A 105,000-nucleotide genomic window follows, 5' to 3' on the forward strand; every position below is an offset into this window, starting at 1 on the left:
TTCTTCAACAACTACCGTCCCCAGTTCTACTTCCGCACGACGGACGTGACCGGTGCGATCGAGTTGCCAGAAGGCAAGGAAATGGTCATGCCAGGCGACAACGTGTCGATCACCGTCAAGCTGATCAACCCGATCGCCATGGAAGAAGGTCTGCGTTTCGCCATCCGCGAGGGCGGCAAGACCGTCGGCGCCGGTGTCGTGGCCAAGATCATTGCGTAACAAGGATTGTTTTTGGGGCTGAGCCGGTAAAGGCAAGGCTTTTTGCTCTGTCCCCAACTGATTGAGAGATGAAGGGGTATAGCTCAATTGGCAGAGCGTCGGTCTCCAAAACCGAAGGTTGTAGGTTCGATTCCTACTGCCCCTGCCACCTGGTTTCAGGGGTTGCCTGAAGCCGAGAGTGGTGTGAAACAGAACTATGCAAGCCCGCCGGGAGTCCTTGGACCCCAGGTGGGCTTAAGCGTCTGAGAAGACGCGTGAAGATGAACAGGAAATCAGGCGATCATGGCCACTTCTCAAGTCGAAACCGTCAGCACGACTGCTGACAAGGCCAAGTTGGCCCTTGCCGTGGCATTGGCGCTGGGTGCGCTGGCGGGCTTTTATCTGCTCGCCAAGCAGGGTCCTGTTGCCCAGTGGGGGGGCTTGATTGCCGGTCTGGTGGCGGCGGTGGTGGTGTTCTTGACCTCCGAGCCTGGCAAACAGTTTGTGGCGTTCGGGCGTGATTCCTGGCGCGAAGTCAAGAAAGTGGTCTGGCCGGCCCGCAAGGAAGCCATGCAGATGACGGCTTACGTCTTTGCATTCGTGGTGGTCATGGCACTCTTTTTGTGGCTCACCGATAAAACGCTCGAATGGGTGTTTTACGACCTGATACTGGGGTGGAAAAAATAATGAGCGATATGAACGGTGACGTGGTCAGCGAAGTGGCGGCTGGCGCATCCCTGCAGCCGACTCCCGGCATGCAGTGGTATGTCGTGCATGCCTATTCGGGCATGGAAAAAGCCGTCGAACGCAATATTGTCGAGCGCATCAACCGCGCCGGCATGCAGGCCAAGTTTGGCCGTTTCCTGGTGCCCACCGAAGAAGTGGTCGAGATCAAGAACGGCCAGAAGAAAACGACGGAACGCCGTTTCTTCCCGGGTTATGTGCTGGTCGAGATGGTCATGGACGATGAAACCTGGCACCTGGTGAAACACACCAACAAGGTCACCGGGTTTGTCGGTGGTGCCAAAAACCGTCCCGCCCCCATCTCCGAGGAAGACGTGCAGAAAATCGTCGACCAGATGCAGGTCGGCACCGAGAAGCCGCGGCACAAGGTCGAGTTTGAAACGGGCGAATACGTCCGGGTCAAGGACGGCCCGTTCACTGACTTCAACGGCACGGTCGAGGAAGTCAATTACGACAAGAACAAGGTGCGGGTGTCCGTCACGATCTTCGGTCGTGCAACGCCCGTCGAGCTGGAATTCAGCCAGATCGAGAAAACGTAAGTTTCGCTAAAACCCGAGTTTTTTCGGCTGAGCGTCAGAAATTCGCGCCTTGCAACTCGGCGCGGAGGGTTCTTTCCGGAACCTGATTGAGTTGTGTAACCCCCGGGGAGCCCGGACCTGTCTTCTGACGGCGTCCTGGCGTTATGACCCGCAAGGAGAAAAGTATGGCGAAAAAAATCGTCGGCTTTGTCAAGCTGCAAGTGCCAGCTGGTAAAGCCAACCCGTCCCCCCCGATTGGCCCGGCCCTGGGTCAGCGCGGCCTGAACATCATGGAGTTCTGCAAGGCGTTCAACGCCCAGACCCAGGGTGTTGAGCCCGGCCTGCCTTTGCCCGTGGTGATCACCGCGTACGCAGACAAGAGCTTCACTTTTGTCATCAAGACGCCTCCCGCAGGCGTCCTGATCAAAAAGGCCATCAAGCTGGACAAGGGTTCTGCCACGCCGCACACGGTGAAGGTGGGCAAGATTTCCCGCGCACAGCTCGAAGAAATCGCGAAGACCAAAATGAAAGACATGACGGCTGCTGACCTCGACGCTGCAGTTCGCACGATTGCTGGTACGGCCCGCTCCATGGGCGTGTCGGTGGAGGGTGTTGTATGAGCAAGCTGACCAAACGTCAAAAAGCTGTTGGCGACAAGATCGACAGCAACAAGCTGTACCCGGTGGCTGATGCCCTGGGCCTGGTCAAGGAATTTGCCGTGGCCAAGTTCGATGAATCCATCGACGTGGCTGTGCAGCTTGGTGTAGACGCCAAGAAATCCGACCAGGTCGTCCGCGGCGCTGTCGTGTTGCCCAACGGCACCGGCAAGACCAAGCGTGTGGCCGTGTTTGCACAGGGCGCCAAGGCCGAAGAGGCCAAGGCTGCCGGTGCTGACATCGTCGGCATGGATGATCTGGCTGCCGACATCAAAGCCGGCAAGATGGACTTCGACGTCGTGATCGCCTCGCCTGACGCCATGCGCGTGGTGGGTACCCTGGGCCAGATCCTCGGCCCACGTGGCTTGATGCCCAACCCGAAAGTCGGCACGGTGACGCCTGACGTGGCAACGGCCGTGAAAAACGCCAAAGCCGGTCAGGTCCAGTTTCGCGTCGACAAGGCCGGCATCGTGCACGGCACGATTGGCCGCCGTTCGTTTGATACCGACAAGCTGCAGGGCAACCTGGCAGCGTTGATCGATGCCCTGACCAAGGCCAAGCCTGCGTCGAGCAAAGGTGTGTATCTGAGGAAAGTCGCGGTTTCGTCGACGATGGGTGTGGGCGTTCGCGTCGACACGCAAACCATCGCAGCGTAATCGCAAAAATTTGAACAACCCGCAAGGGCTGTTCAAAGTGGTGGGCTGTCGGGGTTCCGGCTCCGGCAGGCCATCCAGGACCGTTGGTGCGGCAGGCTGCAAAGCCCGCCGCTTAATCGTCGAAAGACAGCCAACGCAGATGGCGGTCCCGCTGCTTGAATGGTTTTGAAAAGAATCTGAAAAACAGTTGGTCGCTGAATATAGGCGTGTTGGCAGGATGGCGCGAAAGCAAGATCCGAAGACACATTATTAAGGAGTAGACCTTGAGTCTCAACCGCAGTGAGAAACAAGCCGTCATTGATGAAGTGACCGGCCTCGCCGCTAAAGCTCAAACGCTCGTGATGGCGGAATACCGTGGCATCACGGTCGCTGACATGACCAAGCTGCGCAGCCAAGCCCGCGACAAAGGCGTGACCCTGAGTGTGTTGAAAAACACCCTGGCTCGCCGTGCCGTGGCAGGCAGCGCGTTTGATGTCCTGTCCGACCAGATGACCGGTCCGCTGATCTATGGCTTTTCCACAGACGCTGTCGCTGCCGCCAAGGTGGTTGCCGACTTCGCGAAAACCAACGACAAGTTGGTGATTCGTGCAGGCGCCATGGCAGGAAAAGTCCTGGACGTGAACGGCGTGAAGCAGCTTGCAAGCATCCCTTCGAAAGAAGTGCTGCTCGCCCAGCTGTTGGGCTTGATGCAGTCCCCCATTTCGCGTACGGCACGAGTGCTGGCCGCGCTGGCGGAACAAAAAGGCGGCGGCAACGATGTGGTCGTAGCCGCGGAGCCCGCAGCAGAAGCTGCAGCGGCATAACCTTTACCAACTTTTTTTAGGAAATCAAAATGGCATTCGACAAAGACGCATTTTTGACCGCGCTGGATAGCATGACGGTCCTCGAACTCAACGACCTGGTGAAAGCCATCGAAGAGAAATTTGGCGTGAGCGCTGCAGCCATGTCCGCTCCTGCTGGCGGCGGCGGCGGCGGCGCTGCTGCTGTTGCAGAAGAGAAGACCGAATTCACGGTCATGCTGCTCGAGGCTGGCGCCCAAAAGGTGCAGGTCATCAAGGCCGTGCGCGAAATCACCGGCCTGGGCCTCAAGGAAGCCAAGGACCTGGTCGACGGTGCACCGAAGGCTGTCAAGGAAGCTGCACCCAAGGCCGACGCCGAAGCTGCCAAGAAAAAGCTCGAAGACGCCGGCGCGAAAGTCGAACTCAAGTAATTCTTGTGTTTCGCGAAGGCTGGAAGACCGGGTTCGGCTTCCAGCCTTTCGTGCTTTCAAGGAGTGCTGGCGAAACGCCGCGCAAGCGCGTTTTTCAGCCTCCCTGGAATCACCGGCAAGCAGATTTGCAGAAAATCTTCTTGCCAGTGCTTCCTGACCCCGACTGCAGGAAACGCCTTGGTTCGGGCAACGTGCAATGCGTTGCCGTCCGCCATGGTTGGTAGTGGCCAACCACCAAGTCTGTTTGATTACGTGGTGTATTCATTCAAGACAGTCGCCAGAGCTTAACAAACCAGTTGCCCCTACTTGTTTGTGTCCCATTAAAGCGGAGAACTCATGGCCTATTCCTATACCGAACGCAAGCGAATTCGCAAAAGTTTCGGCAGCCGCGAGAGCGTGCTGAAAGTCCCTTACCTGTTGCAAATGCAGAAAGATGCCTACACGGCGTTTCTGCAAGCCGACCGCGCGCCGCAAAAGCGCCAGGTCGAAGGCCTGCAGGCTGCGTTTGAAAACGCCTTCCCCATCGTCTCGCACAACGGTTTTGTCGAGATGAAGTTCCTCGAGTACAACCTGGCCAAGCCCGCTTTTGACGTGCGCGAGTGCCAGACCCGCGGTCTGACCTTTGCGTCGGCCGTGCGCGCCAAGGTCCAGCTGATCATTTATGACCGCGAGTCGTCGACATCGCAGTCCAAGGTCGTCAAGGAAGTCAAGGAGCAGGAAGTCTACATGGGCGAAGTGCCGCTCATGACCGACAAGGGCTCGTTCGTCATCAACGGGACCGAGCGTGTGATCGTGTCCCAGCTGCACCGCTCACCCGGCGTGTTTTTCGAGCATGACAAGGGCAAGACCCACAGCTCGGGCAAATTGCTGTTCTCGGCCCGCATCATCCCTTACCGCGGCTCGTGGCTGGACTTCGAGTTTGACCCGAAGGACATCCTGTACTTCCGTGTGGACCGTCGCCGCAAGATGCCGGTCACCATTCTGCTCAAGGCCATTGGCCTGAACCCCGAGTCCATCCTCGCGAACTTCTTCGTGTTCGACAATTTCCGCCTGATGGACAGCGGCGCGCAAATGGAATTCGTCGCCGAGCGCATGCGCGGCGAAGTGGCCCGTTTCGACATCACCGACAAGACCGGCAAGGTCGTCGTTGCCAAGGACAAGCGCATCACCGTGCGCCATACGCGCGAGCTCGAGCAGAGCGGCACCTCCACCATCAGCGTTCCCGAAGACTTCCTGATCGGCCGTGTGGTCGCCAAGAATATCGTTGACGCCGAGACCGGCGAGATCATCGCAAAGGCCAACGACGAACTGACCGACGTGCTGCTGAAGAAGCTGCGTGTTGCCGGCGTGCAGGACCTGCAGGTGCTGTACACCAACGAACTCGATCAGGGTGCGTACATTTCGCAGACCCTGCGCTCCGACGAAACCGTCGACGAGTTTGCGGCGCGCGTGGCCATCTACCGCATGATGCGACCCGGCGAGCCGCCGACGGAAGACGCCGTCCAGGCCCTGTTCCAGCGCCTGTTCTACAACCCGGACACCTACGATCTGTCCAAGGTCGGCCGCATGAAGTTCAACGCCCGTGTGGGCCGCGACTCGTCCACGGGCCCCATGGTCATGACCAACGAGGACATCCTCGCGGTCGTCAAGATCCTGGTGGACCTGCGCAACGGCAACGGTCAGGTCGACGATATCGATCACCTGGGCAACCGCCGCGTGCGTTGTGTCGGTGAACTGGCCGAGAACCAGTACCGCACGGGTCTGGCACGGATTGAAAAAGCCGTGAAGGAACGTCTGGGTCAGGCCGAGCAGGAGCCCCTGATGCCGCACGACCTGATCAACAGCAAGCCGATCTCCGCCGCCCTGAAGGAATTCTTCGGCGCGTCGCAGCTGTCCCAGTTTATGGACCAGACCAACCCGTTGGCCGAGATCACCCACAAGCGCCGTGTTTCGGCCCTTGGCCCCGGTGGCTTGACCCGCGAACGTGCCGGTTTTGAAGTGCGTGACGTGCACGTGACCCATTACGGCCGCGTCTGCCCGATTGAAACGCCTGAAGGCCCGAACATCGGTCTGATCAACTCGCTGGCGCTGTATGCCCGCCTGAACGAATACGGCTTCATCGAAACGCCGTATCGCCGCGTGATTGACGGCAAGCTCACGGACCAGATCGACTACCTGTCTGCCATCGAAGAAGGCAAATACGTGATCGCCCAGGCCAATGCCCTGCTCGATGATGCCGGCAAGCTGACGGGCGACCTCGTGTCGGCCCGTGAAAACGGCGAATCCGTGCTGGTCGGCGCAGAACGCATCCAGTACATGGACGTGTCGCCTGCGCAGATCGTGTCGGTTGCGGCCTCGCTGGTTCCCTTCCTCGAGCACGACGATGCGAACCGCGCGCTGATGGGCGCCAACATGTCGCGCCAGGCGGTGCCCGTGCTGCGTCCGGAAAAACCATTGGTCGGTACCGGCATCGAGCGTGTGGCCGCCATCGACTCGGGGACGGTCGTGACCGCCACCCGTGGCGGCGTGGTCGACTATGTCGATGCCACCCGCATCGTGGTGCGTGTCAATGACGCAGAAGCCCTGGCCGGTGAAGTGGGTGTGGACATCTACAACCTGATCAAGTACCAGCGTTCCAACCAGAACACCAACATCCACCAGCGCCCGATCGTCAAGATCGGCGACAAGCTGGCCAAGGGTGACGTGATTGCCGACGGCGCATCGACCGACCTGGGCGAGATCGCCATCGGCCAGAACATGCTGATCGCCTTCATGCCCTGGAACGGTTACAACTTCGAGGACTCGATCCTCATTTCCGAGCGCATCGTCGCCGAAGACCGCTACACCTCGATCCACATCGAGGAGCTCGTGGTCATGGCACGCGACACCAAGCTCGGTGCTGAAGAGATCACCCGCGACATTCCGAACCTGTCCGAACAGCAACTCAACCGTCTTGACGAGTCCGGCATCATTTATGTCGGCGCCGAAGTCCAGCCGGGCGACACGCTGGTCGGCAAGGTCACGCCCAAAGGCGAGACCACGCTGACCCCGGAAGAAAAGCTGCTGCGCGCCATCTTCGGCGAAAAAGCCAGCGATGTGAAAGACACCTCGCTGCGCGTGAGCCAGGGCTCGCAGGGTACCGTGATCGACGTGCAGGTCTTCACCCGTGAAGGCATCGTGCGCGACAAGCGTGCCCAGCAGATCATCGACGACGAGCTCAAGCGCTTCCGTCTGGACCTCAACGACCAGCTGCGGATTGTGGAAGCCGATGCGTTCGACCGTATCGAAAAGCTGCTGACCGGCAAGGTTGCCAACGGCGGCCCGAAAAAGCTGGCCAAAGGCACGAAGATCGACAAGGCCTACCTGACCGACGTCGAGAAATACCACTGGTTCGACATCCGTCCGGCGGATGACGAAGTCGCGGCCCAGCTCGAGAGCATCAAGAACTCGATGGAGCAGACGCGTCACAGCTTTGACCTGGCGTTTGAAGAAAAGCGCAAGAAGCTCACGCAGGGCGACGAACTGCCGGCCGGCGTGCTGAAGATGGTCAAGGTCTACCTGGCTGTCAAGCGCCGCCTGCAACCCGGCGACAAGATGGCCGGCCGCCACGGCAACAAGGGTGTGGTTTCCAAGATCGTTCCGGTCGAAGACATGCCTTACATGGCCGACGGTACGCCGTGCGACATCGTGCTCAATCCGCTGGGCGTGCCTTCGCGGATGAACGTCGGCCAGGTGCTCGAAGTGCACCTGGGCTGGGCCGCCAAGGGCCTGGGCCAGCGCATTGGCGACATGCTGCAGGCCGAGGCCAAGGTGGCCGATCTGCGCAAGTTCATGGACACGCTGTACAACAAGTCGGGCCGTGCGGAAGACCTGTCCAAGTTGTCGGATGGCGAGATCCTGCAGATGGCCGGCAACCTGACGGGCGGCGTGCCTTTTGCCACACCGGTGTTCGATGGTGCCTCGGAAGCCGAGATCATGGGCATGCTGCAACTGGCTTACCCTGACGACATCGCCAAGACGAAGGGCCTGACGGCCACGCGCACCCAGGCGCAGCTGTATGACGGGCGCAACGGCGACGCTTTCGAGCGCACGACGACCGTCGGCTACATGCACTTCCTGAAACTTCACCACCTGGTGGACGACAAGATGCACGCACGTTCGACCGGCCCGTACTCGCTGGTCACGCAGCAGCCGCTGGGCGGCAAGGCGCAGTTCGGTGGACAGCGTTTCGGCGAGATGGAAGTCTGGGCGCTGGAAGCCTATGGCGCCGCCTACACGCTGCAGGAAATGCTGACCGTCAAGTCCGACGACGTGCAGGGCCGTACCAAGGTGTACGAGAGCATCGTCAAGGGCGAGCACGCGATCACCGCCGGCATGCCGGAGTCGTTCAACGTGCTGGTCAAAGAGATTCGTTCGCTCGGTATCGATATCGAGCTGGAACGCAGCTAACTCAACAGGAAAGAAAAGGATTTAACACATGAAATCATTACTCGACCTGTTCAAGCAATTCACGCCGGATGAGCATTTCGATGCCATCAAGATCGGCATGGCTTCGCCCGAGAAGATCCGTTCGTGGTCTTTCGGCGAAGTGAAAAAGCCTGAAACCATCAACTACCGCACCTTCAAGCCGGAGCGCGACGGTCTCTTTTGCGCCAAGATCTTTGGCCCCATCAAGGACTACGAGTGCCTGTGCGGCAAGTACAAGCGCCTCAAGCACCGCGGTGTCATCTGCGAGAAGTGCGGCGTTGAAGTCACGCAGACCAAGGTTCGCCGCGAACGCATGGGTCACATCGACCTGGCCGCACCGTGCGCGCACATCTGGTTCCTGAAGTCGCTGCCGTCACGTCTGGGCCTGGTGCTCGACATGACGCTGCGCGACATCGAGCGCGTGTTGTACTTTGAAGCGTATGTGGTGACCGACCCCGGCATGACCCCGCTGAAGAAATTCAGCATCATGTCGGAAGACGACTACGACGCCAAGCGCAAGGAATACGGCGACGAGTACACCGCCAAGATGGGCGCCGAAGGCATCAAGGACCTGCTCGAAGGGCTGGACCTCGATGTCGAGATCGACAAGCTGCGCAACGACCTGACCGGCTCCGAAATCAAGATCAAGAAAAACGCCAAGCGTTTGAAATTGATGGAAGCGTTCAAGAAGTCCGGCATCAAGCCGCACTGGATGGTGCTTGACGTGCTGCCCGTGTTGCCGCCGGACCTGCGTCCGCTGGTGCCGCTGGACGGCGGCCGCTTTGCGACCTCCGACCTGAACGACCTGTATCGCCGCGTCATCAACCGCAACAGCCGCCTGCGTCGCCTGCTCGAACTGAAGGCGCCTGAAATCATTGCCCGCAATGAAAAGCGCATGCTGCAGGAAGCTGTTGATTCGCTGCTGGACAACGGCCGTCGCGGCAAGGCCATGACGGGCGCCAACAAGCGTGCCCTCAAGTCCTTGGCAGACATGATCAAGGGCAAGTCAGGCCGTTTCCGTCAGAACTTGCTGGGCAAACGCGTCGACTACTCGGGCCGTTCCGTTATTACCGTGGGCCCGACGCTCAAGCTGCACCAGTGCGGTTTGCCCAAGCTGATGGCGCTGGAACTGTTCAAGCCTTTCATCTTCTCGCGCCTCGAAGCCATGGGCATCGCGACGACGATCAAGGCCGCCAAGAAGGAAGTCGAATCCGGCACGCCAGTGGTGTGGGACATCCTGGAAGAGGTCATCAAGGAACACCCGGTGATGCTCAACCGTGCACCTACGCTGCACCGTCTGGGTATCCAGGCCTTTGAGCCCATCCTGATCGAAGGCAAGGCCATCCAGCTGCACCCGCTCGTCTGCTCGGCCTTCAACGCCGACTTCGACGGTGACCAGATGGCTGTGCACGTACCGCTGTCCGTGGAAGCACAGATGGAAGCCCGCACCCTGATGCTGGCTTCGAACAACATCCTGTTCCCCGCCAGTGGCGAGCCGTCCATCGTTCCTTCGCAGGACGTGGTGCTGGGTCTGTACTACACGACCCGTGACCGCACCAACGGCAAGGGCGAAGGCCTGGTGTTCTCCGACACCGGCGAAGTGCGCCGCGCCTTTGACGCGGGTGAACTCGACCTGAACGCCCGCATCAGCGTGCGCCTGACCGAGTACACCAAGGACAAGGAAACCGGCGAATTCGTGCCATCGACCAAGCTGTGGGAAACCACCGGCGGCCGTGCACTGCTGTCCGAAATCCTGCCCAAGGGCCTGCCTTTCTCCAACCTGAACAAGGCGCTGAAGAAAAAGGAAATCTCCAAACTGATCAACGTGTCTTTCCGCAAGTGCGGACTGAAAGAGACGGTGGTGTTTGCCGACAAGCTGCTGCAGTCGGGCTTCCGCCTGGCGACCAAGGCCGGCATTTCCATCTGCATCGACGACATGCTGATCCCCAAGGAAAAGCCGAGCATCATTGCGCGTGCCCAGAAGGAAGTCAAAGAGATCGAGCAGCAGTATGTCTCGGGCCTGGTGACCTCCGGCGAGCGTTACAACAAGGTGGTGGACATCTGGGGCAAGTCGGGCGACGAAGTGTCCAAGGTGATGATGGCCCAGCTTTCGAAAGAGAAAGTCATCGACCGCCACGGCAAGGAAGTCGAGCAGGAGTCCTTCAACTCCATCTACATGATGGCCGACTCCGGCGCCCGCGGTTCTGCAGCGCAGATTCGTCAGGTGGCAGGCATGCGCGGTTTGATGGCCAAGCCTGACGGCTCGATCATCGAAACACCGATCATGGCCAACTTCCGCGAAGGCCTGAACGTGCTGGAGTATTTCATCTCCACCCACGGTGCCCGTAAGGGTCTGGCCGATACGGCGCTGAAAACCGCCAACTCCGGTTACCTGACCCGCCGCCTGTGCGACGTGGTGCAGGATCTGGTGGTGACCCAGGACGACTGCGGCACGACCGATGGTTCCCTGATGCGCGCCATCGTCGAGGGCGGCGAGGTCATCGAATCACTGCGCGACCGTATCCTCGGCCGCACCGCGGTCGAAGACATCCTGCACCCCGAGAACCGCGCCGTTCTGGCCAAGGCCGGCGTCATGCTGGACGAGGACCTGATCGACGAACTCGAAGCAGCCGGCGTGGACGAAGTCAAGGTGCGTACCGCGCTGACCTGTGAAACCCGCTTCGGCCTGTGCGCCAAGTGCTACGGCCGTGACCTGGGTCGCGGCGGCCTGATCAACATCGGCGAAGCGGTCGGCATCATTGCCGCGCAGTCGATCGGCGAGCCGGGCACGCAGCTGACCATGCGGACCTTCCACATCGGTGGTGCGGCTTCGCGTGCAGCGATTGCCTCCAGCGTCGAAGCCAAGTCCAACGGCGTGATCGGTTTCAACGCACCGATGCGTTATGTGACCAACACCAAGGGTGAGCTGGTCGTGATCGCGCGCTCCGGCGAAATCGTGATCCACGACGAGCATGGCCGCGAGCGCGAGCGTCACAAGGTGCCTTACGGCGCGATCCTGTCGGTGAAAGCCGACCAGACGATCAAGGCCGGCGCGATTCTGGCCAACTGGGACCCGCTGACCCGCCCCATCATTACCGAGTTCGCCGGCAAGGTGGCCTTCGAGAATGTGGAAGAAGGCGTGACGGTCGCCAAGCAGCTCGACGAGGTGACCGGTCTTTCCACCCTGGTGGTGATCGATCCGAAACGCCGCGGCGCGACCAAGGTGATCCGTCCCCAGGTCAAGCTGATCGACGCCACCGGCAATGAAGTCAAGATTCCCGGCACCGATCACTCGGTGACGATCGGCTTCCAGGTCGGTGCGCTGGTCCAGGTGCGTGACGGCCAGGACGTGGGCCCCGGCGAGGTGCTCGCGCGTATTCCGGTCGAAGGCCAGAAGACCCGCGACATCACCGGCGGTCTGCCGCGTGTGGCCGAGCTGTTCGAAGCCCGTACGCCGAAAGACAAGGGCACGCTGGCCGAGATGACCGGTACCGTGTCGTTCGGCAAGGAAACCAAAGGCAAGGTTCGCCTGCAGATCACCGATCCGGAAGGCAAGGTCTGGGAAGACCTCGTGCCCAAAGAGAAGAACATTCTCGTGCACGAAGGCCAGGTCGTGAACAAGGGCGAGTCGATTGTCGACGGCCCTGCCGATCCGCAGGACATCCTGCGCCTGCTGGGCATGGAAGAGCTGGCCCGCTACATCGTCGATGAAGTGCAGGACGTTTACCGCCTGCAGGGCGTGAAGATCAACGACAAGCACATTGAAGTGATTGTTCGCCAGATGCTGCGCCGTGTGGTGGTTGAGAATGTCGGCGAGTCCAGCTACATCGCTGGCGAGCAGGTCGAGCGTTCGGTCATTCTGGATGCCAACGACGCCCTGCGCGCCGAAGGCAAGATCCCGGCGACCTTCAGCAACCTGTTGCTCGGTATCACCAAGGCCTCGCTGTCGACCGATTCGTTCATTTCCGCGGCTTCCTTCCAGGAAACCACCCGCGTGCTCACCGAGGCTGCCATCATGGGCAAGCGCGACGAGCTGCGTGGCCTGAAAGAGAACGTGATCGTCGGCCGCCTGATCCCCGCCGGTACCGGCATGGCCTACCACGAGGCACGCAAAGCCAAGGACCAGATGGACGACGCCGAGCGCCGTGCCATTGCCGAAGCGGAAGCGGCCGAACTCGAAGCCATGCCCGAGCAGACCAGCGAAGGTGCTGCCAGCGAGTAATTGCTGCTTTTTGACGCTATAAAAAGCGTAGCGCCTCGCGTCCTGTTGATAAGGGCCCGAGGCGCTTTTTCATTGAGAATCCTGAGTTGTTGCGCGCCCGCGTGCCGGCAGGCTGTACAGCGGTCCGGCTTGTCGGCTAAAGTCGCCCGTGCCGGTTCGCGGCAGCCGCTGTTGATAGAAAGAAGGCCTCATGTCCACCCAGTCCCTGGTTTCGATAGTTGTGTTTGCCTTGCTGCTGTTCTGGGCTGTCGGGGCCTACAACCGGCTGGTGCGCCTGAAGAACATCATCGCCAACGCCTTCGGGCAGATTGATGTGCAGCTCAAGCGCCGTTACGACCTGATTCCCAACCTGGTGGAGGCCGCCAAAAAATACCTGCTGCACGAGCGCGAGACCCTTGAAGCGGTGATCGCGGCGCGCAACCAGGCGCGTTCCGCCAGCGATGCTGCGCGCAGCCGCCCCACCCACGCGCCGGAAGTGCTGGCTTTGGCCGCTGCTGAAGAGGCGCTGAGCGGCAGCCTGGGGCGCCTGTTCGCGCTCGCCGAGGCTTACCCCGAACTCAAGGCCGACGACACCATCCGCGAGCTCAGCGAGGAGCTGACCAGCACCGAAAACAAGGTGGCCTTTGCACGCCAGGCCTACAACGATGCGGTGCTCGACTACAACAATGCGCAGGCGCAATTTCCGGCCCTGCTGATTGCCCGCCTGTTTGGTTTTGCCGCCTCGGCCATGCTCAGGGCCACGGAAACCCCTGCCGAGCGTGAAGCGGTGCGCATCCAGATGTAGGGTGGCGGCTTCAGGTCAACATGCGTTTTTTTGAGCACCAGGAGCGGGCCCGCGCCGAAACCCGGCAACTGCTGCTGCTGTTCGCCGCGACGGTGGTCGCCCTGGAGTTGGCCGTCAATGCCGCGCTGGCCCTGACCTGGCATCTGCTGACGCCGGGGGTGGCGGGCTACCCGGCGTACTTTTTCAGCGTCAACACCGGCATGACCCTGCTCTTTGTACTGGGCGGGTGGTGGCTGGAAACGTCCAGCCTGCAGGGCGGCGGTGAAAAACTGGCGCGACGTGTGGGTGCCCGCGAGGCCTGGCCCGCCAGCCGGCTCGATGAACAGAAGCTCTGCAACATTGCGGCCGAACTCGCCATTGCCGCCAGCATGCGTGTGCCGCAGGTCATGGTGCTGGAGCGCCAGGGCAGCATCAACGCCTTTGCCGCCGGCTGGGACGAGGACGATGCGGTCATCGCCGTCACGCGCGGCGCGCTCGACGGCTTGAGCCGCGACGAACTGCAGGGACTGGTGGCCCACGAGCTGAGCCATATCCGGGAAGGCGATACCCGGCTCAACATGCGGCTGGCCGGCATGGTGTTCGGACTGGAGCTGATTTTCAACCTCGGGGTGGGCATGTGCGAGCGCGACGAGAATGACCGGCGTTCCGTGCTGGCGCTGCCGGGCCTGGCCATCCTGGCGGCCGGTTTTCTCGGCTGGCTGGCGGGCCGCGCGCTGAAGGCGGCAGTGTCGCGCCAGCGCGAGTTTCTGGCGGATGCGCGTGCGGTCCAGTTCACGCGCAGCCGGGACGGCCTGGGCGGTGTGCTGCGCAAGGTGGCCAGCCAGCAGGGCGCAGGCCGTACCGCGAGTTTTCATCCGGCGGTGCAGCACATGCTGCTGGTCGGGCAGCAGGGGCGGGCGCACTGGCTGGACTCGCACCCGCCGCTGGCCGAACGTATCCGCCGGATTTACGGCCGTGCCATGCCCGGACTGGCCGAAAGCGAGACCGCACCGACCCGCCCCGACGCCCTGTTTTGAGCGGGAACCGGGGATAAGCTCATCAGGAAAGACTCGAAGGCAGGGCGATGTCAAGGCCAACGTCGTCAACGCGCTGCCGTCCAGGCGCGCCGGTGCCATCGCCGTGCAGACCGGGCTGTCAAGCTGGTCTAATAGGTGCCATGCCGCCCGCGTCCGGGCGGCTTGAAACAGCGGCGCCCGAGGGCTGCCGTCACAGGATCGATGCAAGACAACCAGACCTCCCCCATCCCTCTGTGGCGCCAGCTGCAGGGGGCGGCTTTCCTGTTGATGGCCGTTCGCGGCGGCCGCTCCATGACCGCCGCGCTCGAAGACATCGACGCCACCCTCCGGCCCGGCGTGCAAGCCCTGGGTTTTCATGCACTGCGCTGGCTCGGCCGGGCCGAAGCCCTGCGCCAGCAACTGGCCCAGCGGCCGCCGCCGCCGGAGGCCGACGCCCTGCTGTGTGTCGCTTTGGCGCTGGCCTGTACGGAAAGCGGCGCGGACAACGCGGCTGCCAGCCACCTGCCGGATAACGACAGCCCCCGCTACACCGCCTATACGCTGGTGGACCAGGCCGTGGAAGCCGCCAAGCGCGACGAGGCCACGGTGCACCAGGCCAGCTTCATCAACGGCTGCCTGCGCCGCTTCCTGCGCGAGCGCGACGCACTGATGGCTTCGACGGAAAAACATCCGCAGGCGGTCTGGAACCACCCCCAGTGGTGGATAGACCGGGTGCGCAAGGACCACCCGGACCACTGGCAGGCCATTTTGCATGCCAACAATACCAAAGCGCCGCTGATCCTTCGGGTCAATACAAGAAAAACGACTCCAGCCCAATACCTGAAAGCGCTGGCAGCTATGAATATAGTAGCAAGCCAGGTCGGCCCGCAGGGGGTGGTGCTGGCGACGCCGAGCGCGGTGACGGCGCTGCCCGGGTATGCCGAAGGGCATTTTTCGGTGCAGGACGCCGCGGCGCAGATGGCGGCCCCCTTGCTGCTCGACGGGCTGGCCCCGGCCAGCGGCGCGCCCTTGCGGCTGCTGGATGCCTGCGCCGCGCCCGGCGGCAAGACGGCGCACCTGCTGGAACTTGCCGACTGCGAGGTCACGGCGCTCGACATTGACGCGCGCCGTTGCGAGCGCATGGCGCAGAACCTGCAGCGGCTGGGCCTGCAGGCGGACATCCGTGTGGGTGACGCCGCCCGCCCCGATGGCTGGTGGGACGGCCGGCTTTATGACGGCATCCTGCTCGATGCACCGTGCACCGCCTCGGGGATTGTGCGGCGCCACCCGGACGTGCGCTGGCTGCGCCGGCCGACCGATATCGCCCAGCTGGCCGCGCTGCAGGCGCGGCTGCTGGAAACGCTGTGGCCGCTGCTGCGGCCGGGCGGGCGGCTGCTGTACTGCACCTGCTCGGTTTTCAGGGCGGAAGGTGAACAGCAGGCACAAACGTTTGTTACGCACCACAAAGACGCGCATTTCATGCCATCACCCGGTCATTTGCTGCCCCAAAGTCGCGTCGTGGAGACCGTCTTCCCGGACAATTTGGAAGGTGAGCACGACGGTTTCTTTTACGCAGTTTTTGAAAAACGCAAAGCCTGACACGGTGCTGCGGCGGCTGCTGACGTTTTGGGTGTACACCGTGATGGCGCTTGCCGGCCACGCGGCACTGGCCACCGAGGTGACCCAGCTGAAGATGGAGCGCTCCGACGAGGGCGTGTACCTGTCGGCCAGCATCCAGTTCGACCTGCCGCCTGCCGTTGAAGACGCACTGCTCAAGGGCATCCCCATGTTTTTCGTGGCCGAGGCCGACATCTACCGCAGCCGCTGGTACTGGTACGACAAACGCATCACCACGGCGACACGCACCATGCGCCTGGCGTTTCAGCCCCTGACCCGCCGCTGGCGCCTCAATGTGATGCCCGGCGCCATCAGCGTCACCGGCCTGCGGGCCTCCTTCAGCCAGAATTACGACACTCTCAATGATGCGCTGGCATCGATCCAGCGCTTTTCGCGCTGGCGAATTGCCGATGCGGCGGAAGTCGAGCCCGGTATCCGGCACAACATCGATTTCCGTTTTCGGCTCGACCTCTCGCAGCTGCCGCGCCCCTTCCAGATTGGCGTGGCGGGGCAGAAAGACTGGGCCATCGCCGTCGAGACCAACCGCGACCTGGTCGCCGAACCGATTCGTGACCTGTCCCGGGACGCCACCCGGGACCTCTCCAGGGAAGCCGTCAAAGAGGCGGAAAAGTGAAACTGAAGAGCAATGTGTCGTCGCTGAAAAGCAGTCCGGCTTTTCGCTGGACGGTGGGTGTCGGCGTCGGCACCATGGCCGCGCTGGGCCTGGTGCTGCTCTTTCTGCTGACCCAGGCCACCGGCAACCGCGAGCTCTACGAACGCAACTACGTCCTGCTGTTCGGGCTCAATGTGGCGGTGGCCGCCTTGCTGCTGCTGGTCATCGGCTGGATCGTGCTGCGCCTGATCCTGCGCCTGCGCAAGGGCAAGTTCGGCAGCCGACTGCTGGTCAAGCTGGCCGCCATTTTTGCGCTGGTGGGCCTGCTGCCCGGCACGATGATTTACGTGGTGTCCTACCAGTTCGTCTCGCGTTCGATCGAAAGCTGGTTTGACGTGAAGGTCGAAGGCGCGCTGGATGCCGGCCTCAACCTGGGCCGGGTCACGCTCGACACGCTGGCCGCCGAACTGGGCAACAAGACCCGCGCCGCCGCGGGGCAGCTGACGCAGACACCTGATGCCTCGGCCGGCCTGGCGCTGGAGCGCCTGCGCGAGCAGCTGGCCGTCAGCGACGTCGTGTTGTGGTCGGCCTCCGGGCAGATGATTGCCAGTGCCGGTGACTCGCGTTACTCCCTCAAGCCCGAGCGGCCGCCGGCGCAACTGCTGCGCAGTGCCCGCAACCAGCGTGTGGCCACGCAGATCGAGGGGCTCGACGAGGTGGCCTTGCCCGGCGCCGAGCCGCCCGGCAGCGCGGCAAGCCTCGCCGCAGGCAGTGCGACACCGCCCCGCATCAAGGCCCTGGCGCTGATCAACAACCCCAACGTCGGCCTGCTCGGCGAGGTCCGGTTCCTGCAGGTGACCGAGGTGTTGCCGGCCAGCCTGGTGGCCAATGCCATTGCCGTGCAGGAGGCCAACCGCGAGTACCAGGAGCGCGCCCTGGCCCGGGGTGGCCTGCGCAAAATGTACATAGGCACACTCACGCTCAGTTTGTTCCTGGCGGTGTTCGGCGCGGTGCTGCTGGCGGTGGTGCTGGGCAACCAGCTGGCCCGTCCCCTGCTGGTGCTGGCCGAAGGGGTGCGTCAGGTGGCCCAGGGCGACCTGACGCCCAAGGCGGCGCTGCAGGGCAAGGACGAACTGGGCGGGCTGACCCGCTCCTTTGCCGACATGACCCAGCAACTCGCCGACGCGCGCGGCGCGGTGCAAAAAAGCATGGACCAGGTGGATGCTGCTCGCGCCAATCTGCAGACCATCCTGGACAACCTCACCGCCGGCGTCATGGTGCTGGACCTCAAGGGGCGCATCCAGACCAGCAACCCCGGTGCCACGCGCATCCTGCGTGTGCCGCTGGCGGCCTACCACGGGCGGTCGCTCAGCGACATCCCCGGGCTGGAAGTTTTTGCGCAAGGCGTGCAGGCCCAGTTCGATGCCTACTTTGGCGAGAACCAGCTGCACGATGTGGAGCACTGGCAGCAGTCGTTCGAACTCAACGCCGCCCAGCCCGGCGCACCTGACAACGCGATCACGCTGATTGCCCGCGGCGCCAAGATGCCGGGCAGCGAATGCCTGCTGGTGTTCGACGACGTGTCCGAAATGGTCTCGGCCCAGCGCGCCCAGGCCTGGGGCGAAGTGGCGCGCCGGCTGGCCCATGAGATCAAGAACCCGCTCACACCCATCCAGCTGTCGGCGGAGCGGCTGGAGATGAAGCTCACCGGCAAGGTGGCCGAGCCCGAGCAGATCCTGCTGACCAAATCGGTCAAGACCATCGTCGACCAGGTCGATGCGATGAAACGCCTGGTCAACGAATTCCGCGACTATGCCCGCCTGCCGGCCGCCGAACTCAAGCCCGTTGACCTCAATGCGCTGGTCAACGACGTGATGCAGCTTTATGCCAGCGAGAACGCCGTGGTGCCGGTGTACACCGAGCTCGACCCGGCTTGCCCCCCGATCAAGGCAGATTCGCAACAGATCCGGCAGGTCATTCACAACTTGTTGCAAAACGCCCAGGATGCCCAGGAGGGCCGGGCAGAGGGCCGCGTGCTGCTCAAAACCGAGTATTCGGAGACCTCGAAACGGGTGCGTCTGACAGTGCGCGACAACGGCACGGGCTTCCCGGAACACATCCTGAAACGGGCGTTTGAGCCCTACGTCACGACCAAGGTCAAGGGCACCGGTTTGGGGCTGGCCGTCGTCAAAAAAATCGCCGATGAACACGGCGCACGTGTCGATATTTCGAATCGCGTGGTTGACGGCGTCGTGCAGGGCGCCCAAGTATCGTTATCATTCGCAGTTGTGACATAACAACACTGCGGACCCGGAGGTGGGTACCGCAGAATTGACAACTGACGGTAGGGGTAGCGTTTCAACATGGCAAACATTCTGGTAGTCGACGACGAGCTGGGCATACGTGACCTGCTCTCCGAAATTCTCAACGACGAAGGGCATCAGGTCGAACTCGCAGAAAACGCTGCGCAGGCCCGCGCCGCGCGCGGCCGCTCCCGGCCCGACCTCGTGTTGCTCGATATCTGGATGCCGGACACCGACGGTGTGACGCTCCTCAAGGAATGGTCGTCTGGCGGCCTTCTGAGCATGCCGGTGATCATGATGAGCGGCCACGCCACCATCGACACCGCCGTGGAGGCCACCAAGATTGGCGCGATCGCGTTTCTTGAAAAACCCATCACGCTGCAAAAGCTGCTCAAGGCGGTTGAACAGGGCCTCCTCAAATCCGCAGGCCGCAAACCGCTGGCTGCTCCCGCCGCACTGCTGCATGCGGTGGACATGACGGTGGAAGTCGCGATGACCGGCCAGGTCATGCCGGTGGCGGTGGATCTCGGCCCGCAGGCCACGCAGAGTTTCCTGCTCGAAAAGCCGCTGCGCGATGCGCGCGACGAGTTCGAAAAAGCCTATTTCGAGTTTCACCTGGCCAAGGAAGGCGGTTCCATGACCCGTGTGGCAGAGAAGACCGGGCTGGAGCGCACCCACCTGTACCGCAAGCTCAAACAACTCGGCGTGGACCTGACCCGGGGCAAGCGCGCCGCCTGATATATAATCTTAGGCTCAGGCCCGGTAGCTCAGTCGGTAGAGCAGAGGATTGAAAATCCTTGTGTCGGTGGTTCGATTCCGCCCCAGGCCACCAGTATTCAAAGCCAACTGTTCTCAGTTGGCTTTGTCGTTTCTGGAGTTTCCCCATGCCACGCGGGGTTCCGGCCGGTAACGCGTGTGCCATGAAGAGATGTTCGACGGACGAAGTGTGGGCCAGAATAGCCCCGCCCGAGAAAGTCCCGGGCGGCGGGCAGCGTGTCCACCTGGCTAGTACAGGCGTGTCGCAGCATCTTTGTCGACTATCGCCTGTATTTCTTCAACCGACTCTCGCAGCTTGCCAGCCGAAACCATCGTTTCCGCGAGCGACGGAAGACCAGACAAGGTGGGCCAGAACTCCGGCTTCCAGAGGTTGGACCGAATAATGCACTTGGCACAGTGGAAGAACATCTGCTGGACTTCGACGATGATTGCAAATTCTGGAAGCCTGTCCCCAACCGCCATTTGTTCGCGAACTGGCAAGTCCCGAACGATGATGGCGCGACCACTGACGCGCAATGTCTCCTGCTTTCCGGGCACGAAAAAGATCAGGCCAATCTGGTCGTTGACAACAAGATTCACGAAGGTATCTGCTCGACGGTTTCCGAGTCGATCAGGAATCGCAAGAGTCTTTTCGTCAAGCACGCGTACGAAGCCCGGCGGGTCCCCCTTGGGGGACATGTCCATTCGCCCGTCGGCGCCGCTCGTGCCGATGAGCAGAAACGGAGACCTTCCAATAAATTCCCGAGCATGGGAATCGAGCTCGTTCAGCTCTTTCCGAGTCACCAGAGCCGAGGGACGTCCCATGACGGATCTAAAGTGCTCTTCGGTGGTAACAACCTCGCGGAACCTAGATTGCAGATCCATTGCGATCTCCTTTTTGCGGACACATGACAGGCTGGATGACGCCCAACGTTGGCGGCCACCGGACCACCAACACTGGCGGCGAAGCCCCCGCCTGCTGTTGTTGTGGAGCTTGCATCACTATGACACGCCAACGGGCTTCGTGTGCCGGAACAAATTGTCCGGATCAAACTTCTGCTTGAGCGTTGCCAGCCGGGCCAGGTTCGGGCGGCCGTAGGCGGCCTCGATGCGATCCGCTCCCTCTTCCTCCGTCAAGAAGTTGACGTACACGCCGCCGGTGGAACAGGTCCGGGTGGCTTCGAAGCAATCGCGTGCCCATTGGATGTTGGCGCCGTCATCCTGGGCGCTCTCCCATGACCCCGCAATGTTCAGCACATAAGCAGCGTCGCGGTTGCCCGCCGGCGAATGCCCGGCAGGCAGTTCGTTCAACGCGCCTTCGATCTGGAACAGCAGAATCGCCGAGTACGGCGACTTGATACGGCTGGCGTGGTCAACCGCCTGATCGATGAGCACAGGATCGATGCCGGCGAGGTAGTGCGATTTCCAGTAGTAGCGCCTGCCTTTCGGCTGCGTGGCGTCAAGCAGGCTTTGCATTTGCGCATAGGGTCGTCGTGTCACGATGTCGGCGACGGGCGTCCCCAGCTTGCGCAGCGGTGCCAGCAAGGCTTCGCCGTCTTCGACGTTTCCGCTGTAGCAGACAAAGAGGGCGGCGATCGGTTTGCCGTGAATTTCCTTGGGCAACCAGGGCGCAGGCGGGGCGTTGCGCAGCACGGCCACGCTGGTCAGCTCACGCGGCGCCCTGGCGCTGAAGTCACGGTACGCGTTCAGCACCTGACGGGTGTCCTCGCCGCGCCACGCGATCGCGCCGCCGAGAATCTGGGGGCCGACGGGAAAGAGCCGGTATTCGAAAGAGGTGACGATGCCGAAGTTGCCACCCCCGCCGCGCAGGGCCCAGAACAGATCGGCGTTTTCATCGGCGGACACACGCAAGACCTCCGCCCCCGCGGTGACCACCTCCATCGCGGTGACGTTGTCGCAGGTCCAGCCATGGCGACGAGTCAGATAACCGAACCCACCCCCTACCGTAAGCCCGGCGACGCCGGTGGCGGACACAAAGCCGAGCACGGCGGCGAGTCCGTGCAGCTGCGTCTCGCGGTCGACGTCGCCCAGCGTGCAGCCGGCCTGCACCCGCGCCGTGCGCAGCGCAGGGTCGACCCAAACGCCCCGCATCAGCGACAAATCGATCATCACGCCGCCGTCGCAGACCGCCAGCCCGGCGATATTGTGGCCGCCGCCACGCACCGATACCAGCAGCCTGTGCTGGCGGGCGAAACCCAAGGCTTGCACAACGTCGACCGTGCCGGTGCAGCGCAGGATCATTCCGGGCCGGCGCTCGATCATTGCATTCCAGATCTTGCGGGTGTCGTCGTAACCGGGTTCGTCAGGCGTCAGGATGGGCCCTTTGAAGCCCGCCTTGAGCGCCTGCATCGCATCGTCCGGGATCGCCACCGCCTCGCCATTCATTCCTGTGAGTGAATTCATCATGATTCTCCCTGTCAGTGCTGGTCAATGGTTGGTGCTGTGGGCGGGCAGGCCAGCGATTACGCCCCCTCTGCCGACGGAGCCGCTGAAAGCCGCGACAGCGTCGTTGGGTTCGTTGAGTTCTGCCGTGCCCGTGTGGCCGTCGTTGTCGATGTAGCGCACGGGCGCGGCTGGAGTGCGGCGCAACCGCAGCTCAAAGATGTCGGGGCGCGCGTAATGGCCCGTGACATCAAGGGTCCGTCTCGCGGGAGCCACCCGCGCGATGTCGATGGCCGCGTACAGAATGCCTTGTTCCCGGCGCATCGGTCCGGCGACGAGCTTGCCCTGCGGGTCCACCACCACCGAATCGCCGTCGTTGATCCACTCGTCGGGGTCCGGAAAGAGCTTTTCGCGGCCCGGAAAGTCGTTGGGAATGTCCGCCGCGCGCAGAGCCGTGCCGCTGCCAAGCACCCAGCAGCGACCCTCGAGCGCGATATGACGCATGCTGCTGACCCAGCCGTCGCCCGCGTCATAGGTCGGGGCGATATAAATTTCCACGCCCTGGGCATACAGCGCATACCGCGCCAGTGGCATGTAGTTCTCCCAGCAGATGAGCGTGCCGACGCGACCGGCCGGTGTATCGACCGCGCGCAGCCCCGAGGCGTCACCGAAGCCGTGCACCATGCGCTCAGGATTGGTGGGCATCAGTTTGCGATGCCGGTTTTGCAGTTGGCCGTCGGATCCGATGACGACCACGGTGTTGTAGAGCGTACCGCTGCGGCTGCGGCGGTCACATTCGTTCAGGCCGCAGACGACCGTGACGGCATTGGCGCGTGCGGCCTGGCACAGGGGGTCGAGATCGCCACTGCCGAGGTCGACGGCATTGTCCAGAAGCCGGGCGTGCAGCTGGCCGACCAGCGCTCCGTCCGTTCCGGGCGCGAGCCGCCAGATCCAGGACGGATAACCCGGCAGAAAGGATTCCGGCAGGACGATGAGTGTCGCACCTTCTGCGGCGGCCTCCCGGACCGATTGCACGGCCCGCTCCATGGTGGCACTGCGATCGAGCAGAATCGGGGGACGTTGAACGATGGCGATTTTCGGCATGGCTTGCTCCCTGGAGGTTGAAGTGGAGAGGCAAGCATGCGCTTGACCGAACGTGGGTGCTAGTCCAGAATCTGAAGCGTTGCGCCAGCGGAAGTCGAGCACAAATGGATAACACTTACGGCCAGTTTTGCACCGTTGCGCGTGGCGCCGAGGCGTTGTGCCAGCAATGGACACCCCTGATCGTGCGCGAACTGCTGTGTGGCAGCAGGCGCTTCAATGACCTGCACCGCGGCGTTCCCCGAATGTCCACCAGCCTCCTGGTGCAGCGGCTGCGCCACCTCGAGGAGATCGGCGTGGTCCGACGTTCGGCAGGGGGCAAGGTCCGCGATTACAGCCTGACGGAAGCCGGCGAGGAACTTCGGCCCATCGTCATGGCCCTGGGCCACTGGGGCGCTCGCTGGATCGGCAGCCGCCTGCGTGACGATCAGCTGGACGCAGGATTCCTCATGTGGGACATCCGGAGGTTTGTGCAGCTGCCGGAGTTTCCGCCTTACCCCGTGGTCATCCACTTCGCGTTCCGGGACGCCCGGCCGGGCGAGCGTCGATGGTGGCTGGTGGTCGAGCAGGGCACCTCGGATTTGTGCCGCGACGACCCCGGTCGGGAATTGACACTGGTCGTGGATTGCACCGTGCGCGCACTGACCGAGGTGTGGACAGGCGACCGCACGCCCGGCGAAGTCCTGCGCACGCAGGAGTTGCGGGTGGACGGCGCTGCGCGGGATGCCCAGCAGTTATGGCGTTGGTTGGGCGCAAGCGTGTTCGCCCCCACCCGACGCACAGTGCTCAAATAGCGCAGACTCGACTGCGACGAGGCAAATCTGCGGGTCGTACTTCCGCAGGACCCTGCCGATGCAGTGGATGGAAGGGCCAGTGCCCACCGCATGAACGAATGCATCCTTTCAGACTTCGCTTTGGTGTCATGACGCCCCAGCGGCCCGGTTCGCCGAGCTGCATCGCCAGCGCGCTGGCGATGCAGCTCAATCCCAATCAAGCACTACGCCGATCGATGAACCTTGCAATCCCGGACTTCCTGAATTTGATGGGTACGTCGGTAGGGGCAGGTCACTTTCGTCAACCAACAGATTAACGAGGCAGGCACAAAAATGCGGCCCCTCAAAAGACCGCTTTTTTTCTTCCTGGTTCAGTTTCTGACGTTCACGTCAGACAACGCTGCCTGCCCGTGGTCTGCGCGGCTGTAGACCATGACAGGCCGGTTCAGATCGATTGACGCCACACCTGCTGAGCTCAGCGGAAGTGAGCCCAGGCTGGCGGGCAGCCGGCTGGGACCATGAAGTGAAGACGGCCATGTGGACTGACCTTGACCATTGGCGCCCGGTCATGAAAGTGCAGAATAAGTGTATATTCGAAATCATTGAATAACGACCGTAACCTTTAGGGCTAACGCGACATGTATGAGCAAGCTTGCAAGCCGAACAAACACACCACCCCTTACCGAGTCGGATCAGGTTTTTGAGTCTGCTGCCGAACTTTTTCGGGCGATGTCTGCGCCGATGCGGCTGAAAATCATCAGCAGCCTATGCAATGGCGAGAAAAACGTGAGCCAGCTGCTCGCGGAAGTCGACACCACCCAGCCCAATATGTCTCAGCATCTGAATACGCTTTATCAAAGCGGTGTCATTGGCAAACGCCGTGAAGGCGTCCAGATTTTTTACCGCATCATCAACGATCGCGTGGTGACCCTCTGCCGGGCCATATGCACCCAGATCGCGATCGAGACGGATTATGAAAAAGGCCGGTGAGACCAGGGCTCACGGCTTGATGTAGACGAAGCCTTCCCTGGCTTGCAGTGTGGCTGCTTCTGAAACGCCTGAAGGAACAATTTTTGCTTCCATGAGCAGCTTGTCCGGCGAGATGTTGAGCGCGGTCAGGGTGTTGTTGCATACCCGGAATTCCACACCACGGTCTGCCAGCGTACTGACGGCGGAGCTGAACTCACGGCCGCGGCTGTCTTTCGCATCCTGCAGCAGGAAATCAATGCCAGGGCCGTTGGTGACGACCACGATCCTGGCTTTCGGGTCGGCATCCAGATGGTTCTGAATGTTGTTCAGTGCGGCGACGGCAGTGTCGATGCCCGTGGTGATGTGATAGACCGCCTTGACCGGTTGGGGCGCCCGGGCGCTTTGATTGGTGGTGGCGCAGCCCGAGAGGGTACTGGCAGCGAACACTGCGATCGCCAGGGAAAAAATAAGTTTGTGCATGAATCGTCCTCAAAAAAATAAATCCCCGGCAAGGGCCGGGGAAGATGGAGGGTGAAGGCAAACAAGTTGCCAACATCCTTACAGTAGCGTATCGGCCCAGATGTTCTGTGCCCAGTTCCAGGCGTACACGCCTTCCAGCTCATTGGGCGCGGCAGACACGCCACCCGAACCGGCCACCGTTTTGAAGGTTTTTTCGGCGGCCACATACTGGTGCACAGACGCCACGTGAACGACCAGCTTGTCATTGACGAAGCTGTAGCAGGTGTTGGTCAGCACCGGATTCGGGTTGACCTCGATGCCTGAGAGCTGTGCCACCACGGCCGCAGCCACGACCTTGCCATGCGAGTTGGCCATGTGGCCGGACTTGGGCATCAGTGGGGCTGAGAGTGTTGAATCGCCGATGATGTGAACGTCCTTGGCGGCGGTGGATTCAAACGTCAGGTAGTTGACATCGCACCAGCGTTTGTTGGCATTGGCCAGGCCGGACCGCACGGCAATGGCGCCGGCACTCATGTCCGGCAGTACGTTGAGCACCTGGGCCCTGACGTCGTCTTGAACATCGAACTTGACCGTGTTTGTCCGCGCATCGACCGCCATGGCCTTGTGCCCGCCACGGTATTCCAGCATGCCCTGGTAGTTCTCGGCCCAGAACTTCTTGAACAGTGGCCCCTTGGAGGTGACGTCCGGATTGGCATCCAGAATCAGGACCTTTGATTTCGGCTTGGCCTTCTTGAAGTAGCTGGCCACCTGGCTGGCGCGTTCATAGGGCCCGGGGGGGCAGCGGTAGGGGGCCAGGGGGATAGTGATGGCATACACACCGCCGTCGGGCATGGCTTCGAGCTGGCGGCGCAGTGCCAGGGTTTCCGGGCCCGCTTTCCAGGCCTGCAAAATCTGTCCCGCCGCATTGGCGGCCTGCAGGCCGCCAATGCTGTCCCACATCAGGTCGATGCCGGGAGACAGGATCAGCTTGTCATAGCCGATGGTGGCGCCACTTGCCAGTGTCACGGTTTTTTTGGCGGCATCGATGCTGCTGACCATGTCCTTGACAACGGTGACACCGTGTTTGCCGCTGAGCTTGTTGTAGGGCGTGGTGATGTCGCCCATGGTCCTGGAGCCGCCCAGCACCAGATTGGAGATCGGGCAGGAAACGAAGTTGGTGTTGGGCTCGACCATCACCACATCGATCTTGTAGTTCGACAACAGGCGCACATACTTGGCCGCTGTCGCGCCGCCGTAGCCGCCGCCAATGACGAGTACCTTGGCCCGGTTGGGAATGCGGCCCGTGGTGGCGCAGCCGACCATGCTGCCCAGTGTGCCGAGGGCCAGGGATGCCTGAACAAAATCGCGTCTTTTCATGATGTTCCTCCGGCTTATCGCTTGGTCGCGGCGAAATAGGTGGCGATGCTGTCGATCTGCTGATCGGTGAAGCCCTTGCTGAGCTGGTGCATCACCGTGGCTGGACGCGAGCCATCCTTGAAGGCATTGAATTGCATGATCATGTAGCTCTTGGGCATGCCGACCAGCGAGGGGATGGCCGAGCCATCCACCGTGCGGCCATCGGTGCCATGGCAGTTGGCGCAGGTTGCGGCAAGGGCGCGTGTGTGCAGGGTGGCGCTTGCATCCTGAGCCACCGTGGCACTTGCCGCGCCTCCCATGAGCAATGCCGCGGCAAGGTGAATCTTGATGCGCATGGCTGGTCTCCTCTGTGAGATATCAATCAGCATGAATATAGCGAATGAATGACCCGAAGTACCGCGGGTAAACACGCACAGCCTGCGGCGGCTCAAGGCGCCGTCAGGGCGGGCCGTCCGATGGCCATGCGCTGGCCGATGGGCTTGCCGTCAAGCAGGCGATCCGTCAGGCCTGCGCCGGCCCACATGCCGACCAGGGCGATCCAGGCCGTCAAGGCGAAAATGGCCCCTCCGGTGATGCCGGCGCCGACGGCACATCCGCCTGCCAGCATGGACCCAAACCCCATGAGGACGGCGCCCGCGATATAGCGGCGCATGCCGTAGCCGTCGGTGAATCCTTCCAGCTTCAGGTCCTTTCCGACCCAGGCGCCGATGAACGAACCTATGAACACGCCAGGCAGCAAACCAAAGTCAAACCCGATCGCCGGGGCCGGCGAAGACAGTACCCGCATCAGCCATTCCGCGGAAGGACCGCTGAAGGTCAGGCCCTGAACCTGCACCACCTGAAAGGAGCTGGCGGACACGAGGTAGGTGTAGCCCCAGCCCGCGGCCACCATCAGGCCTGCACCGATGCCGCCAATCCATTTCCACAGACCCCAGCCGCTTCGTACCGAGAAGAAAAGCGCTGCCGCAAGCCACACCAGGCCAAAAAGAAGTCCACCCCAGTGGCCTGCGCCGGTGATGGCCAGCAGGTCACGCGAGGGGCCGCCGTCCACCGTCCACCAAGCGCTGATGGCGTTGCGCAGGGGGGCCAGCGATCCAGAGAGCGAAGCCTGCGCGGTGACGGCAAAGATCAGTCCTGACAGCAGTGCCCGCAAATTTCCGTTCGCCGACAAAATCAGCAAACGACTGGCACAGCCCCTGGTCATGATCATGCCGGCGCCAAACAGCAGGCCGCCGATCAGCGCCCCCGAGAGACTGCCGCGCGCGGCGATCTGGCGCGCCGTGCTCACGTCCAGTGACTGCGTCAGGATGAGAAGTTGAACGCCAACCACGGCACTTGAAAATGCCAGCAGCCATACGGAGAGCTTCTCGCCGAATTTTCGATGCCAGAACTCGATGGCGGCTGCCCGCAGGCAAAACTTCGACCGCTGGGCAAAAAAGCCAAAAAGGACGCCAATGACGAGCCCTCCAATGGCCAGCGCCGCGCTTTCCCCGTAGCGCTCAAGAAGGGTTGCCAAGTTCATGACGGTTTCCAATAATTCAGTATTAGCTTATATTAATGCTAAGTTCAGTGAGGCTTTTGTCTCTTGATCTTGCTCAAGCTCAAGCTCAAGCTCAAGCTCAAGCTCAAGCTCAAGCTCAAGCTCAAGCTCAAGCTCAAGCTCTCGATCCGGGTGGGCGAGCTGGGCGATCGATACACTCCTGCTGAGGACACGTATGGCGATGACGAGAATGTTTTTTTGGCGGCACGGCCTGGGCGCGCTTTTGGCGGCGCTGAGCGCCTTGACGGCCCATGCTGACGCAGTGCCCGCCATGGCTGCGCACAAGGTGTCGCCTTCTGCGTGGTATGTCGAGGGCGTGTCGGCCCTGGGCTCGCCGGCCAACCAGAACTTCATTTCCAACGCGGGGTTCGTGGTGACGCCGGCAGGCGTGGTGGTGATCGATGCGCTGGGATCGCCTGCACTGGCGACCCGCCTCCTCGCCGAGATACGCAAGGTGACGTCGCAACCGGTCACGCATGTGATCGTGACGCACTACCATGCAGATCACATCTACGGCCTGCAGACCTTCAAGGCGCAGGGGGCTCGCATCATCGCGCACGTTGCTGCGAAGGCGTATCTGAATTCGGAGACGGCCCGGTTGCGGCTGGACACTTCGCGCCAGGAACTTGCGCCCTGGATCGATGCCCAGACGCGGCTGGTGGAGGCCGACGAGTGGATCGACAAGGACAAGGAACTGGTGGTGGGCGGCGTGCGTTTCCAGCTCAAACACGTGGGCCCCTCGCATACCCTGGAAGACCTGGCGATCTACATGCCCTCGGAAAAGGTGCTTTTCGCTGGCGACCTGGTCTTTCGCAGCCGCATTCCGTACGTCGGTCAGGCCGACAGCCGGCACTGGATCGTCGCGCTCGACGATCTGCTCGCGTTTGACACGACCGTCATCGTGCCTGGCCACGGGCCGCTGTCTTCCGAGGCACGCAAGGACATGCAGCTGACACGCGACTACCTCGTCTACCTGCGGACGGCGATGGGAGAGGCCGCCAGGAATCTCGAACCCTTTGAAGAAGCCTACAAGGCCACCGACTGGACGCAGTTTGAACACCTGCCGCTGTTTCGCGTCGCCAACCGCATGAACGCCTACAACACTTACCTGCTCATGGAGCGCGAAGCAAAATGAAGGCGCGTTCCGCCCTCCGCGCCCCGCCGCGCCGGCATTGGCTGGTGGCTGCCGCATCCCTGCTTCTGCTGCCCGGTGTGAAGGCTGCCGGGCTGCCCGCGTTGCCTGCTTCCCGTTCGCTGGCCGATGAGTTGCGCGTTGCCTTGCGCGCCGACAAGCCCCTGGTGGTGATGGTCAGCCTTGAGGGCTGCGCGTTTTGCCGGGCGGTGCGGGAAAGCCATCTGGTACCGATGCGCGGGCAAGAGGGTCTTGCGGTGGTGCAGGTGGACATGCGCAGCCGGCAATTGACCCGCGACTTCAGTGGCGGGCAAATGACGCACGATGAGCGGGTCCGGGCGTGGAACGTCAAAGTGGCGCCGACGCTGCTCTTCATCGGGCGGGACGGGGCGGAGGTTGCCGAGAGGCTGTCCGGGTACTCGCCAGATTTTTACAGTTTTTATCTGGCCGAGCGATTGGCACAGGCCCGGGCTCGACTGCGGGCCTGAGCGGTGGGCGGAACGCCATCCTTGAAACGTGGGCCGCCCAGCAGCCTGTCGGGCTTTGGATGCCAGAGGCCGCTCTTGAATTTGCAGATTATCGGGACCGTTTCCATTGGGCTGGCGCCCTGTTTTTCCCCGCGCTCAGGCTTTCAGGCGTCGGCGCGCAGTTTGGCATGAATGCGCCGGATGGTGCGCCACACGCTCCATAACACCACCGGAATCAGCACACCCGTGGCGATTTCGGCATTCAGCGGTACGCCCGCAGCCTTGAGCGCCTTTCCGGCATACAGCAGCAGGCTGATGACGTAGTAGGAAATGGCCGCGATCGACAGTCCCTCAACCGTGGATTGCAAGCGCAGTTGCAATTCCTGCCCACGCGTGAGCTTTTCCAGCAGCTGCCGGTTCTGCATTTCGGTGGCAATGTCCACTCGCGTGCGCAAGAGCGCGCTGGTGCGCGAAACGCGCTCAGACAATGACGCCAGGCGTTGCGCCGTGGCTGCCACGGTCGCCATGGCAGGCGACAGGCGGCGTTGCATGAATTCACCGATGGTCTGTGTCCCGGGAATGGCCTTTTCGCGCAGCTCGGCGATGCGCTGGCCCACCAGCGTGTCGTAGGCGCGGGTGGCTGAGAAGCGGTAGTTGTGCTCGGCCGTGGCGCGCTCAACGCGTGCCGCGAGCGACACCAGCATGCCCAGCAATTCCTGATCCGACGCCGACTTGCTTTCGAGCAGCGCGGTGTTTGCCGCCAGCGCGCTTTCAGCCTCGGCCAGCATCGGCGATAGCAGCTTGGCTACCGGCAGGCCGCGCAGCGCCATCATGCGGTAGGTTTCGACGTCCAGCAGACGCTGCGAGATACGGCCGGCGCGGGTTTCGCTGATGCCGGGTTGCGCGATGACCAGCATGCGTTCAAATCCGTCAGGAGCGATGCGAAATTCGGTGAGCGCCCAGGAGTGGCCCAGGGGCTTTCCGGGCAGCACGGGCTGCCCTTGCACATGACCGAGTTGGGACGCCACCACGGTACGCCCTCCAAACCAGCGCTGCGCCTGGACCATGAGGGCCTGTTCGTCGGAGAAATCGCCGTGGACCATGGCCAGCTGAACGGCTGCTACGGTGCGTCCCGGGATGCTGGACAGCCATTGCGGAGCCACAACCGGGGCGCCCAGCAGCTCTGGCTCGGTGGCACCCACGCCCGCTGCATCGGGCAGCGCCTGCACAATCGAATAACGCGTGAATTCGCTGTGTCTTTCCCACTTGACGGTGTAGCCCTCAAATCGCAGGCGCAGGAAGTTGCCGTTGAGGCTGTCCACCGGCAACGCATGCTGCCCCGCGAGACGGCGCAGGTGCGCGCACTCCATCTCGCGGGTGATGCCTTCATTGAGCACCGCCACGTAAATGATGAGCGCCGGCAGCCTGATGCGCGCTGCAGGCCGCGCATGCACTTCGTTGTGCAGCGCGGTACGTTCCAGGTCGTCCGGCGGGAGCCACGCGGGCAGGCTGCGCGGCACGGAGTCAGGCGATGCGTGGACGGGGGGCGGGAGTTGCATGATGTTTATTTTGCAGGCAAATTCCCGTGCTGAAAATCTTATCGGCGAAGCCGCGGGCGAAACGTCCGGAGCGCCGTGGACTTGAAAATCAGGCGATGGGTAGCGTTTAGCGGAAGGCAGGGCGCGGCATCAGGCGTTCGTACAAGGAGGCAGTCGCTTTTTGCCGGTGACATGGTGATGCAGGCGATGTCGCCAAAGTCCGAGATGCAGATGGGGAATTTTCTGGTTTCAAGGAAACACGAAAGGTCACCCGGTCAGCAGGAAAACCAGCCTTGAAACCAGAAAATAAAAGGCGAAATTCAGCGCAAACCGACAGCGAAGTTCAGTGCTTCGGTGGCGTGCTGCCGGCCTTGGCCTTGGCCTTGGCGTCGAGGCCGCCTTTGGCTTTCCATTCAGCATAGCCACCCTGAAGAATACGGACGTTGTCCCAGCCAGCCACGCGCAGCGCAAATCCCGCCTGGGCGGACAAGGTGCCGGTGTTGCAGTACAGGAGGACGGGCTTGTTTTTGGGAATCTGGCTGCTTTTGGCCAAGACCTGCCGCCACTCCATATTGACCGCGCCGGGAATATGCCCGGCATTGAACTGGGCGCTTTCGCGTGCGTCAATCACCAGCATCTTGGCATATTCCTCTTTGGGAATCTGCTCAGGAAAGATCGTTCCGCCGCCGTATTCAACAAATTCAAGGTAAGCCGTCATTTCATCGATCGCAATGGCTTTGTTGTCAGCATGGGCCGATGTGCCAGCCAACAACGCACTGGCTGCGAGTACGAGAAAGAGGGCGGTGTTCTTCAGGTGCATGGTATTTTCTTTTGTTGGTGTCATCGATCCAGGGGCATTCCGGTTCCAGGCAAGAGCGGTGGCGTTTTGCTTTGGGTACGGAAACGAATCAGGCAGGGCCGGTGGATGCCTGGGTAAGCCGGATCATGGCTTCACCATTGGCCAGCCGCGGGCGGCCCAGAGGCTCATGCCGCCCTTGACGTAGCTGGCGTTTGTGTAGCCCATGGTCCGCAGTTGCTCAACCACGCGTGATGAACGGTTTTGTGTATTGCAGATCACCAGAAACGGTTGTTTCGCGGGCTGCGGCAGTTCTGCCAGGCGCTTGCCCAACTGGCTCATGGGAATAAGCAGCGCGCCTTTGGCGACACCGGTTGCGTGCTCGTCAGGCTCACGGATGTCGATCACGATCTGGGAAGACTGTTCAATTGCAGCCCGGGCTGCTTCCAGCGAAACAAAAGGGGCTCCGGCCTGGGCCATGGCATTGGCCGTCATTCCAAGAAGTAAAAGAGTGGCCAATAAAAACGATGGAAGTCTCAGGGTGTGAAGCATGTCTGGCGGCGGGTATGTTGTTGCGGCACTGTCACTGTTCGCGGCCGGTGGCGTTGCATGACGTCGCCGCGCCCGGCAGGGCAGGGCGGCAAGCGAGACTTCACAACGTTTTCTTTTCAGGCGCTTCCCGAGCCGCATGGCGCGGGAAGCGCCTGGAAGAAGTCCTTACTTCACCTGGTCGATGTATTTGCTCAAACGGTCTTTGTTCATGGCCAGGGTTTTGCTGTAAGCCGTCGCTTCTTTTTTGGCATCGTCCAGGTTGACCGGCTTGCCGACCTGAATCACGCCCACCATGGCCATGGATTTATGCGGGTCGCACTGGTACATGTAAACGCCTTCCGCATCGAGCTTGACCACGATTTCCTCGTCCATCTTGCCCTTCCAGGCCGTGGCGCCTTTAGGCGTGAAAAAAGACGAGCTGTTGTGCGATGCGTCGGTTTTGACGAACTTCACGGTGTCACCTTTGGCGGCTTGAATGAAACCTGGCTCAAAAACCATGATGCCGTCCTTGCCGCTGTTGACCATTTTGATCTGGTGTTCTGCGGCGTACACCCCTGTCACCAACAGCATGCTGGCAAGCAGCGTCGCGAATTTTTTCATATGGAATACCTTTAAAAATTAAATCTGACCGGCCATGAGATAAAACTGGCGTGCATAAATAGAAGCACTTGCTTATATTAATGATGGATGATGTTTAATTGGCTGGTAGAAACCCGCGGCTTTCGGGTTTTACCGGCAGTCCTCAACCTGGCCCGGTCAGTCTGCGCCGGTGGAGAGCCCCTCCATGGGGTTCCAGTGGCGCAAAAACTGTGTCGCCAGAAATCCCTCGCCACGCTCCAGCACAAAGTAGCGAAAGGACTCGGCGGCCGGCGAAAGCATCTTGGCCAGGGTGTGCACGCAGTTCCACCGCCGCACCACCGGCGCGCCCTCGACCGGAATCATCCTGAGCAGTCCGTTGTCCAGCTCCAGGCCCAGGGTGTGCAGAGACAGAAAACTGATGCCCATGCCGGCCATGACGGCTTGCTTGATGATCTCGTTGCTGTCCGCTTCCATGGCCACGCTCAGTTCAACGTGCTGCCGCTGGAAAAATTCCTCCAGCGCCGCGCGGGTTCCCGAGCCTTGCTCGCGCATGACGAACGGCGCGCCGAGCAAGCCGGCCACGGTTACTTCCCCCGCGGCCATCAGGGGGTGGTCTGGTGCGGCAATGAACACATGAGGATGCGCGGCGAAGGGCTCTGCGCGCGTTGCCATTTGCTCGGGCGGGCGCCCCATGATGGCAATGTCCACCTCGCTGAGCTCCAGCATCCGCACCAGCTGGCGGCGGTTGCCCACCACCAGCTTGACTTCGATGCCCGCATGTTCGCGCTTGAACTCTGCCAGCAAGTGCGGGAGAAAGTAGGTGGCTGTGCTGACCATGCCGATGGTCAGGCTGCCCATCTCCAGTTTTTGCAGCCGTGCGGTGGCGTCTTCGGCGTCCTTGAGGGTCGCCAGAATTTTCCGGACGTACACCAGCACGTATTCGCCCGTGGTGGTGAGGCTGATTTTCCGGCCGCCGCGGTCAAAAAGTGGCAGGCCGACATGGCCCTCCAGCTCCTTGATCTGCATGGTGACGGCTGGCGGTGTGAGGTGAAGCGCTTCTGCCGCTTTTGAAAAGCTCAAATGCTTGGCGACTTCATTAAAAACCCGCAGCTGCCGGAAGGTGGCGTTTTTCATTCAGCTTTACCTTAATTAAAGTCACACTATTATTGAATTTACCTTATTTAAGTTAGTTCTTATAGTCTAGGCTTTACGCAATTTCCCTTAACTGAACAGGAGCAAAGCGATGGGCAACACACAAATCACCGATGCCAAGCAGCGATACAGCGCCGGCGTTATTCCTTACAAAAAGATGGGCTATTGGGATCCTGATTACGCGATCAAGGATACCGACGTGTTGGCGATGTTCCGCATGACACCGCAAGACGGTGTTGAGGCAGACGAATGTGCGGCCGCAGTCGCCGGTGAGTCGTCGACCGCCACCTGGACCGTGGTTTGGACCGACCGCCTGACCGCCTGCGAGATGTACCGCGCCAAGGCCTACCGCGTGGACCTGGTGCCCAACACCGGCCCCGGTACCAGCACCGAGGCTCAGTACTTTGCCTACATCGCCTACGACATTGACCTGTTTGAAGGCAACTCGATTGCCAACCTGACCGCATCCATCATCGGCAACGTGTTCGGCATGAAGGCTGTGAAAGCGTTGCGCCTGGAAGACATGCGCATCCCTGTTGCTTACCTCAAGACTTTCCAGGGCCCGGCCACTGGCGTGGTCGTCGAGCGCGAGCGCATGGACAAGTTTGGCCGTCCGCTATTGGGCGCGACGACCAAGCCGAAACTGGGTCTGTCTGGCCGTAACTATGGCCGCGTGGTGTACGAAGCGCTCAAGGGCGGTCTGGACTTCATGAAAGACGACGAGAACATCAACTCGCAGCCTTTCATGCACTGGCGTGACCGTTTCCTGTACTGCATGGACGCGGTGAACAAGGCGTCTGCTGCTACCGGTGAAGTGAAGGGGCACTACTTGAATGTGACCGCCGGCACCATGGAAGAGATGTACGCACGTGCCGAATTCGCCAAATCGCTGGGCTCGATCATCATCATGATCGACCTGGTGATCGGTTACACCGCGATCCAGTCCATGGCGGTCTGGGCACGCAAGAACGACATGATTCTGCACCTGCATCGCGCCGGCAACTCGACTTATTCGCGCCAGAAAAATCACGGCATGAGCTTTCGCGTGATCTGCAAATGGATGCGCATGGCGGGTGTCGATCACATCCACGCCGGCACCGTGGTCGGCAAGCTCGAAGGCGACCCGATGATGATTCGTGGTTACTACGACACCCTGCTCGACACCCACACCCCGGTGCAACTCGAAAAAGGGCTCTTCTTCGAGCAGGACTGGGCGTCGCTGAACAAGGTCATGCCGGTTGCCTCCGGTGGCATTCACGCCGGACAGATGCATCAGTTGCTGCACTACCTCGGTGACGACGTGGTGTTGCAATTCGGCGGCGGCACCATCGGTCATCCGGATGGCATCCAGGCCGGTGCGATTGCCAACCGTACCGCACTCGAAGTCATGATCATGGCGCGCAACGAAGGCCGCGATATCTGGAACGAAGGCCCGCAGATTTTGCAGGACGCTGCCAAGTGGTGCGGCCCGCTCAAAGCCGGCCTGGCCACCTGGAAGGATGTGTCCTTCAACTACGCATCCACCGACAGCCCCGACTTTGTGGCAACCCCTACAGCCAGCGCCTAAAACCCATTCAGGAGAATAACCATGATGACCAATCTCGGCGGCCGCGTTACGCAAGGCCAGTTTTCATTTCTGCCAGACCTGACCGATGTGCAGATCACCGCACAGGTGCAGTACGCGCTGGACAAAGGCTGGTCGCTCGGTATCGAATACACCGACGACCCCCACCCGCGCAACACCTATTGGGAAATGTTCGGCAACCCGATGTTTGACATGAAGGACCCGGCCGGCATCTTGATGGAGATCAACAACTGCCGCAAGACGTACCCGAACCACTACATCCGCGTGACGGCTTTCAGTGCCGTGCGTGGTGTGGAGAGCGTGACCATGTCCTACATTGTTAACCGCCCCAAGAAAGAGCCTGGCTTCCGCCTGGAGCGCCATGAGACCGATGGCCGAACGATGCGCTACACCATCCACTCGTACGCGACCGACAAGCCCGAAGGCGAACGCTATTGAGCGTGTCGTTGTAGTCTTGCAGACCTGACTGGCGAAGGAACTTTTCGATCATGAACGCACCGAAGTATTCGATTCCCGGTCAGGTGGCGGCGCAAGCCGTCACCGAAAGCGGTCCCGGTGACAACTCCCTGGCGGCCGCTCGCACGGTCGCCGAGGTGCTGGCGCATTCCCATGTGGAGCCAGTACTGCAGGAGCTGGACGACGCGCTGGTCGGGCTGGCCCCGGTCAAGGCGCGCATCCGTGACATCGCCGCGCTGCTGGTGATCGACAAGCTGCGGCTGAACCTGGGTCTGGCAGCCCAGGCGCCGTCCTTGCACATGTGCTTCACCGGCAACCCCGGCACCGGGAAAACCACCGTGGCCATGCGCATGGCTGAAATATTGCACCGACTCGGCTATGTGCGCAAAGGCCATATGGTCGCGGTCACGCGTGACGACCTGGTGGGCCAGTACATTGGCCACACGGCGCCCAAGACCCGGGAAGTGCTTAAAAAGGCCATGGGCGGCGTGCTGTTCATTGACGAGGCCTACTACCTGTACCGCCCGGAAAACGAGCGCGACTACGGCCAGGAGGCCATCGAAATCCTGTTGCAGGTCATGGAAAACCAGCGCGATGATCTGGTGGTGATCCTGGCCGGTTACAAGGACCGCATGGACACTTTTTTTCAGAGTAATCCGGGCATGAGCTCACGCATTGCCCACCACCTTGATTTTCCCGACTATGCGGTGGGCGAGCTGATGCAGATTTCGCAAAAGATGCTGGGCGACCAGAATTACCGCTTTGGCCAGGGCGCTGCGCAGGTGTTTGAAGAGTACCTGACGCTGCGTATCGGCCAGCCGCACTTTGCCAATGCGCGCAGTGCCCGCAATGCGCTGGAACGGGCCCGGTTGCGCCAGGCGAGCCGTCTGTTTGAAGACCGCGACCGGGTGTTGACCGTGGACGACCTGACGACGATTGAAGAGCGGGACATACGCGCCAGTCGCGTCTTCCAGCAAGTGAAGGCGCAGCCATGAACACCGCCGGTCTCCAGGCCCTGATTTTTGATGTCGACGGGACGCTGGCCGACACGGAACTGGCGCACCTGGCCGCATTCAACGAAGCGTTTGCGCAGGAGAGCTTGCCCTGGCGCTGGGACGTGCCCCTGTACACCCGGCTGCTGGAAGTGTCGGGGGGCAAGGAGCGCATCACCTATTACTGGCGGCAGGTTCAGCCCGACCTCAAGATCATCGACAACGCTGCATTCACCGAGATCGTGCAGCGCATCCACGACCAGAAAACAGCGGCTTACGAACGCATGGTCAACAACGGCGCCGTGCGGCTGCGGCCAGGCGTTTTAAAGCTGATCGAGCAGGCGCACGACGAGGGCCTGCGACTGGCCATTGCAACAACCACGTCGCCGGTCAATATTTCCGCGCTCTTGCGCTGTGCCATGGGGCCGGACTGGGCGCGGTTTTTTGTCGTGATCGAGGACGCTTCGACCGCACCCCGCAAAAAACCGCATCCCCAGGTGTATTTGCAAACGCTGAGCCGGCTGAAGTTGCCCGCAGCCGCGTGTCTGGCCATTGAGGATTCAGCCAACGGATTGCGGGCCGCCGCGGCAGCGGGGTTGCCCACCATCATCACCCAGAATTCTTTCACCGGGCACCATGACTTTTCAGGCGCGCTCTGCGTCCTGCCGGACCTGGCCGGCTGCACGCTGGCGCAGCTGGCCGGCATGCACGCAGCAGCGGGCCCGAAAAAATCGACCGCTCGCTGATCCCTTTCTTCATAAGCATCCTCACCATGTCAAGCCCCCTCCGCATTGCGCCTTCGATTCTGTCCGCCGACTTTGCCCGTCTGGGCGAAGAGGTTCGCGCCATTGAGGCCGCTGGGGCCGACCTGGTGCACTTTGACGTGATGGACAACCATTACGTGCCCAACCTCACCATCGGCCCGCTGGTGTGCGAAGCCATTCGCCCGCACGTGAAGATCGGCATTGATGTTCACCTGATGGTCGAGCCGGTGGATGCGCTGATTCCGCTGTTCGCCAGGGCCGGCGCCAACATCATCACCTTCCACCCCGAGGCCTCCAGGCATGTGGACCGCACGCTCTCGCTGATTCGCGAACACGGCTGCAAGGCCGGGCTGGTGCTGAACCCGGCCACCTCCGTGGAATGGCTGGACCATGTCATGGACAAGCTGGACATGGTGTTGCTCATGAGCGTGAACCCCGGCTTTGGCGGGCAGAAATTCATCCCCGCCACGCTGGGCAAGCTGCGTACCGTGCGTCAGCGCATAGCGGCGCACCAGGCGCGCGGTGGCCAGCCGATCTGGCTGGAAGTCGATGGCGGCGTGAAAACCGACAACATCGCCGAGATCGTGCAGGCCGGTGCCGACACCTGCGTGGCGGGCAGCGCCGTGTTTGGTGCGCCTGATGCCGATGGCGGCTACCGCGGCGTCATGCGCGAGCTGCGCCGCCAGGCCGCCTCGCTCTGAATTCCTGCATCAACCCTCCTGAAAGAACGGCCATGCCACTAACCGCCAATCGGTCCACCCTGACCCAATTCCTGATCGAGGAGCGCCGCCGCTTCCCCAGTGCCAGTGGCGATTTCAATGCCCTGATTCTGGACGTTGCGCTGGCCTGCAAAGGCATTGCCCGCGCCGTCGCGTTTGGCGAGTTGGGGGGCGTCATGGGTAACCACGCAGTTGCCGAGGGCGGCTCCGTCAATGTGCAGGGCGAGACGCAGAAAAAACTCGATGTACTGAGCAACGATGTTTTTATCCGGCGTACCGAATGGGCGGGCAATCTCGCCGGCATGGCGTCTGAAGAAATGGACTTGCCGTATCAGATTCCGCTGCAGTATCCGCGCGGCAAGTACCTGCTGGTGTTTGACCCACTGGACGGGTCCAGCAACATCGACGTGAACGTTTCCGTCGGCAGCATTTTCTCGGTGCTGCGCGCACCGCAAGACGTGGAAGACACCGGTCGCGATGTGACCGAGGCTGATTTTTTTCAGCCCGGCGCCAGCCAGGTGGCCGCAGGTTACGCCTTGTATGGCCCTACCACCATGCTGGTGCTCACAGTGGGCGATGGCGTCAACGGTTTCACCCTGGATCCGAACCTGGGCGAATTCATGCTCACACATCCGAAGATGCAGATCCCGACCGATACCCAGGAATTCGCCATCAACGCCTCCAACAGCCGCTTCTGGGAGGCGCCGGTCAAGCGTTATGTGGATGAGTGCCTGGCGGGTAAGACCGGGCCTCGCGCCAAGGACTTCAACATGCGCTGGATTGCCAGCATGGTGGCCGAGGCGCACCGCATTCTGATGCGCGGCGGTGTCTTCCTCTATCCGCGCGATACCAAAGACGTCTCCAAACCCGGCCGCCTGCGGCTGCTTTACGAGGCCAACCCGATAGGCATGCTCATGGAGCAGGCCGGGGGCCGAGCTTCGACAGGGCACCGGCCGATGCTGGGCGTGCAGCCGAGCTCGCTGCACCAGCGCATCGGCCTGGTTTTCGGCTCCAGGGGCGAGGTGGAGCGCATCGAGCGTTACCACGCCGAACCCGCCAAGACCGAGCAGACCAATCCGCTGTTTGCCGAACGCAGCCTGTTCCGCGTCTGATTTTTGGTGGTGGCTGCCGAAATGCTATTGAACAAGTAGCTGATCACGCAGCAAACATCTGGGCTACAGGCATTTTTTGCCAAATTTTTTTGACTTACGGAAACCCCCCATGTCTGAACGCCATCCCATCATCGCCATCACCGGCTCGTCCGGTGCCGGCACCACCTCGGTCACGCATACGTTCGAGAACATTTTCCGTCGCGAGAAGGTCAATGCCGCCATCATCGAAGGCGACAGTTTTCACCGCTACGACCGCAAGGACATGAAAACCAAAGCCGCCGAAGCCGAGGCTGCGGGCAACAACAACTTCAGCCATTTCGGGCCGGAAAACAACCTGTTTCCCGAACTGGCCGAGCTGTTCCGCGCCTACGGCGAAACCGGCACCGGCAAGCGGCGCAAATACCTGCACGACCCTGAAGAGGCGGCACCCTACCAGCAGCCACCTGGCACCTTCACGGCCTGGGAGGACGTGCCGGCCGGCACCGACCTGCTGTTCTACGAAGGCCTGCACGGCGCTGTTGTCACGCCCGAGGTCAACATCGCCCAGCACCCGGACCTGCTGATCGGTGTGGTGCCGGTCATCAACCTGGAGTGGATCCAGAAGCTCTACCGCGACAAGTCCAAGCGTGGCTACAGCACCGAGGCCGTGACCGACACCATCCTGCGCCGCATGCCCGACTACGTGAACTACATCTGCCCGCAGTTCATGCACACCCACGTGAACTTCCAGCGCGTGCCGATGGTCGATACCTCCAACCCTTTCATCGCGCGCGACATTCCTTCGCCGGATGAAAGCATGGTGGTGATCCGCTTTGCCAACCCCAAAGGCATCGATTTCCAGTACCTGCGCAGCATGATCAACGACTCGTTCATGTCGCGCGCCAACACCATCGTGGTGCCCGGCGGCAAGATGGAACTGGCCATGCAATTGATCTTCACGCCCTTTGTCTGGCGCATGATGGAACGCAAGAAGAGGGCATCCTGAGATGAACGCGCCTACACCCGACATGGCCAGGCACATGGCCAACGCTGTCCGCATGCTCGCCGTCGATGCGGTCGAACAAGCCAAATCCGGCCACCCCGGCGCGCCCATGGGCATGGCCGACATCGCCGAGGTGCTGTGGAACCGGCACCTCAAGCACAATCCGGCGAATCCGAAATGGCCGGACCGGGATCGTTTTGTACTGAGCAACGGCCACGGCTCCATGCTGATCTATGCCCTGTTGCACCTCACAGGGTACGACCTGCCGATGGAGGAGCTGAAGCACTTCCGCCAGCTGCACAGCCGGACGGCGGGCCACCCCGAAATGGGCGTCACCCCCGGTGTGGAAACCACCACCGGACCGCTGGGCCAGGGCCTCGCCAACGCGGCCGGCATGGCGCTGGCGGAGAAGCTGCTGGCTGCCGAGTTCAACAAACCCGGCCATGTGGTGGTGGACCACTTCACCTATGTCTTCATGGGCGACGGCTGTCTCATGGAAGGCATCAGTCACGAAGCCTGCTCGCTGGCCGGCACGCTGCGCCTGTCCAAACTGGTAGCCTTCTACGATGACAACGGCATCTCGATTGACGGCCATGTGGAGGGCTGGTTCACCGACGACACGCCCAGGCGTTTCGAGGCCTATGGCTGGAACGTCATTGCCGCAGTGGACGGACATGATCCCCTGGCCCTGGACGTCGCCGTGCGGTCGGCGAAGGCCCAGGCGGTCCTGCCCGATGGCCGGCCAACACTGATCTGTTGCAAAACCGTGATCGGCCACGGTTCGCCGAACAAGGCTGGCACGCATGACGTGCATGGTGCAGCCTTGGGGGCTGCCGAGGTCGCCGCCACCCGCGAGGCGCTGGGCTGGACCGCTGCGCCCTTCGAAGTGCCAATGGACATTGCCAACGCCTGGAACGCCGTCGAACGCGGCCAGGTGGCCGAGCGGACCTGGCGCGTGCGCTTCGAGGCCTACCGCACGCAGTACCCGCTGGAGGCGGCCGAGTTCGAGCGCCGCGTGGCCGGCGACCTGCTACCCGCTGTTGCCGACAAACTGCCCGAGCTGCTGGCGGCCATCGCTGCCAAGCCGGACGCCGTGGCCACCCGCAAGGCGAGCCAGAACGCGCTCGACGCGCTGAGCTCCCTGGTGCCCGAATTTTTCGGTGGCAGTGCCGATCTGACGGGATCCAACCTGACCAACTTCAAGGGCTGCGTCAGGGCCGGACGCGACCAGGTGGGCAACCACATGAGTTACGGCGTGCGCGAGTTCGGCATGGCCGCCATCATGAACGGCATCGCGCTGCATGGCGGGCTCATCCCCTACGGCGGCACCTTCCTGACCTTCAGCGACTACAGCCGCAACGCCATCCGCATGGCCGCGCTGATGAAGCTGCGCGTCATCCATGTGTTCACTCACGACAGCATCGGTCTCGGCGAAGACGGGCCCACGCACCAGAGCGTGGAGCACATTCCCAGTCTGCGCATCATTCCCAACCTGGACGTCTGGCGGCCGGCGGACGGCCTGGAAACCGCCGTCGCCTGGGCTCACGCCATCAAGCGGCGCGACGGCCCCAGCGCGCTGTGCCTGTCGCGCCAGAACCTGCCGCGCTTGACCGATGCCGGCATGGCCGAGAGCATCCGCCGCGGCGGCTATGTCCTGTCTGACATGGAAGGGGTTCAGGCCGTGATTGTGGCCACGGGATCGGAAACCTCGCTGGCCATGGAAGCGCAGGCCGCGCTGGCGAGCGAAGGCATTGCCACCCGCGTCGTGTCCATGCCCTGCACCAATGTGTTCGACCGCCAGAGCGAGGCCTACCAGGCGCTGGTGCTGCCGCTGGGCCTGCCCACGGTGGCCATTGAGGCGGCGCATCCCGATTTCTGGCGCAAGTATGTGGGCCGTACCGGCATGGTGGTGGGCATCGCCAGCTTTGGTGAATCCGCACCGGCCAGCGATCTGTATGCCCACTTTGGCATCACCGTCCAGCGCGTCGTGGAATCCGTGCGTACGCTGGCCCACCGCGCGGCCTACCGCCGCGAAATCTGGATGGGCAGCGACGACCGGAGCAATGGTGCCTTGTCCGATCAGATCGTTCTGTCCACCACCTGAGCCTGAACACGTCATGAATACATCCTTTGACCTGGTCATGTTTGACCTCGACGGCACGCTGATCGAAACCGCGCCCGAAATCTGCGATGCCGTCAACGACACCCTGCGCCGCTTCGACCTGCCCGAGGTGGAGCAGCAGCAAGTCAACGACTGGATCGGCCACGGAACGCGTGAGCTGCTGATCCAGGCCCTGGCGTACAGCGGAAAAACGGATGCTGCGGCCATACGCATCAGCGACAGCCTGGCGCTGATTGCCGCAGAGTTTGACAAGCACTACCAGAGACGCTGCGGGACGCGCAGCCACCTCTACCCCCAGGTGCGCGAAGCGCTGACGGCGCTGCGCAGCAGGGGCACCAAGCTGGCTGTGGTGACCAACAAGGAAGGCCGCTACACCGCCACGGTGCTGAACGCCCACCAGCTGATGCCGCTGCTTGACTGCGTGGTCAGCGGTGACACGCTGCCCACTAAAAAACCTGACCCTGCGGGCATTGAGCGCTGTCTTGCGCAGTTTGGCACGCCGCGTCACCGTGCCCTGTTTGTGGGTGACTCCAGCATCGACGTGGCAACGGCGCGTAACGCCGGCATCGCAGTCTGGGCGCTGCCCTATGGCTACAACATGGGCCAGCCGATAGCCGCCTGCGCGCCGGACCGGGTCATCGCTGACTGCTCGGCGCTACTGAAGTTATAGCAACCGGCGCAGTATCAATCGGCACAAGAGTCACTATTTATTCAAGGAAATGGGCATGACCATCAAACTAGGTATCAACGGCTTCGGCCGCATCGGGCGCAACGTGTTGCGTGCCGCCGTGCAGAACTTCAGCGACATCGAGATCGTCGGCATCAACGACCTGCTCGAGCCGGAGTACCTCAAGTACATGCTGCAGTACGACTCGGTGCATGGCCGCTTCAAGGGCGAGGTCTCGGTCGAAGGCAACACCCTGATCGTCAACGGCAAGAAAATCCGCCTGACGCAGGAGCGCGACCCCGCCAACCTGAAGTGGAACGAAATCGGTGCCGACATCGTGCTCGAAGCCACCGGCCTGTTCCTCGACAAGGCCTCGGGTGAAAAACACTTGGCCGCCGGCGCCAAAAAAGTCATCTTCTCGGCCCCATCGAAAGACGACACGCCGATGTTCGTCTACGGCGTCAACGACAAGACCTACGCCGGCCAGGCCATCATCAGCAACGCCAGCTGCACCACCAACTGCCTGGCCCCCGTGGCCAAGGTGCTCAACGACAAGTGGGGCATCAAGCGCGGCCTGATGACCACCGTGCATGCCGCCACCGCCACCCAGAAAACCGTGGACGGCCCGAGCAACAAGGACTGGCGCGGCGGCCGCGGCATCCTGGAAAACATCATTCCCTCGAGCACCGGCGCAGCCAAGGCCGTCGGCGTGGTGATTCCCGAGCTGAACAAAAAGCTCACCGGCATGTCCTTTCGCGTGCCGACCTCCGACGTGTCGGTGGTGGACCTGACCTGCGAGCTGAACAAGGAAGCCACGCTGAAAGAAATCTGTGCCGAGATGAAGGCGCAAAGCGAAGGCGGCCTCAAGGGCATCCTCGGTTACACCGAAGACAAGGTGGTCGCCACCGACTTCCGCGGCGAGACCTGCACCAGCGTGTTTGACGCCGACGCCAGCATCGCGCTGGACGGTACCTTTATCAAGGTGGTTGCCTGGTACGACAACGAATGGGGCTACTCGAACAAGTGCCTGGAGATGGTGCGCGTGGTGGGGCGCGGCCTGTGAAGGTCTTGCGCTTTGCCGATGTGGTGAACAGCGGCGTTGCCTTCAAGAAACGCGTGTTCATCCGCGCCGACATGAACGTCCCGCAAGATGAGGCCGGCAACATCACCGAAGACACTCGCATTCGCGCGAGCCTGCCCTGCATCCGGATGGCGTTGGCCGCGGGCGCTGCCGTCATGGTGGCCAGCCACCTGGGGCGCCCCACGGAAGGGGCTTTCAAGCCGGCCGATTCGCTGGCCCCGGTGGCCCGACGCCTGGGCGAGCTGCTGGGCCGGGACGTCCCTCTGGTGGCCCATTGGGTCGATGGCGTGGACGTGGCTCCCGGGCAGCTCGTCATGCTGGAAAATTGCCGTGTCAATATCGGCGAGAAAACGAATGACGCAACACTGGCCCGCAAGTTGGCCGCCTTGTGCGACATCTTCGTGAACGACGCCTTCGGCACCGCGCACCGCGCCGAAGGAACGACCCACGGCATCGCGCAATACGCACCCATGGCCTGCGCCGGACCGCTGCTGGCGGCTGAAATCGACGCCATCCGCCAGGCGCTTGCCCAACCGAAGCGCCCCCTGGTGGCCATCGTCGCGGGCAGCAAGGTCTCCAGCAAGCTCAGCATCCTGCAATCCTTGTCCGGCAAGGTAGAGCAACTGATCGTGGGCGGCGGCATCGCCAACACCTTCATGCTCGCCGCAGGCCTGAGCATCGGGAAAAGCCTGGCCGAACCGGGCCTGGTGGACGAGGCCAGAAGCGTGATAGAAGCCATGAAAGCGCGCGGCGCCGAAGTACCCATCCCGACCGACGTGGTGACGGCCAAGACCTTCAGCGCCGGCGCGACTGCCACCGTGAAGAAAGCCACGGAAGTCGACGACGATGACCTGATTCTGGACATCGGCCCGGAGACGGCCAGGAGGCTGGCAGAACAGCTCCAGAACGCGGGCACCATCGTGTGGAACGGTCCGGTGGGTGTTTTCGAGTTTGCCGCGTTCGAGAACGGCACCAGGGAAATTGCCACAGCCATCGCTGCATCAAGCGCATTCAGCGTTGCCGGTGGTGGCGACACGCTGGCGGCCATTGCCAGGTACGGCATCGCCAGCCAGGTGGACTACATCTCCACCGGCGGCGGCGCCTTCCTCGAGATGCTGGAGGGCAAGACACTGCCAGCGCTTGAGATTCTGCAACAGCGTGCCGCTGCGCACGTTGTGCAACACGCTATTAATTAAGTAGCAAGCAATGTAATTGAAACGGCCGCTGGATGCCGATCGTATTTAAAATTCAAGGAGATAGTCATGGCTTTTGTTTCCCTTCGCCAGGTGCTGGATCACGCGGCCGAGAACGGCTACGGTGTGCCGGCGTTCAATGTCAACAATCTGGAGCAAATTCTCGCCATCATGGAAGCGGCGCAGGAGACCGACAGTCCGGTCATTCTGCAGGCGTCGGCTGGCGCCCGCAAATACGCCGGTGAGGCCTACTTGCGCCACATGATGCTGGCTGCGGTAGAGACGCACCCCGACATTCCGGTGGTGGTGCATCTGGACCACGGCGCCTCACCGGCCGTTTGCATCCAATCGATACGTTCCGGTTTCAGCAGCGTGATGATGGACGGCTCACTGATGGAAGACGCCAAAACGCCGTCCAGCTATGAGTACAACGTGGCCATCACGCGCCGCGTGTGTGACATGGCGCACCCGGTTGGCGTGTCCGTTGAGGGTGAACTCGGCTGTCTCGGGTCACTCGAAACCGGTGAGGCCGGTGACGAAGACGGCTCGGGTGCCGAAGGCAAGCTGACGCACGAGATGATGCTGACCGACCCGGTGCAGGCCAAAGACTTCGTGGCCCGGACTGCCGTGGACGCGCTGGCCATTGCGATTGGTACCAGCCACGGCGCCTACAAATTCACCCGCAAGCCCACGGGCGACATCCTGGCGATTGACCGCATTGCGGCGATTCACGCGCAGATTCCCAACACCCATCTGGTGATGCACGGCTCTTCCAGCGTGCCGCAGGAATGGCTGGAAATCATTCGCCAGTTTGGTGGGGACATCAAGGAAACCTACGGCGTGCCGGTGGAAGAAATCCAGCGTGGCATCAAAAGTGGCGTGCGCAAGATCAACATCGATACCGATATCCGGCTGGCCATGACCGGCGCCATGCGCCGGGTATTCGCGCAGCAGCCCAGCGAGTTTGATCCGCGCAAGGCCCTGGCGGCCGCCAAAACGGCGGCGCGTGGCATTGTCAAGGCGCGTTTCGAGGCCTTTGGCTGCGCCGGCATGGGCAGCCGCATCAGGCCTGTCGGTATGGAGGCCATGAGTGCCCGTTATGCCTGAGGGTCGGGGAATTCCCTGACCAGATGGCGGCGACCCCGGCCGCTGAAACATCAGAATTCAGTTAAATTAGCGAAGACTGATATACATTGTCTTTTTCCAACCTACGATCCAGGAGACTGTCCATGAATTTTCCCCCCATCCTCATCGCTGTCATTGCGCTGGTTTCAGCACCCGCGTTCGCCAACAAGGAGCTCGCCAGCCAGAAGGCCTGCATGGCGTGCCATGCAACCGATAAAAAACTGGTGGGCCCTGCCTACCAGGACGTTGCCAAAAAATATGCCGGCCAGAAGGACGCCGAGGCCAACCTGATTGCCAGCATCAAGAAAGGCGGCTCCGGCAAATGGGGTCCGATTCCCATGCCGGCACAGGCCGGCTTGAGTGATGCCGACGCGGCGACGCTGGCTGCCTGGGTACTCGCTGGCGCCAAGTAGGCGACAAAAGGGCAGGTGGCCCGGGTCAAGCGCTGGCCCGCCGGATCACACGGGAATGCGGGAGCCGGCCTGCCCTGCGCCGGACTCAGCTCAGGATGACCACGTCATGCTTGGGTAGTCCGGTCCGGAACAGCTGAATGCCGCTTTCAGGCAAGGCGCTGCACCTCAGCACCCGTTAACCGAATTTTTCCAGAAGGTGGGCCGCGCGTTCCACCTCGGCCATGGCCTGGGCATCGGATTCGGATTCCTGGACGGCCTCCATCAGGGAGCAGGCCATCATTCGGTAAAAAGTCTTGTCCATGGCCTTGCGTGCGGCAGACATCTGGAGCGCCACGTCTTCACAAGACCGCCCGCTCTGGATCATCTCGATCAGCCCTCGCACCTGGCCTTCGACGCGACGCAGGCGGTTAAGCACATCCTTCTGGTGATCTTCACGATAGGAGGAAGCCGGGACGGGAGCCTCGGTGCGACGCGGAGTGCCTTTGGTTGCCATGGAAATCCATTGTTGCGATGGTGGAGCCGCTCTGATTTTGCCAGATCGTCGCCTGCGCGACGACGCCTGCCTGTTGTTGTTTAAATACCATACCCCGTAGGGTATAGGGTTGCTCCCAGTGTTCGCGAAATGATTGTTGACGCACTATCGCTGCACATTGGCGAACAGGAACTTCCTGCTGCTGATGTCGAAACGCCTTTCGACAACAAACCTATTTACTGAACAAGGAACTGCAAGTGAATGCCCTGACAAAATTTCTCAAATGGGTGCCCGTGGTGGCGGTCATGATGTTGACCGGATGCGGCACGATCAGCACGATGGGCAAGCTTGAAAACGGCGCCGGTGCCGAAGCCAGCAAGATGTGGGATCGCTGGATTGAAGCGGACGGTGACATCGCGGTGGCTACCACCTGGGAGCGCAAGGTGAAGGCCGGTGTGACGGTCAACGACATCGAGCAGGTCTTCGCCCAGATCTCGGCGGAAAGAAACATGAAGAGCGTGGGTGAACTGCCTCTGTCCAAGGAGCTCGAGGCGCGTACCGGAACCAAACAAAAATTCCTCAAGGTCTACTCCTTTTGCACGCCCGTGACGGCTCGCATGATGGTGGACTTCAGTCCGCACATGGCGGCCTATCTGCCTTGCCGCCTGACGGTGGTTGAGCGCGACGATGGCCTGTGGATATATACCCTCAACATGGACATGATGGTCAAGATGGGGCGCAAGCTTCCCTCTCCATTGAAAGAGGAGGCATGGAAGGTCCGCGAAACCATCTACCAGATGCTGGATCGTGGCGCCAAGGGCGAGTTCTGAGCGATTGATGCGTTGATATCCATAACTAGTACACAGGAGACAGTAGATGACCACGTCAAAAACAGCCAAGGCAGCAAAAAGAGCAGTTCGTAATCTGGCCGCGTTTGCCATCATTGCAGGCCCCCTGACAGCGGCCATGGCCACCAACGGCTACTTTTCACATGGCTTTGGCATCAAAGCCAAGGGCATGGGAGGGGTCGGCATCGCTCTGCCGCAGGATGCCCTGGCGGCAGCGACCAATCCGGCAGGCATGGTGGATGCGGGCAGCCGTGTCGACTTCGGTGCAGACCTGTTCATGCCGGACCGGACGGTCACGTACACGTCCGCGTATCAGGGTGTCGCTGCCGGTGACTACCGCAGCGGGCAGCGCCACTTCGTGGTCCCGGATTTTGGCTATAACCGCATGATCGCCAGCGACCTTGCGGCCGGCGTGGTGGTGTATGGCAATGGCGGCATGAACACCAACTATGGCACCAATCTCATCACCTCGGCGGGCTCCCATACCTATACCAACCTGGAGCAATTGTTCATTGCCCCGACCATTGCGAAAAAGATTGGCAACCATTCGTTCGGCGCGTCGTTGAATCTCGTTCGCCAGACCTTCGAGGCCAAGGGCCTGGAGGCCTTCGACAATGCCAATAACAGCCGTTATGTAGGCTCGGTGACCAACCGTGGCAAGGATGTCTCAACCGGGTTGGGTTTCAAGCTCGGCTGGACAGGCCAGGTATCGCCAACGGTCACCTTGGGCGCGGTCTATCAGAGCCGTACCAAGATGTCGAAGTTCGACCGATACAAAGGCCTCCTGGCCGAGGAAGGTGGCTTCGACATTCCTGAGAGTTATGGTTTTGGGGTGGCGTTCAAAGCCACGCCCAAGACCACCGTGGCGGTTGACCTGAGCCAGATCAATTACGGCAGCATCAAGTCCGTCGCGAACCCCGGTGCGCTCTTTCCGGCGGTCTCAGGAACCCCCATGGGCCCCGCCAACGGTTCCGGCTTTGGCTGGACCGACATGACGGTTCTCAAACTCGGCGTGTCGCATGAATACAGCAAGAACCTGACCCTGCGTGCGGGCTACAACCTCGGCAAGATGCCGATCAACAGCCAGAACACGTACTTCAATATTCTGGCGCCGGCCACTGTCGAGCAGCATGTGACGCTCGGCGCTACGTGGACACTGGCCGACAAGTCGGAGTTGAGTCTGAGCTACATGCATGCGTTCAGCAAAGGCATCGCCGGCGTTTCGAACGGCAATGGCCAGTCCGTCGCGGGTTATCCGGTTGATCTCAAAATGAAGCAGAACGCCATCGGCATCGCCTATGGCTGGAAGTTGTAAACAGCAGGTCTGAAAGGGGCGAAGGTGCAAACGTTCGGCCTTCAAGCATGGAGGATCGTCCAGTTGCACGAAAAGCCGTCTGGCGCTCAGGTCGTATAGGATGCCCGGCAGCATCCGGCGACGTTTGCGCGACACGGCCCCTTGCTGTACGCTTGTATGCCATGAGCACATCAACCTTCCCCCTGCTCCTCTTGTTGATTGGCGCATCTGCCGGCGCGCAAGTGCCGGCCCTGTACGAGGGCGCTGATCTCAAACTGGGAGAGCGGCTGATTGCGGAACACAAGTGTGCTGCATGTCATCGGCAAAAAGTGGGGGGCGATGGCAGCGCCATTTACCGACCCGCCGGGCGTGTCAATGCGCCGGGTGCCTTGCGCGGCATGGTGGAGTCGTGCAATACCGAGTTGAACCTTGGGCTGTTTCCTGAGGAGGTGACGGCGATCTCGGCCGTCCTGAATCGGGACCACTATCGCTTCAAGTAGCGTGATTGACCCCGGTGGTGGTGAAAACCCTCGAAATTGATATCGCATTATCATTTATATTCGTGTATACGGATATTCGGAATCTAAAAAGAACGAGTCACCCGTTCCCGGACGTATTCGGGCATGCCGGTCGTACGGAGGGTGTGGGGGGGCGTCGTGAGGCGCTGGTCTTTCGCTGCACGGCAGCCAAGTTCGCAGTGCGGGTGGACGAAGCGCTCCGCTTCTGAATCGTCGGTGAGTTGGAGCAGGAAAAAGCGGACGCGGGTTGACGCTGCAGACCCGGAGGGAGATTGCAGCGGTGATCCGGTTATTAATCAAAAGGAAACTGTGTGAACCAAGACGACTTGAGCTCAGGAAGAATCCTGAAGGCACCCGAGAGCTTTTTGAGCCGGGACGGCATCAAAACTGTTGTCGCAGAGGCCCGCCACGGGCGTCGCGACTTCATTCGCAGCGCCTTTGCCGCTGCAGCAGCGGGGCTGACCGTGCCGGCTGCGCTGGCACAGGGAAATCCGGTGCCAGCCGAAGGCGGCGATCCCAACATCCTGAACCTGCCCGAGCACAGCAAGGGCCTGGGCCAGCCCGTGGCCTCCGATGGCGGCTATGGCAAGCCGTCCAAATATGAGGTGAATGTTCAGCGCCGCCAGAGCCCGGGCCTGACCCAGACCCCGCAGGCTTCGGTGTCGTTTGCGCCGCTGCAGTCGCTGTTCGGCATCGTCACCCCCAGCGGCCTGCACTTTGAGCGGCATCATCAGGGCTGGTGGGACGTGGATCCTTCCAAGCACCGCCTCATGATCAACGGCATGGTCAAGTCGCCCAGGGTGTTCACGCTGGACGAAATCATGCGCCTGCCTTCGGTGTCGCGTTTTCACTTTATCGAGTGCGGCGCCAATACGGCGGTCGAGTGGGGTAATGTGGCGGTGCCGACAGTCCAGTACACCCATGGCATGGTTTCGTGCAGCGAGTTCACCGGCGTGCCGCTGATCACCTTGCTCGAGATGGCGGGGGCCGACCTCAAGAGCGGCAAGTTTGTGCTCGCCGAAGGCGCCGATGGCTCCTCCATGACGCGCACCATTCCCATGAGCCTGATCAAGTCCGGCGAAGTGTTCGTGGCCTACGGCCAGAACGGTGAAATGCTGAGGCCCGAGCAGGGCTATCCATTGCGCCTGATCGTGCCGGGCGTGCAGGGTGTGAGTTGGGTCAAGTACCTGCGCCGCTTGGAGGTGGGTGACAAACCCTATGCCGCCAAGGATGAAGCGATTCACTATATCGATTTGCAGCCTGACGGCACGCATCGGCAGTACACCAGCATCCAGGAGTGCAAGAGCGTCGTGACCACGCCGTCAGGCGGGCAGGTCTTACTGGACAAGGGCTTCTACAACATCAGCGGTCTGGCCTGGTCGGGGCGGGGCAAGGTCAAGCGGGTGGACGTGTCGGTGGACGGCGGACGCAATTGGCGTACCGCGCGGCTGGAGTCGCCGGTGCTGACAAAAGCGCTGACCCGGTTCAGCCTCGACTGGGTGTGGGATGGCAAACCCGCCATCATTCAAAGCCGCGCCATGGATGACACCGGTTACGTCCAGCCGAATTACAAGCAGCTTCGCGCAGTGCGCGGCACGCGCTCCATCTATCACAACAATGCCATCCAGTCCTGGTTGGTTCAGGAAAACGGCGAGGTGAAAAATGTCCAGGTTTCATAAAGCAGTCGTGACTGTCGCCATGCTTGCTGCGGTGAGCTTGGCGGGCGCACAGACCGGCGCCAACTATCCGGGTGTGGGACGCGCTGCGACGCCCAAGGAGGTTGCTGCCTGGGATATCGATGTGCGACCGGACTTCAAGGGTCTGCCGCCAGGCTCGGGGACGGTCGCCAAAGGGCAGGAAGTCTGGGAAGGGAAATGTGCGTCCTGCCACGGAGTGTTTGGCGAGTCAGGCGAAGTGTTCAGTCCCCTGGTCGGCGGTACCACGGCCGAGGACATCAAAAAAGGGCGTGTCGCCAATCTCACGACGACAACCTACCCGGGGCGCACCACCCTGATGAAGGTGTCCACACTCTCGACCTTGTGGGACTATATCAATCGTGCCATGCCATGGACGGCCCCCAAGTCGCTCACGACCGAGGAAGTCTATTCGGTGACGGCCTTTCTGCTGAACCTGGGAGGCATTGTTCCGGACAACTTCACGCTCTCCGACAAGAACATGGAGGAAGTACAAAATCGCCTGCCCAACCGCAATGGCATGACGACACGGCATGCGATGTGGCCAGGCAACGAACTTGGCGGTAGCGTCAAGCCTGACACCAACAATGTGGCCTGCATGAAAAACTGTGCACCGGAGCCCAAAGTAGCGTCCTTCCTGCCGGACTTTGCGCGCAATGCACATGGAAATCTTGCGGAGCAAAACCGGCCGGTTGGACCTCAGCGTGGTGTCGATACGACCCGGCCGGAGGGCAAGGCGCTGGTGCCGGGCGCAGCAGCGGCGGCTGAGGCTGCGCCTGTCGCGCAGAAAGCGGCCGAGGCGGTGCCCGCCAAACCAGCCGCCAGGACCGACCCGGCTGGTGTTGACGGCAAGGCGGCGATGGCTTTGACGCAGAAATACAGTTGTACGGCTTGTCATTCCATTGACAAAAAGATCATCGGCCCCAGTTTCCTGGACATTGCCAAGAAGCATGCCGGAAAGACCGAGTATCTCGCGGGGAAGGTGAAGGCAGGCGGCGTCGGGGTTTGGGGGGCCATGCCCATGCCGGCGCAGACCTTGAGCGATGCGGAAGCCAAGACCATTGGTGCTTGGCTGGCTTCGGGTGCAGGAAAATGAAGGCCGGGAAAATACCAGTGCACGGCTTGTATTCTTATATTAGTATTTACTTGATCAAGGAGATTTAACATGCAAACACGTCGCGAGACACTCAAACAGGGCGCCATCGTTGCGGGCCTGCTGGCATCCACGGGCTTGTTCCCTCAGTATGCAATGGCGGCCTACAACAAGCCTGCGTTCGAAGCCAAGACGCTGGCCGAGGTCCTGAAGGCACTGGGTGCGGGCGCACCGGTCGAAAGCAAGGATGTCACCATTGGCGGCCCCGACATTGCTGAAAACGGCGCCGTGGTTCCCTTGACCGCCGGCACCACCCTGCCCGGTGTGAAGCAGATTCTGATTCTGGTCGAGAAGAATCCGGCAGCCCTGGTGGCCCTGTTCAATATGACCGACAGCGTCGAGGCAAGCTTCGCCACCCGCACCAAGATGGGCCAGTCTTCGGACGTGTACGCCGTCGCAGTGATGGCTGACGGCAAGGCGCTTTATGCAAAAAAAGAAGTCAAGGTCACGCTTGGCGGTTGCGGCGGCTGATTGCCCCCGCTTTTTTTTGAACAATTCAATACTGATTCAGGAGTAAGAAAATGGCAGATCCGATGCGCATTCGCGCCCAAGCAGCTGGCGACAAGGCAACCGTCCGTGTTTTGATGAGCCACGAGATGGAGTCCGGTCAGCGCAAAGACGCTGCAGGTAAAACCGTGCCCGCCTGGCATATCCAGGAAGTGACCGCCACGCACAATGGCAAGACCGTCATGACGGCGGAGTGGGGCCCGGCGGTTTCCAAGAACCCTTTCCTGCAGTTCACCGTCAAGGGTGCCAAGGCCGGCGATAAAATCGGCGTGAGCTGGAAAGACAACAAGGGCGAAAACAGGGCTGACGAAGCAACGGTCTCCTGAGTTTTCAGGTTCTGTGTTGAGAGTGGAGAAGGGCATGCTCTTCTCCATTTGCGTTTGGCTTCATAACAAATTCAAGAGGTGACAATGACACAAGCAAAACTACTGATCACGGCCGTCCTGGCTGCCGTGATGGTCGGCAACGTGTGGGCGCAGAAGTCTGCGGCAGAGGGCATTGCTGAATACCGTGCCATGCTGCAGGACGGCAACCCGGCAGAATTGTTTGAAGCCAAGGGCCAGGAGCTCTGGAAACAGAAACGCGGTGTCAAAACAGCATCGCTTGAAAAGTGCGACCTGGGCAAGGGTCCTGGCGTGGTCAAGGGGGCCTTCGTGGAATTGCCGCGTTATTTTGCGGATACCAAGCGCGTGCAGGATCTGGAATCGCGCCTGCTCACCTGCATGGAAACCCTGCAGGGCTTCAATGCTGCCGAAATTGCCAAGACGCCTTTCGGCAAGGGCGAGCAAAACAACGTGACGGCGCTGGCGGCCTGGATATCGGCGGAATCCAAAGGCATGAAATTCAACCTGCCCCAGGACCATGGGCAGGAAAAAACCATGTACGAAGTGGGCAAGCGGCTCTTCTTCGCCCGTGGTGGCACCCACGACTTTTCCTGCGCCTCCTGCCATGGTGCGGACGACAAGCGCATCCGTTTGCAGGACCTGCCCAACCTGACCAAACAGCCGGGCGCTGGCAATGGTTTTGGTGCCTGGCCGGCCTACCGCGTCTCCAACGGGCAGCTGTGGGGCATGCAACTGCGTCTGAACGATTGCTACCGGCAGCAACGCTTTCCTTACCCCCTGTTTGGTAGCGATGCGACCATCGCACTCGGTGTCTATATGGGTGTCAACGGCAAGGGCGGCGAGTCGATTGCCCCGGCCCTCAAGCGTTAAGGAGACAACATCATGAAAAAAACCATCAAATACCTTGTTCCTGCCCTCGCAGTTTTTCTGGCTGGCTGTGCTGTCATGCCCTCCAGTGCGGATCTGGACAAACTGGCGGCTGACATCGCCAAGGCGTCGTTCCGTGACGAGGGTCAGGCCAAAGTTGATCGCCTGGTCCAGGATGATGCGAACCGTGAATGCAGCGCCGCCGATGTGGCCGGCAAGCCGATTGATCAAAAAGTGGCCCAGGCCATAGAAGCCGCGAACCTGAAGACCATCAAGTGGCCGTCAGATGGGAAATTTCTGGGCGACTGGGCAGCGGGCGAGAAAGTCGCCCAGGACGGACGCGGCATGACATGGACCGACAAGGCCGGTTCGGTCAACGGCGGCAACTGCTACAACTGCCATCAGATCAGCAAGCAGGAGATTTCCTTCGGCACCATAGGCCCGAGCCTGTACAACTATGGCAAGCTGCGCGGCGTGGCGGATCCGGCCAGCCCGGCTTCCAAGCCTATCGTGGAATACACCTGGGGCAAGATCTGGAACGCGCGGGCCTACAACGCCTGCTCGCAAATGCCGAGGGCTGGCCACAATGGCTTCCTGACCGAGCAGCAGATCAAGAATGTCATGGCCTTGTTGCTGGATCCGAAATCGCCGGTCAACCAGTAATCTGAATCCGACCCGGGCTTGTCCCGGGTCTTTTTATTTTTTCTTACTTCATTAGTTGCCGATTTATGAATTTAACAAAACGTGAATTTTTTCAGGTCCTGGGCGCAGGCACCATGGCCGGCATGGGCTTGGGCGCCTACGCCGATGCCGATGCCGCGACAGCCGCCAACGGGCTCTACGACATTCCCAAGTTTGGCAGCGTGTCGTTTCTGCACATGACCGATTGCCATGCCCAGCTCAAGCCTATCTACTTCCGCGAGCCGAATGTCAACCTGGGCATTGGCGGCATGAAGGGCAACCTGCCGCATCTGGTCGGTGAGCACTTGCTCAAGGTGGCGAAGATCCGCCCGGGTACGGCCGAAGCCCATGCGCTGACTTACCTCGACTATGAAAAGGCGGCACGCCGTTACGGCAAGGTCGGTGGCTTTGCGCATCTGGCGACGCTGGTCAAACGCCTCAAGGCCAGCCGCCCCGGGGCGTTGCTGCTTGACGGCGGCGACACCTGGCAGGGTTCGGGCACCGCCTTGTGGACGAATGGTCAGGATATGGTCGACGCCTGCAAACTGCTGGGCGTGGACGTCATGACCGGCCACTGGGAGTTCACGCTGGGCATGGAGCGGGTCAAGGAAATCATCGAGAAGGACTTTGCGGGCAAGGTCGATTTTGTGGCGCAGAACGTCAAGACCAACGACTTTGGCGATCCGGTGTTCAAGCCCTATGTGATCCGCGAAATCAATGGCGTTCCCTGCGCCATCATCGGCCAGGCTTTTCCATACACGCCGATTGCCAATCCGCGCTACATGGTTGCCGACTGGGCCTTCGGTATCCAGGACGAAAACATGCAGAAGATGGTCGATGAGGCACGCGGCAAGGGTGCGCAGGTCGTGGTGGTCCTGTCCCACAATGGCATGGACGTGGACCTGAAGATGGCCAGCCGGGTGACAGGCATAGACGCCATCATGGGCGGCCACACGCACGACGGCATGCCGGTGGCGTCGCTGGTGAGCAACAAGGGCGGCAAAACCATCGTGACCAACGCCGGGTCGAACAGCAAGTTCCTGGGTGTGCTCGACTTTGATGTCAAAGACAAAAAGGTCAGCGATTTCCGCTACAAGCTGCTGCCTGTTTTTGCCAACATGCTGCCAGCCGACCGCGAGATGGACGCACTGATCACCAGAGTACGCGCACCGTATGAGGCCAAGCTGTCGGAGCAACTGGCCATCACCGAAGGCACGCTGTATCGGCGCGGCAACTTCAATGGCACGGGTGACCAGTTGCTGGTCGATGCGCTGATGGACGTGCAGGGAGCCGACATCGCTTTTTCACCGGGTTTCCGCTGGGGCACCAGCCTGTTGCCGGGGCAGGCCATCACGCGTGAATGGGTGATGGACATGACGGCCACCACCTACTCCTATGCCACCCTGACCGAGATGACCGGTGAGACCATCAAGACCGTTCTGGAAGACGTGGCCGACAACCTGTTCAACCCCGACCCCTACTACCAGCAGGGTGGCGACATGGTGCGCGTGGGTGGTCTGCAATACAGCTGCAACCCGCTGGCCGGCATGGGCAAGCGCATCGACGAGATGCGCCTCAACGGCAAGCTGATCGAGGCCGACAAGAAGTACAAGGTGGCCGGCTGGGCACCGGTGGCTGAAGAGGCCAGGAACCAGGGCAACAAGCAGATGTCGGAGGTGGTGGAGACCTGGCTCAAGGCACGGGGTGGCAAGGTCAGTGCCCGCAAGCTCAATACGCCCAAACTCGCTGGCGTGTTGCCCAATCCTGGCTACGCGCCGGTATGAACTGAACGCGGAAAGGGAACGCAAGCCCTTCACCCCCGGCTGACCCGCCGGTCGAGCAGGTAGTCGAGCAGCTTGTCGAGGGTCACCAGCTGGGCGTAGTCCGCCTCCGGGATGTTGACGCCCAGGCGCTCGTGCAGCGCCACCAGAAAGTTGAGCCAGTCCATGGAGTCCAGATCGACCTGGTGCCGCAGCGGGCGGGCGGGGTCGAGGGCCCCGGGTTCGACTTCCGGCGCAATCGTGCGCAGGATGCCCAGGACGGTTGCGGCCAGGGCTGGGCGGCCGTTTGTCATGTTTTTGTTCCTTCCCGGTTCGCCGCTGGCGCGATGTTGTCAGCCAGCGTTTGCGGCTGCTGCAACAGCTCACGCAGTTCGGCCAGGAACAGTGCGCCCTGGTGGCCGTCCGAGGCGCGGTGATCGGCGGCGAGCGTGGCCGTGAGCAGCGGCAGCGCGCAGACCTTGCCGTCCTGCACCCAGGGCCGCACGGCCAGACGGCCGAAGCCCACCAGCGCCACCTGCGGCGGGTAGATCACGCCGAAGACCGTCTCCACACTCTGGTCGCCCAGATTCGTCACGGTGAGGGTCGGATCACTCATCTCCGAACTGCGCAGCGAGCCGGCCCGCGCGCGCCTGACCAGATCGGCCAGTTCGTGCATGAGCTGCACCAGCGGTTTGGCGCCCACGTCGTGGATCGCAGGTGCCACCAGCCCGCCGCCACGCAGCGAAATCGCCACGCCGGCATGCACGGCGGTGGACGGCTGGAACGCACCGTCGCGGTAGAAACCGTTGAGCTGCGGTGCGCGTCGCAAGGCCACGGCCACGGCGTGGAGCAGCAGCACGGCGGGCAGCATGCGCTCGGTGATAGCCACGCCCTCGTTGCGCTGTTGCAGCCAGGCGAGCGCCGCAGCCATTGGAATGGTGTCGCTCAGGTAGTAGTGCGGAATTTCGCGCTTGGAGCGGCTCATGGCTGCGGCAATGGCCTTGCGCATTTCCTTCTGGCGGTCCGGCGCGATGGCCGCCGGTGCAGGCGTCACACGCCCGGCCGCCGCGGCCTCGATGTCGGCCAGCGTGACGGCGTCCTGCGGCCCGCTTCCTGTCATGGCGTCGGGATCGAGGCCGAGCTCCGTCGCACGCCTGCGCGCGGCAGGTGACACCGGATGCCGTGCCGCCATCGTTGTTGATGGAGCTTCCTGCACTTGTGGCATGACGGGCTGCGGCAGAGCGGCGGCCGCAGTGAGCGGCCCGGCTGGAGGTGCCGGGGCCCCTGCCGGGGCGGCGGCTTCACCGGGTGCCAGCAGCCTGGCCAGCACGGTGCCCACGGGCACCTTCTCGCCGGGTTGCACCAGCAGGTCGGCCACCACGCCGTCCTGCCAGATCTCGACATCGACCGCCGCCTTGGAGGTGTCCACCACGGCCACCACCTGGCCGCGCTTGACGGTATCGCCCGGTTTCACATGCCAGGTGAGCAGCGTGCCTTCATCCATGTCGGCGCCCAGCGAGGGCAGCTTGAAGTCGATCATGGGGTGCTCCCGAACAAGGCGCGTGCGGCGGCCACGATCTTCGGCACTTGCGGCAGGGCGGCCTCTTCCATGTGGCGGGCATACGGAATCGGCACTTCCTCGCTGCACACGCGCGCCGGCGGAGCATCGAGGTCGAAGAAGGCCTGCTCCATGATGCGCGCCATGAGTTCGGCCGCCAGGCTGCCCGAGCGCCAGCCTTCGTCCACCACCACCGCGCGGCGGCATTTGCGGACCGAGGCCATGAGGGTGGCATCATCGAGCGGGCGCAGCACACGCAGATCGATCACCTCGGCGGAAATCCCGAGTCCGGCCAGTTCCTGCGCCGCCTGCAACACCTTGGGCAGGCTGCCGCCGTGGGTGATCAGGCTCACGTCGGTGCCCGGGCGGCGCACCCGCGCGCTGCAGATGTCCAGCGCCGGTGCCGTATCGTCCGGCAACTCGCCTTCCAGGTTGTAGAGCTGCGCGTGTTCGAAGATCAGCACCGGGTCCGGGTCGACCAGCGCCAGCGCCAGCATGCCGCGCGCATCGTCCACGGTGGCGGGTGCGAGGACCTTGAGGCCGGGCACATGGGCATACCAGCCTTCGAAGCTGTTCGAGTGCTGGGCCGCCACCTGGCGACCGGCGCCGGTGGCCATGCGGATCACGATCGGGACCGAAAACTGCCCGCCCGACATGTGGCGCAGCATGGCCGCCGTGTTGACGATGGGGTCGAGCGCAAGCAGGCTGAAATTGACCGTCATGACCTCGACAATCGGCCGCATGCCGCCCAGCGCGGCGCCTATGCCGGCGCCGACGAAGCCGAGTTCGGACAGCGGCGTGTCGCGGATGCGTTCCGGGCCGAACTCGGCCAGCAGGCCCTTGGACACCGCATAGGTGCCGCCGTAACGGCCCACGTCTTCGCCCATTAAAAAGACGCGCGGGTCGCCCTGCAGGGCTTCGCGCAACGCTTCCCGCAAGGCATCGCGGTACGTGATGCGGCGGCCCATCAGGCGCTCCCTTGCGGGGTGTAGACGTCGCGCAGCAGGTCGGCGACGGGCTCCCAGCTGCCAGCTTCGGCAAACGCCACGGCCGCGTCGACCTCGGCCTGGGCCGCGGCATCAAGCGCCAGAAATTCCTCTTCGGTCAGGCTGCCCTGGGCCTTCAGGCGTGCGGTGAAGGTGTGGATGGGGCCGCGCGTTTTCCAGGCCTCGACCTCGGCCTTGTCACGGTACAGGTCGGGGTCGAACATCGAGTGGGCACGAAAACGGTAGGTCTGCAGTTCCAGGAACACCGGGCGACCCGTGGCGCGCACCTGCTGCGCGGCGCCTTGCACCGCTTCATGCACGGCCACCACATCCATGCCGTCAACCCGCACGGTGGCCATGTCATAGGACGCGGCCTTCACGCACAAATCGGTCTGCGACTCCGAACGCGCCAGCGCCGTGCCCATGGCGTACAGGTTGTTCTCGCAGAAAAACAGCACCGGCAACTGCCACAAGGCGGTGAGGTTGGCCGCTTCGTGAAAGGCGCCCTCGGCCATGGCGCCTTCACCAAAGAAGCAGGCGGTCAGTGCCTGGCGCTGGCGCATCTTGTCGGCCAGCGCCAGCCCTGCCGCCAGCGGCAGGCCGCCGCCCACAATCGCGTTGCCGCCGTAAAAAAGCCGGGCACGGTCAAACAAATGCATGGAGCCGCCACGCCCGCGCGAGCAGCCCTCCTGCTTGCCATACATCTCGGCCACGATGGCGTTCATCCTGACGCCGCGCAGCAGCGCATGGCCATGCTCGCGGTAGGTCGCCACCACGTTGTCCTGTGGTTGAAGTGCGCGCAGGGCGCCGGTGGCCACCGCCTCCTCGCCGATGTAGAGATGCAGAAAACCGCGGATCTTCTGCTGGCCATAAAGCTCGGCACACTTTTCTTCCATGCGGCGGATACGCAGCATGTCGGCCAGGATGGTCAGGGAAAAGGCCTTGTCCCAGGGCACCGGGCCACTGGGCGGTGCGGGCACCTGAAGGCTGTTGGCCCCCACGCTTGCCACGGCGTGTGCTGCGCTGCCTCCCGAGGGGGCGCTCGCGCTTTGGGACGGCCCGGCGGCGCGCGTGCTCATGCGCCCCCCTCCAGCGTCGAGGTGTCGCCTTCAGGCAGGCCGAGTTCACGCGCCTTGAGCAGACGGCGCATGATCTTGCCGCTGCGTGTGCGCGGCAGCACAGTCAAGAAGGCGATCTCCTTGGGCGCCACCGCCGCGCCCAAGCGCTTGCGAGCGTGCGCGAGGATGTCCATGCGCAGGGCCTCGCCGGGCGCGTGCCCATCCTTGAGCGAGACAAAAGCCTTGACCACTTCGCCGACCACCGGGTCGGGCTTGCCGATCACGCCGGCCTCGGCCACGGCCGGGTGTTCCATCAGCACACTTTCGACTTCGAAGGGGCCGATCAGGTGGCCGGCCGACTTGATGACGTCGTCGCTGCGTCCCACAAACCAGTAGTAACCGTCAGCGTCCACCCGCGCCAGGTCACCCGTGAGGTAGAGGTCGCCGGCGAAACACTTGCGGTAACGCGCCTCGTTGTTGAGGTAGCCGCGAAACATCGACGGCCAGCCGGCCTTGAGCGCAAGTTCACCTTCCACATCGGGGGTGTCGATGACGCGCACGCGCGGCGGTTCGCCCTCGGCTTCGAGGTGTTCGACGATGCAGGCCGTGATGCCGGGTAGCGGCCGCCCCATGGAGCCGGGCTTGATGTCGAAGGCCGGCGTGTTGGCGATCATGATGCCGCCGGTTTCGGTCTGCCACCAGTTGTCGTGGATCGGCAGGCCGAAAGCCTCCATGCCCCACCAGACCGCCTCGGGGTTCAGCGGCTCGCCGACGCTGGCGACAAAGCGCAGGTCGGGGAAGCGGTGCTTGTGCGCGAGTTCCAGGCCGGACTTCATCAGTATGCGGATCGCCGTGGGCGCGGTGTACCAGACCGTGATGCGTTCGGTCTCCAGCAGCGTGTACCAGCGTTCGGCGTCGAACTCCTCGCGGTCGATCAGCGAGGTCACACCATGCAGCAGTGGCGCGATGATGCCGTAAGACGTGCCGGTGACCCAGCCCGGGTCGGCGGTGCACCAGTAGCGGTCGGCGGGGTGCAGGTCGAGCGCGTAACTGCCGGTGGCATGGTGGGCGACCACCGCGCCATGCACATGGAGGGCGCCCTTGGGCGTGCCGGTGGTGCCGCTGGTGAAATGCAGCAAGGCGGGGTCTTCCGGTGTGGTCGCCACCGTGGTGAAGACATCGGAGGCGTTGCGCATCAGCGTGCCCAGGTCCAGCGTGTCCGGCTCGTGCGTGATGCCGCCGTCTTCAGCCACCAGCAACACATGGCGCAGCGTCGGCATCTTCCCGCGCATGGCCCTGACCTTGCGCTGGTAGAGCAGGTCGGTGGTCACCAGCACCTGGCCGGCGCCGATGTTGATGCGTGTGGCCAAGGGCTCGGGCCCGAAGGCCGAAAACATCGGCGTGACCACCGTGCCGTTTTTCAGCGCGCCCAGCACCGCGGTATACAGCTCCGGAATACGCCCGGCCATGACAAACAGGCGGTCGCCCTTGCCGACGCCCAGGCCCTGCAGCACGTTGGCAAAGCGGTTGGTCTGCCGCGCGAGTTCGCCGTAACGCAGGTCCAGCGGCGGTGTATTGCGCGCGACAAAACGCAGCGCAATGTGGTCGCGCAGGCTGCCCGTGGCATGGCGGTCCACGGCCTCGAAGCCGATGTTGAGGCCGCCGTCGGGCAGCCCCTGCAGCGCCCGCCGGGCCGCGTCCCAGGAGAACTCGCGGCACTGCGCCTCGTAGCTGGACAGGTTGGGCGGCACGCGCAGATCGCGCGCCGTCTTCCGGATGACTTCGGGTCTCTCCACGGCCTTCCCCTTCAACAACGGCTCCGGCTGAGCCGCTGGTCAGCTTAGCCCTGCTGCGCGACGCGTCCCTTGATCAACCGCAAACGCCAGGGTTGCGGGGGGCCATCATCCGATGGCGGCACTGCGCTATCAAATAAATAGCTATGTCCGCCCGTACCTGTTGGGCTGGAGGCTGATTTGATGAAGAGGCTCACGCGATGACTGCCTGGGCGGACCGCAGCACGGCGGGAAAGCCGTCCCGGCCTTTTTCGCCTGCCGCGACGCGCCCCGGCCGCTGCTCAGCCCGCTACCAGTCCACCAGGCTCAGCCCGACGCTGAGCACCGTGCGGCGGCGGTTGTAGTCGACCAGGCTGTCGCCGTAGCCGCTGAACAGTTGCACGTGGTAGCGCAGGGCGGCGCTGTCGGCGATCGAGGTGGACGCCTTCATCCATTCCAGCCGGGCCGATCCGCGCGCTTCGGATTTGAGCGAATGGCGCAGCGTCAGGCCCAGGGTGTGCGTGCGGTTGATCTGCCAGTGCCCGGCCAGCTCGGCCCGACCGATGGAGTCGGAGATGTCGGGGTTTTCGTCCTGACCCGAGCGTTCGCGCACGCGTTGCCAGACGCGTGCCTGCAGTGTCAGACCGGCGTCGCCGCCCAGCGCCTTCTCAGCCGCACCCATCAGGTAGACCCGGTTCCAGCTGCGCGACTGCGGCAGACCCTGGCCGTTGGACTGGTGGTTCAGGCCGAGGCCGCTCAGGCGGTACTTCCAGCCGCCGGGCAGATCGATCTGATGCGGATAGATGTACACCAGCTCGGGCTCGTGGTCGGTGGTCCGGAACGGCCGCGAAGCCGCGCTGTTGAACAGTTGCCAGTAGCTTTGCTGCGTGTAGCCGAACCACAGAGAATCGTTGCCGGATTCATCGGCGCCGCCCGAGACCAGCAGGCCCTTGGCGAGTTTTGTGCGGACCGACAGCTGAAGCCGGGTCTCATTGCGCCGGTAGCTGGAGGGCGTGCTCGCCGAGTATCCCGGCGCCGGCGAGCTCGGCTGGTTGTTGACGCTGTTCGATCCCGACCACATCACGCTGATGGGGCGGTAGCCGCGCAGGCCGAAGGTGTCACAGTCGCTGCCGCGCTGCAGTTCCCAGAAGCGGGACAGCTCGGAGTATTTGGTATCGCGGCAGCCGATTTTCTTTCCGTCCGGGGCTTCGGTGTTCATGGCCGGCAGCAGCAGGACCTCCGCGGACTTTTGCCCGGTGTCGGCATTGGCCGGCGCGGTGGTCAGGCTGGGCGGCGGCGTGTCCGCCGGTAATTGCGAGACCGCCCAGTTCTTGAAACAGGCCAGTTGCGCGGCGGCATCGCCGCTCATGGCGTGGCAGGCCTGCCAGCCCTGGCGGTTGTTGCGCTCCTGCACGGTGGGGGCGGCGCTGCCGGTCTGAGCCTGCGCCGCGCCCGAGGCCAGCAGCGCTGCATACAGCCACGGCGCTGCCAGGCGCCTGCGTTCGGGGGTGAGGACTACCATCCGGACAACCTTTCCAGTGTGAATGGCACATCGGGCGCGTCGGGCGGCGCGCTGCTGCTCATGTCTTTCCAGGTGCCCGTGATTTTTCTTCCGCATGTGCCTTCCACCATTTTGCCGTTCCAGGCCCCGGTGATGCTGATGCCGTTGGAGGATTCGTCGAGGGTCAGGTGCCCGTCTTCCAGATCGCCGGCCAGCTGCGCCCTGGCCGCGTGGCCGCCCTGGGCGGGTTTGCGGGCTGTGGGCGCCAGCTCGCGGTTGACGAAGCCGGCCACGCTCTCGCTGAATTCGGCGTGCCGCTGGAGTTGCAGGGTGGCATCCGCAGGCAAACCTGCCGGCGCTGGCGTGAACCGGACCCGCCACGTCCCATGGATTTGCGCCGGCTTGAATTGTTTGACGGGCGGGCAGGCCGAAATTTCAGACGACCCCGCCGGCGGTGCCGGTCGGCGCATGTCGTTTTGACCGCTGGCCCCCGTGATAACGGCGCTGGTAGCTATAAAAAAAAGAGCAAACCTGAAAAATTTCAATGTCATGGGTATTTTCTGGGGGCGGTGCCGTCCCGTTGCGGAACTGTCGAAGCGCCCAGGGGAACCGGAGACTGTAACGCAGTCAACCGGACGAGCCCGGTTCCGGTCTGCCCTTGCCGAGGCATTTCAGGGGGCATGGTCTCCGCATGAAAACAACGTCACGCGGTCCACGCTGTGACTTATGGCAAGACCAGGGTTTGTACCTATCTCGTAATGTGGCTAAAGTATCTAAAGTGAAACACTATGTAACTGTAAGTAGGTATTTTTGATTAATTTTTCAGGGAGAAAAAACAATGAGTCATCGTTCATGGGTGGGTGCACTGGTCCTGTTTTTGGGAGCGGGCCAAGTGTGGGCGCAAAGCGGGCCGCTGCTTTTTGCCGTCAACGAGGGGGTGACCTACCGGGTCAACCCGGTCGCCACGCTTGAGCGCTTCAAGGATATTTCCGAGGATCTCAGCAAATTGCTCAAGCGACCGGTCAAGGTACAGCCGGTAACCGACTACAAGGAGCTCGCGGCGGGCCTGGCCGATCAACGGTACGACCTTGCCTGGGTGCACCCGTCGCACCACGCGATCCGCGCCATGACAAAAAATGGCTACAACCTGGTGGCGCTCACCAAGGGGTTTACCGAATACCGCGCGTCTTTCATGGTGCGCGGCGACTCGCCCCTGAAAACGCTGGCTGAGCTGAAGGGCATGAAAGTCGGTGCGCCCGACGAGGATTCGATCACCTCGGTGATCATGCGGGCCACGCTGCGTGACGCCCTGGGCCCGCAGCCGCTGGCAACCACCTACGTCAAACTGCAGGACGCCGTGCCGTTCATGGTGGAGCACGGCCTGGTCCAGGCGGGCGTCAGTGCGTCGCGTGCCGTGGTCAAGGACTGGCAGGACAAGGGTGGCAAGGTGCTGGCAAGCAGCAAACCCGTGCCGATCAAGCACCTGCTTGCCAGCGGCAAGATGTCGACGGCCCAGCGCACCCTGGTGACCAACTACTTTGTCGGCCTGGATCAAAGCGCCGAAGGCAAGAAACGCCTGGAGGCCCTCAACGTCCAGGGTTTCCTCGAGTTCGACCAGAACGCGCTGGTCGGCATCGGCACGTGGCTGGGGATCTGAATCTCCGGGCGGCGTCAGCCAGGACGCCGGCCCCTTCCTTCAGCGCTCTTCGGCCGCGGCCGCGGCGGCCAGTGCATCGGCCGATTTTTTGGCAAATTCCGCCCGCAGCGCCCTGATTTTTTCACGCGGGTCTTCCCTGACCGTGGCCTTGTCGAGACCCATCTCGGCAATAAAACGGCTGGGGACACCGGCCACGGTGTCGCGCCCCTTTTTTCGCCGGCGCAGCCAGTTGACCGCCAGGGTGTACTGGGCCCGGGTGATGCCCACGTACATCAGGCGGCGTTCTTCTTCGAGGCGCTGCGCGATGTTCTCGGTGTTGCTGCCGTCGTCGTCTTCCAGCTTGAACGGCAGCAGGCCCTCGTTCACACCGGCCAGCACCACATGCGGCCACTCGAGCCCCTTGGCGGCGTGCAGCGTGGACAGTGTCACCACGTTCTGGTCGCCTTCGCGCTCGCTGATGGTCGACAGCAAGGCAATGGTCTGCACCACCTCGAGCATGGTTTTGGTTTCGGCGGCCACCACCGCGCCGGAAGTGTCGTCAATCTGCCCGCCGCAGCGCTGCGCCATCCAGTCGCAGAAATCCATCACGTTGGTCCAGCGCGCGGCGGCGACTTTCTCGCTGTCCTCACTGTCGTAGATGTGTTTTTCGTAGTCGATTTCCTTGAGCCAGGTGGTCAGAAAAGCGCGTGCGTCTTCCGCGCCCACCGTGCGTTTGGCGCGGTATTCCAGGTCGTTGAGGTAGCGGCCGAATTCATGCAGCGAGCCGACCGCCTTGGCCGGCAGCACCGCACTCAGGGAGTTGCTGAACAGCGACTCGAACAGGCTCAGCTTGTACTGCTCGGCAAAGGTGCTCAGCGCGCCCAGGGTGGTGTGGCCAATGCCGCGTTTGGGTGTCTTGATGGAGCGGATGAAGGCCGCGTTGTTGTCGTTGTTGACCATCAGCACCATCCAGCTGCACAGGTCCTTGATCTCGGCGCGGTCGAAAAAGCTCTGCCCGCCCGAGACCTTGTAGGGAATCTGCGCCTTGCGAAAGGCTTTTTCGAACGGTTTGGCCATGTGGTTGGCGCGGTACAGCACGCAGAAGTCCCCCCACTCCTTGTGCTGGCCGCCCACGGCCTGCAGCGTGCCTTCGGCGCGCAGGCTCTGGATGCGCGCCACCACGCGTTCGGCTTCATGCTCCTCGCTGTCGCAATCGACCACGCGCACCGGCTCGCCTTCGCCCAGTTCGCTGAACAGCGTCTTCGGAAACAGCTTGGGGTTGGGAGCGATCACGTTGTTGGCCGCGCGCAGGATGGCGCTGGTGGAGCGGTAGTTCTGCTCGAGCTTGACCACCTTGAGCTGGGGGTAGTCCAGGGGCAGTTTTTTCAGGTTGTCCAGCGTGGCGCCGCGCCAGCCGTAAATCGACTGGTCGTCGTCGCCCACCGCGGTGAAGCGGCCGCGCGCACCGACCAGCAGCTTGAGCACCTCGTACTGCGTGGCATTGGTGTCCTGGTATTCGTCGACCAGCACATGGCCCATCGAGGCCTGCCATTTGCCGCGCACGGCATCATGCTCGCGCAGCAGCTTGAGCGGCAGCCCGATCAGGTCGTCAAAGTCCACACTCTGGTAGGCCGTCAGGCGCTCCTCGTAACGCGCCATCACGCGGGCCACCAGCCGGTCCTCGTCGCTGGCCGCCTGGGCTTCGGCCTGGGCCGCGTTCAGGCCGCTGTTTTTCCAGGCGCTGATGGTCCACTGCCATTGACGCGCCGTGGCGGCGTCGGTGCTGCCGCCGGCGTCCTTCAGGATGCTGGTCACGTCGTCGCTGTCCAGGATGGAAAACTGCTTTTTCAGCCCCAGCACCTCGCCGTCCTGGCGCAACATGCGTACGCCCAGCGCGTGGAAGGTGCAGATCAGCACGCCTCGGGCGGGCTGGCCGATCAGTTTTTTGGCGCGTTCGCGCATTTCCGCCGCGGCCTTGTTGGTGAACGTGATGGCCGCAATCTCCTGCGGCGGCAGGCCGGCCTGGATCAGGCGGCCTATCTTGTGCGTGATCACCCGCGTCTTGCCGGAACCCGCGCCCGCCAGCACCAGGCAGGGGCCGTGCATGTAGTTGACGGCTTCTTGCTGGGCGAGGTTCAGGCCATGGGCTGGGGGTGATGCGGAGGGCGGGGTGGACGACATGCAGTGAAGAGGGGCGGACAGGAACGGCCGAAACAGGTGCAGCCGCCCGCCACGGGGCCGGCTGAAAAAGTGGATGCAAGCGGGCCATCATAGCCAGTCAGCGGGGCCCCTCCTTTGGCGGTGACAATACGGTCTGTGTTAAGCATTCTTCTGGTCACCTTCCCCTTTTTCGCGCTGGTCCTGTGTGGCTACCTGGCGGCGCGGCGCGGCTTGCTGCCGCAGGCTGCGATTCCCGGCCTCAACACCTTTGTGCTGTATTTCGCGCTGCCCTGCATGTTGTACCGCTTTGGCGCAAACACGCCGGTGGCGCAGCTGCTCGACGGCGGGCTGGTGGCGGTGTACCTGCTGTGCGCGCTGATCATGGTGGCGTTCACGATTGCCGTGACGCGCAACCGGCGCATCGGCTGGAACGACGCGTCCTTCGGCGCGCTGGTCGCGGCTTTCCCGAACACCGGCTTCATGGGTGTGCCCTTGCTGGTGGCGCTGCTGGGCGCGCAGGCGGCAGGGCCGGCCATCGTCACCATCGTGGTGGACCTGCTGGTCACGAGTTCGCTGTGTATCGCCCTGTCCCGGCTGGACTCGGCCGATAGCCACGGCGCGGAGGTGGCCGCAAAAAATGCGCTCAAGGGCGTGGCCCTGAACCCCATGCCCTGGGCCATCCTGCTGGGCGCCCTGTCGTCCGGCCTGGGGCTGGCCCTGCCGGCACCGGTGCTGCAGACGGTGGTCCTGCTGGCCGATGCCGCCTCGCCCGTCGCGCTGTTCACCATCGGCGCGGTGCTGGCGCGGTCCCAGATGACCAGCGTGGAAACCATCCCCTTGAGGGACTACGTGCCGGTGGCGCTGCTCAAGCTGGTCCTGCACCCGCTGCTGGTCGGGCTGATGGGCCTGGGCGCCATCCAGCTCGGCGTGCCGCTGCAGCCTTTTGCCCTGACGGTGATCGTGCTGGTGGCCGCCCTTCCGAGCGCCAGCAACGTGTCGCTGCTGGCCGAGCGTTTTGGCGCCAACAACGGGCGCATCGCGCGCATCATTCTGGTGTCGACGGTGCTGGCGTTTTTCAGTTTTTCGGCTGTGGTTGCGCTGCTGACCTGAGGATTTAGAGACTTGAATTTAATGCTGACGTGGGTGGTGTACGTTCGGCGACTACGTCTTGTTCACATCACAATGTTCCGCTCTGATGGCTGGGGAAAGGCGGAAGTCGAGCTTGGGCAGTCGGTCAATGAGGCGCTCGATGGACGGCAATGCAGCGGAAGCCGACATTTCGAGAACTCACCCAATTGGGGGATTGGCAAGCACTGACAGGACCATCACAATCGACTGCAACAGGCTGCGGTGTTTGTCGGGATTTTTAATAATGTATAAAAATCCTTGAAAACCGCGAAAAGCACGGCTGCAAGCCACTTTCAGGAGAAAGTCATGTCCAGAATATCAAGCACGGGCCAGTTTATCGAGCATGTTTTGCTCTATACATTACGTTAACTGTCATGAAAAGCATCTCCGTGGCTCCTATGCGATTGGCGGAGAACCGTTCGGTCCGCCTAGTTGGTAGGGTTGCATTCGCGGTCTGTTTCCTTGGATTCTCTCCACTTATGTTGGCAAACGCTGGAGTGACAAACTACAAGGTTGTCTTCTCAGCAATTGGCGTCTTTCTCTTCGGACTTGCCGCGGCCACAAACTTGATCGGTAGGGCGGACAGTCTTGATCTGCGAGGTATGGAAGCAACGAAGCCATTGAAGGCGACCGGTTTAGTTTTGGTCGTTGTAATCTCGGCAGCGTTTATCGCTTTATGGTTACTCCAAATTCAGGAGGCCAAATGACAGTTAACAGGTCGGCCCAGAGGCGACGGCCTACGGCCGCGCCTGGCCTCCAACGTTAAAGCTCATGGAACCAAATCCACTCGGTCGCGCAATCTTTGATCTGTTCTGGACCTTCTTTCCGGTTTTCATTGTGGTATTGGTCCTCGCCTTGGTCGGGCGGCTAGATAACCTCCTGCACAGGACCGACCTGATCCTCAGCGCCGCGGTGCTGTTCGCGGAGGGATGGTCTCGTTCACGGCGTGCCCATCGAGAGGCGCGCGGCTTCTTGCAGTTCGTCGGCTTTGTTGGTGCTCTCGTAGCGGCGCTTCTGGCCTCGATGATGCTCCTGGTGGAAGCGGGCGGTATCACGCAGCTGGCGCCAGTGATTGAATCCGGGCGCTTCGCATTCTTTCACTACTTTCTTCTGGTGGTGTCCGTTCTGTATGGGCTGTTGGTCCGTCTGATCTCCTATCGGTCTTCGTATCTGCTACCTGATGACAATCGCCCGCTTTAACATGTCAATCGACACGGATCCACACCTGCAGGAGGCGGCTTCGCCGCAAAGGGCGGTGGTCCGGTCATCTTCACGTTAAATTTCAAAGACTTCATGACACGAACTGCTTTCGTTGCCCTCGTCGGCTTGCTCCCGCTTTGGGTCGCCATTCTGGTTGTCGCATACATGGCGGTTGGTGATTCGTCGACGTTGGTCGTTACACCCTGGCTGGTAATTGTTGCGGTGCCAGCGTGCGCTGTCTCGCTGCTGCTTGTATTCGTTACGCTTGCAGTGCACTCTGGTGTTAAGGGAGATGAATCACGCAAGTTCAAAGTATCGTTAGTCGTGTTTACGGTTGGGGTTGCCGCGATCGCTATCACAGCGCTTCTGTTTCTGCATCAACGTCAGACATTGGAAAATGACGTCAAACGAGAAACTCAGATGGCCAGCAAGTTCGTCGCAGAGCATCAAACTGTGCGCCTGGCGGTTGGTGATGCTCCCAAAGTAAATTTGTCCTCCAGGACAACCTCGCGCGACGGTCCAATGCCAGGCAAATATGACTTCAGCGTGGTTGGGTCTAAAACGGTATATGCCATCGTCACTGTTGATCGCGCCAACGGTGTCGCGAAGTTTTCATTGGCTTGCATCACGCCTCTTTCGCTGGGGCAGCGAGAGGCGTTCAAGGATGCTTGTGCGCAGTAGGAATGAGAGCACTTTGAATTTAACTGTTTGCTCCAGCCGACCGCCGTCGGCGTCGGCTGAGCGCCAACGTTATGCATAAAGGTCTGCGCGTACTTCTGGCATCAACCGCTGCTCTTGTCAGCTTGCCTGCATTTGCATGGCTTGTGGCAGAGCTTGCTGCCTACTACGAGATGTTCTCGACTGGTATGAACTCTCGGGCCGAGTTGGGTGACGACCTGGGGTTTGGCATTCTTTTATTCATGGTCGTGCCGCCATTCACATTGGCTGGCGCAGCGTTTGTCTGGTGGCTTGTTTGGTCTCGCACTGGGCGCTCGAAAACCCCCCTCTCGAATGGGGGACGCCAATGCATAACATCCCGCTCCAGCCGACCGTCAAAAAGCTGAGCTTGCACGTTAAAGACGGCTTTAGAGCGGGCTGAAAGTCCGCAAACAGTCTGAAGCCGCCCTAGATTGCGGATACTCGTCAGCCGGTAGCGGTCGATAACTGACCATCAAAAATGGCCTATCCACCCCTCAAATCGCCAGCGGGTCCACGTCGATGGCCCAGCGGATCAGGCTTTTGAAGTCGCCTTGTTGCCGGGTCTGGTGCAGCACCGGTTGCCAGGCCGCCAGGAAGCGCTGCAGCGCGGCGCGTGAGGGGCTTTCGACCAGCATCTGCGCGCGTTCGATGTTGGCCACCCGCTGGATGGTCATGGGCACGGCCGGGTAAGGCGTGACGGCTTCCATGCCCGGCAGTTGCTGCGTCTGCGCGGCCGCCGCTGCCGCATTCAGAAAGCCCTGGGCCACGGCCTGCTCGCGCGCTTCGGCACGCACCAGCGCCGAATAGCCGAAGGGCGACATGCCGGCGGCTTCGCGCTCTTTTAACTCTTGCGCGGCAAAAGCCGGGTAGTCGTGCTTCTTGAGCGCAGCAAACAGCGGGTGTTGCGGGTGAAAAGTCTGCACCCACATTTCGCTGGCTTCGCCGCGCTCGGCATCGCGCCCGGCCCGGCCGGCGGCCTGCATGAGCAGGCCGAACAGCCGCTCGGGCGCGCGGAAATCGCTGGAGAACAGCGCGCCGTCGGGGTTGATCGCCGCGACCAGCGTGATGTGGCGAAAGTCATGGCCCTTGGCAATCATCTGCGTGCCGACCAGCACATCGACCTCGCGCGCATGCACGCTGGCCAGCTGCGACTCGAGCGCGCCCTTGAGGCGTGTGGTGTCGGCGTCGATGCGAGCGATACGCAAGGGGCTGCCGTCGGGGCGCCGGACCGGGCGGTCGCCCGCCAGCAGCTCGGCGATGTGTTCCTCCAGCCGCTCCGTGCCTTTGCCCACGGGCGCAATGTCGATGTTGCCGCAGGCCGGGCAGGCGCGCGGCACGCGTTCGGTGAAGCCGCAGTGGTGGCAGCGCAAGGTGCGGTCTATCTTGTGGAAGACCCGGAAGGCGCTGCAGTGCGGGCACTCGCTTTTCCAGCCGCAGTCGTGGCAGGCCAGCACCGGGGCATACCCGCGCCGGTTCAGGAAAATCAGCGACTGCTCGCCGCGCGCGATGCGCTGGCTGATCGCGTCCAGCAGCGGTGGCGCAATCGTGCAGTGTTTGGGCTGGTGGTTCATGTCGACCAGCCTGACGGCCGGGAGGCTGCCTTGTTGTTCCGCGCCCCCGATCCGTTCGCTCATGGTCAGGCGCTGGTAGCGGCCCACCACGGTGGCCTGCCAGCTTTCCAGCGAAGGGGTTGCCGAACCGAGCAGCACACGACAAATACGAGCCCCCACGCTTGTCGCTTCGCGTACTGCGCTGCCCCCCGGGGGGGCGCTGCGCCTGCGGCCCGGCCCTTCGACAGGCTCAGGACGGGCCAAGGCCGGTTCCGCGGCCCCGGCTGGTAAGGGAAAAGCCTCCGCGCCCTCACTGTCGCCTGCCTGTGATCGTGCGCTTTCCAGCATCGCGCGGTAGACCGCCAGATCCCGCGCCGAATAACGCGCGCCTTCCTGCTGCTTGTAGCTGGGGTCGTGCTCCTCGTCGACGACGATCAGGCGCAGGTTGGGCAGGGAGGCAAAAATCGCCATGCGGGTGCCCAGCACCAGCCGCGCCTGGCCGGCGTGGGCAGCAAGCCAGCTCTTGAGTCGCTGCGCGGGCGTCAGGCCACTGTGCAGCGCCACCACCTGGGCCTTGCCGAGGTGGGCAAAACGTTCCTCGAAACGCGCCTGCAGCTGCGGCGTCAGGTTGATTTCGGGCACCATCACCAGCACCTGGGCGCTTGCGTCGCCGGCCAGCACTTTGGCGGCGGCACGCAGGTAGACCTCGGTTTTGCCGCTGCCGGTCGCGCCAAACAGCAGGGCCGGCCGGGCATCGGCATCAAATTCGGCGATAGCCCTTTCCTGCTCTGCGCTGAGTGCTATTAAATCAGTAGTATCCGGAGTGTCCGGCGCGGGGACCACCGGCCGCTTGAGCCGGCGTGCCAGCTGCACGGTGCTCAGTTCGCGCAATTGCGGCGGCAGCGCGGCCAGTGCCACCTCGCCGATGGAGCGCTGGTAGTAGCTGGCGGTGAAACCGACCAGCCGCCGCCAGGTGGCCGACAGGGGCGCCAGGCCGTCCAGCGCACCCAGCACCGCCTTGGACTGGCTTTCCGGCAGGTCGCCGCTGTCCGGCAATACCTCCCACACCACGCCCAGGACTTCGCGTTTGCCCAGCGGGACGCGCACCAGGCTTCCCGGCGGAAGCGGCCACTCGCTCCGATAGGTCAGCGGCCCGGCCACGCTGCTGTGGGCGGGAGTGGCGACAACGATGCTGAGCCAGTACCTCATTTTCGGGTGGATCGATTGGAAGAACAGAGGGGATAGTTAACCAGATAGTCCTAAGATACATTTGCGAACATCGCCGTAAGTGCTTGATTTAAAAAAGCTTTGGCAGTCTTCCAAGGTTTCTGTGGATAACTTTGTTGATAAATTGCCCCGACACGCGTCCGGGCCTTATAAATCACGGCTTTTCTTAAATTGCCCGCAAAAAAAGCAGTTTAAAGATCCTATATGAATCAAGCACTTAGAAGCGCTATGGCTTTGATAGCGGGAGACCGACTTGTTACAGCTTCATGCGGCACCGCAGCACAAATTTTGTGAATAAGTCCAGTCTGCCGAGCCGGGATTTGTGCTATCAGACGGCAAAACCCGCATCAATGCGGGGTTCCCGTGCGCATGCGGCGTGAATAGGCGTGCACGGCGCGGACCAGCACCTCCACGTTTTCGGGCGGGGTGTGCTGGCTGATGCCATGGCCCAGGTTGAAGATGTGGGTCGGGCCGGTGCTGCGCGTGTCCGCATGCGGGGTACCGAAACTATCCAGTACCTTGGTCACTTCTTCCTCTATCTGCGCCGGGTTGGCGAACAGCACATTGGGGTCCAGGTTGCCCTGCAGCGCCATGCGCCCGCCTACCCGCGCGCGGGCCTGGGCCAGGTTCACGGTCCAGTCCAGGCCGAGCACTTCGCAGTCGAGCCCGGCCATCTGCTCCAGCCACAGGCCGCCGCCCTTGGTGAACACCAGGCGCGGAATGATCACGCCGTCATGGCTGCGCTTGAGCTGGCTCAGCACGCGCTGGGTGTAAGCCAGGCTGAAGGTCTGGAAGGCCGCGTCGGCCAGCACGCCGCCCCAGCTGTCGAAAATCATCACCGCCTGGGCGCCGGCCTCGATCTGCGCGTTCAGGTAGGCCGCCACCGCGTCGGCATTGATGGCGAGCATCTTGTGCATCAGGTCGGGGCGCTGGTACAGCATGGTCTTGACCAGGCGGTAGTCGTTGGAGCCGGCGCCCTCGACCATGTAGCAGGCCAGCGTCCAGGGGCTGCCGGAAAAACCGATCAGCGGCACCCGGCCGTTCAGCGCCTTGCGGATGGAGGTGACGGCGTTGAAGACATAACGCAGTTTTTCCATGTCCGGCACTTCGAGTTTGGCCACGGCCGCCTCATCACGGACGGGTGTCGCAAAACGCGGGCCCTCGCCGAGTGCAAACGACAGGCCCAGGCCCATGGCGTCGGGCACGGTCAGGATGTCGGAAAACAGGATGGCGGCGTCCAGCGGGTAACGCTCCAGGGGCTGCAGCGTGACTTCGGTGGCGTAGTCGGGTGAGGTCGCCAGACCCATGAAGCTGCCGGCCTTGGCGCGGCTGGCGCGGTACTCCGGCAGGTAGCGTCCGGCCTGGCGCATCAGCCAGACGGGGGTGTAGTCGGTGGCCTGACGCAGGCAGGCGCGCAAAAAGGTGTCGTTTTGGAGGGGAGCAAACATGGCTCCATTGTCTCAGAGCCGTGAATCTTTCTACTGCGAGGGCCGATCTGGCGCCCGCGTGGCGGCGCGGGGGAGTTTTGAATCAAGCAGGGGCCGCGGGTCCGGCTTTGCCGGCCCGCAGGCGCAGCGGCCCCCGAGGGGCTGGAGCCTGCGGCTCCAAAGCTGCTTGAGCAGCTTTGGACAGGCGACAGAAGCGAAGCCTCTGGCGAGCGGCGGCCTGCAAGGCCTCGGGAGTTACACGAAGTGAACGACCGTGGGGGCCCTACCTGACCGGTAGGAACTGGAGGAAAGAAGCGCCCGCCAGGCTCTGCACATAGGTGATCACGGCGCGACGGTATTTCTCGGTCAGGACTTCGGAGAGCAGGTCGAGCCGGCCGATGACCTTGCCGAACTCGCGCTCGAAACTGAGGTTGCGTTCGCGTTCGGAGATCTCGTCGGCCAGCAGCAGGGGCTGGCCGGCCGGGTTGCGCCGCGAGGCCAGCAGCCAGACGGCCGACTCGATGTTGCGCGCGGCGTTGTAGATATATTGCGCGTCCAGGCTGTCGACCAGGTAGAAGTCGGTCTTGCCGTTGTGCGCCACGATCAGCATGTCGGCGCTGGCATACACAAAAGCGGCCACCCGGTCGCCCCGGAAGTCGGGGCTCAGCGCCAGCGACAGGGCGGCGATGTCGCGTTTGCCCTGCAGCTCCGGCCAGGGCGTGCGGCTGTCGATGGCGCTGCGCACGCGCTGGACCGCCGCCTCGCGGCTGGTGCTGCCGGTCTTGCGCCATTCGGCGGGGTTGCGCCGATACAGCTTGTCGAGCAGGCGGTACAGGCTGTCGAGGTTGTCGCGCATGCCCAGGGTGGCCATGCGGTTCACATCCGATTGCGCCAGCTCGCCCGAGGTCAGCGGCGCCACCTGCGTTTCACCGCGGTGGGTCGGGGCCGTCTGGAGGCAGCCGCCCAGCAGCAGCAAGGCCGGCAGACAGAACAGGGACAACAGCAAAGGCCGGTGCGGGGAGGGCATGCGGCGATTATCCCGGAGCCGCCGCAGGGCGCAAGCGCCGCGGGCCCGTCAGCCGCCGGGGGCCGGCAGCAGGCCGCGCGACTTCAGCACCCTGTGGTCAACCATGAGGCAGTGGTCCTGCACCACCAGCAGGCCCGCCGCTTCGGCCTGGGCGGCGGCCGCCGGGTGGCGGATGCCGAGCTGCATCCAGACGGCTTTGGCACCAATGGCGATCGCCTCGTCGATGATGGGCGGAATGTCCTCGCTGTTGCGAAAGCAGTTCACCAGGTCGATGTGTTCGTGCTGCGCCGCTTCCGTCAGGCTGGCATAGGCTTTTTCACCGAGCACCTCGCTGACATTCGGGTTGACCGGGATGATGCGGTAACCCTGGCCCTGCATGTAGCGCGCCACGTCGAAACTGGCGCGATGCGGCTTGGGCGACAGGCCCACCACTGCAATCGTGCGGCAATGGGTGAGGATATGGGGCAGACGTTCGGCCGGCGGGAGAGCGGTCACGGAGGGGCTCATGCCTTGTACTTGATCGAGCAGCCGTAGGCGCGGCTGCTCGCCACGCTGAGGGCCTTGCCGGCCAGCGCTTCGTTCAAGCCCTGGCGCACATAGTTGGTCGCGGTCCGGATGTCATCCACGCGGGCGGAGGGCACGCTGTCGATGGCCCCGGCATACATCAGCTGGCCTTGCGGGCTGATGATGTACATGTGCGGCGTGGTCCGGGCGCTGTAGAGCTGGCCGATGCTGCCGGACTCGTCCATCAGGGTGGCGCTGGCCGCCGCCTGTTTGTTGCGCATCCAGCCGGCAAGCTGGGCGGGCACCAGGTAGTCGCCGCTGCCGGTTTCGGTCGAGTTGACGGCCAGCCAGACCACCCCTTTGCCAGCGGCCTCCTTCTGCAGGCCCTGCATGTTGCCGTTGTAGTGTTTTTGCACAAACGGGCAGCCGGGGTTGGTCCATTCCAGCACCACCAGCTTGCCCTTGTAGTCGCTGAGGCGATGGGTTTTTCCGGTGGTATCCACTGCGGAAAAGTCCGGCGCGGCCTGGCCAACGACCGCGGCCGCGTGGGCGGTCTGTGTGAACGTCGCAGCCCACGGGGCGGTAAACAGGGCAGTGGAAAAGATCCGGCGATTGACGCGGTGATTCAACATGGCTGGATCTCCTTCAGAAAAATGAAGTGACAGGCAGTACTAGAGCTTGGCCAGTTCGGCCCGCACATCAGCGACCGACAGAATTTCCGACAGCACCACCGGCGCGCGGCCGGGCTTGTAGATCACATACACCGGCACGCCGTTGCGGCCCAGTTGCGCCAGCGCGGCGGTCACGGCCGGGTCGCGGCGCGTCCAGTCGGCGCGCAGCAGGGCTACGTTTTTGGCATCCATGTCGGCCAGCACGCCGGCATCGGCCAGCGTGGTTTTCTTGTTGTACTGGCAGGTCACGCACCAGGCGGCGGTGAAATCGACAAACACGTTCTGGCCCTGGGCCGCAAGCTGGTCCACCCGGCCCGGCTCCCAAGCCTGCCAGCGGTCCGAGGCTGCTGCAGCGGCGCTGGAAGCCTCCAGCGGCTTGATGATGTTTTGGCCCACAGCCCAGACGCCGAAAGCGCCAAGCGCTATCGAAAGCGTAGCGGCTACGGTTCGGGTCCGGCCCCGCAGTGTCAGCGACCACAGCACCAGCGCCATCAGCACCAGCAGCGCCAGCAGGGCGCCGGCACCGTCGATGCCGCTTTGCTGGCCCAGCACCCAGACCAGCCAGGCGACGGTGGCGAACATCGGAAACGCCATCAGCTGCTTGAAGGTCACCATCCACGCGCCCGGGCGCGGCAGGGCGCGCGCCACCGCTGGCACGGCACTGGCCGCCAGATAGGGCAGGGCCATGCCCAGGCCGATGGCCCCAAACACCGCCAGCGCCTGGAGGGCCGGCAGGCCCACGGCGTAGCCGAGCGAAGCCCCCATGAAAGGCGCGGTGCAGGGCGAGGCAATCGCGGTGGCCAGCACGCCGGTCAGAAAGGCATTGAGCGTCGGGTTTTTGGCCTGCAGGCCGGCGACCTTGCCGGGCACCACGCTGCCAAATTCAAACAGGCCCGCCAGGTTCAGGCCGATCAGTGTGAACAGCACGGCCAGCCCGGCCACCACGGCCGGGCTTTGCAGCTGGAAGCCCCAGCCGAGCTGCTCGCCGGTGGCGCGCAGGCCCAGCAGCAGGGCGCCCAGCGCCAGGAAGGACAGCACCACGCCGGCCGTGTAGGCCAGCCCGCCGCTCAGGCGGGTGGCGCGGTTTTTCTCCTTGGCGAAACTCATCACCTTGATGGCCAGCACCGGAAACACGCAGGGCATGAGGTTCAGGATCAGTCCGCCCAGCAGCGCACCCAGCAGGGCAGCGATCAGTGTGAGCGGCGGCGCGCTGCTGCCGGTGGGCGCCGCACCCAGCGCCGCATTGGCCTTGAGCGCTGCTTCCAGCGCCGGCGACACCGTGGCCGCGGCAGCCACGGCCGGCCAGTCGCCCTTGACCGGCACCTCGATGCGGTAAGCGGTCTGGTCCAGCGCCACCACCACCGGCATCACGCGCGGGCTTTCGCTGCGCTGGCTGGAGAGCGGCAGTTGCGCGGTCCACACCGCGCCCTGCCATTTTTGCTGCCAGGCGCCGGCGGGCTCGATCACGCTGCCGGTTTCGGGGAAAAAGTCCAGGGTCTTGCCCTGCAGGCGCGCGGGCAGGCCCGCGAGCGCCACCTGGATGGTGTTGGCGCTGACCTGCACCTCGCTGCCGCTTGCGGCCTGCGGCTGGGGGCTGGCGGCAAAGGCGGCGGCAAACAGGCCGCTGCTGCTGCCGGTCGAACTGCGGACCGGGATTTGCAGGGAAAAATCACCTTCCTGCGGAATACATTCCTTCTTGCAGATCAGCCAGCTGGCCTTGAGCCGGATGTCGAGGTTGGCGGCGTTGAAGCCGGGGGCCACGGTGAGCGGCACCGGCAACAGCACGGTGCCTTCGTAGCCATAGTTGGCAAGGGTGCCAATCGGTATCTTTTTCGGCGTGGGCCAAGCGATGTCGCCAGCGGTGACACCGGCCGGCAGCGTCCATTCGAGCAGGGTCGGCAGGCCGGAATCGCCGGAGTTTTTCCAGTAGGTGTGCCATTCGGGAATGTGCGCCAGCTGCAGGCCCACCCAGACCGGTTTTCCCGGCTCCACGCCATCGGGCGCCCAGGCCAGCAGTTCGGCACGCACCTGGTCGGTGCTCACCACGGCATTCGCCGGGGCCTTGTTGGTGAAGCTGAGTTGGGCGGTAGCGCCCGTCGTGAAAGCGCAGGCAGCTATCAAAAACAGAGCGGACGTCAGGCGGTGAAAAATCATGGTCATGGTGTGAGCGGCACGCTGGCCTTTAGTTCCGGGGACGGTGCCCGAAGGCCTCTGTCCTATTGTCGTCCGGCAGGGGCCGTGGGCAGGCCGGGCTGCGCAAACACCGCCGGCAGCTTTTTCGGCGCGCGTATGCGCAACTGCTTGTTGACGTTTTCCCGGCCGAAGACCACCTCGATGTCGCTGACCGCCACGCCGAACAGCGGCGCCAGGAAACGCAGCATGTGGTCGGTGGCCTTGCCGGCCTGTGGCGCCGCGGTCACGCTGACCTTGAGCTGGGTGCCCTTGGGTTTGCCGATCGCGTCACGGCTGGCCGACGGTTTGCCCAGGATGTTGACCACCAGCACCTCGCCGTCCCAGGCAAAAAAGGTGTCGCCGGTGGCATTTCTTGGTCGCATCGGACAAGGATCAGGCGGCGAAACCCAGCACCACGCGGCGCGTGGTGGCGCTTTTCTTCTCGATTTTGGTGACCACCACCGCGCCAATCTCGGACGTGTTGGCCACATGGGTGCCGCCGCAGGGCTGGAAGTCGATCATGGCGTCTGCCCCGGCGCCGCCGATGCGGATGGTGCGCACCTGGCCGCTGCCGCGCGGTGGCTGCACGCTCATGCTTTTGACCAGGGCCGGGTTCGCGTCGAGCTCCGCGTCGCTGATGCTGCCCACGGCCACCGGGTGCGCGGCGGCCACCAGCCGGGCAATGCCCGCGCTCAGAAGGTCCTTGTCCAGCGGGTCCGTCATGTTGAAGTCCAGCCGCGCATAGTCGGGCGTGATCGAGCAGCCGTTGACGAGCTGCGGCACCAGGTGGCACAGCAGGTGGGTGGTGGTGTGAAAACGCATGAGCCGGTGCCGGCGCGCCCAGTCGACGCGGGCGGTTACCACATCCCCGGCTTTCACGCCCGTGCGCAAAAGGTGGTCCTCTACAGACGCGGCTGGGTCCGGCAAGGCCGGCAGGTGGCAGATCGCCGCTGTGAACTCGCCCTGTTCGTTTTTGCCCTTGCGGGTATCCGCAATGACGATCTCGCGCCCATCGGCCAGCACCAGCACCCCGGTGTCGCCGGCCTGGCCGCCGCCCAGCGGGTAAAACACGGTGCGGTCCAGCACCAGGCCTTGCTCGGTCACCGCGGTTACGGTCGCGCTGCATTCGGCCAGATAAGCGTCGTCTCTGAACAGGGTGTGGGTCATGGTTTGATCATATTGACTATGAGAGGTACTTTGCCGGACCTGTCAGTCAAGCCGCCCACTTGCGCCCCTGAGCGGCATGGTCCAGCACCAGATGAAAAACGTTGTCGCACTTGGCCTGAAACAATACCCGGTCATAACCCTCCACGGGAATCTGCGGATTCAGTCGCCAAGCCGCAGCCTTCAGCCGCTGGGGCAGCAGCACGTCGCGCTTGTCCTTGCGGTCCGATCCGTCATTCAGGTCTGCCGGGTCTGTGGTGTGGCAATTGAGCACCTCAAACCCGCACACATGCTGCAGGCGCTGCAGCAATGCCTGCTCAATCTGGTCTTTGGAGATGACGTTGGCCATGGCTTTGATTGATGACGGTTGTTATGGGTTGGCTCGAATCAGTCTGTGTTCACTCAATGTGTCTGCGCGCTTGCTGCGTCGGCTTCAGCCTCTGGCCAAAGGCGGGGAAACAAAAAGCGAAGCGCATGCTGCGGCAGACCGAACCTGACCTTCCCCTGTGGCGAGTCGGATTTCAGCAACCCGCGCTTGACGAGTGCTCCCAGCGCATCGGTGGCACCCCGGTCGCTCATGCCCAGCATGGACTTGAAGTCACCACGCGTCATCTCTTCACCGCTCAAAAACAGGTAATGCAGACCCCTTAAAGACTCTTGCCTGACGCCCGACTTTTCAACCGTCGCCTCAAACACCAGACACGCTTCAATGCGCGCCTTCATGGAGCCAAAGTCCAGCATGCCAGTCATAAACACCACCTGGTCCAGACAGGTGTTCAGCACATAGTCAATCCAGGCGGTCAACGCCTGTTCACTGAGGTTGCCGCGGCCGTCCAGATCCCCACGACGCGTGCTGTCGGCGTCGGCCAGCAGCGCGTAATAACGCTCACTACTGCGCGCAAAGCCACGCAGGGGCGACCACAGGCCACCGGTGTAACCCAGCGCGCTCAGCAACGTGTGCGTGTGCAGTCGCATCACTCGGCCATTGCCATCCACAAAAGGGTGAACCCAACCGAGCCGCTGGTGCGCTGCAGCGATGGCTACCAGAGCCGCCTCACCGCGCCGCACATTGGCGTAAAACCGTCCCCAGCGCGTCAGAAATGCCGGCACGCTCGCAAACGCAGGCGCCACATGATCGCCAACCTTCACTTCGCGCGCGCGCAACTGCCCGGGTGTGATGGGCTCGCCCTCAGGCGTCACCAGGTCTTTGGCCGGCAGGCGGCTGAACAGCTCATGGTGAATGGCCTGCACTGCCTCGGTCGAGTAAAGCGCTTTGGCGCCTTCGTCCCCACGATAACGGGTCTCCAGCGCCTCCTCGGCCTCGATGTGTGCCACCGCCAGCCGCTGCTTGGCGGCCAGTTGCTTGTCTTTAGAGAAATCCTTACGCAGGGCCTGGTCGATTTCGTGCGGCTGCGTGTGCTGGCCTTCAATGCGGTTGGAGTAGTACGAGTTCATGCTGCGCAGCAGGCGGTGCAACTCCGGCGGCACCGGCGTGCCCGCCAGCGTTGTGGCCGTGCGAGACAGGTCATGCGCCTTGGCCAGCAAAAGCTCCATGCGGCCCTCAAGCGGCAGCAAGGGCTCAAACTGGTGTGGCTCGGTGTACATGCGCTTATTTTGCCAACTTTGAAAGTTTTGTAAATAGTTGATTTGATTGTTGTTTTTGCTATTTTTGCCAACTATTTTGCGTAGATGAAGGCCGACTGGGCGAGGCCAGTTGCGTGGGCGTACAGGACTTTGGAGCCTGAAAGCAGGGTTCCCGAGGCACCAAAGCCTGTTTCAGGCATCAAATTGGCCCCGGCCCTTTGCTGATGGGCGGGTGAAGCTATCAATAACATAGCTGATCCGCGACCTGGTAGCCGCCATTTCAGGCCGAAAGTGGATGTCCAGCCCGTCCACGGCCAGCTTGCCGGAATCAGGCGTTGGAGGAGGGCGGCGCGGGTGGCTTGGAGGCTGGCGTTGGCTTGGTAGAGAGCCGCAATCTGCCTGTCGACAGGACGTACAAGGGCTTCAAATTTCTCCACAAGGGCCACACTGGGTTCGAAGACGCCGAGCCGAGCCAGTTCGTCTTTGCCAACGGCATTGAAGATTGAGCCGTTGCCTTGCCAATAATGTCTTCCGTGGCGAATGCCACCTTCAGCAGACAAAGCAGGTAGCCATTGAAACCGTGTTTGTGGCGAATCGCCGCCAGGCCGCGACCGATGATCAGCTCCTGCTCTGCGATGTTGCCTTCCAGAGGTCGGCTTCGAGTTTTTTGAGCGGTTCTTTGTTCATGAGGTACTGGTTTGCGTCGTCGGGAAAGTTGTAACGAAAAAGTGAGCTCAGCCCTTAACCCGTATGCGTGACTAGCTATCAATTGCATAGTGAAACATCTCGCGCGCGCGTGACAAAGCGCGTGCATGGGCCAGTTGATAAAGCAGATCTGGGCACATGCTTTGATAATACCGGCATGAACTCCCTCGCGCCTTCGCCCGTTCTCCCTGTGCCCCAGGGCGGGGCGCGCATTGTCCTGGCCACGCTCAACGCCAAATACATCCACGCCTCGCTGGGCCTGCGTTACCTGCTGGCCAATATGGACCGCCACGGCGGCGCGGGCCTGCGCGCGCAGACGCGGCTGCGCGAGTTTGTCATCGGCCAGCCCGAGACCCGCATGGTGGAAGACCTGCTGGCGCTGCAGCCCGAGGTGATCGGCCTCGGCGTGTACATCTGGAACGTGGTGGAAACCACGCAGCTGGTGCGCCTGTTGAAAACCTTGCGGCCCGACATCAAAATTGTGCTTGGCGGACCCGAGGTCAGCCATGAGGTCGGGGCGCAGGAGATCTGCCGCCTGGCCGACCATGTGGTCACCGGCTGGGGCGACGTGAGTTTCCCCAAGCTCTGCCGCGCGCTGCTGGACGGCCCGCAGCCGCTGATGAAAGTCATCGCCGGCGAACAGCCGCCGCTGGAAGAACTGGCGCTGCCCTACAACGACTACACGGCCGAGGACCTGGCGCAGCGTCTGCTGTATGTCGAGGCTTCGCGCGGCTGTCCGTTCAAGTGCGAATTCTGCCTGAGCTCGCTCGACAAGACCGCCTGGGCCTTTGACCTGGATGTCTTCATGGCGGAGATGGAAGCGCTGTACCGCCGCGGCGCGCGCAACTTCAAGTTTGTGGACCGCACCTTCAACCTGAAGATCGACAACTCGGTGCGCATCCTGCAGTTTTTCCTGGACCGCATCGCGCAAGCACCCGATGTGTTTGTGCATTTCGAAGTGGTGCCCGACAGCCTGCCGGACCGCCTGAAAGAGCTGATCGCGCAATTTCCCGACGGCGCACTGCAGTTCGAGGTCGGCATCCAGAGCTTCAACCCCGAGGTGCAGCAGCGCATCTCGCGCAAGCAGGACAACGGCAAGACCGCTGACAACCTGCGCTGGCTGGTCACGCAAAGCCGCGCCCATGTGCATGCCGACCTGATCTTCGGCCTGCCCGGCGAGACACTGGAGAGTTTTGCGGACGGCTTTGACCGCCTGCACGCCCTCGCGCCGCACGAGATCCAGTTCGGCGTGCTCAAGCGCCTGCGCGGCACCCCGATCACGCGGCACACGCTTGAATTTGCGATGGCCTACGACCCGCACACGCCCTACACCATCTTGCAGAATTCGACGGTGGATTTTGCGACCATGCAGCGCATCAAACGCTTTGCGCGTTACTGGGACATGGTTGCCAACTCGGGCCGGTTTGCCTTGAGCCTCGATCTGCTGCTGGGGCCCGGCTCGGCCTTCGGGCATTTCCTGGCCTTCAGCGACTGGCTCTGGCAGACGACGGGCAAGACGCATGAGTTTGCGCTGGAAAAACTGGTGGACCTGCTGTTTGCACACCTGACGCAGGTGCGCGGGCTCAATGAACAAGCCGTGCGTGCCGTCTTGCTGGCCGACTACCAGGCGAGCGGCGCCCGGGCCCGGCCTCACTGCCTGGCGGGTTTGCTGAGCGGTGTGCAGAAGTCGGAGGCATCTGACAAGCGCCTGACCGGGCGGCAAAACCGCCATCTGAGCCAGCAGAAGAGCCTGCGCGAAGACATTCGCCAAGCCGCTGCGGCTGCCTGACACGGCAAGCGGCACAATATGGCCATGACAACGCCAAGCCCGCGCCGCTACTTCTGGGCCGATCTCAAAAGCCCCGACTTTGCCCGGCTGGACCTGGCGCGCACCATCGCCGTGTTGCCTGTGGCCGCCATAGAGCAACATGGCCCGCACCTGCCACTCAATGTAGATGCCACGCTGGTCGACGGTGTGGTTGCAGCCACCTTGCCCCATCTGCCATCTGCCTTGTCGGTGCTGTTTTTGCCCACCCAATCAGTGGGCATGAGCCCGGAGCATGCCCGCTTTGGCGGCACGCTCACGCTCAAGGCCGAAACAGTGATTCACCTCTGGACCGAGGTTGCCGAGTCAGTGGCGCGCAGCGGCGTCAAAAAACTCGTGTTGCTCAACTCGCACGGCGGCCAAGTCGGCTTGCTCGATGTCGTGGCGCGCGACCTGCGGGCGCGGCTGGACATGTTGGTGTATGGCGTGAACTGGTTCAACCTGCCGCTTCTCGACGAGCAGGGTGGTTCGGTGGCGAATTTATTCAGTGCAGACGAGCATCGCTTTGGTATTCACGCCGGCGAGATTGAAACGTCGATGATGCTGGCCCTCAAGCCGGGGCAGGTGGACATGGCGCAGGCGCAGAATTTTCATTCCACCTCGCGGGACAGGGCCAAAAAGTTCAGCATCCTGGGCGACGGTCGCAGTGCCAAGCTGGGCTGGCAAATGCAGGACTACAACGCGCAGGGCGCGGTTGGCAATGCCGCCGCCGCCACAGCCGACAAAGGCCGCGCATTGTTAGGGGCCGCAGGTCGCAGCTTCGCGCAACTCCTGACTGAAATTGACCAGCTGCCCAGTGACACGCTAAGCAACAAAACGGCGTTTTAAAACACCGAGGCACGTGGCCCAGCCCGACTTGGGAGCCAAGCGATGGAGCTTTCGCGCCACACTTTCGGAAAAGGTGGCCAAATGCACTAGCCGACTAGCCGACTAGCCGACTAGCTGTAAGCACGTAACATCCAAGGCGTTTCAATAGTTAGGGGCGGTAAGGGAATCGACTAATCCATTCGTGGCAGGGGCTCCATACACCTCATAGGAATGACGATGAAGAGTCTACGAACCCCATACCCGATACTCCCCGGTGAAATTATGTCCAAACCCTCCGTTGAGCCCCGTCTGCGAGCAAGTGTCGATTGCTTGCGGATGCTATACATGTCAGACGTTGGGCGGCATAAGATGAGTCCGTTTCTGCTGCTCCTGTTTGCTTTTGCCGCCTCCAGTACTGCAATTGCTCAAACGACAACAACGCTCTTTAAGTCGATCGGTCCTGACGGCAAGACGGTCTACAGCGATCGGCCGACCCCTAATGCTCGCGAGGCCAGGGCCCTTACGTTTCATAATGCGCCAGCCAGCCCTCTCTCTGCGGAAACGCTCCTGTATATCGATCAGCTAAAAAAGGCGGCGGATGCAAACACGAAAATACCTGGTACCAGCGAGACGGTCCTCTTTTCTGCTGTCTGGTGCGGTTATTGCAAGTTGGCGAAAACCTATCTCGCGACCAAAAAAGTTTCTTACCGAGAGGTCGACATAGACACGAAAGATGGTCTGCTTGCCTACGCGCGGGCTGGCGGCAAACAAGGTGTTCCGCTCCTGGTAGCGAATGGCCAAAGCCTTTCAGGGTTCTCGTCTGCGTCCTACGATGCCATACTTGCTCCCCGCAAATAGCCGGCGCACGCGCGCAGTTCGACGCCTGACATCTGCGTGTGGTCGGCTTGGCGCTTCCGCTTGATTCTGACCTTCACTTGCGCCGTCGACTGACAGCAACGCGCGCGCGCTGATTCATGCTGGAAAACACTGCGGCCGTTTTGTATGCCGCGACAAGGCTTGTCACATGAAGTTCTCCAAAGCCCCGCACTCAACCGCGTTTTCTTCCGGTTTGGCAACTTGGGTTCTCCTGGCAGCAGGACTGACCGCCTGTGGCGACATCTCCAAGTTGCCGTCCGGTGCCGACCTCGGCGCCACGCCGACCCTGCCGCCACCGACGAAGACGCTGATCCCGACCGTGCATGTCGCCGAGGCCATCGGCTGGCCCGCGGGTGTGCTGCCCGTGCCGGCGGCCGGGTTGCGCGTGACGGCGCTGGCCAGCGGACTGGACCATCCGCGCTGGATCCACGTGTTGCCCAACGGCGACGTGCTGGTGGCCGAGAGCAACAAGCCGGCCCAGCCGCAGGCCGGCTTCAGCATCAAGGGCTGGATCACCGGGCTGGTGATGAAACGCGCCGGCGCTGGTGTGCCCAGCGCCAACCGCATCACCCTGCTGCGTGATGCTGACGGCGACGGCGTGGCTGAAACCCGCACGGTGTTTTTGCGGGGCCTGAACTCGCCCTTCGGCATGGCGCTGATCGGCAACAGCTTTTATGTCGCCAACACCGATGGCGTGGTTCGTTTCCCTTACGAACCCGGTCAGATGACCATCACCGCGCCGGCCGTCACCGTGACCGACCTGCCGGGCGGACCCATCAACCACCACTGGACCAAAAGCCTGATCGCCAGCCCGGACGGCAGCAAGCTGTATGCAACCGTGGGTTCGAACAGCAATGTCGGTGAAAACGGCATGGAGGCCGAAGCCGGCCGTGCCGCGATCTGGGAGATCGACCCGCAGACCGGCGCCAAGCGCCTGTTTGCGACCGGCCTGCGCAACCCCAATGGCATGGGCTGGGCGCCGGGCGGCGCCTTGTGGACGGTGGTCAACGAACGCGACGAAATCGGCAGCGACCTGGTGCCCGACTACCTGACCTCGGTGAAAGACGGCGCGTTTTACGGCTGGCCCTACAGCTACTTCGGGCAGAACGTGGATGAACGGGTCAAGCCGCCGCGCCCCGATCTGGTGGCGGCGGCTGTCGCGCCCGACTACGCGCTGGGCAACCACGTGGCGCCGCTGGGCATGGCGTTTGCCGAGGGCAGTGCGCTGCCGCCAGCCTTGTCCAGCGGCGTGTTTGTCGGTGAACACGGCTCCTGGAACCGCAAGCCGCGCAGCGGCTACAAGGTGGTGTTTGTGCCGTTCAGGGACAGCCGGCCCAGCGGCCTGCCGATCGATGTGCTGACAGGTTTTGTCAGCCCGGACGGCAAGGCCTGGGGGCGACCGGTCGGCGTGGCCATGGACAAACGCGGCGCCCTGCTGGTGGCCGACGATGTGGGCAATGTGGTCTGGCGCGTCAGCGGCCAGGCGCCACGTTAGGACCGGGCCGCTCATGGACGCGGTCTGCATGGTGATGACGGCCGTCGGCAGCGAGGCCGCCGCGGATGTGTTGGCGCAGCAGCTGGTCGAAACGCAGCTGGCCGCCTGTGTGCAGGTGATGCCGGTGAAGAGTTTTTATGTCTGGCAGGGCGAGAGCCGGCGCGAAGCCGAATACCTGCTGCTGGTCAAGACCCGCGCGGCACTCTATGCGCAGGTGGAAACTTTCATTCTTGCCCATCACCCGTACGACACGCCGGAGATTCTGCAGTTGCCGGTGCTCACGGGCTCCAGCGCCTACCTCCAATGGCTGCTCGCTTCCACGCGGGACGCAGGCGGCCAGACCCTATGAGTAGGTGATCCAGTCCGCGTGTTCCAGTGCATCCAGGTGCGGCAGCGTGTTGTAGGTCACGAGCATGTGGCGTTTCGGCGTGAAGGCAAACTCGGTCACCGAGCAGTTGCGTATGCGCAGGTTCAGGTCGATGGTGGCCTCGGGGCTGGTGCCCAGCACATGGCCCACGGCGGTGGCAATCGGGCCGCCGCTGGACACCAGCAACACGTTGCCGGTGTAGCTGGTCTTGACGTGGTCCAGCACCTCGGTGATGCCCGCCACGAAATCGGTGTAGCTGGGCATGCCGCGCGGGCTGACCACGCCGGCCATCCATTGCGCCAGGCCGTCCTTGAGCAGGCGGAAGTGGCTGCGGTACATCTCGGGCGAGGTCGGCTTGTCGAGTTTGGCCGGATGGATGGCCGCGATCACCGCTTCGGCGTCATATTCATTGAGCCCGGTCTGCCGCAAGGCATCGAGCGCCATGCCCATGCCCTCGCAGATGCCGGCAAAGGTCTGGATCTGGCGGTTCAGGGTGCCGGTCAGCGCCGCGTCGAAGGTCACGCCCTTGTATTTGAAGTACTCCCCCAGGCGCACGCTCTGCCGGTGCCCCATGCTGCTCAGCACATCGTAATTTTCAGCGCCAAACGAGGCCTGGCCGTGGCGCACAAGGTAAAGGGTTCCCATGGGCAAATTGTGGCGCGCTGCGCTCTTGCTTTTAGTCACGCGCGTGACTGAAGGTTCGAGTTCAGAGGTTTTGGGCAGCAAACGTGCGGCAACACTTCAAGCAGGGGCCGCGGATCTGGCTTTGCCAGTCCGCAGGCGCAGCGCCCCCTCGGGGGGCAGCGCACTACGCGAAGCGAGAAGCGTGGGGGCTCAATACCTTCGCGACAGTGGCGCTGTCCACGTTGCCCCCGCACAGTGTGGTGCCCACCACCTGGCCCTTGAGCTGCGCGCGCTCCTGCATGGCGGCGGCAAAACTTGCGGCCCCTGCGCCTTCGGCGATGTTGTGGGTGTCGGCATACAGGTCGCGCATGGCCTGCGCGACTTCGGCATCGCTGACTTTCACGATGTGGTCCAGGTGCGGCAACAGGATGTCGAGCGCGGCCGGGTCCGCGATGCGGCAGGCCATGCCGTCGGCCAGTTGTGTGCTGACCGGCGCTTCGACCACGCGGCCGGCGGCCAGCGAGTCGGCGTAGGTGGTGGCGTGTGCACTGACGACGCCGACGATGCGCAGCGTTCGCCCCAGCGCCAGTTTGGCGGCAATGGCCGAACACGCGCCCGAGCCCTGGCCGATCGGCACATAGACCACATCGAGCTGCGGCACCGCCAGCATGAACTCCCACCAGTAGGTGCTCACGCCGCTGAGCAGGTCGGCATGAAAACTCGGCACCATGTGGGCCCCGCGTTCGGTCGCCAGGCGCATCGCGAACTCGCGGCTTTCCTGGAAGTCCTCCCCGTGGTCGATCAGGGTGACGCCGAGCGCGCGCATGGCGGCGTTTTTCTCCAGCGAGTTGCCGCGCGGTACCACGATGGTGCAGGCCACGCCATGCGCGCGCGCCGCCCAACCTATGCTTTGCCCGTGGTTGCCACGCGTGGCGCTGACGACTTCTGCCGGCAGGGCATGGCCCTGCTTCAAGGCTTCGAAATAAGTCAGCCCGCCGCGTATCTTGAAGGCACCGACCGGCGTGTGGTTCTCGTGTTTGATCCAGCAGTCGGTGCCCAGGCGCTGGCTCGACAGGCCCCAGCGGTATTGCGGCGTGGCCTGGAACTCGCGGTAGACCACGCGGGCCGCGGCTTCGATGGCGGGCAGGTCGGGCAGGCCGGTACCGGGACGGGTAGCGGGCGGAGCAAGCGCTTGCGTACGGTACATTCAGACGCCTTTCGATTCCAGCATGACCAGGCCACGCGGTGTTTGTAAGGTGGCGATGAGGTTGGGCGCGCCCGGCGTGACCGCCACACCAGCCAGCCCGATGGCGGCATGCGCCGCCTGCAGCTTGTCGGGACGCGGGTGGCGGACCTGCAGCGCCTGCAGCGTCACGCCCGAGGGCGCCATGGCGTCCAGCGGGTGGGCGGCGCGCGCCGGGTCTTCGCCAGCCTCGCCCCACTGGATCAGGGTGGGCAGGCCGCCGTAGAACAGCCGCTGGCCGTCATCGCGCACGGTGATGCGCCACTGGAGCAGCGCCGTCGCGGTCTGGCGCGAGGCTGCCACGACGCTGCCGCGGTCCAGCCCGAGGGCGGCCAGGGCCTTGACGGCAGTCAGCACGCCCGGCACGCTGGCGACAAAATGCACCAGCTGCGGTCCTTCACGGGTCACAAGGGCCTGCAGCGCGCGGTCGTCCATGTCGAACCAGCGGTGTGTGCCAGCCGCCCTGAGGGGCGTGACGCCGGGCTGGATCGCAATGATTTCGAAGTAGGCGCGCGGGAAGGCCGGGCCGGCCACGCTGAACAGGCGGTTGTGCGTGCCCATCAGCGGATGTTCGCCGCCGGGGCCGGGCGTGATGCCCAGTGTTTCCTCGCACCAGGCCACGCCCTGCGCCAGCGTGCCAGCCACGACGACCAGGTGATCGACCTGGGCCTGTTTCATGGCGCGCGGCGCACAGCGTCACTCACAGCGTCACCGTGCCATCGATGCAGGTGACCGATTGACCGCCGACCCAGACCTGTCCAGAGCCCGTCGAAGTGGCCTGGGCTGAACCCTGGGCATCAGGCTCGCGCGTCAGGTAGACGCGGCCGGCGCGGCCCAGGCACGTGCCTTGCGCGGCCATATAACGTTCGGGCGCATGGCCTTCGGCCATCAGCCATTGCGCCAGACTGGCGTTCAGGCTGCCGGTGACCGGGTCTTCCTCGATGCCGATGGGCGCTGCAAAACCCCGCACCTCAAAGTCTGCCGTGGCCGCTTCTGCGGGGCTGGGGTGTGTGCTGCCGGAAAAAGCGCGCGCCTCGCGGTTGGCGCGTGCTATTAAAACAGGAGCTGTCTGCGCTGAATGGGCGCCGGCTACACCCACTTTCAGGCCATGTTTCTTGAGCGCGGCGTGATCCGGTTGCAGCTGCAGCACGGTGTCGGCGCTGTCCAGCAGCAGGCCCAGCCACACCGGTCCGTTGTCGAGCAGTTGCGCGGCCAGGATGTGTTGCGCTTTCAGGCCGAGGGCGGCAGCCACCTGCGCCAGCACCGCAGGGCTGGGCGCCGAGCGCTGGAGGGGCGGCGCGGCAAAGGCCAGCCGCCCGCCGTCCTGTCCTGAGCTTGGCCTGTCCTGAGCATGTCGAAGGGTCGAAGGGTCGCGCCGGATGTTCACCAGGCCGACCTGGCATTCCTGCACGATGAAGTCCTGGCGCTTCGGCGTGCCGCCGGCCTGCAGCCAGGCGTGGCAGCTGCCCAGCGTGGGATGGCCGGCAAAAGGCAGTTCGCCGCCCGGCGTGAAGATGCGCACGCGGTAGTCGGCCGACGGATCGGCGGGCGGCAGCACAAACGTGGTTTCCGACAGGTTGGTCCAGCGCGCAAAACGCTGCATGGCCGCGTCGTCCAGGCCGCTGCCGTCCAGCACCACGGCCAGCGGGTTGCCGAAATAGGGCTGGTCAGTGAAGACGTCGACTTGTTTGAAGAGCCTGTCCTGAGCTTGTCGAAGGAGCCTGGTTTTCATGCTGTGGGACCGGAAGGTGAGAGATGAGAGGTGGAAGTTGTCAGGACAGTGCCAGGTCCAGCACACCCTTGCTGGCTTGCCGGGCGCACAGGATGTCGTACCAGCGCTCAAGGTGGGGCCGGCCCTGGCGCGGCTGCGGCAGGCCGAACCAGCGGTGCACCTCGCAGGCCACGGGAATGTCGGCCACGGTGAAACGCTCGCCGACCATGAAGCTGCGCTGCGCCAGGTGGGTGTCCAGCATCGCCATCAGCGCTTCGACCGCGGCATTGGATTCGGCAATCAGCGCGGCATCGCGCTGCTCGGGTGGCGTGCGCACCAGCTGCCAGAAGCCGGGGCGGCTCGCCGGGTTCAGCGTGGTCTGCTGCCAGTCCATCCAGCGTTCGGCGTCAAAACGCTCACGCAGGTCGGTCGGGTACATGTCGCCGGACGAATGCCGGGCGCACAGGTAACGCACGATCACGTTGGACTCCCACAGCACAAAACTGTCGTCCTCGATCACCGGCACCAGCGAATTGGGGTTCAGTGCCATGTAGTCGGGCGTCTTGACCAGGCCAAACAGGCCGCCTGCTTCGGTGCGCTGGAGGTCCAGGCCCAACTCCTGCGCCGTCCACACCACCTTCTTGACATTGATGGAGCTCATCCGCCCCCAGATCTTGAGCATGGTTATTTAGCCCCCACGCTCGCCGCTGTGTCCCGTTCGTCCTGAGCCTGTCGAAGGATGGCCGTGCCGGGACGGCTCTCCCGGATCGCTGCCGCGAGCGCCGCAATGCCGGTGTTGATCTGCGCGATGCTGGCCGTCACAAACGACAGGCGCAAGGTGCGTTCGTCGGCGTTGTCGGCGTAAAAAGCGGCGCCCGGCACAAAGGCCACGTTTTTGTCGACGGCTTTGGGCAGCAGCGCCACTGCGTTCATGCCGGCCGGCAACCGCGCCCACAGGAACATGCCGCCGTCGGGCGTGTTCCAGCTGACGTCCGATGGCATCTCGCGTTGCAGCGCGGCCAGCATGGCGTCGCGTTGCGATTTGTAGAGCGCGCGAATGGTCGGCACATGGCGGTCCAGGAAACCGTCCTTCATCACCTCGGCCACCATGCGCTGGTTGAAGCCGGGGCTGTGCAGGTCGGCGGCCTGCTTGGCCTGCAGCAGCTTGGGGTAAAGCGCCTTGGGCGCCACCAGAAAGCCCAGCCGCAGGCCGGGGGCCAGCACCTTGGAAAACGAACCGAGGTAGAGGCAGCCGTCGGGGTTGCGCGCGCTCAGGGGCAGCGGGGGCGGCGTGTCGAACCAGAGGTCACCATAGGGGTTGTCTTCCACGATGGGCAAACCCAGTTCGGCGGCGCGGGCCGACAGCGCGGCGCGGCGTGCCTCGCTCATGGTGCGGCCGGTCGGGTTCTGGAAGTTGGGCAGCACGTACAGAAACCTGGCGCCTTTGGCCTTGCGTGCGAGGTCGTCCACATCAATGCCGTCGTCGTCGCTGGCCACACTCACCACCTGCGGCTCCATCGGCGTGAAGGCCTGCAGCGCGCCCAGGTAGGTCGGCGTTTCCACCAGGATGGGGCTGTCCTTGTCGATCAGGATCTTGGCCAGTAGATCGAGGCCCTGCTGCGAACCGGTGGTGATCAGCACCTGCGCCGGGTCCACCTGCCAGGGCAGCATGGCTGCCACCATCTCGCGCAGCGGGCCGTAACCTTCGCTGGCGGCGTATTGCAGGGCCGCCGGACCGTCTTCGCGCAAGACCTTGGCGCAGGCCTCGGCAAACGCGCTGACCGGAAAGGTCTTGGGCGAGGGCAGGCCGCCGGCAAAACTGATGATGCCGGGCTTTTCGGTGACCTTGAGGATCTCGCGGATCACCGAGGGGTTCATTTTTTCGGCGCGTGCGGCCAGGGTCCAGTGCATGTTGCTTCTTTCCATGGTTGTGCTCTTTTCTGTCGTCAATCCACGATAAACAGTGTCGCACCTTTGGGTGCGCTTGATCGGTGCGCCTCAGCCCCATCGGCCACCTGGTAACTCATGCCGGGTAGCAGCACATGCCGGCTGCCGTCTTCCAGCTCGGTGTGCAGTTCACCCGCCAGGCACAGCAGGACATGGCCCTTGCTGCACCAGTGGTCGGACACGTAACCGGGCGTGTACTCGACCATGCGCACGCGCACCTCGCCAAACTGCTGCGTGCGCCAGAAGGCCTGGCCGCTTTGTGCCGAATGCTCGCCGCGCGCCACGGCGGACCAGTCGGTCGTGCCGAAAGGGATGTGGCTCATCTTCATGTGGCTTCCTTCCAGGTGGCGGTATGGACGGGCATTTTCTTGCCGGCAAACACGGTGGCAATCACGGCCAGGCTGAAACCCACGGTGACCGCGTCCAGGCGCTCACCGAGCAGCGGCACCGCAAACAGCATGGACAAAAAGGGCTGGACCAGTTGCACCTGGCTGACACGCACCGTGCCGCCCAGCGCCAGGCCGCGGTACCAGGCAAAAAAGCCCAGCCACATCGAAAACACCCCGAGGTAGGCAAAACCGGCCCAGGCGCTGATCTTGATCGCCACTTGGGGCCAGCTCAGCAGCGCCAGCGGCAGCGTCAAGGGCAGGGAGATCAGCAACGCCCAGCAGATCACATGTTCGGCCTGCATGTGTTGCGACAGCCGCGCGCCATAGCCATAGCCGACCGCCGCGCACAACATGCCGGCCAGCAGCAGCCCGTCTGCGAAGTGGATGGACAGGCCCGCGGCACTGCCCGAGCGCAGCAGTGCAAACGCCACCACCAGCGCGCTGCCGAGGGCCGCGCACAGCCAGAAACCGGCCGATGGCCGCTGGCGGTGCAGCAGGGCGCCGACCGCGGCGGTGGCCAGCGGCAACACACCGACGATCACGCTGGCATGCATGGCCTCGACATAACGCATGGCGATGGACGTGAACAGCGGAAAGCCGAACACGACACCGCCGGCCGTGATGGCCAGCGGCAGCCAGTCCTGCCGCTGCGGCAGTGGCGCGCGTGTGGCCAGCAGGAACAGCGCCGACAGCGCGGCGGCCACCACGGCCCGGCCCAGCGCGATGAACACGCCCGACATCTGCGGCGCCTCGGGCGTGCCCACGGCCAGGCGCGTCATCGGCAGGGTCACCGCAAAAATCCCTATGCCCAGCAGGCCCAGCCACAGGCCCTTGTTGATCTGTTGCTGCGTCATATAAAGAGCATCCAGACCGCAGTCGCCACCAGCACCGCCGCCATGGCGCGGTTGAACCCCACCAGGCGCCGGCCGCTGCCGGCGGGCCCGGACAGCCACTCGCGCAGCAGCGAACCGGCCAGCGCGTAGACCAGGTTGCTGGCAAAGGCATAGGCCAGCATCACCGGCAGCACCACGGCAAAACGCAGGCCGGGGTCGCTGCGCCCGGCGATCCAGCCGCTGACAATCGCGAGCGCCAGCATCCAGGCCTTGATGTTGACGAACTGCAGCGCCGCGCCCTGCCAGAAGCCGACGTTCATGCGTTCGGCGTCGGCTTCGCTGAGCTGGCCCAACTGCCGGGTGCGCGCGATCTTCGAGGCCAGCCAGAGCAGGTAAACCACGCCGATGAGCTTGATCGCCAGGCCCAGCAACGGAATTGCCAGCAGCAGCGCGCCCAGGCCCAGCGCACACAGGCTCAGCAACACGCCCCAGCCGACCGGCACCGCGCAGACAAAAGGCATGGCGCGGCGCAGGCCGTGGTTGGCCGCCAGGGCGGTGGACAGGGTGGTGTTGGGGCCGGGAGAGAAACTCATCGCCGTCGCCAGCACCAGCAGGGCTGTAAATTCTTGCCAATTCATGACTCAGACTTTATAGTTCAAGCCAGCACACTACCAATACAGTTAGAGTGACAAATTTTCAAACTGTGCTGGTCAAATTGTCAGTACACAGGCCGCGGGTGTTGCGTTGCACCGGGGCCGCCGGGGTCCGCCATGTTGATGAAAACCGCTTCCCAGTCCCTGACCGAGCAGCTCAGCGTACGGTTTGCCGAGCGCATTCGCAGCCGCTTGCTGGCGCCTGGCGCGCGCCTGCCCTCGGTGCGCCTGTGTGCCGGGCAACAGGGCGTCAGTGTGTCCACCGTGGTCGCGGCGTATGACCAGTTGCAGGCGCAAGGCCTGGTGGTGGCGCGCCGGAATCGCGGGTTTTTTGTCCGCGATGCATCGTTCAATGCGGTCCTGGCGCCCGTCCATCCAGTGCAAATTGCTACAAAAAACGGAGCAACTGGGGTGCTAGGTTCAAGTGCTCCTGAAACCCCGCCGCCGCTGAGCAGCTGGGGCACCGCGACCGGGATGGCGACCCGGCAGGCGCCGGTGGATGCCACCGCGCTGATCCGCGGCATGTTCCACCGGGTCAGCAACAAGCCGCAACCAGGCATGGGCGTGTTTCCGCCCGAGTGGCTGGAGACCAGCTTCATGCCGGCGGCGGTGCGCAGGGTCACCAGCGCGAGTGCGCTGCGCGAGTGTTCACTCAGTTATGGCGAACCCATGGGCGACAGCGGCCTGCGCCGCGCGCTCTCGCAAAAACTCAGCGCGCTCAATGTGCATGCGGTGCCCGAACAGATCATCACCAGCGTGGGCGCCACCCATGCGCTGGACATCGTGAGCCGCACGCTGCTGCGCGCCGGCGACTGCGTGATGGTCGAGGAGCCCGGCTGGGCGGTGGAGTTTGCGCGGCTCGACGCGCTGGGCATGCGCATCCTGCCGGTGCCGCGGCGCGCCGACGGGCCGGACCTGGAGGTCATGGCGCAGTACTGCGCGCTGCACAGCCCGAAGCTGTTTGTCAGTGTCAGCGTGTTCCACAACCCGACCGGTTATTGCCTGGCGCCGGGTAGCGCGCACCGCGTGCTGCAGTTGGCCAACCAGCACAACTTCCACCTCGTCGAGGACGACACCTACAGCCACCTGGCGCCCGAACATGCAACGCGGCTGTGTGCGCTCGACGGCCTGCAGCGCACGATTTATGTCAGCGGTTTTGCCAAGATCCTCGCGCCCGGCTGGCGCGTCGGTTTCATGGCCGCGCCGCCCGACCTGGTGGAGCGCCTGCTCGACACCAAACTGCTGGGCACGCTGACCACGCCCTCGCTGCTGGAAAAAGCACTGGCCTGGTGCATCGACCAGGGCCAGCTGCGCCGCCATGCCGAACGCATTCGCACGCGGCTGGACGCGGCGCGCGCCCGCAGCGTCAAGCTGGCGCTGGCGCACGGCTGCAGCTTTGCGGCGGAACCCGCCGGCCTGTTCGGCTGGGTGGAGACCGGGGTGGACACCGACGCGCTGGCGCAGCGCATGCTCGACGAGGGGTACCTGATCGCGCCCGGTGCGCTGTTTCACGCGGTGCGCAAGCCCAGCACCCTGATGCGCATCAACTTTGCGACCACCCAGGAAGCGGCGTTCTGGAAGGTGTTTGCGCGGCTGCGGGACGGCATGAAGTGACTGAAATGAGTCGTTATCCGGTTTTTAAGCATTTTTGGCCTGTAGCCCAGTCGGAATGGGCGCAGACAGCTATTGAATCAATAGCAAATTCGGCCCGCCGGACCGGCAACGGGCAGGGTGTCCCTGCATGCTGATCGAGCCGCTCCGGCCTGTTCATGCGCCCGGCTGCCGGGCGCGCATGCGCGAGGCCGGTGCGGTCGCCGCAGGGTTGGTTGATGTCTTCAGGATCCACATGGGATGCAGCATCGGGTTTCCCGATGCCAGCCTCTCCAGCCTCTCCTGACCCCTGGAACACACCATGGCAAGCAAGAACAACTGGTATTCCAACGCGGCCAAGGCTGCCTCGCGTTATGCCGGCCGACCGGCCACCTTTTTCATGGCGTTGCTGGTGATCCTTGCCTGGATCGTCACCGGGCCGCTGTTCGGCTTCAGCGATACCTGGCAGCTGGTCATCAACACCGGCACCACCATCGTCACCTTCCTGATGGTGTTCCTGATCCAGAACTCGCAGAACCGCGACACCGAGGCGATCCAGATCAAGCTGGACGAACTCATACGCGCCACCCAGGGTGCCCACAACGCGCTGCTCGACCTCGAGGAACTGAACGAAGAGTCGCTGGACGCCTTCCGGACCCGGTACGAGGCGCTCGCGGCCGCCGCGCGCAAGGGGCTGCGCGACGGCCTGCGCGACACCGATACGCCGGAGGCTTGAGAAGGGGGCTTGCCCCGGCCGTTCAGGTCCGGGCGCTCAGAGCATCTCGTCGGGCGCCAGCGGTCCGATCAGCGTGAGCATGAGCTTGAGCCCCAGGCTCGCGTCCGGCTCCGTGCGCGAGTCCTTCAGCTGCGAACCTTGCGGCGCGCGCCAGATCAGCTGGCCGTTTTCCAGTTCGACCTTGTAGGCGCCCTTGGCCAGCGCCGGTTCAATCAGCCGGGTGGTGTCGGCCGCGAGTTTGCGGCTGCGGATCACCAGCGCCACCTCGCTGTTCTGCAGCTGGGAGCGCAGGTCCAGGTTCATGGACCCGACCACCAGCAGGCTGTCGTCCAGCACCACGATCTTGGCATGCAGGCTGGCGCGTGAGCCGCCGGCCGAGCCAGAACTGCCGAGCGAGCTGAAGCCGCTCAGGGTGCTCTCCTGCTCGGCGCGCATTTCATACAGTTCAATGCCCAGGCCCAGCAGGTCCTTGCGGTAACGGGCATACCCCACATGGGCGGCGGGCGCGTCGTTGGACGCCAGCGAGTTGGTCAGCACCCGGATACGCACGTGCTTTTGCCGGATGGCCGCGAGCTGGTCCATCATGCGCCGGCCCGGCACAAAGTAGGGCGAGACGATCAGCAGGTCGCTTTTGGCCTCTGCCATCAGCTGCAGCAGGCCATCGACCGTGGTGTCCTGCGACGCTTCCACCGCGTCGGCGTCAGCGGCGATCTTGGAGGCCTTGTCGACCAGCAGCGTCGACGGCGCCCAGGTCCATTCCAGCAGCGCCAGGTTGGTGCTGTCGGGCAGGGGGTCGGCCACGCTGACCGAGCCGTCGAGCGCGGTGACCTTGCGCACGGCTGGCCTCGCAGGTTTGGCCGGCGCGCCACCGGTGATATTGCCGCCTGCGGCAGCGCTGGTTTCGCCGTTGACCGGTTTGATCTGGCCCGCCGGCAAGCCCGCTGCCGGCGGCGGCTTCATGGCTTCCAGCTGCGCGGCGGTCATCAGCGACTCCACCGGGTAGGCCAGCGGGTTGTTCCAGTACAGGTCAAAGCTGCGCGAGAGCTCGCGCACGATCCGGCCGGCCGCCAGCACGTCGGCGTCGATGAAGTTGGTGCCCTCGCCCTGGCCGAAGTAGGTTTCGCCGAGGTTGCGCCCGCCGGTGATGGCGACCGCGTTGTCGGCGACAAAAATCTTGTTGTGCATGCGCCGCTGGAGGCGGTCCATGTCTTTCAGCGACCCGAGGATGCGGAAAAACAGCGACCCGCGCCCGCCCGGCAGGGGATTGAACAGGCGCAGCTCGATGTTTTTTTCAAAGGCGAGTTTCAGCACCTGGGCGTTTTTGCCGGCGGTGTTGAAGTCGTCGAGCAGGATGCGGATGCGCACGCCGCGGGCGGCGGCGGCGCGCAGGGCGTCAAACATCCGCAGTGTGGTCTCGTCGGCATGGATTGCGTAGTACTGGATGTCCAGTGTTTTTTCCGAGGCACTGATCAGCGCCATGCGGCTGGTGAATGCCAGTTCGGCACTGTTGACCAGCGCAAAGCCGGAATCATTGTGGGTTTCGGCCTGGGCGGCGCGAGCCTGCACGGCCCGGCCGATGCGGGTTTCCGTCGGGTCGGCCAGGGCCGTCGAGACCGGCCGGTCCACCTCGCTGGGCAGGGAGGCGCAGCCGGTCATCCACACACCCAGCAACAGCGGAGGGATCCAGCGCCAGCGGGCGAAAAACGGGCAGGCAGGGGGCGACGGACTTGGAGGCATGAAGTGGTTTTGGACAATGCTGCCACTTTAGCGCAGGGCGCTGGCTCAAAGGGGGTCATACGCCCCGACACCGGCGCGACATCCTGTAGGTGTTTTACCCGATCCGCTGGCGACCTGGCGCTATGCTGCCCACTAACTGGACAGGATCTCCCAGCGCTGCAGCGCCGCCATGAGTTCTTCCTCGATCTTGGTGTTGCGGGCGTTCAGTTCGGCCGCGCGTTTGGCGTTCGTGGTGTACAGCGTGCCGTCAAACAGCTCCTGCTCGATCGCCTTCTGCTGCGACTCGAGCTGCTGGATCAGCGCCGGCAAGCCGTCGAGTTCGCGCTGCTCCTTGTAGCTCAGCTTCTTTTTTGATAGCTGCTCGCGCCCGTCCTTATTGGGCTCAGGTGTGTTTTTGCTTGTGGTTTTGGCGCTGGAGGCGGCGGCCGGGGTCTTGCCGCCGCCGGTCAGCTGCGCCGCACGTTTCGACTGGGTGATCCAGTCCGTCACACCGCCCTCGTACTCGCGCCAGAAGCCCGGGTTGTCCGGCGTGCCCTCGTAGGCAATTGTGCTGGTGACCACGTTGTCGAGGAAACGCCGGTCGTGGCTGACCAGGAAGACGGTGCCCTCGTAGTTCTGCAGCAGGTCTTCCAGCAGTTCCAGCGTGTCGATGTCCAGGTCGTTGGTCGGCTCGTCGAGCACCAGCACATTGGCCGGCCGGGCAAACAGGCGCGCCAGCAGCAGGCGGTTGCGTTCGCCGCCGCTCAAGCTGCGCACCGGGGAGCGGGCGCGTTCGGGGCTGAACAAAAAGTCGGTCAGGTAACTCTTGACGTGTTTTTTCTGGCCATTGATCTCGACCCACTCGCTGCCGGGGCTGATGAAGTCTTCCAGCGTCGCGTCCAGGTCCAGGGCATCGCGCATCTGGTCGAAGTAGGCCACCTGCAGGTTCGCGCCCTGGCGCACCTTGCCCGGGGGCAGGGTCACGTCGGGCTGCAGCTCGCCCAGAATCAGCTTGAGCAGCGTGCTTTTGCCGGCGCCGTTGGGGCCCAGCAGGCCCACCTTGTCGCCGCGCAGCAGGGTCGCGCTGAAACCGTTGACGATGACTTTGGAGGACCCCGGGTGGCCAAAACTTTTCGTCACATGGGTCAGTTCGGCCACGATCTTGCCGCTCTTGTCGCCGCTGGAGACGTCCAGGTTGACGCGGCCCACCGCATCGCGCCGCGCCGAGCGGTTGTCGCGCAGGGTTTCGAGCCGGCCGATGCGCGCCACACTGCGGGTGCGGCGCGCTTCCACGCCCTTGCGGATCCACACCTCTTCCTGCGCTAGCAGCTTGTCGGCCTTGGCGTTGATGACGGCTTCCTGCGCCATCTGCTCTTCCTTTTGCAGCAGGTACTGGGCGAAGTTGCCGGGGTAACTCAGCAGCTTGCCGCGGTCCAGCTCGACGATGACGGTCGCGACCTGGTCCAGAAAGGCCCGGTCATGGGTGATGGTGATGATGCTGCCGTTGAAGTTGACCAGCAACTCTTCGAGCCAGGCGATCGAATCGAGGTCCAGATGGTTGGTCGGCTCGTCCAGCAGCAGCACGTCGGGCTTGGCGACCAGCGCCTGGGCCAGCGCCACGCGCTTTTTGGTGCCGCCCGAGAGCGAGCCGACGATGGCGTCCTTGTCCAGGTGCAGGCGGTGCAGGGTTTCCTCCACGCGCTGCTCCCAGTTCCAGCCGTCCAGCGCCTCGATTTCCGACTGCAGGGCGTCCAGGTCGGTGTGTTCGTCGGCCGCCAGATACAGCTCCACCACATGCCTGGTCCTTGCCAGTCCTGCGCTGGCAGCTATGAAAACAGTAGCGTGCGGGTCGAGGCTGGGCTCCTGCGGCACGTAGGCGATGCGCAGGTTCTGCTGCAGCTGCAAGGTGCCGTCGTCGGGTTTTTCCAGGCCCGCGAGGATTTTGAGCAGGGAGGATTTGCCCGTGCCATTGCGGCCGATCAGGCCAATGCGCTGGTTCGGTTCCAGCGAAAAATCTGCGTGGTCCAGCAGTGCGACGTGCCCAAAAGCGAGTTGAGCGTCAAGAAGTGTAATTAGTGCCATGTTGTCAGGGATTATCCGGGTGCGCCATTTCGCATGCTGGTTTTCGGGCTTTGGGAGATGAGGGCCGGATGGCTATAGTGCAAGGGACAGCAGCGGCGGGCAGCCGCTTGCACCGTGCCTGCCCGCTACCACCGGACGTTTTATGGAACTACAAATCAACGGCCAGGCCGTGCAGGTGGACGCCGACCCGGCCATGCCTTTGTTGTGGGTGCTGCGCGACCTGCTCAACATGACGGGCACCAAGTTCGGCTGCGGTGTGGCAGCCTGTGGCGCCTGCACCGTGCGGGTGGACGGGCAGGCGGTGCGCGCCTGTGTCACCCCCGTGGCCACCCTGGCCGGCAGGCGCATCCAGACCATCGAGGCGCTGGGCACGCCCGCCAGGCCGCACGCGCTGCAGCAGGCCTGGATCGCTGAACAGGTGCCGCAATGCGGCTATTGCCAGTCCGGCATGTTGATGGCGGCGGCGGCCCTGCTTGAAAAGACGCCGAAACCGACCGATGCCGACATTGATGCGGCCATGACCAACATTTGCCGCTGCGGGACTTACCAGCGCGTCCGCCTGGCGATCAAACGGGCTGCGGGCATGGGCGTGGCCCGGGTGCCAGCGAAGAAGCGTTCATGAAAAAGCGGACCTGGCTGCTCAGCGCGGCGGGCGCCGCCGGTGCCCTGATTGTGGGCTGGGGGGCGCTGCCACCGCGCTCGCGCACCGGTTCCGGACGGCTTTGGCCGCCGGCCGACGGCGCGGTGGCGCTCAACGGCTGGATCAAGATCACCGCCGACGGTTCGGTGGTGCTGGCCATGGCGCGCAGCGAGATGGGGCAGGGCGTCCACACGGCCCTGCCCATGCTGGTGGCCGAAGAGCTGGATGTGCCGCTGTCGCGCGTCCATCTCGAGCAGGCCGGCGCCGACAGCATTTATGGCAATGTGGCGATGCTGGTCGCCGGCCTGCCTTTTCATCCCCTCGAGCTCGAAGAGCGACCGCTCAAGGTCAGGGCGGGCGAATGGGTGGTGCGCAAGCTGGCGCGTGAGCTGGGCATCAATGCCACCGGCGGCTCGAGCAGTGTGGCCGACGCCTGGCTGGTGCTGCGCACGGCCGCCGCCACGGCGCGCGCCTCCCTGCTGGGGGCGGCTTCGTTGCAGTGGCGCCTGCCGGTGGCCGAGTTCACGGTCCGCGATGGCGTGATTTCGCACCCGTCGGGAAAATCCGCGCATTACGGCGAGCTGGCGCGCTTTGCCGCTGCCACGCCGCCGGGCAGCGTGGCGCTGAAGGCGCGCAAGGACTGGAAGGTGATTGGCCGGAACGCGGCGCGCAAGGACATTCCCGCCAAGGTCGATGGTACGGCCCGCTTCGGGCTCGATGTGCGTTTGCCCGGCATGCTTTACGCGGCGATCCGCCTGTGTCCGATGCTGGGCGGTGCACCGGGGGCGATCGATGTGAACGCGGCGCTGGCCATGCCCGGGGTGGAGCGTCTGGTGCGCCTGCCTCCTTATGCCGGTTCCACCGCGGGCTTTGCCGTTGTGGGGAAAAGCTGGTGGCAATGCCAGCAGGCGGCGCAGGCGGTGCCGGTGGACTGGCACCAGCGCCCCGCCGGCGCCCTCGACTCGCGCCAGATTGCGCGCGAGCTGGAGGCTGCGCTGCAGGGGGAAGACGGGCAAGACAGGGAAGACCGCGAAGAGGGCTTCACCTTTTACGAAAAGGGGTCCGTGGCCCAGGCCGAGGCGGGTGCCGTCCGCAAGCTGGAGGCGCTGTACCGCGCGCCCTACTTGGCGCACGCCACGCTGGAGCCCATGAACTGCACGGCCCAGGTCCGGGACGGCAAGGTGTTTGTCTGGGTGCCGACCCAGGTCCCGCAGATGGGGGCGGCGATCGCGGCGCGGGTGGCTGGCGTGGCGGCGGAAGATGTCAGCGTCACCGTCACCCTGCTGGGCGGCGGTTTTGGCCGCCGGCTGGAGGTGGACTACATCGCCCAAGCCGTCCGGGTGGCCCTCGAATGCGGCGGTCGTCCGGTGCAGCTGATCTGGTCCCGGGAAGAAGACACCACCCACGACTTTTACCGGCCCATGCATGTGGCCAGGCTGGTCGCGGCGATCGACGCCCAGGGCCAGCCCGTCAGCCTGCGCATCCGGTCGGCCGGCGACGCCATCAGTCCGCGCTGGCTGGAACGCGGTGTGCCCATGCTGGCCGGCCCTGTCGATACGCCCGACAGAACCACGGCGGAGGGCCTGTTTGACCTGCCGTACGGCTTTGCCCATCAGCACATGTCGCATGTGGCCACCCGCAACAGTGTTCCAGTGGGTTTCTGGCGCTCGGTAGGCCATTCGCACAATGCCTTCTTTTCGGAATGTTTTATCGACGAGCTGGCGTTTGCGGTGCAGCAGGACCCGCTGGCCCTGCGCCGGCAACTGCTCAGGGATGCGCCGCGCTACCTGGCCGTGCTGGAACTGGCTGCG

Annotated in this window: 100 protein-coding genes, 2 tRNA genes and 1 pseudogene (1 of these 103 only partly in view); 60 read left to right on the plus strand and 43 right to left on the minus strand. The window is 63.1% G+C overall.

The window, feature by feature from the left end:
• The 17 genes and pseudogenes from tuf to B7G52_RS05155 all read left to right on the plus strand — a co-directional run.
• Nucleotides 1–219 (plus strand): annotated as a pseudogene (tuf, locus tag B7G52_RS05075) (elongation factor Tu); the annotation flags it as partial.
• 72 nt (nucleotides 220–291) lie between these two features.
• Nucleotides 292–367 (plus strand) — tRNA-Trp (locus B7G52_RS05080).
• A 134-nt stretch (nucleotides 368–501) separates the two neighbouring features.
• Complete coding sequence (gene secE, locus B7G52_RS05085; RefSeq protein WP_096696567.1) at nucleotides 502–885, plus strand: preprotein translocase subunit SecE; 384 nt, start codon at nucleotides 502–504, stop codon at nucleotides 883–885.
• An 8-nt stretch (nucleotides 886–893) separates the two neighbouring features.
• Nucleotides 894–1,481 (plus strand): transcription termination/antitermination protein NusG, encoded by a 588-nt coding sequence (gene nusG, locus B7G52_RS05090; protein WP_240523332.1) that lies wholly within the window; start codon nucleotides 894–896, stop codon nucleotides 1,479–1,481.
• A gap of 164 nt (nucleotides 1,482–1,645) precedes the next feature.
• Nucleotides 1,646–2,080 carry a 50S ribosomal protein L11 gene (gene rplK / locus B7G52_RS05095; protein WP_096696569.1) on the plus strand — a complete coding sequence of 145 codons (435 nt, stop codon included), beginning with the start codon at nucleotides 1,646–1,648 and terminating at the stop codon, nucleotides 2,078–2,080.
• A complete protein-coding gene (gene rplA, locus B7G52_RS05100; RefSeq protein ID WP_096671327.1) occupies nucleotides 2,077–2,772 on the plus strand; it encodes a 50S ribosomal protein L1 in 696 nt (231 codons plus the stop codon). The genes rplK and rplA overlap by 4 nt, the downstream gene beginning before the upstream one ends.
• A gap of 263 nt (nucleotides 2,773–3,035) precedes the next feature.
• The gene (rplJ, locus tag B7G52_RS05105; RefSeq protein ID WP_096671329.1) at nucleotides 3,036–3,575 is read left to right on the plus strand and encodes a 50S ribosomal protein L10; all 540 of its coding nucleotides are present in this window, start codon (nucleotides 3,036–3,038) and stop codon (nucleotides 3,573–3,575) included.
• 29 nt (nucleotides 3,576–3,604) lie between these two features.
• Complete coding sequence (gene rplL, locus B7G52_RS05110) at nucleotides 3,605–3,982, plus strand: 50S ribosomal protein L7/L12 (RefSeq protein ID WP_096696570.1); 378 nt, start codon at nucleotides 3,605–3,607, stop codon at nucleotides 3,980–3,982.
• 336 nt (nucleotides 3,983–4,318) lie between these two features.
• Nucleotides 4,319–8,431 carry a DNA-directed RNA polymerase subunit beta gene (gene rpoB / locus B7G52_RS05115; RefSeq protein WP_096696571.1) on the plus strand — a complete coding sequence of 1,371 codons (4,113 nt, stop codon included), beginning with the start codon at nucleotides 4,319–4,321 and terminating at the stop codon, nucleotides 8,429–8,431.
• A gap of 28 nt (nucleotides 8,432–8,459) precedes the next feature.
• The gene (rpoC, locus tag B7G52_RS05120) at nucleotides 8,460–12,671 is read left to right on the plus strand and encodes a DNA-directed RNA polymerase subunit beta' (RefSeq protein ID WP_096696572.1); all 4,212 of its coding nucleotides are present in this window, start codon (nucleotides 8,460–8,462) and stop codon (nucleotides 12,669–12,671) included.
• Nucleotides 12,672–12,861: 190 nt separating this feature from the next.
• The gene (locus B7G52_RS05125) at nucleotides 12,862–13,455 is read left to right on the plus strand and encodes a LemA family protein (protein ID WP_096696573.1); all 594 of its coding nucleotides are present in this window, start codon (nucleotides 12,862–12,864) and stop codon (nucleotides 13,453–13,455) included.
• Nucleotides 13,456–13,475: 20 nt separating this feature from the next.
• Nucleotides 13,476–14,471 (plus strand): M48 family metalloprotease, encoded by a 996-nt coding sequence (locus B7G52_RS05130; RefSeq protein ID WP_096696574.1) that lies wholly within the window; start codon nucleotides 13,476–13,478, stop codon nucleotides 14,469–14,471.
• 201 nt (nucleotides 14,472–14,672) lie between these two features.
• Nucleotides 14,673–16,049, plus strand: coding sequence for a 16S rRNA (cytosine(967)-C(5))-methyltransferase RsmB (gene rsmB / locus B7G52_RS05135; protein ID WP_096696575.1), 1,377 nt, complete (start codon nucleotides 14,673–14,675; stop codon nucleotides 16,047–16,049).
• Nucleotides 16,030–16,701 (plus strand): DUF4390 domain-containing protein, encoded by a 672-nt coding sequence (locus B7G52_RS05140; RefSeq protein WP_096696576.1) that lies wholly within the window; start codon nucleotides 16,030–16,032, stop codon nucleotides 16,699–16,701. The genes rsmB and B7G52_RS05140 overlap by 20 nt, the downstream gene beginning before the upstream one ends.
• Nucleotides 16,702–16,775: 74 nt before the next feature.
• Nucleotides 16,776–18,977: an ATP-binding protein gene (locus B7G52_RS05145; RefSeq protein ID WP_096696664.1), complete on the plus strand. Its 2,202-nt coding sequence runs from the start codon at nucleotides 16,776–16,778 to the stop codon at nucleotides 18,975–18,977.
• Between the two features lie 66 nt (nucleotides 18,978–19,043).
• Nucleotides 19,044–19,721 (plus strand): response regulator, encoded by a 678-nt coding sequence (locus B7G52_RS05150; protein WP_096696577.1) that lies wholly within the window; start codon nucleotides 19,044–19,046, stop codon nucleotides 19,719–19,721.
• A gap of 18 nt (nucleotides 19,722–19,739) precedes the next feature.
• A tRNA-Phe gene (locus B7G52_RS05155) sits at nucleotides 19,740–19,815 on the plus strand.
• 173 nt (nucleotides 19,816–19,988) lie between these two features.
• Here B7G52_RS05155 and B7G52_RS05160 read toward each other — a convergent pair.
• The 3 genes from B7G52_RS05160 to B7G52_RS05170 form a co-directional block, all read right to left on the minus strand.
• Nucleotides 19,989–20,624, minus strand: a complete 636-nt coding sequence (locus tag B7G52_RS05160) for an MSMEG_1061 family FMN-dependent PPOX-type flavoprotein (RefSeq protein ID WP_096696578.1) — start codon at nucleotides 20,622–20,624, stop codon at nucleotides 19,989–19,991.
• A gap of 117 nt (nucleotides 20,625–20,741) precedes the next feature.
• Nucleotides 20,742–22,166, minus strand: a complete 1,425-nt coding sequence (locus B7G52_RS05165) for an FAD-binding oxidoreductase (RefSeq protein ID WP_096696579.1) — start codon at nucleotides 22,164–22,166, stop codon at nucleotides 20,742–20,744.
• A 21-nt stretch (nucleotides 22,167–22,187) separates the two neighbouring features.
• The gene (locus tag B7G52_RS05170) at nucleotides 22,188–23,246 is read right to left on the minus strand and encodes a carbon-nitrogen hydrolase family protein (protein WP_096696580.1); all 1,059 of its coding nucleotides are present in this window, start codon (nucleotides 23,244–23,246) and stop codon (nucleotides 22,188–22,190) included.
• Nucleotides 23,247–23,350: 104 nt separating this feature from the next.
• Between B7G52_RS05170 and B7G52_RS05175 the strand changes: the two genes are divergently transcribed.
• Complete coding sequence (locus B7G52_RS05175; protein WP_096696581.1) at nucleotides 23,351–24,037, plus strand: helix-turn-helix domain-containing protein; 687 nt, start codon at nucleotides 23,351–23,353, stop codon at nucleotides 24,035–24,037.
• A 621-nt stretch (nucleotides 24,038–24,658) separates the two neighbouring features.
• Nucleotides 24,659–25,006 (plus strand): helix-turn-helix transcriptional regulator, encoded by a 348-nt coding sequence (locus tag B7G52_RS05180; RefSeq protein WP_096696582.1) that lies wholly within the window; start codon nucleotides 24,659–24,661, stop codon nucleotides 25,004–25,006.
• Between the two features lie 9 nt (nucleotides 25,007–25,015).
• Here the strand turns inward: B7G52_RS05180 and B7G52_RS05185 are convergent, their stop codons facing one another.
• From B7G52_RS05185 to B7G52_RS05200, 4 genes are all read right to left on the minus strand, one after another.
• Nucleotides 25,016–25,465 carry a DsrE family protein gene (locus B7G52_RS05185; protein WP_096696583.1) on the minus strand — a complete coding sequence of 150 codons (450 nt, stop codon included), beginning with the start codon at nucleotides 25,463–25,465 and terminating at the stop codon, nucleotides 25,016–25,018.
• A 78-nt stretch (nucleotides 25,466–25,543) separates the two neighbouring features.
• Nucleotides 25,544–26,821 carry an NAD(P)/FAD-dependent oxidoreductase gene (locus B7G52_RS05190; RefSeq protein ID WP_096696584.1) on the minus strand — a complete coding sequence of 426 codons (1,278 nt, stop codon included), beginning with the start codon at nucleotides 26,819–26,821 and terminating at the stop codon, nucleotides 25,544–25,546.
• Nucleotides 26,822–26,835: 14 nt separating this feature from the next.
• Nucleotides 26,836–27,156 carry a c-type cytochrome gene (locus B7G52_RS05195; protein ID WP_096696585.1) on the minus strand — a complete coding sequence of 107 codons (321 nt, stop codon included), beginning with the start codon at nucleotides 27,154–27,156 and terminating at the stop codon, nucleotides 26,836–26,838.
• A gap of 92 nt (nucleotides 27,157–27,248) precedes the next feature.
• Complete coding sequence (locus B7G52_RS05200) at nucleotides 27,249–28,343, minus strand: YeeE/YedE family protein (protein ID WP_096696586.1); 1,095 nt, start codon at nucleotides 28,341–28,343, stop codon at nucleotides 27,249–27,251.
• 63 nt (nucleotides 28,344–28,406) lie between these two features.
• On the opposite strand from B7G52_RS05200, the gene B7G52_RS23535 reads away from it, so the two are divergent.
• Genes B7G52_RS23535 through B7G52_RS05215 form a run of 3 tightly spaced genes read left to right on the plus strand, consistent with a single transcriptional unit; the run spans nucleotide 28,407 to nucleotide 29,981 of the window.
• Nucleotides 28,407–28,619: a hypothetical protein gene (locus B7G52_RS23535; RefSeq protein WP_096696587.1), complete on the plus strand. Its 213-nt coding sequence runs from the start codon at nucleotides 28,407–28,409 to the stop codon at nucleotides 28,617–28,619.
• Nucleotides 28,620–28,632: 13 nt separating this feature from the next.
• Nucleotides 28,633–29,496: an MBL fold metallo-hydrolase gene (locus B7G52_RS05210; RefSeq protein WP_096696588.1), complete on the plus strand. Its 864-nt coding sequence runs from the start codon at nucleotides 28,633–28,635 to the stop codon at nucleotides 29,494–29,496.
• On the plus strand, nucleotides 29,493–29,981 hold the full coding sequence (locus tag B7G52_RS05215) for a hypothetical protein (protein WP_240523327.1): 489 nt from the start codon (nucleotides 29,493–29,495) through the stop codon (nucleotides 29,979–29,981). Before B7G52_RS05210 ends, B7G52_RS05215 begins: the two co-directional genes overlap by 4 nt.
• 143 nt (nucleotides 29,982–30,124) lie before the next feature.
• Here B7G52_RS05215 and B7G52_RS05220 read toward each other — a convergent pair whose 3' ends face one another.
• From B7G52_RS05220 to B7G52_RS05240, 5 genes are all read right to left on the minus strand, one after another.
• Nucleotides 30,125–31,519, minus strand: coding sequence for a DUF3422 family protein (locus B7G52_RS05220; RefSeq protein WP_096696589.1), 1,395 nt, complete (start codon nucleotides 31,517–31,519; stop codon nucleotides 30,125–30,127).
• A gap of 322 nt (nucleotides 31,520–31,841) precedes the next feature.
• On the minus strand, nucleotides 31,842–32,318 hold the full coding sequence (locus B7G52_RS05225; RefSeq protein WP_096696590.1) for a rhodanese-like domain-containing protein: 477 nt from the start codon (nucleotides 32,316–32,318) through the stop codon (nucleotides 31,842–31,844).
• Between the two features lie 123 nt (nucleotides 32,319–32,441).
• A complete protein-coding gene (locus B7G52_RS05230; protein WP_096696591.1) occupies nucleotides 32,442–32,846 on the minus strand; it encodes a rhodanese-like domain-containing protein in 405 nt (134 codons plus the stop codon).
• A gap of 165 nt (nucleotides 32,847–33,011) precedes the next feature.
• Nucleotides 33,012–33,446, minus strand: a complete 435-nt coding sequence (locus B7G52_RS05235) for a pseudoazurin (RefSeq protein WP_205853028.1) — start codon at nucleotides 33,444–33,446, stop codon at nucleotides 33,012–33,014.
• 156 nt (nucleotides 33,447–33,602) lie between these two features.
• Complete coding sequence (locus B7G52_RS05240) at nucleotides 33,603–34,559, minus strand: LysR family transcriptional regulator (protein ID WP_096696592.1); 957 nt, start codon at nucleotides 34,557–34,559, stop codon at nucleotides 33,603–33,605.
• 109 nt (nucleotides 34,560–34,668) lie between these two features.
• Here B7G52_RS05240 and B7G52_RS05245 point away from each other — a divergent pair, with 109 nt between their 5' ends.
• The 13 genes from B7G52_RS05245 (at nucleotide 34,669) to B7G52_RS05305 (ending at nucleotide 47,788) form a co-directional block, all read left to right on the plus strand.
• Complete coding sequence (locus B7G52_RS05245; RefSeq protein WP_096696593.1) at nucleotides 34,669–36,144, plus strand: ribulose-bisphosphate carboxylase large subunit; 1,476 nt, start codon at nucleotides 34,669–34,671, stop codon at nucleotides 36,142–36,144.
• Between the two features lie 21 nt (nucleotides 36,145–36,165).
• Nucleotides 36,166–36,600, plus strand: coding sequence for a ribulose bisphosphate carboxylase small subunit (locus B7G52_RS05250; protein ID WP_096696594.1), 435 nt, complete (start codon nucleotides 36,166–36,168; stop codon nucleotides 36,598–36,600).
• Nucleotides 36,601–36,650: 50 nt separating this feature from the next.
• On the plus strand, nucleotides 36,651–37,613 hold the full coding sequence (gene cbbX, locus B7G52_RS05255) for a CbbX protein (protein ID WP_096696595.1): 963 nt from the start codon (nucleotides 36,651–36,653) through the stop codon (nucleotides 37,611–37,613).
• Entirely contained in the window at nucleotides 37,610–38,356 is a 747-nt protein-coding gene (locus B7G52_RS05260) for an HAD-IA family hydrolase (RefSeq protein ID WP_096696596.1), read from the plus strand. The genes cbbX and B7G52_RS05260 overlap by 4 nt, the downstream gene beginning before the upstream one ends.
• A gap of 26 nt (nucleotides 38,357–38,382) precedes the next feature.
• Nucleotides 38,383–39,075: a ribulose-phosphate 3-epimerase gene (rpe, locus tag B7G52_RS05265; RefSeq protein WP_096696597.1), complete on the plus strand. Its 693-nt coding sequence runs from the start codon at nucleotides 38,383–38,385 to the stop codon at nucleotides 39,073–39,075.
• Nucleotides 39,076–39,107: 32 nt separating this feature from the next.
• A complete protein-coding gene (locus tag B7G52_RS05270) occupies nucleotides 39,108–40,205 on the plus strand; it encodes a class 1 fructose-bisphosphatase (RefSeq protein ID WP_096696598.1) in 1,098 nt (365 codons plus the stop codon).
• Nucleotides 40,206–40,314: 109 nt separating this feature from the next.
• Nucleotides 40,315–41,190 (plus strand): phosphoribulokinase, encoded by an 876-nt coding sequence (locus tag B7G52_RS05275; RefSeq protein WP_096696599.1) that lies wholly within the window; start codon nucleotides 40,315–40,317, stop codon nucleotides 41,188–41,190.
• Nucleotide 41,191: 1 nt separating this feature from the next.
• The gene (gene tkt, locus B7G52_RS05280) at nucleotides 41,192–43,291 is read left to right on the plus strand and encodes a transketolase (protein WP_170954681.1); all 2,100 of its coding nucleotides are present in this window, start codon (nucleotides 41,192–41,194) and stop codon (nucleotides 43,289–43,291) included.
• A 13-nt stretch (nucleotides 43,292–43,304) separates the two neighbouring features.
• Nucleotides 43,305–43,979, plus strand: coding sequence for an HAD-IA family hydrolase (locus tag B7G52_RS05285; RefSeq protein ID WP_096696600.1), 675 nt, complete (start codon nucleotides 43,305–43,307; stop codon nucleotides 43,977–43,979).
• A 55-nt stretch (nucleotides 43,980–44,034) separates the two neighbouring features.
• Nucleotides 44,035–45,039, plus strand: coding sequence for a type I glyceraldehyde-3-phosphate dehydrogenase (gap, locus tag B7G52_RS05290; RefSeq protein ID WP_096696668.1), 1,005 nt, complete (start codon nucleotides 44,035–44,037; stop codon nucleotides 45,037–45,039).
• Nucleotides 45,036–46,253 carry a phosphoglycerate kinase gene (locus B7G52_RS05295; RefSeq protein ID WP_096696601.1) on the plus strand — a complete coding sequence of 406 codons (1,218 nt, stop codon included), beginning with the start codon at nucleotides 45,036–45,038 and terminating at the stop codon, nucleotides 46,251–46,253. The genes gap and B7G52_RS05295 overlap by 4 nt, the downstream gene beginning before the upstream one ends.
• Before the next feature lie 66 nt (nucleotides 46,254–46,319).
• Nucleotides 46,320–47,357 carry a class II fructose-bisphosphate aldolase gene (gene fba / locus B7G52_RS05300; protein WP_096696602.1) on the plus strand — a complete coding sequence of 346 codons (1,038 nt, stop codon included), beginning with the start codon at nucleotides 46,320–46,322 and terminating at the stop codon, nucleotides 47,355–47,357.
• A gap of 122 nt (nucleotides 47,358–47,479) precedes the next feature.
• Nucleotides 47,480–47,788, plus strand: coding sequence for a c-type cytochrome (locus B7G52_RS05305; RefSeq protein ID WP_096696603.1), 309 nt, complete (start codon nucleotides 47,480–47,482; stop codon nucleotides 47,786–47,788).
• A gap of 175 nt (nucleotides 47,789–47,963) precedes the next feature.
• Here the strand turns inward: B7G52_RS05305 and B7G52_RS05310 are convergent, their stop codons facing one another.
• Nucleotides 47,964–48,281 (minus strand): metal-sensitive transcriptional regulator, encoded by a 318-nt coding sequence (locus tag B7G52_RS05310; RefSeq protein ID WP_096696604.1) that lies wholly within the window; start codon nucleotides 48,279–48,281, stop codon nucleotides 47,964–47,966.
• A 236-nt stretch (nucleotides 48,282–48,517) separates the two neighbouring features.
• Here B7G52_RS05310 and B7G52_RS05315 point away from each other — a divergent pair, with 236 nt between their 5' ends.
• The 10 genes from B7G52_RS05315 (at nucleotide 48,518) to soxB (ending at nucleotide 57,950) form a co-directional block, all read left to right on the plus strand.
• Nucleotides 48,518–49,090, plus strand: coding sequence for a DUF302 domain-containing protein (locus B7G52_RS05315; RefSeq protein WP_240523328.1), 573 nt, complete (start codon nucleotides 48,518–48,520; stop codon nucleotides 49,088–49,090).
• Between the two features lie 46 nt (nucleotides 49,091–49,136).
• Nucleotides 49,137–50,423, plus strand: a complete 1,287-nt coding sequence (locus tag B7G52_RS05320) for an OmpP1/FadL family transporter (RefSeq protein WP_096696605.1) — start codon at nucleotides 49,137–49,139, stop codon at nucleotides 50,421–50,423.
• Nucleotides 50,424–50,584: 161 nt separating this feature from the next.
• Entirely contained in the window at nucleotides 50,585–50,902 is a 318-nt protein-coding gene (locus B7G52_RS05325; RefSeq protein ID WP_240523329.1) for a hypothetical protein, read from the plus strand.
• A gap of 329 nt (nucleotides 50,903–51,231) precedes the next feature.
• The gene (gene soxC / locus B7G52_RS05330) at nucleotides 51,232–52,599 is read left to right on the plus strand and encodes a sulfite dehydrogenase (protein WP_240523330.1); all 1,368 of its coding nucleotides are present in this window, start codon (nucleotides 51,232–51,234) and stop codon (nucleotides 52,597–52,599) included.
• Nucleotides 52,583–53,710 carry a c-type cytochrome gene (locus B7G52_RS05335; protein ID WP_096696606.1) on the plus strand — a complete coding sequence of 376 codons (1,128 nt, stop codon included), beginning with the start codon at nucleotides 52,583–52,585 and terminating at the stop codon, nucleotides 53,708–53,710. Before soxC ends, B7G52_RS05335 begins: the two co-directional genes overlap by 17 nt.
• A 69-nt stretch (nucleotides 53,711–53,779) precedes the next feature.
• Complete coding sequence (gene soxY / locus B7G52_RS05340) at nucleotides 53,780–54,238, plus strand: thiosulfate oxidation carrier protein SoxY (RefSeq protein ID WP_096696607.1); 459 nt, start codon at nucleotides 53,780–53,782, stop codon at nucleotides 54,236–54,238.
• Between the two features lie 50 nt (nucleotides 54,239–54,288).
• Nucleotides 54,289–54,600, plus strand: a complete 312-nt coding sequence (soxZ, locus tag B7G52_RS05345) for a thiosulfate oxidation carrier complex protein SoxZ (protein ID WP_096696608.1) — start codon at nucleotides 54,289–54,291, stop codon at nucleotides 54,598–54,600.
• An 84-nt stretch (nucleotides 54,601–54,684) separates the two neighbouring features.
• Nucleotides 54,685–55,488, plus strand: coding sequence for a sulfur oxidation c-type cytochrome SoxA (gene soxA, locus B7G52_RS05350; RefSeq protein WP_096696609.1), 804 nt, complete (start codon nucleotides 54,685–54,687; stop codon nucleotides 55,486–55,488).
• A 12-nt stretch (nucleotides 55,489–55,500) separates the two neighbouring features.
• The gene (gene soxX, locus B7G52_RS05355) at nucleotides 55,501–56,148 is read left to right on the plus strand and encodes a sulfur oxidation c-type cytochrome SoxX (RefSeq protein ID WP_096696610.1); all 648 of its coding nucleotides are present in this window, start codon (nucleotides 55,501–55,503) and stop codon (nucleotides 56,146–56,148) included.
• A gap of 65 nt (nucleotides 56,149–56,213) precedes the next feature.
• A complete protein-coding gene (gene soxB, locus B7G52_RS05360) occupies nucleotides 56,214–57,950 on the plus strand; it encodes a thiosulfohydrolase SoxB (RefSeq protein ID WP_096696611.1) in 1,737 nt (578 codons plus the stop codon).
• 29 nt (nucleotides 57,951–57,979) lie between these two features.
• On the opposite strand, the gene B7G52_RS05365 is transcribed toward soxB, so the two are convergent.
• The 7 genes from B7G52_RS05365 to B7G52_RS05395 form a co-directional block, all read right to left on the minus strand.
• Nucleotides 57,980–58,240: an acyl carrier protein gene (locus B7G52_RS05365; RefSeq protein WP_096696612.1), complete on the minus strand. Its 261-nt coding sequence runs from the start codon at nucleotides 58,238–58,240 to the stop codon at nucleotides 57,980–57,982.
• Nucleotides 58,237–59,466, minus strand: a complete 1,230-nt coding sequence (locus B7G52_RS05370; protein ID WP_096696613.1) for a dihydrolipoamide acetyltransferase family protein — start codon at nucleotides 59,464–59,466, stop codon at nucleotides 58,237–58,239. Before B7G52_RS05370 ends, B7G52_RS05365 begins: the two co-directional genes overlap by 4 nt.
• Nucleotides 59,463–60,452, minus strand: coding sequence for an alpha-ketoacid dehydrogenase subunit beta (locus tag B7G52_RS05375; RefSeq protein ID WP_096696614.1), 990 nt, complete (start codon nucleotides 60,450–60,452; stop codon nucleotides 59,463–59,465). Before B7G52_RS05375 ends, B7G52_RS05370 begins: the two co-directional genes overlap by 4 nt.
• Nucleotides 60,452–61,549: a pyruvate dehydrogenase (acetyl-transferring) E1 component subunit alpha gene (gene pdhA, locus B7G52_RS05380; RefSeq protein ID WP_096696615.1), complete on the minus strand. Its 1,098-nt coding sequence runs from the start codon at nucleotides 61,547–61,549 to the stop codon at nucleotides 60,452–60,454. The genes B7G52_RS05375 and pdhA overlap by 1 nt, the downstream gene beginning before the upstream one ends.
• Nucleotides 61,546–63,324 carry an acetate--CoA ligase gene (gene acsA, locus B7G52_RS05385; RefSeq protein ID WP_096696616.1) on the minus strand — a complete coding sequence of 593 codons (1,779 nt, stop codon included), beginning with the start codon at nucleotides 63,322–63,324 and terminating at the stop codon, nucleotides 61,546–61,548. The genes pdhA and acsA overlap by 4 nt, the downstream gene beginning before the upstream one ends.
• 286 nt (nucleotides 63,325–63,610) lie before the next feature.
• Nucleotides 63,611–64,822 carry a phospholipase A gene (locus B7G52_RS05390; RefSeq protein WP_096696617.1) on the minus strand — a complete coding sequence of 404 codons (1,212 nt, stop codon included), beginning with the start codon at nucleotides 64,820–64,822 and terminating at the stop codon, nucleotides 63,611–63,613.
• Nucleotides 64,816–65,352 carry a hypothetical protein gene (locus B7G52_RS05395; RefSeq protein ID WP_141397387.1) on the minus strand — a complete coding sequence of 179 codons (537 nt, stop codon included), beginning with the start codon at nucleotides 65,350–65,352 and terminating at the stop codon, nucleotides 64,816–64,818. Before B7G52_RS05395 ends, B7G52_RS05390 begins: the two co-directional genes overlap by 7 nt.
• Nucleotides 65,353–65,639: 287 nt before the next feature.
• On the opposite strand from B7G52_RS05395, the gene B7G52_RS05400 reads away from it, so the two are divergent.
• On the plus strand, nucleotides 65,640–66,458 hold the full coding sequence (locus tag B7G52_RS05400) for a phosphate/phosphite/phosphonate ABC transporter substrate-binding protein (protein WP_096696619.1): 819 nt from the start codon (nucleotides 65,640–65,642) through the stop codon (nucleotides 66,456–66,458).
• A 39-nt stretch (nucleotides 66,459–66,497) separates the two neighbouring features.
• Here B7G52_RS05400 and B7G52_RS05405 read toward each other — a convergent pair whose 3' ends face one another.
• The gene (locus tag B7G52_RS05405; protein ID WP_096696620.1) at nucleotides 66,498–68,618 is read right to left on the minus strand and encodes an ATP-dependent helicase; all 2,121 of its coding nucleotides are present in this window, start codon (nucleotides 68,616–68,618) and stop codon (nucleotides 66,498–66,500) included.
• Nucleotides 68,619–68,753: 135 nt separating this feature from the next.
• On the opposite strand from B7G52_RS05405, the gene B7G52_RS05410 reads away from it, so the two are divergent.
• The 4 genes from B7G52_RS05410 (at nucleotide 68,754) to B7G52_RS05425 (ending at nucleotide 71,606) form a co-directional block, all read left to right on the plus strand.
• A complete protein-coding gene (locus B7G52_RS05410; RefSeq protein WP_096696621.1) occupies nucleotides 68,754–69,707 on the plus strand; it encodes an AEC family transporter in 954 nt (317 codons plus the stop codon).
• 392 nt (nucleotides 69,708–70,099) lie between these two features.
• Entirely contained in the window at nucleotides 70,100–70,432 is a 333-nt protein-coding gene (locus B7G52_RS05415; RefSeq protein ID WP_141397388.1) for a hypothetical protein, read from the plus strand.
• Between the two features lie 64 nt (nucleotides 70,433–70,496).
• Entirely contained in the window at nucleotides 70,497–70,925 is a 429-nt protein-coding gene (locus B7G52_RS05420; RefSeq protein ID WP_096696623.1) for a hypothetical protein, read from the plus strand.
• A 93-nt stretch (nucleotides 70,926–71,018) separates the two neighbouring features.
• Nucleotides 71,019–71,606 carry a hypothetical protein gene (locus tag B7G52_RS05425; protein WP_096696624.1) on the plus strand — a complete coding sequence of 196 codons (588 nt, stop codon included), beginning with the start codon at nucleotides 71,019–71,021 and terminating at the stop codon, nucleotides 71,604–71,606.
• Between the two features lie 512 nt (nucleotides 71,607–72,118).
• On the opposite strand, the gene priA is transcribed toward B7G52_RS05425, so the two are convergent.
• The 11 genes from priA to B7G52_RS23230 all read right to left on the minus strand — a co-directional run bounded on the left by priA (nucleotide 72,119) and on the right by B7G52_RS23230 (nucleotide 83,510).
• The gene (gene priA, locus B7G52_RS05430) at nucleotides 72,119–74,383 is read right to left on the minus strand and encodes a primosomal protein N' (protein ID WP_096696625.1); all 2,265 of its coding nucleotides are present in this window, start codon (nucleotides 74,381–74,383) and stop codon (nucleotides 72,119–72,121) included.
• A gap of 365 nt (nucleotides 74,384–74,748) precedes the next feature.
• Nucleotides 74,749–75,849, minus strand: coding sequence for a uroporphyrinogen decarboxylase (hemE, locus tag B7G52_RS05435; RefSeq protein WP_096696626.1), 1,101 nt, complete (start codon nucleotides 75,847–75,849; stop codon nucleotides 74,749–74,751).
• 262 nt (nucleotides 75,850–76,111) lie between these two features.
• Nucleotides 76,112–76,855 carry a hypothetical protein gene (locus tag B7G52_RS05440; RefSeq protein ID WP_096696627.1) on the minus strand — a complete coding sequence of 248 codons (744 nt, stop codon included), beginning with the start codon at nucleotides 76,853–76,855 and terminating at the stop codon, nucleotides 76,112–76,114.
• A gap of 48 nt (nucleotides 76,856–76,903) precedes the next feature.
• Nucleotides 76,904–77,350, minus strand: a complete 447-nt coding sequence (locus B7G52_RS05445) for a CoA-binding protein (RefSeq protein ID WP_096696671.1) — start codon at nucleotides 77,348–77,350, stop codon at nucleotides 76,904–76,906.
• A gap of 8 nt (nucleotides 77,351–77,358) precedes the next feature.
• Nucleotides 77,359–77,991: a thioredoxin family protein gene (locus B7G52_RS05450; protein WP_096696628.1), complete on the minus strand. Its 633-nt coding sequence runs from the start codon at nucleotides 77,989–77,991 to the stop codon at nucleotides 77,359–77,361.
• Nucleotides 77,992–78,030: 39 nt separating this feature from the next.
• Nucleotides 78,031–80,184 carry a protein-disulfide reductase DsbD gene (locus B7G52_RS05455; protein WP_096696672.1) on the minus strand — a complete coding sequence of 718 codons (2,154 nt, stop codon included), beginning with the start codon at nucleotides 80,182–80,184 and terminating at the stop codon, nucleotides 78,031–78,033.
• Nucleotides 80,185–80,246: 62 nt separating this feature from the next.
• Entirely contained in the window at nucleotides 80,247–80,585 is a 339-nt protein-coding gene (locus B7G52_RS05460; RefSeq protein WP_096696629.1) for a DUF167 family protein, read from the minus strand.
• A 10-nt stretch (nucleotides 80,586–80,595) separates the two neighbouring features.
• Entirely contained in the window at nucleotides 80,596–81,369 is a 774-nt protein-coding gene (locus B7G52_RS05465; RefSeq protein ID WP_096696630.1) for an alanyl-tRNA editing protein, read from the minus strand.
• Nucleotides 81,370–81,415: 46 nt separating this feature from the next.
• Nucleotides 81,416–81,715, minus strand: a complete 300-nt coding sequence (locus tag B7G52_RS05470; protein ID WP_096696631.1) for a hypothetical protein — start codon at nucleotides 81,713–81,715, stop codon at nucleotides 81,416–81,418.
• A gap of 53 nt (nucleotides 81,716–81,768) precedes the next feature.
• Nucleotides 81,769–82,971: a Fic family protein gene (locus B7G52_RS05475; protein WP_096696632.1), complete on the minus strand. Its 1,203-nt coding sequence runs from the start codon at nucleotides 82,969–82,971 to the stop codon at nucleotides 81,769–81,771.
• Nucleotides 82,972–83,042: 71 nt separating this feature from the next.
• The gene (locus B7G52_RS23230; protein WP_141397389.1) at nucleotides 83,043–83,510 is read right to left on the minus strand and encodes a restriction endonuclease subunit S; all 468 of its coding nucleotides are present in this window, start codon (nucleotides 83,508–83,510) and stop codon (nucleotides 83,043–83,045) included.
• A gap of 302 nt (nucleotides 83,511–83,812) precedes the next feature.
• On the opposite strand from B7G52_RS23230, the gene B7G52_RS05485 reads away from it, so the two are divergent.
• The 5 genes from B7G52_RS05485 (at nucleotide 83,813) to cutA (ending at nucleotide 89,007) form a co-directional block, all read left to right on the plus strand.
• Nucleotides 83,813–85,444, plus strand: a complete 1,632-nt coding sequence (locus B7G52_RS05485) for a B12-binding domain-containing radical SAM protein (RefSeq protein WP_096696634.1) — start codon at nucleotides 83,813–83,815, stop codon at nucleotides 85,442–85,444.
• A 24-nt stretch (nucleotides 85,445–85,468) separates the two neighbouring features.
• Nucleotides 85,469–86,308: a creatininase family protein gene (locus tag B7G52_RS05490; protein WP_096696673.1), complete on the plus strand. Its 840-nt coding sequence runs from the start codon at nucleotides 85,469–85,471 to the stop codon at nucleotides 86,306–86,308.
• A 348-nt stretch (nucleotides 86,309–86,656) separates the two neighbouring features.
• Nucleotides 86,657–87,145 (plus strand): glutaredoxin domain-containing protein, encoded by a 489-nt coding sequence (locus B7G52_RS05495; protein WP_170954682.1) that lies wholly within the window; start codon nucleotides 86,657–86,659, stop codon nucleotides 87,143–87,145.
• A gap of 166 nt (nucleotides 87,146–87,311) precedes the next feature.
• Nucleotides 87,312–88,658, plus strand: a complete 1,347-nt coding sequence (locus B7G52_RS05500; protein WP_096696636.1) for a sorbosone dehydrogenase family protein — start codon at nucleotides 87,312–87,314, stop codon at nucleotides 88,656–88,658.
• Nucleotides 88,659–88,671: 13 nt separating this feature from the next.
• The gene (gene cutA, locus B7G52_RS05505) at nucleotides 88,672–89,007 is read left to right on the plus strand and encodes a divalent-cation tolerance protein CutA (RefSeq protein ID WP_170954683.1); all 336 of its coding nucleotides are present in this window, start codon (nucleotides 88,672–88,674) and stop codon (nucleotides 89,005–89,007) included.
• Here the strand turns inward: cutA and B7G52_RS05510 are convergent.
• The 9 genes from B7G52_RS05510 to B7G52_RS05550 all read right to left on the minus strand — a co-directional run bounded on the left by B7G52_RS05510 (nucleotide 89,002) and on the right by B7G52_RS05550 (nucleotide 96,410).
• On the minus strand, nucleotides 89,002–89,670 hold the full coding sequence (locus B7G52_RS05510; protein ID WP_096696638.1) for a histidine phosphatase family protein: 669 nt from the start codon (nucleotides 89,668–89,670) through the stop codon (nucleotides 89,002–89,004). The genes cutA and B7G52_RS05510 overlap by 6 nt on opposite strands.
• 163 nt (nucleotides 89,671–89,833) lie before the next feature.
• Nucleotides 89,834–90,856 carry a threonine dehydratase gene (locus B7G52_RS05515; RefSeq protein ID WP_096696639.1) on the minus strand — a complete coding sequence of 341 codons (1,023 nt, stop codon included), beginning with the start codon at nucleotides 90,854–90,856 and terminating at the stop codon, nucleotides 89,834–89,836.
• Entirely contained in the window at nucleotides 90,857–91,570 is a 714-nt protein-coding gene (locus B7G52_RS05520; RefSeq protein ID WP_096696640.1) for a VOC family protein, read from the minus strand.
• Between the two features lie 22 nt (nucleotides 91,571–91,592).
• A complete protein-coding gene (locus B7G52_RS05525) occupies nucleotides 91,593–92,624 on the minus strand; it encodes a PhzF family phenazine biosynthesis protein (RefSeq protein ID WP_096696641.1) in 1,032 nt (343 codons plus the stop codon).
• A gap of 40 nt (nucleotides 92,625–92,664) precedes the next feature.
• The gene (locus tag B7G52_RS05530; RefSeq protein ID WP_096696642.1) at nucleotides 92,665–93,285 is read right to left on the minus strand and encodes a glutathione S-transferase family protein; all 621 of its coding nucleotides are present in this window, start codon (nucleotides 93,283–93,285) and stop codon (nucleotides 92,665–92,667) included.
• A gap of 2 nt (nucleotides 93,286–93,287) precedes the next feature.
• Entirely contained in the window at nucleotides 93,288–94,529 is a 1,242-nt protein-coding gene (locus B7G52_RS05535; RefSeq protein ID WP_240523331.1) for a PLP-dependent aminotransferase family protein, read from the minus strand.
• A gap of 20 nt (nucleotides 94,530–94,549) precedes the next feature.
• On the minus strand, nucleotides 94,550–94,879 hold the full coding sequence (locus B7G52_RS05540) for a DHCW motif cupin fold protein (RefSeq protein WP_096696644.1): 330 nt from the start codon (nucleotides 94,877–94,879) through the stop codon (nucleotides 94,550–94,552).
• Nucleotides 94,876–95,793 carry a DMT family transporter gene (locus tag B7G52_RS05545; protein WP_096696645.1) on the minus strand — a complete coding sequence of 306 codons (918 nt, stop codon included), beginning with the start codon at nucleotides 95,791–95,793 and terminating at the stop codon, nucleotides 94,876–94,878. Before B7G52_RS05545 ends, B7G52_RS05540 begins: the two co-directional genes overlap by 4 nt.
• Nucleotides 95,790–96,410 (minus strand): LysE family translocator, encoded by a 621-nt coding sequence (locus tag B7G52_RS05550; protein WP_096696646.1) that lies wholly within the window; start codon nucleotides 96,408–96,410, stop codon nucleotides 95,790–95,792. Before B7G52_RS05550 ends, B7G52_RS05545 begins: the two co-directional genes overlap by 4 nt.
• 132 nt (nucleotides 96,411–96,542) lie before the next feature.
• Here B7G52_RS05550 and B7G52_RS05555 point away from each other — a divergent pair, with 132 nt between their 5' ends.
• From B7G52_RS05555 to B7G52_RS05560, 3 genes are all read left to right on the plus strand, one after another.
• Nucleotides 96,543–98,039, plus strand: coding sequence for a PLP-dependent aminotransferase family protein (locus B7G52_RS05555; protein ID WP_096696647.1), 1,497 nt, complete (start codon nucleotides 96,543–96,545; stop codon nucleotides 98,037–98,039).
• Between the two features lie 127 nt (nucleotides 98,040–98,166).
• Nucleotides 98,167–98,322 carry a hypothetical protein gene (locus B7G52_RS23540; RefSeq protein WP_170954684.1) on the plus strand — a complete coding sequence of 52 codons (156 nt, stop codon included), beginning with the start codon at nucleotides 98,167–98,169 and terminating at the stop codon, nucleotides 98,320–98,322.
• A 15-nt stretch (nucleotides 98,323–98,337) separates the two neighbouring features.
• Nucleotides 98,338–98,751, plus strand: a complete 414-nt coding sequence (locus B7G52_RS05560; protein ID WP_096696648.1) for a low affinity iron permease family protein — start codon at nucleotides 98,338–98,340, stop codon at nucleotides 98,749–98,751.
• A 36-nt stretch (nucleotides 98,752–98,787) separates the two neighbouring features.
• Here the strand turns inward: B7G52_RS05560 and B7G52_RS05565 are convergent, their stop codons facing one another.
• Both B7G52_RS05565 and B7G52_RS05570 read right to left on the minus strand, forming a co-directional pair.
• A complete protein-coding gene (locus B7G52_RS05565) occupies nucleotides 98,788–100,488 on the minus strand; it encodes a phospholipase D family protein (protein ID WP_096696649.1) in 1,701 nt (566 codons plus the stop codon).
• Between the two features lie 132 nt (nucleotides 100,489–100,620).
• Nucleotides 100,621–102,549 (minus strand): ATP-binding cassette domain-containing protein, encoded by a 1,929-nt coding sequence (locus tag B7G52_RS05570; RefSeq protein ID WP_096696650.1) that lies wholly within the window; start codon nucleotides 102,547–102,549, stop codon nucleotides 100,621–100,623.
• Between the two features lie 142 nt (nucleotides 102,550–102,691).
• Here B7G52_RS05570 and B7G52_RS05575 point away from each other — a divergent pair, with 142 nt between their 5' ends.
• Together B7G52_RS05575 and B7G52_RS05580 are read left to right on the plus strand one after the other, a co-directional pair.
• Nucleotides 102,692–103,171, plus strand: a complete 480-nt coding sequence (locus B7G52_RS05575; protein ID WP_096696651.1) for a (2Fe-2S)-binding protein — start codon at nucleotides 102,692–102,694, stop codon at nucleotides 103,169–103,171.
• On the plus strand, nucleotides 103,168–105,000 hold the 5' portion of the coding sequence (locus B7G52_RS05580; protein ID WP_096696652.1) for a molybdopterin cofactor-binding domain-containing protein. It continues 462 nt past the right edge of the window; the window shows 1,833 of its 2,295 coding nt (coding positions 1–1,833); its start codon is at nucleotides 103,168–103,170; the stop codon falls past the right edge of the window. The genes B7G52_RS05575 and B7G52_RS05580 overlap by 4 nt, the downstream gene beginning before the upstream one ends.

The organism is Polaromonas sp. AER18D-145, assembly GCF_002379095.1.
Taxonomy (GTDB): domain Bacteria; phylum Pseudomonadota; class Gammaproteobacteria; order Burkholderiales; family Burkholderiaceae_C; genus Polaromonas.

What these genes read in the sequence shown, in the direction of transcription:
- secE (WP_096696567.1), top strand. Translation starts at nt 502, where the DNA reads ATGGCCACTTCTCAAGTCGAAACCGTCAGCACGACTGCTGACAAGGCC.
- nusG (WP_240523332.1), top strand. Translation starts at nt 894, where the DNA reads ATGAACGGTGACGTGGTCAGCGAAGTGGCGGCTGGCGCATCCCTGCAG.
- rplK (WP_096696569.1), top strand. Translation starts at nt 1,646, where the DNA reads ATGGCGAAAAAAATCGTCGGCTTTGTCAAGCTGCAAGTGCCAGCTGGT.
- rplA (WP_096671327.1), top strand. Translation starts at nt 2,077, where the DNA reads ATGAGCAAGCTGACCAAACGTCAAAAAGCTGTTGGCGACAAGATCGAC.
- rplL (WP_096696570.1), top strand. Translation starts at nt 3,605, where the DNA reads ATGGCATTCGACAAAGACGCATTTTTGACCGCGCTGGATAGCATGACG.
- rpoB (WP_096696571.1), top strand. Translation starts at nt 4,319, where the DNA reads ATGGCCTATTCCTATACCGAACGCAAGCGAATTCGCAAAAGTTTCGGC.
- rpoC (WP_096696572.1), top strand. Translation starts at nt 8,460, where the DNA reads ATGAAATCATTACTCGACCTGTTCAAGCAATTCACGCCGGATGAGCAT.
- B7G52_RS05125 (WP_096696573.1), top strand. Translation starts at nt 12,862, where the DNA reads ATGTCCACCCAGTCCCTGGTTTCGATAGTTGTGTTTGCCTTGCTGCTG.
- B7G52_RS05130 (WP_096696574.1), top strand. Translation starts at nt 13,476, where the DNA reads ATGCGTTTTTTTGAGCACCAGGAGCGGGCCCGCGCCGAAACCCGGCAA.
- rsmB (WP_096696575.1), top strand. Translation starts at nt 14,673, where the DNA reads ATGCAAGACAACCAGACCTCCCCCATCCCTCTGTGGCGCCAGCTGCAG.
- B7G52_RS05145 (WP_096696664.1), top strand. Translation starts at nt 16,776, where the DNA reads ATGGCCGCGCTGGGCCTGGTGCTGCTCTTTCTGCTGACCCAGGCCACC.
- B7G52_RS05150 (WP_096696577.1), top strand. Translation starts at nt 19,044, where the DNA reads ATGGCAAACATTCTGGTAGTCGACGACGAGCTGGGCATACGTGACCTG.
- B7G52_RS05160 (WP_096696578.1), bottom strand. Translation starts at nt 20,624, where the DNA reads ATGGATCTGCAATCTAGGTTCCGCGAGGTTGTTACCACCGAAGAGCAC.
- B7G52_RS05165 (WP_096696579.1), bottom strand. Translation starts at nt 22,166, where the DNA reads ATGATGAATTCACTCACAGGAATGAATGGCGAGGCGGTGGCGATCCCG.
- B7G52_RS05170 (WP_096696580.1), bottom strand. Translation starts at nt 23,246, where the DNA reads ATGCCGAAAATCGCCATCGTTCAACGTCCCCCGATTCTGCTCGATCGC.
- B7G52_RS05175 (WP_096696581.1), top strand. Translation starts at nt 23,351, where the DNA reads ATGGATAACACTTACGGCCAGTTTTGCACCGTTGCGCGTGGCGCCGAG.
- B7G52_RS05180 (WP_096696582.1), top strand. Translation starts at nt 24,659, where the DNA reads ATGAGCAAGCTTGCAAGCCGAACAAACACACCACCCCTTACCGAGTCG.
- B7G52_RS05185 (WP_096696583.1), bottom strand. Translation starts at nt 25,465, where the DNA reads ATGCACAAACTTATTTTTTCCCTGGCGATCGCAGTGTTCGCTGCCAGT.
- B7G52_RS05190 (WP_096696584.1), bottom strand. Translation starts at nt 26,821, where the DNA reads ATGAAAAGACGCGATTTTGTTCAGGCATCCCTGGCCCTCGGCACACTG.
- B7G52_RS05195 (WP_096696585.1), bottom strand. Translation starts at nt 27,156, where the DNA reads ATGCGCATCAAGATTCACCTTGCCGCGGCATTGCTCATGGGAGGCGCG.
- B7G52_RS05200 (WP_096696586.1), bottom strand. Translation starts at nt 28,343, where the DNA reads ATGAACTTGGCAACCCTTCTTGAGCGCTACGGGGAAAGCGCGGCGCTG.
- B7G52_RS05210 (WP_096696588.1), top strand. Translation starts at nt 28,633, where the DNA reads ATGGCTGCGCACAAGGTGTCGCCTTCTGCGTGGTATGTCGAGGGCGTG.
- B7G52_RS05215 (WP_240523327.1), top strand. Translation starts at nt 29,493, where the DNA reads ATGAAGGCGCGTTCCGCCCTCCGCGCCCCGCCGCGCCGGCATTGGCTG.
- B7G52_RS05220 (WP_096696589.1), bottom strand. Translation starts at nt 31,519, where the DNA reads ATGCAACTCCCGCCCCCCGTCCACGCATCGCCTGACTCCGTGCCGCGC.
- B7G52_RS05225 (WP_096696590.1), bottom strand. Translation starts at nt 32,318, where the DNA reads ATGCACCTGAAGAACACCGCCCTCTTTCTCGTACTCGCAGCCAGTGCG.
- B7G52_RS05230 (WP_096696591.1), bottom strand. Translation starts at nt 32,846, where the DNA reads ATGCTTCACACCCTGAGACTTCCATCGTTTTTATTGGCCACTCTTTTA.
- B7G52_RS05235 (WP_205853028.1), bottom strand. Translation starts at nt 33,446, where the DNA reads ATGAAAAAATTCGCGACGCTGCTTGCCAGCATGCTGTTGGTGACAGGG.
- B7G52_RS05240 (WP_096696592.1), bottom strand. Translation starts at nt 34,559, where the DNA reads ATGAAAAACGCCACCTTCCGGCAGCTGCGGGTTTTTAATGAAGTCGCC.
- B7G52_RS05245 (WP_096696593.1), top strand. Translation starts at nt 34,669, where the DNA reads ATGGGCAACACACAAATCACCGATGCCAAGCAGCGATACAGCGCCGGC.
- B7G52_RS05250 (WP_096696594.1), top strand. Translation starts at nt 36,166, where the DNA reads ATGATGACCAATCTCGGCGGCCGCGTTACGCAAGGCCAGTTTTCATTT.
- cbbX (WP_096696595.1), top strand. Translation starts at nt 36,651, where the DNA reads ATGAACGCACCGAAGTATTCGATTCCCGGTCAGGTGGCGGCGCAAGCC.
- B7G52_RS05260 (WP_096696596.1), top strand. Translation starts at nt 37,610, where the DNA reads ATGAACACCGCCGGTCTCCAGGCCCTGATTTTTGATGTCGACGGGACG.
- rpe (WP_096696597.1), top strand. Translation starts at nt 38,383, where the DNA reads ATGTCAAGCCCCCTCCGCATTGCGCCTTCGATTCTGTCCGCCGACTTT.
- B7G52_RS05270 (WP_096696598.1), top strand. Translation starts at nt 39,108, where the DNA reads ATGCCACTAACCGCCAATCGGTCCACCCTGACCCAATTCCTGATCGAG.
- B7G52_RS05275 (WP_096696599.1), top strand. Translation starts at nt 40,315, where the DNA reads ATGTCTGAACGCCATCCCATCATCGCCATCACCGGCTCGTCCGGTGCC.
- tkt (WP_170954681.1), top strand. Translation starts at nt 41,192, where the DNA reads ATGAACGCGCCTACACCCGACATGGCCAGGCACATGGCCAACGCTGTC.
- B7G52_RS05285 (WP_096696600.1), top strand. Translation starts at nt 43,305, where the DNA reads ATGAATACATCCTTTGACCTGGTCATGTTTGACCTCGACGGCACGCTG.
- gap (WP_096696668.1), top strand. Translation starts at nt 44,035, where the DNA reads ATGACCATCAAACTAGGTATCAACGGCTTCGGCCGCATCGGGCGCAAC.
- fba (WP_096696602.1), top strand. Translation starts at nt 46,320, where the DNA reads ATGGCTTTTGTTTCCCTTCGCCAGGTGCTGGATCACGCGGCCGAGAAC.
- B7G52_RS05305 (WP_096696603.1), top strand. Translation starts at nt 47,480, where the DNA reads ATGAATTTTCCCCCCATCCTCATCGCTGTCATTGCGCTGGTTTCAGCA.
- B7G52_RS05310 (WP_096696604.1), bottom strand. Translation starts at nt 48,281, where the DNA reads ATGGCAACCAAAGGCACTCCGCGTCGCACCGAGGCTCCCGTCCCGGCT.
- B7G52_RS05320 (WP_096696605.1), top strand. Translation starts at nt 49,137, where the DNA reads ATGACCACGTCAAAAACAGCCAAGGCAGCAAAAAGAGCAGTTCGTAAT.
- B7G52_RS05325 (WP_240523329.1), top strand. Translation starts at nt 50,585, where the DNA reads ATGAGCACATCAACCTTCCCCCTGCTCCTCTTGTTGATTGGCGCATCT.
- B7G52_RS05335 (WP_096696606.1), top strand. Translation starts at nt 52,583, where the DNA reads ATGTCCAGGTTTCATAAAGCAGTCGTGACTGTCGCCATGCTTGCTGCG.
- soxY (WP_096696607.1), top strand. Translation starts at nt 53,780, where the DNA reads ATGCAAACACGTCGCGAGACACTCAAACAGGGCGCCATCGTTGCGGGC.
- soxZ (WP_096696608.1), top strand. Translation starts at nt 54,289, where the DNA reads ATGGCAGATCCGATGCGCATTCGCGCCCAAGCAGCTGGCGACAAGGCA.
- soxA (WP_096696609.1), top strand. Translation starts at nt 54,685, where the DNA reads ATGACACAAGCAAAACTACTGATCACGGCCGTCCTGGCTGCCGTGATG.
- soxX (WP_096696610.1), top strand. Translation starts at nt 55,501, where the DNA reads ATGAAAAAAACCATCAAATACCTTGTTCCTGCCCTCGCAGTTTTTCTG.
- soxB (WP_096696611.1), top strand. Translation starts at nt 56,214, where the DNA reads ATGAATTTAACAAAACGTGAATTTTTTCAGGTCCTGGGCGCAGGCACC.
- B7G52_RS05365 (WP_096696612.1), bottom strand. Translation starts at nt 58,240, where the DNA reads ATGACAAACGGCCGCCCAGCCCTGGCCGCAACCGTCCTGGGCATCCTG.
- B7G52_RS05370 (WP_096696613.1), bottom strand. Translation starts at nt 59,466, where the DNA reads ATGATCGACTTCAAGCTGCCCTCGCTGGGCGCCGACATGGATGAAGGC.
- B7G52_RS05375 (WP_096696614.1), bottom strand. Translation starts at nt 60,452, where the DNA reads ATGGGCCGCCGCATCACGTACCGCGATGCCTTGCGGGAAGCGTTGCGC.
- pdhA (WP_096696615.1), bottom strand. Translation starts at nt 61,549, where the DNA reads ATGAGCACGCGCGCCGCCGGGCCGTCCCAAAGCGCGAGCGCCCCCTCG.
- B7G52_RS05390 (WP_096696617.1), bottom strand. Translation starts at nt 64,822, where the DNA reads ATGGTAGTCCTCACCCCCGAACGCAGGCGCCTGGCAGCGCCGTGGCTG.
- B7G52_RS05395 (WP_141397387.1), bottom strand. Translation starts at nt 65,352, where the DNA reads ATGACATTGAAATTTTTCAGGTTTGCTCTTTTTTTTATAGCTACCAGC.
- B7G52_RS05400 (WP_096696619.1), top strand. Translation starts at nt 65,640, where the DNA reads ATGAGTCATCGTTCATGGGTGGGTGCACTGGTCCTGTTTTTGGGAGCG.
- B7G52_RS05405 (WP_096696620.1), bottom strand. Translation starts at nt 68,618, where the DNA reads ATGTCGTCCACCCCGCCCTCCGCATCACCCCCAGCCCATGGCCTGAAC.
- B7G52_RS05415 (WP_141397388.1), top strand. Translation starts at nt 70,100, where the DNA reads ATGAAAAGCATCTCCGTGGCTCCTATGCGATTGGCGGAGAACCGTTCG.
- B7G52_RS05420 (WP_096696623.1), top strand. Translation starts at nt 70,497, where the DNA reads ATGGAACCAAATCCACTCGGTCGCGCAATCTTTGATCTGTTCTGGACC.
- B7G52_RS05425 (WP_096696624.1), top strand. Translation starts at nt 71,019, where the DNA reads ATGACACGAACTGCTTTCGTTGCCCTCGTCGGCTTGCTCCCGCTTTGG.
- priA (WP_096696625.1), bottom strand. Translation starts at nt 74,383, where the DNA reads ATGAGGTACTGGCTCAGCATCGTTGTCGCCACTCCCGCCCACAGCAGC.
- hemE (WP_096696626.1), bottom strand. Translation starts at nt 75,849, where the DNA reads ATGTTTGCTCCCCTCCAAAACGACACCTTTTTGCGCGCCTGCCTGCGT.
- B7G52_RS05440 (WP_096696627.1), bottom strand. Translation starts at nt 76,855, where the DNA reads ATGCCCTCCCCGCACCGGCCTTTGCTGTTGTCCCTGTTCTGTCTGCCG.
- B7G52_RS05450 (WP_096696628.1), bottom strand. Translation starts at nt 77,991, where the DNA reads ATGTTGAATCACCGCGTCAATCGCCGGATCTTTTCCACTGCCCTGTTT.
- B7G52_RS05455 (WP_096696672.1), bottom strand. Translation starts at nt 80,184, where the DNA reads ATGATTTTTCACCGCCTGACGTCCGCTCTGTTTTTGATAGCTGCCTGC.
- B7G52_RS05460 (WP_096696629.1), bottom strand. Translation starts at nt 80,585, where the DNA reads ATGCGACCAAGAAATGCCACCGGCGACACCTTTTTTGCCTGGGACGGC.
- B7G52_RS05465 (WP_096696630.1), bottom strand. Translation starts at nt 81,369, where the DNA reads ATGACCCACACCCTGTTCAGAGACGACGCTTATCTGGCCGAATGCAGC.
- B7G52_RS05470 (WP_096696631.1), bottom strand. Translation starts at nt 81,715, where the DNA reads ATGGCCAACGTCATCTCCAAAGACCAGATTGAGCAGGCATTGCTGCAG.
- B7G52_RS05475 (WP_096696632.1), bottom strand. Translation starts at nt 82,971, where the DNA reads ATGTACACCGAGCCACACCAGTTTGAGCCCTTGCTGCCGCTTGAGGGC.
- B7G52_RS05485 (WP_096696634.1), top strand. Translation starts at nt 83,813, where the DNA reads ATGAACTCCCTCGCGCCTTCGCCCGTTCTCCCTGTGCCCCAGGGCGGG.
- B7G52_RS05490 (WP_096696673.1), top strand. Translation starts at nt 85,469, where the DNA reads ATGACAACGCCAAGCCCGCGCCGCTACTTCTGGGCCGATCTCAAAAGC.
- B7G52_RS05495 (WP_170954682.1), top strand. Translation starts at nt 86,657, where the DNA reads ATGAGTCCGTTTCTGCTGCTCCTGTTTGCTTTTGCCGCCTCCAGTACT.
- B7G52_RS05500 (WP_096696636.1), top strand. Translation starts at nt 87,312, where the DNA reads ATGAAGTTCTCCAAAGCCCCGCACTCAACCGCGTTTTCTTCCGGTTTG.
- cutA (WP_170954683.1), top strand. Translation starts at nt 88,672, where the DNA reads ATGGACGCGGTCTGCATGGTGATGACGGCCGTCGGCAGCGAGGCCGCC.
- B7G52_RS05510 (WP_096696638.1), bottom strand. Translation starts at nt 89,670, where the DNA reads ATGGGAACCCTTTACCTTGTGCGCCACGGCCAGGCCTCGTTTGGCGCT.
- B7G52_RS05515 (WP_096696639.1), bottom strand. Translation starts at nt 90,856, where the DNA reads ATGTACCGTACGCAAGCGCTTGCTCCGCCCGCTACCCGTCCCGGTACC.
- B7G52_RS05520 (WP_096696640.1), bottom strand. Translation starts at nt 91,570, where the DNA reads ATGAAACAGGCCCAGGTCGATCACCTGGTCGTCGTGGCTGGCACGCTG.
- B7G52_RS05525 (WP_096696641.1), bottom strand. Translation starts at nt 92,624, where the DNA reads ATGAAAACCAGGCTCCTTCGACAAGCTCAGGACAGGCTCTTCAAACAA.
- B7G52_RS05530 (WP_096696642.1), bottom strand. Translation starts at nt 93,285, where the DNA reads ATGCTCAAGATCTGGGGGCGGATGAGCTCCATCAATGTCAAGAAGGTG.
- B7G52_RS05535 (WP_240523331.1), bottom strand. Translation starts at nt 94,529, where the DNA reads ATGGAAAGAAGCAACATGCACTGGACCCTGGCCGCACGCGCCGAAAAA.
- B7G52_RS05540 (WP_096696644.1), bottom strand. Translation starts at nt 94,879, where the DNA reads ATGAAGATGAGCCACATCCCTTTCGGCACGACCGACTGGTCCGCCGTG.
- B7G52_RS05545 (WP_096696645.1), bottom strand. Translation starts at nt 95,793, where the DNA reads ATGACGCAGCAACAGATCAACAAGGGCCTGTGGCTGGGCCTGCTGGGC.
- B7G52_RS05550 (WP_096696646.1), bottom strand. Translation starts at nt 96,410, where the DNA reads ATGAATTGGCAAGAATTTACAGCCCTGCTGGTGCTGGCGACGGCGATG.
- B7G52_RS05555 (WP_096696647.1), top strand. Translation starts at nt 96,543, where the DNA reads ATGTTGATGAAAACCGCTTCCCAGTCCCTGACCGAGCAGCTCAGCGTA.
- B7G52_RS23540 (WP_170954684.1), top strand. Translation starts at nt 98,167, where the DNA reads ATGCTGATCGAGCCGCTCCGGCCTGTTCATGCGCCCGGCTGCCGGGCG.
- B7G52_RS05560 (WP_096696648.1), top strand. Translation starts at nt 98,338, where the DNA reads ATGGCAAGCAAGAACAACTGGTATTCCAACGCGGCCAAGGCTGCCTCG.
- B7G52_RS05565 (WP_096696649.1), bottom strand. Translation starts at nt 100,488, where the DNA reads ATGCCTCCAAGTCCGTCGCCCCCTGCCTGCCCGTTTTTCGCCCGCTGG.
- B7G52_RS05570 (WP_096696650.1), bottom strand. Translation starts at nt 102,549, where the DNA reads ATGGCACTAATTACACTTCTTGACGCTCAACTCGCTTTTGGGCACGTC.
- B7G52_RS05575 (WP_096696651.1), top strand. Translation starts at nt 102,692, where the DNA reads ATGGAACTACAAATCAACGGCCAGGCCGTGCAGGTGGACGCCGACCCG.